109 protein-coding genes and 1 tRNA gene (2 of these 110 cut by a window edge) are annotated in these 115343 nt (G+C 39.9%); 46 read left to right on the top strand and 64 right to left on the bottom strand.

Going from position 1 to position 115343, the window contains the following annotated elements:
• Both mutM and ACFI34_RS04625 read right to left on the bottom strand, forming a co-directional pair.
• Window positions 1-529, bottom strand: the 5' portion of a protein-coding gene (gene mutM, locus ACFI34_RS04630; protein ID WP_006793230.1) for a bifunctional DNA-formamidopyrimidine glycosylase/DNA-(apurinic or apyrimidinic site) lyase. It extends 281 nt beyond the left edge of the window; the window shows 529 of its 810 coding nt (coding positions 1-529); its start codon is at window positions 527-529; its stop codon lies off the left edge, out of view.
• Window positions 529-1044: a hypothetical protein gene (locus tag ACFI34_RS04625; protein WP_462672577.1), complete on the bottom strand. Its 516-nt coding sequence runs from the start codon at window positions 1042-1044 to the stop codon at window positions 529-531. Before ACFI34_RS04625 ends, mutM begins: the two co-directional genes overlap by 1 nt.
• A 118-nt stretch (window positions 1045-1162) precedes the next feature.
• Between ACFI34_RS04625 and ACFI34_RS04620 the strand changes: the two genes are divergently transcribed.
• Complete coding sequence (locus tag ACFI34_RS04620) at window positions 1163-2089, top strand: manganese-dependent inorganic pyrophosphatase (RefSeq protein WP_058405759.1); 927 nt, start codon at window positions 1163-1165, stop codon at window positions 2087-2089.
• A gap of 85 nt (window positions 2090-2174) precedes the next feature.
• On the opposite strand, the gene ACFI34_RS04615 is transcribed toward ACFI34_RS04620, so the two are convergent.
• The gene (locus ACFI34_RS04615; RefSeq protein WP_462672576.1) at window positions 2175-3080 is read right to left on the bottom strand and encodes a tetratricopeptide repeat protein; all 906 of its coding nucleotides are present in this window, start codon (window positions 3078-3080) and stop codon (window positions 2175-2177) included.
• Window positions 3081-3153: 73 nt separating this feature from the next.
• Entirely contained in the window at window positions 3154-4338 is a 1185-nt protein-coding gene (locus ACFI34_RS04610; RefSeq protein ID WP_462672575.1) for a BaiN/RdsA family NAD(P)/FAD-dependent oxidoreductase, read from the bottom strand.
• 332 nt (window positions 4339-4670) lie between these two features.
• Between ACFI34_RS04610 and ACFI34_RS04605 the strand changes: the two genes are divergently transcribed.
• A complete protein-coding gene (locus ACFI34_RS04605; RefSeq protein WP_462672574.1) occupies window positions 4671-6806 on the top strand; it encodes a S8 family peptidase in 2136 nt (711 codons plus the stop codon).
• Window positions 6807-7128: 322 nt separating this feature from the next.
• Here the strand turns inward: ACFI34_RS04605 and rpmG are convergent, their stop codons facing one another.
• The 3 genes from rpmG to radC all read right to left on the bottom strand — a co-directional run bounded on the left by rpmG (window position 7129) and on the right by radC (window position 8477).
• The gene (gene rpmG / locus ACFI34_RS04600; RefSeq protein ID WP_004587947.1) at window positions 7129-7284 is read right to left on the bottom strand and encodes a 50S ribosomal protein L33; all 156 of its coding nucleotides are present in this window, start codon (window positions 7282-7284) and stop codon (window positions 7129-7131) included.
• Window positions 7285-7295: 11 nt separating this feature from the next.
• Window positions 7296-7532 carry a 50S ribosomal protein L28 gene (rpmB, locus tag ACFI34_RS04595; protein ID WP_006793236.1) on the bottom strand — a complete coding sequence of 79 codons (237 nt, stop codon included), beginning with the start codon at window positions 7530-7532 and terminating at the stop codon, window positions 7296-7298.
• A gap of 270 nt (window positions 7533-7802) precedes the next feature.
• A complete protein-coding gene (gene radC / locus ACFI34_RS04590) occupies window positions 7803-8477 on the bottom strand; it encodes a RadC family protein (RefSeq protein WP_008131137.1) in 675 nt (224 codons plus the stop codon).
• Between the two features lie 143 nt (window positions 8478-8620).
• On the opposite strand from radC, the gene coaBC reads away from it, so the two are divergent.
• The 3 genes from coaBC (at window position 8621) to ACFI34_RS04575 (ending at window position 13439) form a co-directional block, all read left to right on the top strand.
• Window positions 8621-9814: a bifunctional phosphopantothenoylcysteine decarboxylase/phosphopantothenate--cysteine ligase CoaBC gene (coaBC, locus tag ACFI34_RS04585; RefSeq protein ID WP_462672573.1), complete on the top strand. Its 1194-nt coding sequence runs from the start codon at window positions 8621-8623 to the stop codon at window positions 9812-9814.
• Window positions 9815-9914: 100 nt separating this feature from the next.
• Entirely contained in the window at window positions 9915-10502 is a 588-nt protein-coding gene (gene slmA, locus ACFI34_RS04580) for a nucleoid occlusion factor SlmA (protein ID WP_006794533.1), read from the top strand.
• 162 nt (window positions 10503-10664) lie between these two features.
• Window positions 10665-13439: a S9 family peptidase gene (locus ACFI34_RS04575; protein ID WP_462672572.1), complete on the top strand. Its 2775-nt coding sequence runs from the start codon at window positions 10665-10667 to the stop codon at window positions 13437-13439.
• Window positions 13440-13596: 157 nt separating this feature from the next.
• On the opposite strand, the gene ACFI34_RS04570 is transcribed toward ACFI34_RS04575, so the two are convergent.
• The 5 genes from ACFI34_RS04570 to rplU all read right to left on the bottom strand — a co-directional run bounded on the left by ACFI34_RS04570 (window position 13597) and on the right by rplU (window position 16492).
• Window positions 13597-13971: a DUF3718 domain-containing protein gene (locus ACFI34_RS04570; RefSeq protein WP_010556612.1), complete on the bottom strand. Its 375-nt coding sequence runs from the start codon at window positions 13969-13971 to the stop codon at window positions 13597-13599.
• Window positions 13972-14050: 79 nt separating this feature from the next.
• Complete coding sequence (folA, locus tag ACFI34_RS04565) at window positions 14051-14542, bottom strand: type 3 dihydrofolate reductase (RefSeq protein ID WP_462672571.1); 492 nt, start codon at window positions 14540-14542, stop codon at window positions 14051-14053.
• A gap of 71 nt (window positions 14543-14613) precedes the next feature.
• On the bottom strand, window positions 14614-15765 hold the full coding sequence (cgtA, locus tag ACFI34_RS04560) for an Obg family GTPase CgtA (RefSeq protein ID WP_462672570.1): 1152 nt from the start codon (window positions 15763-15765) through the stop codon (window positions 14614-14616).
• Window positions 15766-15906: 141 nt separating this feature from the next.
• Entirely contained in the window at window positions 15907-16164 is a 258-nt protein-coding gene (gene rpmA, locus ACFI34_RS04555) for a 50S ribosomal protein L27 (RefSeq protein WP_002957747.1), read from the bottom strand.
• Between the two features lie 16 nt (window positions 16165-16180).
• Window positions 16181-16492, bottom strand: coding sequence for a 50S ribosomal protein L21 (gene rplU / locus ACFI34_RS04550; RefSeq protein ID WP_006794538.1), 312 nt, complete (start codon window positions 16490-16492; stop codon window positions 16181-16183).
• Between the two features lie 410 nt (window positions 16493-16902).
• On the opposite strand from rplU, the gene ispB reads away from it, so the two are divergent.
• Window positions 16903-17874 (top strand): octaprenyl diphosphate synthase, encoded by a 972-nt coding sequence (gene ispB / locus ACFI34_RS04545; protein ID WP_058404499.1) that lies wholly within the window; start codon window positions 16903-16905, stop codon window positions 17872-17874.
• Window positions 17875-17955: 81 nt separating this feature from the next.
• Here ispB and mdh read toward each other — a convergent pair whose 3' ends face one another.
• Complete coding sequence (gene mdh / locus ACFI34_RS04540) at window positions 17956-18888, bottom strand: malate dehydrogenase (RefSeq protein ID WP_462672569.1); 933 nt, start codon at window positions 18886-18888, stop codon at window positions 17956-17958.
• Between the two features lie 224 nt (window positions 18889-19112).
• On the opposite strand from mdh, the gene argR reads away from it, so the two are divergent.
• Entirely contained in the window at window positions 19113-19580 is a 468-nt protein-coding gene (argR, locus tag ACFI34_RS04535; RefSeq protein ID WP_006794541.1) for a transcriptional regulator ArgR, read from the top strand.
• Here the strand turns inward: argR and ACFI34_RS04530 are convergent.
• The 11 genes from ACFI34_RS04530 to ampD form a co-directional block, all read right to left on the bottom strand.
• Complete coding sequence (locus tag ACFI34_RS04530) at window positions 19577-20476, bottom strand: Dyp-type peroxidase (RefSeq protein ID WP_462672568.1); 900 nt, start codon at window positions 20474-20476, stop codon at window positions 19577-19579. The two genes, argR and ACFI34_RS04530, sit on opposite strands and share 4 nt — an antisense overlap.
• A gap of 47 nt (window positions 20477-20523) precedes the next feature.
• Entirely contained in the window at window positions 20524-21573 is a 1050-nt protein-coding gene (locus ACFI34_RS04525; RefSeq protein ID WP_462672567.1) for an ABC transporter ATP-binding protein, read from the bottom strand.
• Complete coding sequence (locus ACFI34_RS04520) at window positions 21574-23205, bottom strand: ABC transporter permease (RefSeq protein WP_462672566.1); 1632 nt, start codon at window positions 23203-23205, stop codon at window positions 21574-21576.
• A complete protein-coding gene (locus ACFI34_RS04515; protein ID WP_462672565.1) occupies window positions 23205-24209 on the bottom strand; it encodes a Fe(3+) ABC transporter substrate-binding protein in 1005 nt (334 codons plus the stop codon). Before ACFI34_RS04515 ends, ACFI34_RS04520 begins: the two co-directional genes overlap by 1 nt.
• Window positions 24210-25010: 801 nt before the next feature.
• On the bottom strand, window positions 25011-25703 hold the full coding sequence (locus tag ACFI34_RS04510; protein WP_462672564.1) for a tRNA-uridine aminocarboxypropyltransferase: 693 nt from the start codon (window positions 25701-25703) through the stop codon (window positions 25011-25013).
• Window positions 25704-25994: 291 nt separating this feature from the next.
• Window positions 25995-27422: a dihydrolipoyl dehydrogenase gene (lpdA, locus tag ACFI34_RS04505; protein WP_006794548.1), complete on the bottom strand. Its 1428-nt coding sequence runs from the start codon at window positions 27420-27422 to the stop codon at window positions 25995-25997.
• A gap of 339 nt (window positions 27423-27761) precedes the next feature.
• The gene (aceF, locus tag ACFI34_RS04500; protein ID WP_462672563.1) at window positions 27762-29666 is read right to left on the bottom strand and encodes a pyruvate dehydrogenase complex dihydrolipoyllysine-residue acetyltransferase; all 1905 of its coding nucleotides are present in this window, start codon (window positions 29664-29666) and stop codon (window positions 27762-27764) included.
• Between the two features lie 10 nt (window positions 29667-29676).
• Complete coding sequence (gene aceE, locus ACFI34_RS04495; RefSeq protein WP_462672562.1) at window positions 29677-32343, bottom strand: pyruvate dehydrogenase (acetyl-transferring), homodimeric type; 2667 nt, start codon at window positions 32341-32343, stop codon at window positions 29677-29679.
• Between the two features lie 90 nt (window positions 32344-32433).
• Window positions 32434-33183: a pyruvate dehydrogenase complex transcriptional repressor PdhR gene (gene pdhR, locus ACFI34_RS04490; protein ID WP_462672561.1), complete on the bottom strand. Its 750-nt coding sequence runs from the start codon at window positions 33181-33183 to the stop codon at window positions 32434-32436.
• A 386-nt stretch (window positions 33184-33569) separates the two neighbouring features.
• On the bottom strand, window positions 33570-34421 hold the full coding sequence (gene ampE / locus ACFI34_RS04485; RefSeq protein ID WP_462672560.1) for a beta-lactamase regulator AmpE: 852 nt from the start codon (window positions 34419-34421) through the stop codon (window positions 33570-33572).
• A 13-nt stretch (window positions 34422-34434) separates the two neighbouring features.
• On the bottom strand, window positions 34435-34989 hold the full coding sequence (gene ampD / locus ACFI34_RS04480) for a 1,6-anhydro-N-acetylmuramyl-L-alanine amidase AmpD (RefSeq protein ID WP_462672559.1): 555 nt from the start codon (window positions 34987-34989) through the stop codon (window positions 34435-34437).
• 216 nt (window positions 34990-35205) lie between these two features.
• Here ampD and nadC point away from each other — a divergent pair, with 216 nt between their 5' ends.
• The 8 genes from nadC to yacG all read left to right on the top strand — a co-directional run bounded on the left by nadC (window position 35206) and on the right by yacG (window position 42514).
• Window positions 35206-36051, top strand: a complete 846-nt coding sequence (nadC, locus tag ACFI34_RS04475; RefSeq protein ID WP_462672558.1) for a carboxylating nicotinate-nucleotide diphosphorylase — start codon at window positions 35206-35208, stop codon at window positions 36049-36051.
• Between the two features lie 528 nt (window positions 36052-36579).
• Entirely contained in the window at window positions 36580-37002 is a 423-nt protein-coding gene (locus tag ACFI34_RS04470; RefSeq protein WP_462672557.1) for a pilin, read from the top strand.
• Between the two features lie 39 nt (window positions 37003-37041).
• The gene (locus ACFI34_RS04465; protein WP_462672556.1) at window positions 37042-37458 is read left to right on the top strand and encodes a type II secretion system protein; all 417 of its coding nucleotides are present in this window, start codon (window positions 37042-37044) and stop codon (window positions 37456-37458) included.
• Window positions 37459-37484: 26 nt separating this feature from the next.
• Entirely contained in the window at window positions 37485-38714 is a 1230-nt protein-coding gene (locus tag ACFI34_RS04460; protein WP_462672555.1) for a type II secretion system F family protein, read from the top strand.
• A 150-nt stretch (window positions 38715-38864) separates the two neighbouring features.
• Window positions 38865-39758, top strand: coding sequence for a prepilin peptidase (locus ACFI34_RS04455; protein ID WP_462672554.1), 894 nt, complete (start codon window positions 38865-38867; stop codon window positions 39756-39758).
• Window positions 39759-39775: 17 nt separating this feature from the next.
• Window positions 39776-40408: a dephospho-CoA kinase gene (gene coaE / locus ACFI34_RS04450; protein WP_462672553.1), complete on the top strand. Its 633-nt coding sequence runs from the start codon at window positions 39776-39778 to the stop codon at window positions 40406-40408.
• A 132-nt stretch (window positions 40409-40540) separates the two neighbouring features.
• Entirely contained in the window at window positions 40541-42217 is a 1677-nt protein-coding gene (pilB, locus tag ACFI34_RS04445) for a type IV-A pilus assembly ATPase PilB (RefSeq protein ID WP_462672552.1), read from the top strand.
• A gap of 66 nt (window positions 42218-42283) precedes the next feature.
• Window positions 42284-42514: a DNA gyrase inhibitor YacG gene (gene yacG / locus ACFI34_RS04440; RefSeq protein WP_305472149.1), complete on the top strand. Its 231-nt coding sequence runs from the start codon at window positions 42284-42286 to the stop codon at window positions 42512-42514.
• A gap of 81 nt (window positions 42515-42595) precedes the next feature.
• Here the strand turns inward: yacG and ACFI34_RS04435 are convergent, their stop codons facing one another.
• Window positions 42596-43087, bottom strand: a complete 492-nt coding sequence (locus tag ACFI34_RS04435; RefSeq protein ID WP_462672551.1) for a Spy/CpxP family protein refolding chaperone — start codon at window positions 43085-43087, stop codon at window positions 42596-42598.
• Between the two features lie 183 nt (window positions 43088-43270).
• Between ACFI34_RS04435 and ACFI34_RS04430 the strand changes: the two genes are divergently transcribed.
• Genes ACFI34_RS04430 through ACFI34_RS04420 form a run of 3 tightly spaced genes read left to right on the top strand, consistent with a single transcriptional unit; the run spans window position 43271 to window position 46304 of the window.
• Window positions 43271-43960 carry a response regulator gene (locus ACFI34_RS04430; protein WP_462672550.1) on the top strand — a complete coding sequence of 230 codons (690 nt, stop codon included), beginning with the start codon at window positions 43271-43273 and terminating at the stop codon, window positions 43958-43960.
• Window positions 43938-45353 carry an ATP-binding protein gene (locus ACFI34_RS04425; protein WP_462672549.1) on the top strand — a complete coding sequence of 472 codons (1416 nt, stop codon included), beginning with the start codon at window positions 43938-43940 and terminating at the stop codon, window positions 45351-45353. The genes ACFI34_RS04430 and ACFI34_RS04425 overlap by 23 nt, the downstream gene beginning before the upstream one ends.
• Window positions 45354-45356: 3 nt before the next feature.
• Complete coding sequence (locus ACFI34_RS04420; protein ID WP_462672548.1) at window positions 45357-46304, top strand: alpha/beta fold hydrolase; 948 nt, start codon at window positions 45357-45359, stop codon at window positions 46302-46304.
• Here ACFI34_RS04420 and ACFI34_RS04415 read toward each other — a convergent pair.
• Entirely contained in the window at window positions 46264-47181 is a 918-nt protein-coding gene (locus tag ACFI34_RS04415; protein WP_462672547.1) for a cation diffusion facilitator family transporter, read from the bottom strand. The genes ACFI34_RS04420 and ACFI34_RS04415 overlap by 41 nt on opposite strands.
• 105 nt (window positions 47182-47286) lie before the next feature.
• On the opposite strand from ACFI34_RS04415, the gene trmL reads away from it, so the two are divergent.
• Window positions 47287-47751, top strand: coding sequence for a tRNA (uridine(34)/cytosine(34)/5-carboxymethylaminomethyluridine(34)-2'-O)-methyltransferase TrmL (trmL, locus tag ACFI34_RS04410; protein WP_006794819.1), 465 nt, complete (start codon window positions 47287-47289; stop codon window positions 47749-47751).
• A gap of 71 nt (window positions 47752-47822) precedes the next feature.
• Here trmL and gpsA read toward each other — a convergent pair whose 3' ends face one another.
• Genes gpsA through ACFI34_RS04390 form a run of 4 tightly spaced genes read right to left on the bottom strand, consistent with a single transcriptional unit; the run spans window position 47823 to window position 50078 of the window.
• Complete coding sequence (gene gpsA / locus ACFI34_RS04405; RefSeq protein ID WP_462672546.1) at window positions 47823-48830, bottom strand: NAD(P)H-dependent glycerol-3-phosphate dehydrogenase; 1008 nt, start codon at window positions 48828-48830, stop codon at window positions 47823-47825.
• A gap of 3 nt (window positions 48831-48833) precedes the next feature.
• On the bottom strand, window positions 48834-49322 hold the full coding sequence (gene secB, locus ACFI34_RS04400; protein WP_006794821.1) for a protein-export chaperone SecB: 489 nt from the start codon (window positions 49320-49322) through the stop codon (window positions 48834-48836).
• A 34-nt stretch (window positions 49323-49356) separates the two neighbouring features.
• The gene (grxC, locus tag ACFI34_RS04395) at window positions 49357-49614 is read right to left on the bottom strand and encodes a glutaredoxin 3 (protein ID WP_006794822.1); all 258 of its coding nucleotides are present in this window, start codon (window positions 49612-49614) and stop codon (window positions 49357-49359) included.
• Between the two features lie 32 nt (window positions 49615-49646).
• Entirely contained in the window at window positions 49647-50078 is a 432-nt protein-coding gene (locus ACFI34_RS04390) for a rhodanese-like domain-containing protein (RefSeq protein WP_006794823.1), read from the bottom strand.
• Between the two features lie 271 nt (window positions 50079-50349).
• Between ACFI34_RS04390 and gpmM the strand changes: the two genes are divergently transcribed.
• From gpmM to ACFI34_RS04370, 4 genes are all read left to right on the top strand, one after another.
• Window positions 50350-51894 carry a 2,3-bisphosphoglycerate-independent phosphoglycerate mutase gene (gene gpmM, locus ACFI34_RS04385; RefSeq protein ID WP_462672545.1) on the top strand — a complete coding sequence of 515 codons (1545 nt, stop codon included), beginning with the start codon at window positions 50350-50352 and terminating at the stop codon, window positions 51892-51894.
• A 3-nt stretch (window positions 51895-51897) separates the two neighbouring features.
• Window positions 51898-53037: a murein hydrolase activator EnvC family protein gene (locus ACFI34_RS04380; protein WP_462672544.1), complete on the top strand. Its 1140-nt coding sequence runs from the start codon at window positions 51898-51900 to the stop codon at window positions 53035-53037.
• A gap of 34 nt (window positions 53038-53071) precedes the next feature.
• A complete protein-coding gene (locus ACFI34_RS04375; protein ID WP_462672543.1) occupies window positions 53072-54319 on the top strand; it encodes a S41 family peptidase in 1248 nt (415 codons plus the stop codon).
• Between the two features lie 79 nt (window positions 54320-54398).
• The gene (locus ACFI34_RS04370) at window positions 54399-55148 is read left to right on the top strand and encodes a divergent polysaccharide deacetylase family protein (protein WP_010556638.1); all 750 of its coding nucleotides are present in this window, start codon (window positions 54399-54401) and stop codon (window positions 55146-55148) included.
• On the opposite strand, the gene ACFI34_RS04365 is transcribed toward ACFI34_RS04370, so the two are convergent.
• The 6 genes from ACFI34_RS04365 to ftsY all read right to left on the bottom strand — a co-directional run bounded on the left by ACFI34_RS04365 (window position 55149) and on the right by ftsY (window position 60594).
• A complete protein-coding gene (locus ACFI34_RS04365; RefSeq protein WP_462672542.1) occupies window positions 55149-55565 on the bottom strand; it encodes a hypothetical protein in 417 nt (138 codons plus the stop codon).
• Window positions 55543-55839 (bottom strand): hypothetical protein, encoded by a 297-nt coding sequence (locus ACFI34_RS04360; RefSeq protein ID WP_462672541.1) that lies wholly within the window; start codon window positions 55837-55839, stop codon window positions 55543-55545. The genes ACFI34_RS04365 and ACFI34_RS04360 overlap by 23 nt, the downstream gene beginning before the upstream one ends.
• A 123-nt stretch (window positions 55840-55962) precedes the next feature.
• Window positions 55963-56826 (bottom strand): RNA polymerase sigma factor RpoH, encoded by an 864-nt coding sequence (gene rpoH / locus ACFI34_RS04355; RefSeq protein WP_462672540.1) that lies wholly within the window; start codon window positions 56824-56826, stop codon window positions 55963-55965.
• Between the two features lie 441 nt (window positions 56827-57267).
• Window positions 57268-58254, bottom strand: a complete 987-nt coding sequence (gene ftsX, locus ACFI34_RS04350; protein WP_058404527.1) for a permease-like cell division protein FtsX — start codon at window positions 58252-58254, stop codon at window positions 57268-57270.
• Window positions 58251-58928 (bottom strand): cell division ATP-binding protein FtsE, encoded by a 678-nt coding sequence (gene ftsE, locus ACFI34_RS04345; RefSeq protein WP_058404528.1) that lies wholly within the window; start codon window positions 58926-58928, stop codon window positions 58251-58253. The genes ftsX and ftsE overlap by 4 nt, the downstream gene beginning before the upstream one ends.
• An 85-nt stretch (window positions 58929-59013) precedes the next feature.
• Window positions 59014-60594, bottom strand: coding sequence for a signal recognition particle-docking protein FtsY (ftsY, locus tag ACFI34_RS04340; protein WP_462672539.1), 1581 nt, complete (start codon window positions 60592-60594; stop codon window positions 59014-59016).
• A 206-nt stretch (window positions 60595-60800) separates the two neighbouring features.
• Here ftsY and rsmD point away from each other — a divergent pair, with 206 nt between their 5' ends.
• The 14 genes from rsmD to ACFI34_RS04270 all read left to right on the top strand — a co-directional run bounded on the left by rsmD (window position 60801) and on the right by ACFI34_RS04270 (window position 76484).
• On the top strand, window positions 60801-61406 hold the full coding sequence (rsmD, locus tag ACFI34_RS04335) for a 16S rRNA (guanine(966)-N(2))-methyltransferase RsmD (protein ID WP_462672538.1): 606 nt from the start codon (window positions 60801-60803) through the stop codon (window positions 61404-61406).
• A 145-nt stretch (window positions 61407-61551) separates the two neighbouring features.
• On the top strand, window positions 61552-61767 hold the full coding sequence (rpsU, locus tag ACFI34_RS04330; RefSeq protein WP_002957797.1) for a 30S ribosomal protein S21: 216 nt from the start codon (window positions 61552-61554) through the stop codon (window positions 61765-61767).
• 19 nt (window positions 61768-61786) lie between these two features.
• The gene (locus ACFI34_RS04325) at window positions 61787-62233 is read left to right on the top strand and encodes a GatB/YqeY domain-containing protein (RefSeq protein ID WP_462672537.1); all 447 of its coding nucleotides are present in this window, start codon (window positions 61787-61789) and stop codon (window positions 62231-62233) included.
• Between the two features lie 240 nt (window positions 62234-62473).
• The gene (gene dnaG, locus ACFI34_RS04320) at window positions 62474-64225 is read left to right on the top strand and encodes a DNA primase (protein WP_462672536.1); all 1752 of its coding nucleotides are present in this window, start codon (window positions 62474-62476) and stop codon (window positions 64223-64225) included.
• 124 nt (window positions 64226-64349) lie between these two features.
• The gene (gene rpoD, locus ACFI34_RS04315; protein WP_462672535.1) at window positions 64350-66194 is read left to right on the top strand and encodes an RNA polymerase sigma factor RpoD; all 1845 of its coding nucleotides are present in this window, start codon (window positions 64350-64352) and stop codon (window positions 66192-66194) included.
• Window positions 66195-66260: 66 nt separating this feature from the next.
• A complete protein-coding gene (gene prmA, locus ACFI34_RS04310; protein WP_462672534.1) occupies window positions 66261-67142 on the top strand; it encodes a 50S ribosomal protein L11 methyltransferase in 882 nt (293 codons plus the stop codon).
• 281 nt (window positions 67143-67423) lie between these two features.
• Window positions 67424-68395: a tRNA dihydrouridine synthase DusB gene (dusB, locus tag ACFI34_RS04305; protein ID WP_462672671.1), complete on the top strand. Its 972-nt coding sequence runs from the start codon at window positions 67424-67426 to the stop codon at window positions 68393-68395.
• 19 nt (window positions 68396-68414) lie between these two features.
• A complete protein-coding gene (fis, locus tag ACFI34_RS04300; protein WP_002957804.1) occupies window positions 68415-68705 on the top strand; it encodes a DNA-binding transcriptional regulator Fis in 291 nt (96 codons plus the stop codon).
• A gap of 191 nt (window positions 68706-68896) precedes the next feature.
• Window positions 68897-70483 (top strand): bifunctional phosphoribosylaminoimidazolecarboxamide formyltransferase/IMP cyclohydrolase, encoded by a 1587-nt coding sequence (purH, locus tag ACFI34_RS04295; RefSeq protein WP_462672533.1) that lies wholly within the window; start codon window positions 68897-68899, stop codon window positions 70481-70483.
• Between the two features lie 100 nt (window positions 70484-70583).
• Window positions 70584-71405: a class I SAM-dependent methyltransferase gene (locus ACFI34_RS04290; protein WP_462672532.1), complete on the top strand. Its 822-nt coding sequence runs from the start codon at window positions 70584-70586 to the stop codon at window positions 71403-71405.
• Between the two features lie 16 nt (window positions 71406-71421).
• On the top strand, window positions 71422-72705 hold the full coding sequence (purD, locus tag ACFI34_RS04285; RefSeq protein ID WP_462672531.1) for a phosphoribosylamine--glycine ligase: 1284 nt from the start codon (window positions 71422-71424) through the stop codon (window positions 72703-72705).
• 109 nt (window positions 72706-72814) lie between these two features.
• Window positions 72815-75355: an EAL domain-containing protein gene (locus ACFI34_RS04280; protein ID WP_462672530.1), complete on the top strand. Its 2541-nt coding sequence runs from the start codon at window positions 72815-72817 to the stop codon at window positions 75353-75355.
• Window positions 75356-75378: 23 nt separating this feature from the next.
• A complete protein-coding gene (locus ACFI34_RS04275; protein WP_462672529.1) occupies window positions 75379-76188 on the top strand; it encodes a DUF2797 domain-containing protein in 810 nt (269 codons plus the stop codon).
• Between the two features lie 2 nt (window positions 76189-76190).
• The gene (locus tag ACFI34_RS04270) at window positions 76191-76484 is read left to right on the top strand and encodes a hypothetical protein (RefSeq protein ID WP_462672528.1); all 294 of its coding nucleotides are present in this window, start codon (window positions 76191-76193) and stop codon (window positions 76482-76484) included.
• Between the two features lie 15 nt (window positions 76485-76499).
• On the opposite strand, the gene ACFI34_RS04265 is transcribed toward ACFI34_RS04270, so the two are convergent.
• The 6 genes from ACFI34_RS04265 to ACFI34_RS04240 all read right to left on the bottom strand — a co-directional run bounded on the left by ACFI34_RS04265 (window position 76500) and on the right by ACFI34_RS04240 (window position 81511).
• Window positions 76500-77417: a histone deacetylase family protein gene (locus tag ACFI34_RS04265; protein WP_462672527.1), complete on the bottom strand. Its 918-nt coding sequence runs from the start codon at window positions 77415-77417 to the stop codon at window positions 76500-76502.
• A 99-nt stretch (window positions 77418-77516) separates the two neighbouring features.
• Window positions 77517-79058 carry a serine hydrolase gene (locus ACFI34_RS04260; RefSeq protein ID WP_462672526.1) on the bottom strand — a complete coding sequence of 514 codons (1542 nt, stop codon included), beginning with the start codon at window positions 79056-79058 and terminating at the stop codon, window positions 77517-77519.
• A gap of 13 nt (window positions 79059-79071) precedes the next feature.
• Window positions 79072-79563, bottom strand: coding sequence for a gamma-glutamylcyclotransferase family protein (locus tag ACFI34_RS04255; protein WP_462672525.1), 492 nt, complete (start codon window positions 79561-79563; stop codon window positions 79072-79074).
• Between the two features lie 35 nt (window positions 79564-79598).
• Entirely contained in the window at window positions 79599-80225 is a 627-nt protein-coding gene (locus ACFI34_RS04250) for a LysE family translocator (protein ID WP_462672524.1), read from the bottom strand.
• Window positions 80226-80236: 11 nt separating this feature from the next.
• A complete protein-coding gene (locus tag ACFI34_RS04245) occupies window positions 80237-81010 on the bottom strand; it encodes a hypothetical protein (RefSeq protein WP_462672523.1) in 774 nt (257 codons plus the stop codon).
• Window positions 81011-81028: 18 nt separating this feature from the next.
• Complete coding sequence (locus ACFI34_RS04240) at window positions 81029-81511, bottom strand: CreA family protein (RefSeq protein WP_462672522.1); 483 nt, start codon at window positions 81509-81511, stop codon at window positions 81029-81031.
• Between the two features lie 206 nt (window positions 81512-81717).
• Between ACFI34_RS04240 and ACFI34_RS04235 the strand changes: the two genes are divergently transcribed.
• Window positions 81718-82047 carry a 5-carboxymethyl-2-hydroxymuconate Delta-isomerase gene (locus ACFI34_RS04235; protein ID WP_006791175.1) on the top strand — a complete coding sequence of 110 codons (330 nt, stop codon included), beginning with the start codon at window positions 81718-81720 and terminating at the stop codon, window positions 82045-82047.
• Between the two features lie 6 nt (window positions 82048-82053).
• On the opposite strand, the gene ACFI34_RS04230 is transcribed toward ACFI34_RS04235, so the two are convergent.
• On the bottom strand, window positions 82054-83019 hold the full coding sequence (locus tag ACFI34_RS04230; protein ID WP_462672521.1) for a LysR family transcriptional regulator: 966 nt from the start codon (window positions 83017-83019) through the stop codon (window positions 82054-82056).
• 138 nt (window positions 83020-83157) lie between these two features.
• On the opposite strand from ACFI34_RS04230, the gene ACFI34_RS04225 reads away from it, so the two are divergent.
• Window positions 83158-83973 (top strand): DUF4437 domain-containing protein, encoded by an 816-nt coding sequence (locus tag ACFI34_RS04225; protein WP_462672520.1) that lies wholly within the window; start codon window positions 83158-83160, stop codon window positions 83971-83973.
• Between the two features lie 64 nt (window positions 83974-84037).
• Here ACFI34_RS04225 and ACFI34_RS04220 read toward each other — a convergent pair whose 3' ends face one another.
• The 4 genes from ACFI34_RS04220 to ACFI34_RS04205 all read right to left on the bottom strand — a co-directional run bounded on the left by ACFI34_RS04220 (window position 84038) and on the right by ACFI34_RS04205 (window position 85954).
• Window positions 84038-84619, bottom strand: coding sequence for an outer membrane beta-barrel protein (locus ACFI34_RS04220; protein ID WP_462672519.1), 582 nt, complete (start codon window positions 84617-84619; stop codon window positions 84038-84040).
• Between the two features lie 187 nt (window positions 84620-84806).
• Window positions 84807-84883, bottom strand: a tRNA-Ile gene (locus ACFI34_RS04215).
• A 285-nt stretch (window positions 84884-85168) separates the two neighbouring features.
• On the bottom strand, window positions 85169-85327 hold the full coding sequence (locus ACFI34_RS04210; protein ID WP_006791179.1) for a YqaE/Pmp3 family membrane protein: 159 nt from the start codon (window positions 85325-85327) through the stop codon (window positions 85169-85171).
• A gap of 63 nt (window positions 85328-85390) precedes the next feature.
• Complete coding sequence (locus ACFI34_RS04205) at window positions 85391-85954, bottom strand: BON domain-containing protein (RefSeq protein WP_462672518.1); 564 nt, start codon at window positions 85952-85954, stop codon at window positions 85391-85393.
• A 319-nt stretch (window positions 85955-86273) separates the two neighbouring features.
• Between ACFI34_RS04205 and ACFI34_RS04200 the strand changes: the two genes are divergently transcribed.
• On the top strand, window positions 86274-86930 hold the full coding sequence (locus ACFI34_RS04200) for a LiaF domain-containing protein (RefSeq protein ID WP_462672517.1): 657 nt from the start codon (window positions 86274-86276) through the stop codon (window positions 86928-86930).
• Between the two features lie 59 nt (window positions 86931-86989).
• Here the strand turns inward: ACFI34_RS04200 and ACFI34_RS04195 are convergent, their stop codons facing one another.
• Window positions 86990-87406, bottom strand: coding sequence for a VOC family protein (locus tag ACFI34_RS04195; RefSeq protein ID WP_462672516.1), 417 nt, complete (start codon window positions 87404-87406; stop codon window positions 86990-86992).
• A gap of 248 nt (window positions 87407-87654) precedes the next feature.
• Between ACFI34_RS04195 and suhB the strand changes: the two genes are divergently transcribed.
• Window positions 87655-88458: an inositol-1-monophosphatase gene (gene suhB, locus ACFI34_RS04190; protein WP_006791183.1), complete on the top strand. Its 804-nt coding sequence runs from the start codon at window positions 87655-87657 to the stop codon at window positions 88456-88458.
• Between the two features lie 60 nt (window positions 88459-88518).
• On the opposite strand, the gene ACFI34_RS04185 is transcribed toward suhB, so the two are convergent.
• The 7 genes from ACFI34_RS04185 to queA form a co-directional block, all read right to left on the bottom strand.
• Window positions 88519-89328, bottom strand: a complete 810-nt coding sequence (locus ACFI34_RS04185; protein ID WP_462672515.1) for a substrate-binding periplasmic protein — start codon at window positions 89326-89328, stop codon at window positions 88519-88521.
• A gap of 12 nt (window positions 89329-89340) precedes the next feature.
• Window positions 89341-91128, bottom strand: coding sequence for a bifunctional diguanylate cyclase/phosphodiesterase (locus tag ACFI34_RS04180; protein ID WP_462672514.1), 1788 nt, complete (start codon window positions 91126-91128; stop codon window positions 89341-89343).
• Window positions 91129-91255: 127 nt separating this feature from the next.
• The gene (gene secF / locus ACFI34_RS04175; RefSeq protein ID WP_006791186.1) at window positions 91256-92209 is read right to left on the bottom strand and encodes a protein translocase subunit SecF; all 954 of its coding nucleotides are present in this window, start codon (window positions 92207-92209) and stop codon (window positions 91256-91258) included.
• Window positions 92210-92218: 9 nt separating this feature from the next.
• Window positions 92219-94078, bottom strand: coding sequence for a protein translocase subunit SecD (gene secD, locus ACFI34_RS04170; RefSeq protein ID WP_006791187.1), 1860 nt, complete (start codon window positions 94076-94078; stop codon window positions 92219-92221).
• A 19-nt stretch (window positions 94079-94097) separates the two neighbouring features.
• Complete coding sequence (gene yajC, locus ACFI34_RS04165) at window positions 94098-94433, bottom strand: preprotein translocase subunit YajC (RefSeq protein WP_006791188.1); 336 nt, start codon at window positions 94431-94433, stop codon at window positions 94098-94100.
• 25 nt (window positions 94434-94458) lie between these two features.
• Window positions 94459-95586: a tRNA guanosine(34) transglycosylase Tgt gene (tgt, locus tag ACFI34_RS04160; protein ID WP_006791189.1), complete on the bottom strand. Its 1128-nt coding sequence runs from the start codon at window positions 95584-95586 to the stop codon at window positions 94459-94461.
• A 184-nt stretch (window positions 95587-95770) separates the two neighbouring features.
• Window positions 95771-96802, bottom strand: coding sequence for a tRNA preQ1(34) S-adenosylmethionine ribosyltransferase-isomerase QueA (gene queA, locus ACFI34_RS04155; RefSeq protein ID WP_462672513.1), 1032 nt, complete (start codon window positions 96800-96802; stop codon window positions 95771-95773).
• A gap of 193 nt (window positions 96803-96995) precedes the next feature.
• Here queA and ACFI34_RS04150 point away from each other — a divergent pair, with 193 nt between their 5' ends.
• Window positions 96996-99512, top strand: a complete 2517-nt coding sequence (locus ACFI34_RS04150; RefSeq protein WP_462672512.1) for an EAL domain-containing protein — start codon at window positions 96996-96998, stop codon at window positions 99510-99512.
• Between the two features lie 193 nt (window positions 99513-99705).
• Entirely contained in the window at window positions 99706-99918 is a 213-nt protein-coding gene (locus tag ACFI34_RS04145) for a hypothetical protein (protein ID WP_462672511.1), read from the top strand.
• 30 nt (window positions 99919-99948) lie between these two features.
• Here ACFI34_RS04145 and ACFI34_RS04140 read toward each other — a convergent pair whose 3' ends face one another.
• The 7 genes from ACFI34_RS04140 to ACFI34_RS04110 form a co-directional block, all read right to left on the bottom strand.
• On the bottom strand, window positions 99949-100878 hold the full coding sequence (locus ACFI34_RS04140) for a hydrogen peroxide-inducible genes activator (protein WP_462672510.1): 930 nt from the start codon (window positions 100876-100878) through the stop codon (window positions 99949-99951).
• 82 nt (window positions 100879-100960) lie between these two features.
• Window positions 100961-102229, bottom strand: coding sequence for an inorganic phosphate transporter (locus ACFI34_RS04135; RefSeq protein WP_010556661.1), 1269 nt, complete (start codon window positions 102227-102229; stop codon window positions 100961-100963).
• A 39-nt stretch (window positions 102230-102268) separates the two neighbouring features.
• Window positions 102269-102946: a TIGR00153 family protein gene (locus ACFI34_RS04130; RefSeq protein WP_006791195.1), complete on the bottom strand. Its 678-nt coding sequence runs from the start codon at window positions 102944-102946 to the stop codon at window positions 102269-102271.
• A 144-nt stretch (window positions 102947-103090) separates the two neighbouring features.
• A complete protein-coding gene (gene phoU, locus ACFI34_RS04125; RefSeq protein WP_058403784.1) occupies window positions 103091-103792 on the bottom strand; it encodes a phosphate signaling complex protein PhoU in 702 nt (233 codons plus the stop codon).
• Between the two features lie 46 nt (window positions 103793-103838).
• Window positions 103839-104666 carry a phosphate ABC transporter ATP-binding protein PstB gene (pstB, locus tag ACFI34_RS04120; RefSeq protein ID WP_006791197.1) on the bottom strand — a complete coding sequence of 276 codons (828 nt, stop codon included), beginning with the start codon at window positions 104664-104666 and terminating at the stop codon, window positions 103839-103841.
• Window positions 104667-104693: 27 nt separating this feature from the next.
• Window positions 104694-106343: a phosphate ABC transporter permease PstA gene (gene pstA / locus ACFI34_RS04115; RefSeq protein WP_462672509.1), complete on the bottom strand. Its 1650-nt coding sequence runs from the start codon at window positions 106341-106343 to the stop codon at window positions 104694-104696.
• Between the two features lie 15 nt (window positions 106344-106358).
• Window positions 106359-108593, bottom strand: coding sequence for an ABC transporter permease subunit (locus tag ACFI34_RS04110; RefSeq protein ID WP_462672508.1), 2235 nt, complete (start codon window positions 108591-108593; stop codon window positions 106359-106361).
• Window positions 108594-108958: 365 nt separating this feature from the next.
• Between ACFI34_RS04110 and ACFI34_RS04105 the strand changes: the two genes are divergently transcribed.
• The 3 genes from ACFI34_RS04105 (at window position 108959) to ACFI34_RS04095 (ending at window position 113128) form a co-directional block, all read left to right on the top strand.
• Window positions 108959-109465, top strand: coding sequence for a glycine cleavage system transcriptional repressor (locus ACFI34_RS04105; RefSeq protein ID WP_462672507.1), 507 nt, complete (start codon window positions 108959-108961; stop codon window positions 109463-109465).
• A 95-nt stretch (window positions 109466-109560) separates the two neighbouring features.
• Entirely contained in the window at window positions 109561-111648 is a 2088-nt protein-coding gene (gene ppk1, locus ACFI34_RS04100; protein WP_462672506.1) for a polyphosphate kinase 1, read from the top strand.
• Window positions 111641-113128, top strand: a complete 1488-nt coding sequence (locus ACFI34_RS04095; RefSeq protein ID WP_462672505.1) for a Ppx/GppA phosphatase family protein — start codon at window positions 111641-111643, stop codon at window positions 113126-113128. The genes ppk1 and ACFI34_RS04095 overlap by 8 nt, the downstream gene beginning before the upstream one ends.
• Window positions 113129-113198: 70 nt before the next feature.
• On the opposite strand, the gene ACFI34_RS04090 is transcribed toward ACFI34_RS04095, so the two are convergent.
• Both ACFI34_RS04090 and ACFI34_RS04085 read right to left on the bottom strand, forming a co-directional pair.
• Window positions 113199-113654: a hypothetical protein gene (locus tag ACFI34_RS04090; protein ID WP_462672504.1), complete on the bottom strand. Its 456-nt coding sequence runs from the start codon at window positions 113652-113654 to the stop codon at window positions 113199-113201.
• Window positions 113655-113832: 178 nt separating this feature from the next.
• Window positions 113833-115343 carry the 3' end of an efflux RND transporter permease subunit gene (locus ACFI34_RS04085; RefSeq protein ID WP_462672503.1) on the bottom strand. 1609 nt of this gene lie beyond the right edge of the window, so the window shows 1511 of its 3120 coding nt (coding positions 1610-3120); its start codon lies off the right edge, out of view — the gene reads right to left on this strand; its stop codon occupies window positions 113833-113835.

Genomic DNA, 115343 nt, shown 5'->3' with positions numbered 1-115343 from the left:
ACAATGACTCATTAGCGTAAATATTTCCTACACCAACAACCACAGCGTTATCCATAATAAACTGTTTAACCGGTACTTTTTTATTGCGTGATTGCTCGTATACGCGCTTTGCGAAAAAGTTATCCGTTAAGGGCTCTGGGCCAAGCTTTGAGAGTAACTTATGCACCTCACCTGGCTCTTGCCATAAGCAACACCCAAAGCGGCGAGGATCATTCAAGCGCAGCGCTTTATCATTAGCAAATACAAATTCAACATGGTCGTGCTTTTTTAAAGGCTCGCTCTTATCTACAACCCGTAGGTTACCTGACATACCTAAATGTAAAATAGTGCTACCAAGCTCACAATGCAGCAATAAATATTTTGCACGGCGCTCAATATTGGTAACAGTTAACCCCTCTAGCTGGTAAACATCGTCAGGTACTGGCCAGCGCATACTGGCATTATAAATATTAACCTTGGTTACAACTTGGTTTTTTATGTGAGGAGTGATTCCCATACGACTCACTTCTACCTCTGGTAATTCAGGCATTAATTAGACCCACTTTGTGAAAAATCAAAACTAGGAAACAACTGTGTAGCTATAGTTATATCAAGTGAAAATACGCGTTGAGTACTTTTTTCGAGTAAATAATACTGATTATTTCCTTTGTAAAGTAAATACACCCAAGGCAAACTTTCCCCGGCTAATTCAAATGTGGCAACAAACAAAGGCGCATTTGGGTTAAAAACCACAGACTCATTAACTACAGGCAACTGTATTCCTTGCCAAATATTAACAAGTTCTTGTAGTTGTTGCTCTGATGGTTGCCAAAAAACAGGCACATCTTTCTTTATTGCAGTTGTACGCCAACTAGTACCAATACGCTCAATTTTTTGATCAACAAAACTAAGGGTTAAAACAAAGCTTTGTTTAGGTAACACCGCTTGTAATGTGGGCTCTTGTTCACCACTTAAAAACTGCTTATGCCAACCATTTAAAAAGAAAATCATAATCAGCATCGAGAAGATTATAACGTTATTCCACCCCTTACGGCCCAGTCGCATATTTATACACCTAGTAAATTCAATATTTTAAAGTGTAACTAAAACTTAATTGCACTGTCTATATGTTAAAGGGCGCAGACTTTGTTAGAATATCGGCAAATTTAAAGGAGTTCCGTCAATGTCTATGTATGTAGTGGGCCATAAAATCCCAGATTCAGATTCTATTTGTGGTGCAATTGCACTGGCTTATTTAAAAAACCAAATTGATGAGCCGGCAATACCAACTCGTCTTGGTGATGTTTCACCAGAAACTCAATTTATCCTTGATAAATTTGGCTTCGAAGCACCTGAGCTTAAACTAAGCTACGCGGGCGAAGATGTGTATATTGTGGATCACACAGAAAAAACACAAGCACCTGATGATATCGACCAAGCCCGCGTTGTTGGCGTGGTAGATCACCATAAATTAGGTGACTTAACATCATCTACTCCGCTTGAATGTTGGATCCGTCCTGTAGGTTGTTCAAACACCATTATTAAAATGATGTACGATTTTTACAGCGTAGAAATCCCTAAAGACATCGCAGGTATTATGATGTGTGCAATTTTAAGCGACACCGTAATATTTAAATCACCTACATGTACCACTGCCGATATTAAATGTGTTGAAGCACTTGCTGAAATTGCGGGTATTGAAGACTTTAAAGAACTAGGCATGGATATGTTCCGCGTTAAGTCTGCAGTAGAAGATACACCTGCACGTGACTTAGTTATGCGTGACTTTAAAGATTTCAACATGAACGGTAACCTAGTAGGTATTGGCCAACTAGAAGTAATCGACCTTGCTGTGTTTGACGATATTAAAGCTGACCTTGAAGCTGATATTGCAAAGCTTAAAGCCGAAGGTAATCGTCACTCAGTATTTTTGCTGCTTACCGATATTATGAAAGAAGGCTCACAAATGCTCATCGTATCAGACGATGCAAACTTAGTTGAGCAGGCTTACGGCGTAAAACCAGAAAATGATAAAGTATGGTTAGATGGTGTATTAAGCCGTAAAAAGCAAGTAGTACCTCCACTACAAGATGCCTTTGCTAAAGCCTAATAGCTTTAATAAATAACACTAAAAAGCCGATATTGCATAGGCATTATCGGCTTTTTTGTTTTTAAATTTAAAGAGCAAACTAGCATTAGATTTTACTTTTTATTTCATCATAAACTTTTGCATGGCTTTTTGAGAATTCCACATTAGTTCTATCTATTTTATTTAACCACAAAGCCGCTTGTGTTTTGTTACCCAACTCCCAATACGATTGCGCTAAACGTAAACTATAGGTTGCTTGGTAAATGCTATCCGGTTCGATGTAATTGAAGGCAGTTTTGAAATATTTTACAGCGTTATTAAAGTCATTATGCTTAAAATAAGAAAACGCTAAATTACCTAATGCTATTGCCGTTTTTGCATGATGCTTTGTATTTTTTATAGCGTTATACGCTTTTAAGTTACTTTCTACCGCTTGAGAGTATTGTTGCCAGTTATAAAAAATATGCCCTTTATTAATGTGCAGCTCAAAGTGAAAAATAGCATCACTGCTTTTTGCATAACGCTTTTCAGCATCAAGCAATACCCTTAGTGCCTTTTTTTTATCACCAAATATGTGCTGTAAATTAGCCAGTTCTATAAGCCTTAAAGGATCACCAAATACATTATAAATTTCATCAAGTTGAGCAAATGCTTTTGCCGCATAGGCTTTCGCTTGTTGCTTATCACCTAAGTAATTAAGCAATTTAGCATAATAAAAATAAACTTGTATTTTAAATGCGCCGGGTAATTCTTCTTGGTCAACAAAGGGGCTTAATGCGCTATGAAGGTTATCGAGTTTTTGATAATCAAAATAATAGTCAAACTCGTAGGTTTTCAATTTATACCAATTAGAAGAGTTCTTTTGTGAATTTAAAAGGCGAGATTGAATGTAAGTTAAGCAATCTTGGTCTGTTTTCATACAAAACACTTCATGATCACTTAAGTTTTCAGAGGCTTTTGCACCCATGCTTACATAAAAAAGCAAAAAACCAATTAAAACATGCTTTAACATCAGAACACTCATATTAGCCACATAAGCTTTAAGTGTAATATGAGTGTGCTCTATTTAACAATGAATAAAATAACTACGCGTATTGCCCCGCTGCAAAGCCACAACTCCAAGCGTACTGAAAGTTATACCCACCAAGCCAACCAGTTACATCGGTAACTTCCCCTATAAAATACAAGCCTTTTGATTTTTTGGCTTCAAACGTTTTAGAGCTTAGTTCATCTGTATTTATACCACCAAGGGTTACTTCCGCAGTTCTATAACCTTCGGTTCCGTTGGGTTTTATTTGCCACGCATGAATGTAGTTAGCAAGGTCTTCAATTTGACTATGGGTAAGCTGATTAATATTGCAATCAGGTATTGCATTGCTTTCATGTAGTATTTCAATGAACCGTTTAGGTAGTATTGTTGCTAGGCTATTTTTTAGTGATTTTTGAGGTTGCGTTTCTCGCCAGTCTGCAAGCCGCTGTTTTAAATCTAGCTCAGGAAGTAGGTTAATAGTCACAGCCTGCCCTGCACGCCAGAATGAACTTATTTGTAATATAGCGGGGCCAGATAAACCACGGTGCGTAAATAATATATTTTCTTTAAATGTGGTGCCGTCTTCACTTGTTACTTCGCACGGTATGCTAACGCCTGATAATCCTTCAAAGCGTTCTTTGTCGTGTTGGTGAAGGGTAAATGGTACAAGCGCGGCCATAGTAGGTAGTACGTTTAAACCAAACTGCTCAGCAATTTTATAACCAATAGGTGTAGCACCAAGCTTGGGCATAGTAAGCCCACCCGACGCAACCACTAACGACTCGCAATGCAAGGTCTCTTGCTCTGTGGTAACGCTATAACCCGACTCTGTTTTTTGTACATTAATCACTTCACTGCGCAAGGCTATATTTACACCTGCCCACTCGCATTCAGTAAGAAGTATATTCACAATATCTTGCGCACTGTTATCGCAAAATAGCTGGCCTAACGTTTTATGATGGTATGCCAAACCGTGGCGGTCCACCAGCTCAATAAAGTCATGTTGCGTATAACGGCTCAAACATGATTTAACAAAATGTGGATTACTACATAAGTAATTTTCTGGTGCTGCATTCTCATTTGTAAAATTACAACGCCCGCCACCGCTAATTAAAATTTTACGACCCGGCTTTTTACCCATATCAAGTACTGTAACACATCGGCCTCGGTATCCAGCTTGCGCCGCACACATTAATCCAGCCGCTCCCGCGCCAATTACAATTACATCTACCTGGGTCATCTATTTATCTCACTTAACAATTTGCTCGATTATAGCAAAATTTAATCGTCGGCAATGCACAGAATTCATTATTACAAATAACACAATAAATATACTTTCTACTTTTTAGAAGTATTAAAAACACAAATCAAAAAAACAATACCTTTATATCATTTTTATTTTATATGACAAATACAAAACAATGACAAACACCTTTAAAACACTCGTTATAACTAAATGAAATAGGGACATAATGATTTAGTATTTTAATTTTATTAACACATAATTTACCTTTGTACCTGCATTGTGACAATCCATCACGATATAACTAATAAAAAAATCTAGGGAAAATTATGACAACAAGTAAAACATTTAATAAGTGTGCAATAGCACTTACCATTAGTACGCTTTTTGCTACTGCATCAAGCATGGCCAATCCGGCACAACCAATTGGCCCTTCAGTGGCTGATACAACAGCTAAACTTCAAAATCAAAGTGGCTTTGAAACGCAATTCATCATTAAATATAAAAATAACAACGTTGATGCACTGAGTTACTCTACTGCAGATGAAAGCCCTGTAAACATGAAAGCACGTGCAAAAAACTTTGTTAAAAACTTTGCCTCTAAAAAAGGGAAGATAAAAGCAAAGTACATTCGCGCAATGGCACTAAATAACCACCATGTTATGCGAGCAGATAAAAAACTTAGCGCAGCAGAAGCACAAGAGTTTATGCAAGAAATGGTTGATTCAGGCAACGTTGAGTACATTGAAGTTGACCAAATGTTAAAACCTTTTGCGACACCTAATGATCCGCGCTATGGCGACCAGTGGCACTACTATGAGCAAGCTGGCGGTCTAAACTTACCAACAGCTTGGGACACCGCAACAGGTAGTGGTGTAGTAGTGGCTGTTCTTGATACAGGTTACCGCCCTCATGCCGATTTAAACGCTAATATTTTGCCAGGTTACGATATGATTTCTAACCTATCGGTTGCTAACGATGGAGGCGGCCGTGATAGCGATGCACGTGATCCGGGCGATGCAGTAGCAGCCGGCGAATGTGGTAATAATGGTGCGCAAGGGTCTAGCTGGCATGGTACGCACGTTGCGGGTACTGTTGCAGCCGTTACGAATAATGGTGAAGGTGTTGCCGGTGTTGCTTATGACGCAAAAGTAGTCCCTGTGCGTGTACTTGGTAAATGTGGTGGTTTAACGTCTGATATTGCCGACGGCATTATTTGGGCATCTGGCGGTAACGTGTCAGGTATTCCTGGAAACCCTAACCCAGCAGATGTAATTAACATGAGCTTAGGTGGCAGCGGCTCTTGTAGTTCTACAACACAAAATGCGATCAATACAGCTCGCAACAATGGCGCTGTTGTTGTCATTGCTGCTGGTAACGATAACGATAACTCAGCAAACTACAACCCAGGTAACTGTAACGGTGTTGTTAATGTAGCATCAGTTGGTCGAAATGGTGGCCGAGCTTATTACTCAAACTACGGAAGTAATATTGATGTCGCTGCACCCGGTGGCGCGCAAAGCTTTGCTAACGATTCTGAAGGTGTTCTGTCTACATATAACTCGGGATCTTCTTCTCCATCAACCGATAGCTATTCATTCTCTCAAGGTACATCTATGGCCGCTCCGCACGTAGCGGGTGTAGCTGCACTTATTAAGCAAGCAAAACCAAATGCTACGCCTGATGAAATAGAGAGCATTTTAAAATCGTCTACTCGCTCATTCCCTGCAACATGTAACAACTGTGGTACAGGTATTGTTGATGCAGCAGCTGCTGTTGCCGCAGCAAGTGGCGGTACAACACCACCTTCAACAGGTGATAGTGAGCTTGTTGATGGCGAAGCTAAAACAGGCTTAAGCGGTGGAGCTAACGCACAAGACTTTTACACAATGACCGTACCAAACGGAGCAACCAATGTGACGTTTACAATGAGCGGTGGTACAGGTGATGCCGATCTATACGTTCGTGCTGGCAGCCAACCAACGACATCAAGCTACGATTGTCGTCCGTACAAAGGCGGCAACAGCGAAGAATGTTCTATCGATAATCCAAAGGCAGGTACATACCATGTAATGCTTCGTGGCTACTCTGCTTACTCTGGTGTTAGTTTGGTAGGTAATATAACAGGTGCGTCTTCTGGTGGCGATTCAGGCACTCCTGAAGCAGGTGGCGGTGCTGTTAGTGACGTAAGTGCAAGTGCTGGTCAATGGAAACACTACACACTAGATGTGCCTGCAGGTATGTCTACATTTACAGTAACTACTTCTGGTGGTACAGGTGATGCTGATTTATTTGTAAAATTTGGTAGTCAACCAACATCGTCTAGCTACGATTGTCGTCCATATAAAAATGGTAATGCTGAAACATGTACTTTTAATAACCCACAAGCAGGTACATGGCATTTAAGTGTAAATGCTTACAGAACTTTCTCTGGTTTAACTATTAGCGGACAATACCAACCATAATAGTAATTTCATAATCTTTGGGATAGCAAAGGCCAAACTGACTGTTTGGCCTTTTTTATGAATAAGATAATTTTTAGTTTAATGAGGCTTAATACTAACGAGCTATTTTTAGACAACCAAGCCTCGTCAATCACTAGAGGAAGCTTTGTTATATACCTGTTTTATATAAATATTAAACATACAATATCGGTTTTATTTCCTAAAACTGGTTAGGTATAGTTGCTAATGAACATACGTATTAGTTCAAATATATTGCTAACTTATCACCAGAAAACAAAAAACCCAGCCTAAGCTGGGTTTTTAAATTCTAAAAAAACTAAAATTACTTGATTTTAGCTTCTTTGAAAATCACGTGTTTACGAGCCTTAGGATCGAACTTTTTGATTTCCATCTTTTCAGGCATGTTACGTTTGTTTTTGTCAGTAGTGTAGAAAAAACCAGTACCGGCAGTTGAAACTAAACGGATTTTATCGCGCATGATTCAGTTCCTTAAACTTTTTCGCCGCGAGCACGGATTTCTGTAAGAACCGCGTCGATGCCTTTTTTATCGATAATACGCATACCTTTAGTAGTAGTGCGTAATGTTACAAAACGTTTTTCACTTTCAACCCAAAAACGGTGTGTTTGTAGGTTAGGTAGGAAACGACGTCTAGTCGCGTTTCTCGCGTGTGAACGGTGATTACCAACCGCTGGACGCTTACCTGTAACTTGACATACTTTAGACATGTCTATATATCTCCAATAACTTCGCTCGAGCTTAATTTAATCTAAGGCCGTGTATTTCTGCCCTAGATAAATCGAAGGGCGCTCTTTATACAGCTTTTACAGGCAAAGATCAAATACTGATCTATCCAACCAGCTCATATGTAAATTTGATAGCGGCCAATTATAAAGATCGAATGCCCTTAGGGAAAGTAAAAACTGCATTTAAATTAAACTAATTTGCTAAAATGCATTAAACCGCTCATTTTTAGCACATTTCTATATTAAAGAGAGTTAAATAAGGCCTCGCTCGGCAAACGAAACGCATGTTTCACCTCCCACAATGATATGGTCAAGCACATTTATGTCTACTAATTGCAGTGCTTGCTGTAATTTATTAGTAATAAGTTTATCGGCTTGGCTAGGCTCTGCAATACCACTTGGGTGATTATGGGCAAAAATAACGGCCGCGGCATTATTTTTCAGTGCAGCTTTAACCACCTCACGGGGGTACACACTAGCGGCATTAATAGTGCCGTAAAAAAGAATTTCATCTTTTACTAAGCGGTTTTGACTATCAAGATAAAGCACCATAAACACCTCCTGCTGTAGCCCACGCATTTGAATCGTCAAATAATCATATACTGAGTTGGGGGAGTTAAACACGGCATCTCGTTGGCAGCGCTCCTGCATATAACGCTGACTTAATTCAAGTACCGCTTGTAATTGAACATACTTCGCCGTTCCTAATCCTTTTTGCGAACAAAATTCGTCCATGCTGGCATTAAACAAGTTATGTAATGTTTTATTTTCGTTCAGCAAGTGCTGAGCCAATTCTATTACGTTCATCCCCGGTAACCCGGTACGTAAAAATATGGCAAGGAGCTCTGCATCACTTAGCGCTTTAGCGCCTTTTTCGATAAGCTTTTCACGTGGGCGTTGAGCATTGGGCAGTGAGGTTAGTTGCATTTTTTCGTCCTTGAATAACTCATGTGTCTTATAAATGTAATGCAAAATAAAAATTTAGCTTGTAATTTTAAATTAAAAACTTAGCTGAACGAGTAAAGATTTGTTATTTTAGGCGCCATATTTAATAAGATTGACAGACAACCATGATGACGTTAACAAACAAAAAAATTGTATTGGGTATTAGCGGTGGAATTGCAGCCTATAAATGCGCTGAGCTCGTAAGACGATTAAAAGAGCATGGTTGTGAAGTAAAAGTTGTCATGACTGAGTCAGCTAAGCATTTTATTACGCCACTCACAATGCAAGCCGTTAGCGGCGAGATCGTATCGGATTCATTGCTCGACCCTGCCGCCGAAGCGGCGATGGGACACATTGAGTTTGCCAAGTGGGCTGATCTTATTTTAGTCGCTCCTGCAACATGTAATATCATTGCAAAAATGGCGACCGGCATTGCAGACGACTTACTGACGACTTTACTGCTTGCGACCCCAGCAAAAGTTGCAGTAGCCCCAGCTATGAACCAGCAAATGTATGCACATGCTGCAACGCAAGCAAACCTAGCCACCTTGAAAGCGCGTGACGTACTGATTTGGGGCCCGGGTAAAGGAGAGCAAGCGTGTGGAGATGTCGGCTCAGGACGTATGCTTGAACCACATGAGCTTGTAGCGTTATGTGTTGAAGAGCAACCTCCTCAAATTTTAGCTGGTAAAACAATTACGATCACTGCAGGCCCAACCCGTGAGCCGCTTGACCCTGTTAGGTTTATATCAAACCATAGCTCTGGAAAAATGGGTTACGCACTTGCAGAAGCCGCGTTGTTACTCGGTGCTAACGTTAATTTAATTTCTGGCCCTGTAACTATCAAAGCCCCTACTGGCGCAAATCTAATAAATATAGAAAGCGCAGAGCAACTATTAAATGAAGCACTAGTATACGCACCGCAGTCGGATGCGTTTATTGGCTGCGCAGCTGTTGCCGATTACAGAGCTGGCGAAGTAGCAACTCAAAAAATGAAAAAGCAAGGCGACGAGCTAACACTAACGTTAGTTAAAAACCCAGATGTAATTGCAGCGGTTGCTAATATAGAAAAAAACCGCCCTTACACTGTAGGTTTTGCCGCTGAAACGCAAAACGTTGAGAGTTATGCTAAAGGTAAATTAGTTAATAAAAACCTAGATATGATATGCGCAAACGATGTATCACAAAGTGGTTTAGGGTTTAATTCTGATCAAAACGCGTTGACTCTGTACTGGCAAAATAAACAGTTAGAATTGCCCGTTAGCAGTAAAAGTACAATTGCTTTAAAAGTGATCGAACAGCTGGCTAAACATCTATAAAAGGCTGGAAACAAACTGAATAAAACATTAACATATGCTTTTCATTTGAACAAAAAATGATTAACCCCAGCCAAGAATAACTAATAAAAAAGGAATGTTCATGCCTGCGACAAAAAGAAGTAATCGCAAAGAGCAAATACTGCAAGCACTCGCACAAATGTTAGAAACAAGCCCTGGTCAACGTATCACCACAGCTAAACTAGCTGCTGAGGTTGGTGTATCTGAAGCGGCTCTTTATCGTCACTTTCCTAGCAAAGCGCGTATGTTTGAAGGCTTAATCGAGTTTATTGAAGACACTCTTTTATCGCGCATTAACCTTATTTTAGAAAACGAAAAAGAAAGCCAAACCCGTGTTTATAATATTTTACTTTTACTTTTAACATTTGCCGAAAAAAACCCTGGTATTACCCGTATTTTAACCGGTGATGCGCTGCAAGGTGAACAAGAGCGCTTACGTGAACGCGTTCAAAGCTTTTTTGAAAAATTAGAAACCCAACTTAAACAAGTGCTTAGAGAACGTAAGCTTCGTGAAGGAAAAAACTTCCAAAGCGATGAGCTTACACTGGCTAACTTTTTACTTGCCTATGTTGAAGGAAAAATGAATCAATTTGTGCGCAGTGACTTTAAAACTAAACCAAGCGTGCAATTTGAAAAACAATGGCCTGAATTGCAAAAAATTTGGCTCTAACATAATTATACCCGCTGAATTAATTTTTAAATAAAACGACCAAATGGTCGTTTTATCGTTTATACCTGTTACTTATCGCCACCACCTGCCTTCTATCCTATCTGGTCGAAATATTAGTCAAACTCGTTACAATAAAATAATGTTAAAAAACGAGATTCAATAATGAAAACAAAGCTCACTCTCCTAAGTAGCGCACTTATTACTAGCTTAGTCTGCACCGCGCCTAATGCAAAAGAGACATTAGAATTTACAGATGTATTTAACTTTAAATCAGCCAAAGGCACACAACTATCTGAAGATGGACGTATTTTATCTTTAAGTGCCACGCCATACCGCGGCAATGCTGCAGGTCAGGTTTACTCTTTAACCTCAAATAGTTTAATCAGCGAAGTGGACCGCGGCACCAAGCCGTTTATAAACAAAGCAGCCAACTGGACTGCATTTATACAAGTACCCACATTACTCGAAAAAGAAACCACCAAGAAAAAAAACACGCTTAAAAATAACTTAGTACTAGTAAATACAGAAACAGGTGAGCAAAAACGTTTTGAGAATGTAAAAGACTACGCATTATCAAACGACGGGGTATGGCTTGCGTATCGTTTAGATAAAAAAGCAGATAAAACTGATAATATAGAAAAAAGTACAAAGAATGAGAGTGAAGATGAAGACAATAGCGCCATTTCACCTGACAAAAAAGACAAGGTTTACTCGCTCGTTATTGTTAATTTAAAAAACCAACAAAGTGAAACTATTGATAATGTTTTTAGTTACAGTATAAGTGATACCAATGATCAGCTTTTGCTAAGCCAAAGTTACCCTGATGGTAACGACAACCAAATAAAGCTAATCACACTAACATCTTTTAAAAGTGAAGTGCTAATTGATGAACCCGGTGTTATTGCTAATAAAATAGCATGGCACCCAATCGAAGCAACCGTAGCATTTACATTGGGTAATTATGTAAACGAAGATACCCGCCGTCGAAACCACTCACTACAATTATGGAAAAACGAAACACTTTCAACTATTGAATCTACAAACAAAGAGTGGACTATAGGCAAAACCGCAAAACTAAGCTGGTCAGAAAACGGTGAACGCTTATACTTTGAAAACCGACCAAAACTTGCAGCGAAAGTAAAAGCCAAAGAATTCGTAGATGAAACCTCACTCTATGACATTGATACTATTCGCGAGCAAAAAGGCTTGGATGTTTGGCATAATAAAGACCCAGAGATAAAACCACGAGAAAAACAGCAATGGAACGCGGTTAATAAGCACCGTCACTACGAAGCCGTATATCATGTAAATTCACAAAAAGTGGTTCAACTAAGTACCCCTGCAATGCCTAGTGTTGCTCTTAATACAGAGCGCGATACTTCCTTGCTAGGCTCGTCAAATACTCCCTATTTAGAAAAAATAATGTATGGCGGATTTTTTGCAGATTACTACGCCGTAAACATTAATACAGGCAAGCAAACTCCTATTGTGACTAACAGCCCTTTTAGGCCTTCTCTTTCTCCTAATGGCTTATTTGCGGCTTACTTTGCTGACAACCAAATACAACTAAAAGAATTAGCTAACAATAAGGTTACTCCGGTCACACAAGCCATAAAAGCAACCTTTGCCGACGACAAACACGATTACCCATCAGATCAACCAGGCTATGGTTTTGCAGGCTGGATGAGCGATAGCAGCCAAGTACTTGCTTATAGCAAATATGATATTTGGGCGTTTAATGTAAACACCAAGCAAGCTAAACGCTTAACAAATGGAAAGCAGACTAATACACAGTATCGCGTCATTAAGCTTGATAGAAACCAGGTAGGCTTTAAACAAGATGAAACACTGCTAGTTACTGCTGTTAACCTTCAAACAAAGCAAAGCGAAGTGGCTAAGCTTGATTTAGAAAACACGACCATCACTAAAGTACTCAGTGGTGATAAACGTTTTGATATTGTTAAAAAAGCCAAGAAAGCAGATAAATACCTATTTACAGAACAGACTTATCATCAGTTCCCAGATTTTTATCAAACCGACTTAAGCTTTTTAAGCACACAAAAAGTAACTGATTTGAACCCTCAAACCGCAAATTTTGCTTGGGGTGAAAAACCTGAACTCATTAGCTACAAAGGCTTTAATGGTGAAGACTTGCAAGGTGTTTTAATAAAACCTGACGGTTACAAAAAAGGCGATAAAGTACCTGTTGTCGTTTATTTTTATCGTTACATGAGCCAGCGTATGTTTGATTTTCCTAAAATGGAGTTAAATCATCGCCCTAATTTCCCAATGTTTACATCAAATGGCTACGCCATCTTTTTACCTGATATTCGTTTTGAAATAGGTCACCCGGGCAAATCGTCAACGCAAACCATGATCAATGCTACCCAAAAGTTAATAGATCTTGGTATTGCCGATCCAAACAAAATTGGCTTGCAAGGTCACTCATGGGCTGGGTACCAAAGTGCATTTATGATCACCCAAACAGATATGTTTAAAGCGGTTGTATCAGGCGCGCCGGTATCTAACATGACCAGCGCATACAGTGGTATACGCTTAAAGTCAGGCCTTGCTCGCCAGTTTCAATACGAAACCGGACAAAGCCGCATAGGTAAAAACTTATTTGAGGCGCCAGAGTTATACATTGAAAACTCGCCTGTATTTTTTGCCGACAAGGTCAATACGCCAATTTTAATCATGTTTGGAGACAAAGATGATGCGGTGCCTTGGCACGAAGGCGTACAGTATTATTTAGCACTTCGTCGTGCAGGCAAAGATGCCACTTTTTTACAGTATGAAGGTGAACCGCATCACCTTAAAAAATTCCCAAATCAGGTCGATTTTTCAGTCCGTATGATGCAGTACTTCGATCATTACCTAAAAGGTCAGCCTGCAGCTAAATGGATGATTGAAGGTGAAGCATTTATAAGTGAGTGAACTGAGACATTCATAAATAAACATGATAAAAGCTGATCAGAGTACTCAGACAGATAGAGGCCGATATTACTCAGTAATATCGGCCTCTAAATAGTCAATTATTTTTCCAGCAACAAAAAAGCCGCGATAATCGCGGCTTTTTTTAAATTACTAATAATTACAAACCAGCACGGTCTTTAATTACAGGAATAAGCGCAGAACCTGCGTGATTGCCTTCAGCCCAGGCTATGTCGGCACCGTCTGACAATGAACTTTTAGATAAGTTTTTAACAATATACTCACCTGCATTTACTGCATTGCTGGCAACAGCATGACGCAATAAGTTATTACCGTTACATTGAATAGAATCATATATGTTACGAATTTTTACACGAGAGCTTTTTAACTTACTACGTAAACGGTTTTTATCATCTGCTGCGATATACTCGCAAATAGATATTGCTAGTTGATCATCAGCTTTTACTGGAGCTGTGTACGAAAGTGAAACTGCAGCGATAGCAGCAATAACAACTAACTTTGATAATTTAAACATTGTCGACCCTTGTTTGGTACTTTATTCCTACGTTAACTGGTTAATATTGTACCAACCTAGTTAACCTTTCGCAATAACGTTAGCAGTATTTATATAAAGTTACGAATTTATAACTATGTTTATTTTTTTCGTCTGGCTGTTTAGATTGCTCTTCTTTCACTTCCCAATTTGCAATAGCTTGGTAATCAGGGAACTGTGTATCGCCTTCAACATCGAGATCAATAAAGGTTAAATATAAGCGCTCAGCTTGTGTTAAAAACTGCTGATAAACATTTCCACCACCAATAATCATCACTTCTTCAACATCACAAACCAAGCTCAGCGCGGCCTCTGGGCTTGTTACCGTTTCAATACCTTCGACCTTATATTCAGTGTTGCGCGTAATAATAATATTGCGTCTACCAGGTAAAGGACGGCCAATAGACTCAAAAGTTTTACGACCCATGATCACAGGCTTGCCTGTAGTAACGGCTTTAAAATGTTGGAGATCTGCAGGTAAATGCCACGGCATTTTATTATCAAGACCAATAACACGGTTATTTGCCATAGCGGCAATCATTGAAATAATCACATTAAATACCTAATACTTTACTATTAAAAAACAAAAAAGGAGCCACTGCTCCTTTTTATATTTAATGAAAATTAACGTTCGTAGACTACTTCTACATCGTAATCATCTTCATCCCAGTCATCCCAATCATCATCATCGCCCTTAGTGGCTTTCTGATGGTAGGTATCCCATTTAAACTCTATCTCTTCATCTTCAACTTGCTCAAACTTCTCTTTAGGCATGCTATCAAGCAATGTCATAATATCGTGTATAAGCGGTTGAGTATGCAGCTTGTTAATAGCTGAGATTTGATAAATATTTTCAGACTCACCTAGCTCTTGTGCAATCGCATCGCATAGTGCTTGTGCTTCATCTTCAGGCAATAAGTCTATTTTATTAAATACTAACCAACGCGGCTTTTCTGCAAGCTTAGGACTGTATTGATGCAGTTCGTTAATAATTGCAAACGCATTATCGACTGGATTTGATCCATCCACAGGCATTACGTCAATGACGTGCAATAACACACGACAGCGCTCTAAATGCTTTAAAAATCGGATACCTAAACCGGCACCATCAGACGCACCTTCAATCAACCCAGGTATATCAGCTATTACAAATGACTTGTTAGCTTCCGGACGCACCACACCTAAATTAGGAATAAGCGTTGTAAATGGGTAGTCAGCCACTTTAGGTCTTGCTGCTGACACACTGCGAATAAAGGTCGATTTACCTGCATTTGGCAAACCTAGTAAACCTACGTCAGCTAGCAATAGTAACTCTAATTTTAAGTTACGTACTTCTCCGGGGGTACCTAATGTTTTTTGTCGAGGCGCTCGGTTAGTACTTGATTTAAAACGTGCATTCCCCAAGCCGTGGAAACCACCTTTTGCAACCAAAATTCGTTGACCATGTTGAGTCAAATCCCCAAGCCCTTCTTGCGTATCAACATCGGTAATACGCGTACCCACTGGCACCATTACAAATAAATCATCTGCTTTTTTACCTGTACAGTTTCGGCTACGCCCGTTTGTACCGCGCTCAGCTCTGTGAAAGCGCTCAAACTGATAATCAATAAGGGTATTTAAGTTTTCATCAGCCTGTAGATAAACACTACCACCGTCTCCACCGTCACCGCCGTCAGGCCCACCATCTGGGACATATTTTTCACGTCGGAAAGACACGATACCGCTTCCGCCGTCTCCGGCCTCTGCGCGAATTTCTACTTCATCTACAAACTTCATGATTACTCACTTTAGGGATTGGCTTGCTAATTTATACATTATATACCGAAGCCAAGCCGATTGCAGGCTTGGCTTCGGTATATATTTTTGTCTCAAAACAAAAAACCCCGCAAAGGCGGGGTTTTTTAACTACCTTACTGATTACTCAGTTACGATAGTTACGTATTTACGGTTTAAAGGACCTTTTTGTTCAAATTGAACTTTACCATCTGCTTTTGCAAAGATAGTGTGGTCTTTACCGATACCTACGTTTGTACCAGGGTGGAAACGTGTTCCACGCTGACGAACAATGATGCTACCCGCTAGAACTGATTCGCCACCAAAACGCTTAACACCTAGGCGTTTGCTTTCTGAATCGCGACCGTTACGAGTACTACCAGCTGCTTTTTTATGTGCCATTTCTAAGTACCTCTAATTAAGCGCTAATGCCAGTGATTTTAACTTCTGTGAACCATTGACGGTGGCCCATTTGCTTACGAGAATGCTTACGGCGTCTAAATTTAACAACCTTAATCTTCTCACCGCGACCATGTGAAACAACCTCAGCTGTTATCTTACCACCGTTTACGAACGGTACACCGATCTCGATCTTCTCACCATCAGCAACTAAAAGCACTGAATCAAATTCAACTGCCGCACCAGTTTCAACGTCTAATTTTTCAAGACGAATCGTTTGACCTTCAGTCACACGATGCTGTTTACCACCACTTTGGAAAACCGCGTACATAATTAACTCCGTCTGTGCACCCTCAAATCGGCGCAACTAAAATATTCTTCGATAGGGCGCGAAGTTTACGCTAACGCGAAATAACTAGCAAGCCTATTTTGTAATTAAAATGAATAAAAAGTAGCTGCTTTGAGAGCAATTCAATATTTTCTCCATTTTATATTAATTAAGCCTTTTGCCAAGCGCTTTTTAACTCTTTGCAAAATAATCTTACTAATAAAAATACAACCTGCGTCGTACATTATGTAAACTCAAAAACCATCTTTCATCGTCTATTAATTAAACGCATTTGTGATTGAATTAAGCACTTTAGGTAGGTTTTTTAAATCAATCGTCACAAAATATCGAGCTAGTGCGTTTTTTGTTGTACAATCTGCGCCGTTCACACATAAAAATTGGCTCGGAGATCAATGGATATAAAAGCTATCCAGGCGTTAATAGAAAGCGATATGAATGACGTCAATCAACTTATACATGCGCAAATGCGCTCAGATGTGGCGTTAGTAAACCAACTTGGTTTATACATAGTTAACAGCGGCGGCAAACGCGTTCGCCCTATGTTAGCTATTCTAGCAGCCAAAGCGCTAGGATATACTGGTAAAGACCACATTACGCTTGCGACCATTGTTGAGTTTATTCACACCGCGACCTTATTACACGACGACGTTGTTGACGAGTCTAATTTGCGCCGAGGCACGCCTACAGCTAACGCTGAATTTGGTAATGCTGCAAGCGTATTAGTTGGCGACTTTATCTACACGCGCTCATTTCAGTTGATGGTCGGTTTGGGCAAAATGCAAATTATGCAAATACTTGCTGATGCAACCAATATTATTGCTGAAGGTGAAGTGCTGCAACTTATGAATTGCAACGATCCAGACACAACCGAAGCCAGCTACATGCAAGTTATTTACTCTAAAACAGCTAAGTTGTTTGAAGCTGCAACTGGGCTTGCAGCCATTATTACCGACAATGATGAAGCCACGCTCAATGCGTTAAACTTGTATGGCATGCACCTAGGCACGGCATTTCAACTTGTTGACGATGTGCTGGATTATAATGCCGATGCAGACCAGCTAGGTAAAAATATTGGTGATGATTTAGCCGAGGGAAAACCTACCCTACCACTCATATATGCGATGCAACATGGTAACAGTGAGCAAAAACAGCTTATCCGAGATGCCATTGAGCACAGTAACGGAATGGACAACTTAGAGGCTATATTAGATGCGTTAAAGCATACCAATGCTCTAGAGTTCACAATGAAAAAAGCAGAGCTTGAAGCCGATAAAGCAATTGCTTGCCTAAACTTTTTACCTGAATCTGATTACAAACACGCATTAGTAAGCTTAGCCCGCATAGCAGTGGACCGTGACCATTAATATTTAGTGGCTCGATGTAAATAAATTTAGATCAACAAAAAAGCCTGCAAATGCAGGCTTTTTTAATGCTCAATTTGGCTATTACGCCATGAAATCAACACCTTCTTTGATGTCTTTTTTCAGAGTCTCAAGCATGTCGTTTTTCGCTTTTTCTTCAAAAGCGCTAAGTTCGCCATAAGAAAGAATTTCTTCAACGCCGTTTTTACCTAAGCGTACTGGGTGTGCAAAATACTCTGCATCACCACCTTCAACAGCAACGTAAGCGTAATCTACAACTTCTTCACCTTGTAGGCCTTTAACTAAAGACATACAAAAACGTGCTGCAGCAGCACCCATTGATAATGTAGCTGAACCACCACCTGCTTTAGCATTTACTACTTCAGTACCTGCATTTTGGATACGTGGAGTAAGTGCAGCAACTTCGTCTTCAGTGAAAGTTACGCCTTCAACTTGAGAAAGTAGAGGAAGAATAGTTGTGCCAGAGTGACCACCAATTACGGGGACTTTAACTGTAGCAACGTCTACGCCTTTAAGTTCTGCAACAAATGCTTCTGAACGAATCACGTCAAGCGTAGTAATACCAAATACACGGCTTGCATCGTATGTGCCTGCTTTTTTGAACACTTCAGCAACAATCGGTACTGTGCCGTTTACTGGGTTAGTAATAATACCCACAAGTGCTTTAGGGCAACTAGCTACAATGCCTTCAGCTAGTGTTTTGATGATACCGGCATTTACGTTAAATAAATCTGCACGATCCATACCTGGTTTACGTGGCATACCCGCTGGGATTAAAACAATATCAGCACCGTCAAGCGCTTTGTTTAAATCGTCTGCGCCAAAACCTGCTACTTTAACATCAGTTGGGATGTGTGATAGGTCAACAGCAACACCTGGTACAACTGGTGCAACATCGTAAAGTGATAATTCAGAACCAGCTGGTAAGCCTGTTTTTAATAGTAAAGACAATGCTTGACCGATACCGCCTGCAGCACCTAATACAGCAACTTTCATTGGAATTCTCCGTCATTTGAGGTAGGAAATACTTGTGGCCCTTAAGATAATGAAATTAGCGCCTAAAAACAAATTTATCGGGCCTATTTTGCGATATTTTCGACCATAGTTGTAAACTTTGGTGGTTTATCGCATCAAACTGCCAAGTTGACTAAACAACTGCTGCATAATTATTCATTTTTGTGTAGTATTTACAGCATAAATAACAATAATGAATAAAGACTATGCAACCTCAAGATAAACAAGAAGCATTGGTAAAAGCGTTCAAATCACTTTTAAAAGAAGAAAACTTTGGCTCCCAGGGCGAAATAGTTGATGCACTCAAAGAACAAGGCTTTGATAATATAAGCCAGAGTAAAGTGTCACGCATGTTAAGTAAGTTTGGTGCTGTGCGTACCCGCAACGCTAAGCAAGAAATGGTTTACTGCCTACCCGCTGAAATGGGAGTGCCGACAGCTAAAAGCCCATTACGCCAGTTAGTTATTGATATTATGCATAATGAAATGATGATCATTATTCGCACCAGCCCAGGCGCTGCGCAGCTTATTGCCCGCTTACTTGACTCGTTAGGAAAGGCCGATGGTGTACTCGGTACTATTGCCGGAGACGATACTATATTTATTGCTCCAGCAAAAATTTCTGAAATAGACGTAACACTTGAACGTGTACGTATTTTGTTTGATACGGTTTAAATTTGCTTTAAAAACCCAACTGAGGGGGCAAAAAAAGCTGACCCCATATCGGCTTGAGTAAAATCAAGCCAATGGTCGTAACACTCCCCCTCTCCTAAACGGCTATTTAATACAGTCTCAAATGCAGTGCCAGTACTGGCGCAGCTTATGCATAACATACCTTGCTCATAAACATCGCCATAAGGCATGCTTTGATTCAACAAAAGGGGTTGCCCCTCTTCATCTTTTAATTCGCTACGCGTGGCATGACTGGTATTTAGTGCTGGGGTTATAAGCGTATTATCAAGTCGTGTACGGCCCATAATTTGCTCTTGCTCACTGAGCGATAAATGCTGCCAAACAGTTAAGTCGTGTTTATAGCGCTGAACATGAATATAACTTCCCTGATCTTCGAAACAACCAGGTTTATTAATTAAAGCAGTTGAACGCTTTTTTCTTCCGTGTGGCGTATCACCACCATAAATAAAACCATTAAAATCTCGGCCATCTAAAAAGCGAAAGTTACGGATTTGCTCCACCAGCTCTACATCAGGTGCAAAAAGCTTTAAAACTTGCAATGCAAATAAGTGGTTTACGTCTTCTCTGTCTGAACGCACCTGCACAAATAAGTCACACGGCTGAACACTCATTTGGTGATCTGCATGATTTATATTGGGAAAGCTTTGCAGCTCACTAGGAATATATTCAGGAAGGATATGAGGCCAATATTGGGCACCAATGGCAACAACGCACGACAACATTGACTCTGAAAACTGATCGTTAAACTCTTCTTCAATAGCGCTTACTTGCTTTAGTTTAGCGCGCAATGATTCGTCTTGACCATCAAACACATTAAAAAATAAATGCAAACCATGTAGGTTTGCTTCAGCACAAATCCCAGATTGCGCTTGCGCCATTGTTATTCCTCAGTTTTACAGATATAAACACAGTAAATAACATTTGATTACGATTCAAAAAAGTTCACTGTGTGGGGTTTTATTTTTATTATAACCTGCTCATTGATTTCAAATGATTGGCCATATTGCGCTGCAACTTCAAGCGTTTGCTCGGCTATGACAACTTTATAAATATGAGCAGAACCAATAAAGCGACGACTTAATATTGTAGCCCGTTTACTGAGTTTGTCACTTTGACACTCTTTCACAAGTTCAATTTGATGAGGTCGCACATATAACTCACCACTACATGAATGGTGGCTTGCTTGCGTATTAGACTCAACAGTACCAAAAGATGTTTTATATTCAGTTGCCGTTAATGCTTGTGCGGGTAAGTATATGCCTTGACCAAGAAACTCTGCAACCACCTTTGACCTAGGAGCAGCAAAAAGCTGCTCTGGCGTGCCTTGTTGTGCAACTTTTCCACGATGCATAATGGCAAGCGTGTCTGAAAAAGCAAACGCCTCTTCTTTGGAATGGGTAACAAATACCGCTGATACTTGTTGCGCCTTAATAATGCGGCGAATATCAGCAATTAACTCAAACCTAACTTGAGTATCTATATTAGAAAAGGGCTCGTCGAGTAATAACAAACTAGGTTTGTAAGCCAATGCACGTGCAATCGCAACACGTTGCTGCTGCCCACCGGAAAGCTGGTGAGGAAACCTATCGGCACAACCCGACAAATGCACTAACTGAAGCATTTCATCTACACGTTGTTGTTTTTCGGATTGGCTCATTTTACCTAACCCGAACGCAATGTTATTTGCTACGCTCAAATGAGGAAACAACGCGTAATCTTGAAACATCATACCTATATTTCGATGCTCTGGTGCAATAAATGTTGATTCATCACTGACAAGTTTGCCATCAATAAATACACTTCCTTGCTTAGCCTCAACTAAACCTGCAATGGCTTTTAGTGTGGTGGTTTTACCGCAGCCACTCGCACCAAGTAAACACACAATCTCGTCTTTACCCACCGTTAAATCTAAACCTTCGATCACCTTTGTACCGTTATAGTGATAGCTTACACCTTGCAAAATTAAACTACTCATTTAAGTGTGTTGCTCCATAGAACGGTTAATAAAATACAAGGGAATAAATCCAACAATAACAATAGATAAAGCAGATATAGAAGCCAGCTCTAACTGCTCATCACTGACGTACTGAAAAACATGCGTTGCTAGACTTTCAAAGTTAAATGGTCTGAGTAATAACGCAGCAGGAAGTTCTTTCATGCATTCAATAAAAACGAGTAAGGCAGCTGTCAGTAAGCCTCTTCTTAATAATGGTAGGTGCACTAAACGCAATGTTTGGCCTTGGCTTTTACCCATAGACTGGCTTGCCATATCAAGCGATGGACTAATACGCACAAAACTCGATTCTATTGCACCGTGAGCAATCGCATAAAACCGAACGACATAAGCAATCACAATAGTAAACACACTGCCTGTTAGTAACAGGCCTATATCTAAATTATAAGGTTCTAATACATTATTAATACTACTTTCTAACAGTGTTAGAGGTAATAAAACGGCAATTGCTAATACGGTGCCAGGCAGAGCGTAGCCCGTACTAGCTAGTCGCCCAGGAATAAGTGGGTACGAATGTGATGCTATGCGTTGATAAAAAACAACAAAAACACCTAATGCAATTGTGATTACGCTCACAACTCCTGCCACTTTTAAGCTTTGCCAGGCATAATTGAAAAACTCAGCATTCCACGCTTTTTCAAAATAGGTAATCGCGTAATTAAGTAGAACCGCAATGGGGATCACAAAAGACACAAGTAAAACCGTGCCACAAAATGCCGTTGCTAACCAAGCCGACTTACCCTTTAAAATATAAAGTGCCTCGCTATTTACACCCGATTGACGCTCAAACACGGCTTGATTACGACGACTAAAGCGCTCTGCCATAAGCGCTAAAAATAGCAATAACAACATAACACCTGATATTTTTGCAGCGGCAGTCAATGAGTAATACCCAAACCATGTGTCGTAAACCGCCGTTGTTAGCGTGCTAACAGCGAAATAACTAACGGTTGCAAAGTCAGCCATTGTTTCCATACTGATCAGCGCAAGGGCCGCAACAATAGAGCCGCGAGATAATACAAGACTCACTTTAAAAAAGCTTTTAGTTGGAGAAAGTCCCATTAATTGGCTTGCCTGTACCAATTTAAAAGATTGTTCTCTCAAAGCTGTTTTAAAAATTAAAAATAAATAGGGGTAAAGTACCAAAGCAATCATGACTATTGCACCAGGCAAAGTGCGAATATCAAAAAACCAGTAGTCACTGGGAGATTGCCAGCCAAACCACTCCCTTAGAGTAATTTGCACGGGTCCTGCGTAATCAAGTAAATCAGTATACACGTAGGCAATAATGTAAGTAGGCATAGCAAGGGGAAGCATGAGCGCCCATTCAAAATGTTTTTTACCGGGAAAGTTACAATAAGCAGTTAGCCAACCAAGTGGCAACGCTATAACACTACTGAGTGCACACACACCCAATATAAGTAGTACAGTATTAGAAATGTAATCCCAAAGCACAGTGTCCCAAAGGTGAGAAAAAACCTCTGAGTTGCCTTGTAGCGATTCAAAAAGAAGGAAGAACAACGGGGCCGACAAAACTAACCCTGTCGACCACGCGAATAGCTGCCATTTAGACAGCTTAAATTTATAAGTCATTAAAGATCGAACTTCACCTCATCAATTAACTTAAGCGCTAACGGACGATATTTACTGATTTCATCAAGTGGTAAGCTATCTTCTTTAAAGCTGCCCCATGATGCAACCAAACTGGATAATTGCACACCAGGCTTAACTGGGTATTCCATATTAAGCGATGCATACATGTTTTGCGCTTTATTGTCGGTCATATACTCTATGAGTTTCAAGGCATTTTCAGGGTTTTTAGCATATTTAGTAATAACAGCACCCGATACATTGATATGTGAACCACGATTAATTTGATTAGGGAAATTAATGTGTACCGCCTCAGCCCATGTTTTTTGTTCTTCGTCTTGCAACATTTTACCTAAGTAGTAACTATTGCCTAACGCAAGATTACACAGCCCCTCTTTAACGGCTTTAACTTGAGCACGGTCATTGCCTTGTGGTTTACGTGCTAAATTAGCCTTTACGCCTTCAAGCCATGTTTTAGTTTGCGCTTCACCGTGATGCGCAATCATTGAAGCAACTAACCCTAGGTTATACGGATGTTTACCTGAACGAGTACAAATTTGCCCTTTATACTTTGGATCGGCTAGTTCTTCGTAAGTGAGCTTTGGTAATGCACCCAAACGATCTTTTGACGAATATACATTTCGCACGCGTTTTGTTAGCGCAACCCATTGACCATCTCCATCTCGAAAAGCAGAAGGTACGTTAGCATTTACATTATTGCTATTAATTGTTTGAGTTAAGTTTAAATCTTCTAATTGAATGAGTGCACTAAAATTAGAAGTAAGAACTAAATCAGCTTTACTATGTTTACCTTCGCGTTTTACACGCTCGATTAAGCCTTTTTTAGCAAACACAACATTTGTTTTAATACCGGTTTGTTTAGTAAAGTCGTCTAAAATAGGTTGTATTAAAAAAGGTTGGCGAAAAGAGTAAATATTAACAACATCATTTGCAAAGGCTGGCGCCGATACGATAAACCCGAAAGCGATAGCGAGTGTTTTCTTCATTATTCCACCTAAATAGTAATTATTATCAATAATTCTACCGTGAACAGTTAAAAAGTGCACACCCTAAATAACCATAAATACTAAAAAAGCGTCCAAAACAGAAATACCTTGTAAGAGATATCTCACGGGTGTGCCAGCTTATAAGTAAAACGCCGATTAAAAACCTACCAAAAATAACTTAAACCATTGATAAAATTAACTTTTATAGTGTTTAACAATAATAATACATAAACTGTATGGTGTTTTTGTCCTACTTTAGTTAGGCCATTCGCCTATACTTAACCCATCAATTAAGCAATGACGCTTAACGAGTAAAAGGACAGGGATTAATTACTCGATAAACCAGTGACTGGTTATAAATGACAACACGGAGTTAGGACAGGCTCAGGATGAGTATCGCAACGGAGTGTTAATAAAAGGACAGCATCAGGAAGATGCATAAAGGAATGTAACACTGGAATGTTGCTTAACAGGATGTTGAAGGAATAAAAAGGACAGGCCTTATTAACAGGCAACACAATGGATTGATAACAACATGGAAGCACTAGGACGTGCAAATGAAGGATTTGGTAATAGGTTTTACACAACAGGACGTTCAGGAATAAAGGAGATAAGCCCGGATTGGCTTATATTGCATAGAACTAAAAAGTAATATAGCAATAAACATGGAACAGTAAAAATTGGAGTTGATTAAGTTCAATTGCAGGATGCAGAAAATTAGAAGATTCCGCAAGCGCGCCTAGAGATAGAGCGCGCTTTTCTTTGTCCTAAATTTAATACTACCACTCAATACAATCGGTATTAAAGAGACTCTGGTCTGCCTTTATTTCGTTTTCCCATAAGATACGCATCTCGAAACTTTATAAAGTGATCCTCAAGCTTTTTAGCTGCATCCAGTTCACCCGCAAGTGCTAGCACTAAAATACCCACTTCAGCTGTGCCTAACTGATGCGCGTGAGGCGCAACTCGTAAACGGTAGTCTGATAACTTATCAGCTGTAATAGACAATACGGGCAAGTTATCTAAATATGGACTTTTACGAATCATTTTTTTCGCTTCACGCCATGTGCCATCCAAAAAGATAAACAGCGGCCTTTTACCATGCTCAATATTTACTTGTGTAATTGCCCGCCCCGCTTCTACATCTTCAGCAGGAAAAATAACCATTGGCTGATATTGCTCATCATTAATGAGCGCTATTAGCGCATCATCTGGGTTAGTTCTATCCCATTTAAAAGCATGGTTATCGGGTATAATTTCGGCAATTAAACGCCCCGTATTCGAAGGTTTAAAACTTTCGTTATGATACATTAATAAGCACACTGCAGCATCGCACTGCGCTTTCTCTACGCCTTCACAAATACAGTAGTGCTTTGCAATTAAGCATTGCTCACAACGTGCTAACTTAGCGCCACGGGCATTAAATTCGCGACGAGATTCACTAATTTGCTGAGCGCGTAATACCAGTACTGAATTATGGGAAGAGTGAGTCACTGTGATTAATTACCTTAAATTTGATCGGCGCATATTGTAGCTAAAAACGTGATGAATAGCTATCAGCTATCAGCTATCAGCTATCAGCTATCAGCTATCAGCTATCAGCTATCAGCTATCAGCTATCAGCTATCAGCTATCAGCTATCAGCTATCAGCTATCAGCTATCAGCTCATAATAAAATGGCATTTTATTAAAGCAAGTTTTGTTTATGTTTGGATTAACAGCTATAAAAACAAAAAACCCAAGCCGAAGCTTGGGTTTTAAAAAAGCGTTGCTAGTTAAAAGAATTTACTTCTTCTTTTTAACTGCTTTTTTGTTTGGTAAATCAGTGATTGAACCTTCAAAAATTTCAGCTGCAAGGCCAATTGATTCGTTCAATGTTGGGTGAGCATGAATAGTAAGTGCTAAGTCTTCACCATCTGCACCCATTTCAATACCTAAACCGATTTCGCCAAGCATTTCGCCCGCGTTAATACCAATCATAGCACCACCAATTATACGACCGCTTTCTTTATCAAAAATAAGCTTTGTAGAACCCTCAGTACGAGAAGATGCAATTGCACGACCTGAAGCAGCCCACGGGAATACCGCAGTTTCAATGCTTAAACCTTGCTCTTTAGCTTCTTTCTCAGTAACACCTACCCATGCAATTTCTGGGTCAGTGTAGGCAATTGAAGGAATACATTTAGGGTCGAAGAAATGCTTCTGACCAGAGATAACTTCAGCAGCAACATGACCTTCATGAACCGCTTTATGCGCAAGCATAGGCTGGCCAACTAAGTCACCAATTGCAAAAATGTTGCTTACATTAGTGCGTAACTGTTTATCAACGTTAATAAAGCCGCGCTCATCTACATTTACGCCTGCTTTTTCAGCATCAAGTAAATTACCGTTAGGCGTACGACCTACTGCAACAAGTACTTTGTCGTAACGTACTGGCTCAGCGGGTGCATTTTTACCTTCAAATGTAACGTATAAGCCATCGTCTTTCGCTTCAACAGCAACAACTTTAGTTGAAAGCATAACGTTAAACTTATCGCTTACGTATTTTTGGTAAATTTTGATAATATCTTTATCAGCTGCAGGAACTAATTGATCAGCAAATTCTACTACATCAATGGCAGAACCTAATGCGCGGTAAACAGTTCCCATTTCAAGACCGATGATACCACCACCTAAAACAAGTAGTTTTTCAGGAATATCTTTAAGCTCTAATGCGCCAGTTGAGTCAATTACACGGTCATCTTCTGGAATGAAAGGTAAATTAACTGGTTTTGAACCTGCGGCAATAATCGCATTGTCGAACGTGATAGTAGTTGTTCCGTCAGCACCTTCAACAGCTAAAGTGTTGCTACCCGTAAATTTACCATAGCCTGGTACAACTTTAACTTTACGCATTTTAGCCATGCCGTCTAAGCCGCCCGTAAGCTGACCAACAACAGACTCCTTCCAAGAGCGGATTTTGTCTAAGTCAATTTGTGGTGCGCCAAAAGTAACACCATGAGATGACATTTCTGCAGCGTCATCAATTACTTTAGCTACGTGTAAAAGTGCTTTTGAAGGAATACAACCCACATTAAGACAAACACCACCTAATGTTTCACGTGATTCTACTAGTGTAACTTCTAAGCCCAAGTCAGCAGCACGGAAAGCTGCAGAGTAACCACCTGGGCCACCGCCTAGTACAACAACTTGAGTTTTTAATTCGTTGCTCATGCTATTACCTTAATTGTTTGAACGGGACACTGCCCTAAAATTTAACTGCCATGTTTCTGCATGGGCAGAAAATCAGAGCAATTCACAAATAGTGCAAAGATTGTATCATTGCATATAGTAAAAATCCCAGCTAAAAACAACTGGCTGGGATTTGATTTGATTTTATTTTTCTTGCTAACATCAATTGAATTAAATTAGCGAGCAATTATTGCGACAGATAAATAGCGCTATAACAAGGTAGAAATTACGCTGTATAGTTTTACCTATACCAGTAATTTCTGACGCCGTGAAAGTGCTATTTAAATCCCTAGAACGATCGCCTTTTTAATAAAATTGATATCACATCACTAATTGACGTATATCGCTCATGTAGCTCGCAAGCGTTGCTGTAAAGCGTGCAGCTAGTGCACCGTCAATCACACGGTGATCGTATGACATAGACAGCGGAACCATTAATTTAGGCTCAAACTCTTTACCGTTCCACTTAGGTTTCATTTCAGATTTAGATACACCTAAAATAGCTACCTCTGGTGCGTTAACAATCGGCGTAAATGCCGTACCGCCAATACCGCCTAAGCTTGAAATGGTAAAACAGCCGCCTTGCATGTCTGATGCAGTTAGCTTGCCTTCACGCGCTTTTTTAGATACTTCCATTAGCTCACGAGATAGCTCAATAATGCCTTTTTTGTCCACGTCTTTAAACACAGGAACAACTAAGCCATTAGGCGTATCTACAGCCACACCAATATTAATGTACTTTTTAAGAATCAAGCTTTCGCCATCTTCAGACAGCGACGAGTTAAACGTTGGGAACTCTGCAAGTACTTTAGCTGCGGCTTTCATCACAAACACAAGTGGTGTAATTTTAACGCCAAGCTTTTTCTTCTCGCTTAAAACGTTTTGTTCTTTACGGAATACTTCAAGGCTTGTGATATCTGCTTCGTCAAACTGTGTAACATGCGGGATTTGTACCCAGTTACGGTGTAGGTTTTTACCCGACAGCTTTTGAATGCGAGACAGTTTTTTCTCTTCAATTTCACCAAATTTAGCAAAATCTACTTTTGGCCAAGGAATTAAGCCAAGCTCACTACCACCAGAGTTACCTGCAGATGCTGAAACTTGACCAGACTCAACTTGCTTAACCAGCTGCTTAACATAGTTTTGCACGTCTTCTTTAACCACACGGTTTTTACGACCCGTGCCTTTAACGTTTGCTAGGTTAATACCAAACTCACGTGCTAAACGACGAACAACTGGCGATGCATGAGCATACGCGCTATTGTTTTCAAAACTTTCGTTGCTAACTTTAGCTACAGGCGCAGCCTGTGCTGGCGCTGACTCTGTTTTAGCAGGTGCCGCCGCTGGCTTTTGTTCAGCAGATGCTGAAGCTTTTGCTGGCGCACTGCCCGCAACTTCAAATACAAAAATAAGTGAACCAGTTTTAACTTTATCGCCCGCTGCTACTTTAATTTCTCGAACTATACCTGCAAATGGCGCAGGTACTTCCATAGCTGCTTTGTCGCCTTCAACGTTCAAGATAGATTGCTCTTCTTCAACAGTATCACCAACAGCAACCATGATTTCAGTTACTTCAACTTCATCGTCACCAATATCAGGGACGTTTACTTCTTTTGAGCTTGATGCTGAACTTTCAGCAGGCGCTTCTGGTGAAGACGTTTGCTTAGGTGCATCAGATGCGGGTGCGCTCGAACCGGCAACCTCAAAAACAAATACTAATGAACCTGTTTTTACTGTATCGCCAGTAGCTACTTTTATTTCTTTTACAGTACCTGCAAACGGTGCAGGTACTTCCATAGCCGCTTTGTCGCCTTCAACGTTTAAGATAGATTGCTCTTCTTCTACGGTGTCGCCAACAGCAACCATGATTTCGGTTACTTCAACTTCATCATCACCAATATCTGGTACGGTTACTTCTTTAGTTGAAGAACCTGAAGCTTGAGCCGGTGCTGTTGATTCAGCAGGTGCTTCTGGTGCTGCATCAGCACCAGCGCTTTCGCCTTCAAATATAAACACTAAAGAGCCCGTTGTTACCGTGTCGCCAACATTTACTTTAATTTCTTTTACAGTACCCGCTTGCGCAGCAGGTACTTCCATTGAGGCTTTATCGCCTTCAACAGTCAGTAAAGATTGGTCAACATCTACTTTGTCACCAACGCTTACTAAGATTTCGGTTACTTCTACGTCATCGCCACCGATATCTGGAACATTAATTTCAATACTCATTGCAAACCTCTTATGCGTACAGTGGGTTTAGTTTATTGGTGTCGATGTTGAACTTCTTAAGCGCGTCAACAACCACAGACTTTTCAACTTCACCGCGTTTAGCAAGTTCAGATAACGTTGCAACAACAACGTAGCTTGCGTTAACTTCAAAGTGACGACGTAAGTTTTCACGACTATCAGAACGACCGTAACCATCAGTACCCAACACTTTATAGTTATTGCTAGGAATAAATGAACGGGCTTGCTCTGCGTAGTTTTTCATGTAATCGGTAGCGGCGACAGTTACTGAGTCGTTTAATACGCTCGTAATGTAAGCTGTTTTTTGCTCGCTTTCTGGGTTAAGCATGTTGAAACGCTCAACATCTTGACCATCACGGGTAAGCTCATTGAATGACGTTACAGAGTAAACGTCTGATGCAATGCCGTAATCTTCACTTAAAATTGCCGCTGCTTTGCGTACTTCCGTCATGATAGTACCTGAGCTTAATAGCTGTACGTTGGCTTTTTTACCTTCGTAGCTTTCAAGCTTGTAAATACCTTTACGAATACCTTCTTCAGCGCCTTCTGGCATTGCTGGCTGATGATAGTTTTCGTTCATAAGCGTTAGGTAGTAATAAATGTTTTCTTGGTTTTCACCGTACATACGACGAATACCATCTTGAACAATGACTGCTACTTCAAATGCGTACGTTGGGTCATAAGAAATACAGTTAGGAACCGTATTTGCAAGAATATGGCTGTGGCCATCTTCATGCTGCAAGCCTTCACCATTTAGCGTAGTACGACCAGCCGTAGCACCTAATAAGAAACCACGTGCTTGTTGGTCACCCGCCATCCATGCCATGTCGCCAACACGTTGGAAACCGAACATAGAGTAGTAAATGTAGAATGGGATCATTGGTAAATCGTTCGTGCTGTATGATGTTGCAGCAGCCACCCATGACGACATTGCACCTAGCTCGTTAATACCTTCTTGAAGTACCTGCCCTGATGTTGCTTCTTTATAGTAAGACACAATATCACGGTCTTGAGGGGTGTAGTTTTGACCATGCGGGTTGTAAATACCAATCTGGCGGAATAAACCTTCCATACCAAAGGTACGCGCTTCATCGGCAATAATTGGAACAATATTTTTACCAATGCCTTTATCTTTTAATAGAATATTAAGTGCACGAACAAAGCCCATTGTGGTTGAAATATCACGTTTTTGCTCTTCAAGTAATGGCTTAAACGCTTCTACTTCTGGCAACTGTAACTTCTCAGAAAACTCAGCAATACGCGTTGGTGTATAACCTTTTAAGTCTTTACGACGAGCATGCAAGTACTTGTACTCTTCAGAGCTTTCATCAAGCTCTAAGTAAGGTAAGTCTTTAATTGCTTCTTCAGAGACTAAATCTTGTAGGCCTAAACGGTCACGTAAGTGTTCAACATGACTCATGTCCATTTTTTTCACTTGGTGCGCAATGTTTTTACCTTCAGCTGCTTCACCCATGCCGTAACCTTTTACAGTTTTAGCTAGGATCACAGTAGGACGGTCGTTAGTTTGCTCAGCCTTTTTGAATGCTGCGTAAAGTTTTGATGGCTCATGACCACCACGCTTAAGTGCAAAAATTTCGTCATCGGTCATATCTGCAACAAGGGCTGCTGTTTCTGGGTAACGACCAAAGAAATGCTCACGAACGTACGCGCCATCTTTTGCTTTGTATGTTTGGTAATCGCCGTCAATAGTTTCGTTCATTAACTGCAGTAATTTACCTGTTGTATCTTTAGCAAGCAGAATATCCCAGCCGCTTCCCCATACCACTTTAATTACGTTCCAACCAGCACCTTTAAACAGGCCTTCTAGTTCTTGAATAATTTTGCCATTACCCATTACTGGGCCATCTAAACGCTGTAAGTTACAGTTAATTAAGTAACATAGGTTGTCTAGCTTTTCACGAGCAGCGAACGAGATTGCACCACGTGATTCTGGCTCATCCATTTCACCGTCACCTAAAAACGCATATACACGTTGGTTTTTAGTGTCTTTTAAACCGCGGCCGTCTAGGTATTTTAAGAAACGCGCTTGGTAAATAGATGCAATTGGACCTAAACCCATTGATACCGTTGGAAACTGCCAAAATTCAGGCATTAATTTAGGGTGTGGGTACGACGGTAAACCTTTACCATCTACTTCTTGGCGGAAGTTGTCTAGTTGAGCTGCACTTAAACGCCCTTCAACAAATGCACGCGCGTATATACCCGGAGAAATATGGCCTTGGTAATAAACTAAGTCACCACCGTCTACCTCGTTTGGCGCTTTAAAAAAGTGGTTAAAACACACTTCATAAAATGCTGCTGACGATTGGTAAGACGCCATATGGCCGCCTAAGTCGAGATCTTTTTTAGATGCACGCAGAACGATCATAATCGCGTTCCAACGAATAATTGAACGAATACGGCGTTCAAGGTTCACATCACCTGGGTAAGCAGGCTCTTGATCTACAGGAATAGTATTAACGTAGTTCGTGGTAATACCCGTTGGCATATCAACGCCATCTAAGCGGGCTTGCTCTAATACTTGCTCAAGTAAGTACTGAGCTCGTTCAACACCTTCTTCGCGCACAACTGATTCAAGAGCTTGTAACCACTCTTGTGTTTCTAGCGCGTCTACGTCAATTTTATTGACTTCAGACATATGGAGGTTTCCTTATGTTTAAAATACGAATGTTGTTAATTTAATACAACTGATACTTAACTTAGTGTGTTCAAGTAATAGAGTATTAGCTTAATTTTGTTTTGTGCGTCTTAAACTACGTTCAATTCGCGAATATTCTTTGCCCGCTTCAAGTAATGCTTCTTCAATAAACGCTAAATGCGCATTACTTGCTAAACGAGCTTGCTCTGGATTGCCGTCTATTACGGCATCCATTAACAAACGCCTGTGCTCGGCTAACTGACTGCTAATAGCAGGTTTTTCTAATAAAACCGTTAAATTTTGCAATACGTTTTGCTCAAGCAGCGCTTGCATCCCTCTCACCAAGTGCAATAACACAACATTATGTGAGGCCTCAGCCACACTAAAATGAAAGGCATTAATTGCTTTTGCTTTTTGCTGTAGGTCATCATGCGAAAGCGCAATTTGATCAAAGCTTTGTTTTACTTTAGTAAAATCATTACTCGTTCCTCGTAGTGCTGCGTAGTAAGCAGCAATACCTTCTAGTGCATGACGAAATTCGAGTAAATCAAATTGTGATTCAGGGTGTTTACTTATCAGCTCAAACAACGGATCAGTTAACCCTTCTTCCAGCTGATTTTTTACAAACGTACCACCGCCTTGACGACGCGTAACGAGCCCTTTTGCTTCTAGCTTTTGAATGGCCTCGCGCAGCGAAGGACGAGACACTTCAAACTGTTTTGCTAGTTCACGCTCTGGAGGCAGCTTTTCTCCTGGTGCTAACGAGCCCTCAAGAATCATATTCTCAAGTTGCTGTAAAATAACATCAGATAATTTTGCTGCTTTAATCTTTAAAGACATGAATCAACGTCCGCGTTGTATAAATACCAAGCCCTAAAATTTGGGCTTAAAGTTATAAGATTTACCCAAAAGGTAAATTGGTCATACCAAGAATTTGCAATACGTTATCAAAAACCCATATAGCTGTCAATTTACAGGTTACTTGCACGGGGATATTAGCGTAACGCATTTTGAACGAAGATCAAACAATACACAATATAGCTTAATTTTGAGTAACTGATAAGGTGGTCATTCAAATGGTCTGACCAGATGGGTTTAGAGTTTTAACTCTATTTCAAGGGAGGGGCTGATCGCTATGTTTAAATAGGAAAGGTAACCAAAAAGCAAAGCACTTTGACATCAATAAGTGCTTTGCTTTTAAATTGGCTGTAAAAATAAATAAGGTGTTAAGACAAACCGCCAAACAGGGTAAGTAATGCAATTAAAACTAAATAAAAGAGCACATTACGCTTAACTAATTTAATCATACACGTTGCCTCGTAAGTGCAACCATAATAACGCTTTTCTACTTGCTCTGCTGCAAGCGCAGTATAGGTGACGACCTTTCGGTTAGGGCTTGAAAAATCAAGCGCATAATGTAACCAGCAGCTAGTGCCTTTATTAAAGTTACCAATCACTAAGTAACCAAAACTCGCTATACGTGCGGGTAACCAATCCAACCAAAATAGTAGTTTATGTATAAGCTTAAAATGTTTAACAAATATTACTTTGTGGTTGTCTCGTACTAAATCAGCAAAGGTACGTACAAGAGCATATAAAACAGCGCCTGGTGCACCCAAAACCACAAACCAAAAAATAACCGCACAGTAAAATCTAAAGTTTACCCAAGCAAGTGTTTGTCCAAAGGTTTCACCGCCTTGTTGATCTTCAGTGCGTTTTTGCCCCATTTGCAATGCATATAAAGACGCCGCAGTACCATCATCTCGCGTAAGTGCATTTAAATATGCTTTATATAAAGCACGCTGCTTTGCACAACCAAAACAAACAAGTAAAACAGCAATATTAATAGCAAGCTCCCACAACACAAAGTTTGACAAGCTATAAATGCATGCCATGGCTACTACAGGTAAAAACAGCCAAATTAAAAAGCCAATTGCCGAACTAAATAAACCGTTATGGGCAAGTAAGCGATCGGAGCGCTTTAAATAGCCATTGGCGTAATAGCTTATTTGCCAATAGTTAGACCGTGCCCCTAAACGCTCTAAAATTAACGCTAAAATAATAGAAACTAAAATCATGACAGTGACTCTCTCAACTTGGTTGCTCAAGCATATTTAAAAATAATGGCCAGTTAAAGCTAAGGCCGGGGTCTGTTTTACGACCAGGTGCAATATCGCAGTGCCCCACAATACGCGAAGGGGTAATTTTTGGATAGCGCTGCATTATAGATTTACTTAAATCACATAACGAGGCGTACTGAGCGCTGGTATAAGCCGTTGTATCGGTACCTTCAAGCTCAATACCAATACTGTAATTATTGCATGCAGTTTGTCCTTCATATTCAGATACGCCCGCATGCCAAGCCCGCTTGTTAAATGGCACGTATTGGACCACCTCACCGGTGCGTTTAATAAAGCAATGTGCTGAGACGCGCAGCCCTTTTAAATCACTAAAACTTGTATGGGCATTGCAATCAATACACCCCATAAATAAATCATCCACAAAGGGGGTACCAAACTGCCCTGCAGGGAGTGAAATATTATGAATGACCAACAAGGTAATATCTGTGTGTTCTGGGCGCTCATCATAGTGCGTACATGCTCGCTGAGTTGCAGCTTTTAAAACCCCATTTAAATCTATTGCCATTGCATTATTACCAAACTATTCATAACCTTGATGCTAAAGGATTTATAAAAATAATGATAGTAACCAAACCCCGCCTAAATAGGTAAGCAATTAAAAGCGCCTTACATTTTGCTATTAAAGCTCTAAGCTATACTCTAATAATTAAAAGCGCTTCTATTCATTATTTAAACATAGTAAAATTTTCTTTAATTTATTAATGCTTATGAGCTTTTAGCTATGTCTATTTCGCACACTTTACTTAGTCAACTTGTTACCCTTGCGCTCGACGAAGACTTAAACTACCAAACCGCAGCCGATGGAGATATTACCGCTCAGCTTATCCCACAAAACGAGCAAGCAAGTGCCAAAGTTATAACCCGTGAAGATTGCATATTTTGTGGAAAAGACATCATAATTGAAGTGTTCAAACAAGTGGACCCAACAGTACAAGTATCAGTACTGGTAAACGATGGCGACGTTGTCACTGCCAACAGCACATTATTTACAGCAAAAGGATCAGCCCGCGCAATTTTAACCGCTGAGCGCACCGCACTTAACTTTGTACAAACACTTTCTGGCACAGCAACAACCACAGCGCATTATGTAAAAGAGCTCAGCGGCACAACGACACAATTACTCGATACCCGCAAAACGATTCCAGGACTCAGAGCGCTGCAAAAATATGCAGTAAAATGCGGCGGTGGCGCAAACCACCGTATTGGGTTGTTTGATGCGTTTTTAATTAAAGAAAACCATATAGCAGCCTGCGGAGGTATAGACAAAGCCGTTGCTCAGGCAAAACTAAACCACCCAAGTAAACCGGTTGAAGTTGAGGTTGAGTCGCTTCAAGAGCTAAAGCAAGCCATAGACGCAGGCGCCGATATTATCATGCTTGATAACTTTAGCGTTGAACAAATTAAGCAAGCGGTTGTTTTAACTAACAAACGCGCTAAATTAGAAGTGTCTGGCAATATGACGTTAGAAACACTCAAAACGTATTCTCAAGCGGGTGTCGACTTTATATCTAGCGGCGCATTAACAAAAAACTTACAATCAATCGATTTATCGATGCGTTTTGAATGATACATAGCCAAAGTAATAATTTAGTTCTACATTTAATAAATGCTAAAGCGTTGACAAGTTAAAACAAAAGTAATTTAATAGTTAAAAATAACTAATTGTAACAATTTGTTAAATTAATTAGCTGTTTTAGGAAAAGTAACGTGCTATTAACTAAAATAAAATGATACACTTGTATTGCTTTATTATAAAAGTTCGTCATAAATAATGAGTTATGAACTTTTAAATTAAAGTTAATAAGCAACTTAAGCTATTTATTCCTACACTTTTATTGGCTGCTGGTAGACTTTATTTGTATCCAATTTATAAATAGCAAGTTATACATAAAATATAATGAATTCACACCTAGCTTTTGTGTTTCATACCCTGAAGCTAAAGTGCAGTTATAGCGCAGATAATCTTATTCAAACCGAGAGATAGCGCAAAAAGTTTATTTTAAGCAAAACTGTAAAGTAAATCAGTTAAATTAAGTTCGGCATTTTGCCAATTAAGTGATTTAACTTACACAATCTATCCTTTAGGAGAGGAAACATGAAAACAATGACTCAAAAACAACAGGGTTTCACCCTAATCGAATTAATGATTGTTGTAGCAATCATCGGTATTCTTGCTGCAATTGCACTCCCGCAGTACCAAGATTATACAGCGAAATCACAAGCAACCGCTTGTTACCAAGAAATTGTGCCTGGTAAAACTCAATTTGAAATATTAACGTTAGATGGTACTGGGGTTACAGCAAACACTACCAGCGGTGCGCAAATCGGCTTAGGTGAAGCAAATTCTTGCTCTAATCATGCTGTTACAGCAACTACTATTGTAGGTACTATGCAAGGTAGTGCTCCTATCGACGGTGAAACTCTTACACTCTCTCGTGATGCTACTACTGGTGCATGGACTTGTGCTGCGAGTGCGGGTGTTACTGATACTTCATTGTTACCTGCAGAGTGTCGATAGTAAACCATATTGAACTCCTAAAAACCCGCTCTCGAGATTATGAGAAAAAACGGTTTTTCTATAACTGAATTAATGGTATCAATACTTATACTCGCTATTTTAGCGAGTATAAGCTTTTCCATATATCAAAAATTTTATGCAAGGACTCTCGTCCTTAGTTGCTTTGCTGAAATATCAACTGCACGTTCCGCTTTTGAAATAATAAAAAATGAAAATATTGATATCATACCCTCTGATAACCTAACTCAGTTAAACATTAATTCGGCAATATCCTGTAAGCATCATCAATTAAAAATAGATGAGATAATTGGTCATATAGCAGATGGAAAAAACGTATCAGGCTCAAAAGTAAGTTTAACTAGAGATCCATTAAGTGCAGAATGGCAATGTCATATTTATGACTGGCCACCTACATTTCAAATTGATTACCTTCCTAATGGTTGTATATTGAACTAAGTTACATAGACTAATCGAGGCACTAAATGTCTACAAAAAATGATAAAAAAGACATAGGTACATTCCAATGGGTAGGAGTAAGTGCCCGAGGGAAGAAACTTGAAGGAGAGCTCACAGGTAATAGCATTGCACTTGTTAAAGCACAATTGCGTAAGCAGGGTATTACACCTTCAAAAGTAAAGCGTAAGCCAAAGCCTTTATTTGGTATTCAAAGTGTTCAAAAAATCACCCCTAAAGATATAGCGCTTGTTACACGCCAAATCGCTACCATGTTAATGGCGGGTGTACCGCTTATTCAAGCTATTGAAATGATTGGCTCAGGCTCAACCAACAAAAGTGTTGGTAAACTAATGGAAACCATTGGCGATGAAGTAAAAGCAGGTCAACCTTTATCGCAAGCACTTAGAAAGCACCCTCGTTATTTTGACGACTTATATTGTGACTTAGTGGCATCGGGTGAGCAATCTGGTGCACTTGATAAAATATTTGATCGTGTTGCATTATACAAAGAAAAATCTGAAGCGCTTAAGTCAAAAATTAAAAAAGCCATGTTTTATCCAATATCTGTATTAGTCATTGCAGGTATTGTAACTTCTATTTTGCTAATTTTCGTAGTGCCACAGTTTCAGGATATATTTGCGGGTTTTGGTGCTGAACTACCCGCATTTACTTTATTTGTAATTGGCATATCTGAATTTATGCAAGAATATTGGTGGGTGATTTTAATTGCAATTGTTGGTTTTGGTTATGCATTTAAAGAAGCAAAACTCAGGAGCTTAAAGCTCAGAGATGCAACCGACAGAGCTATATTAAAGCTCCCTGTTATTGGTATGATTTTAAATAAAGCCGCTGTTGCACGCTATGCGCGTACACTTTCAACCACTTTTGCTGCAGGTGTACCACTCGTTGATGCGCTTGACTCTGCTGCAGGTGCCTCGGGTAACGCAGTGTACCGTTATGCTATTTTAGATATTAAAGCCGAAGTAAGCTCAGGTAACCAAATGAACTGGGCTATGCGTAACTCTAAAATATTTCCTGATATGGTAATTCAAATGGTTGCCATTGGTGAAGAATCTGGCTCACTCGATGGCATGCTGGCAAAAGTAGCGACTATTTACGAGCAAGAGGTTGACGATGCGGTTGATGGCCTTTCAAGCCTGTTAGAACCACTTATTATGGCCGTGCTTGGTGTACTTGTGGGTGGATTGATTATTGCTATGTATTTGCCTATTTTCCAGTTAGGCTCTGTAATTTAATTAATCAAATTTACAGAAATTAAAGAGAGCCTTATTTTTATAAGGTTGGCGATTTAGTCTTCTCATTTGCTCTCTTTAACTTCTCTTTGTGATAATTGTTTTCACTTAATTTTTTGCCCTCTAATTTTTAGAATAATTTTCAGGTATGTAATGCAAAGTATTATTGAAGTAATGCAAAGCCAACTGTGGTTTTATTTAACCACGGTTGGCTTAGTTAGTTTATGTGTGGGTAGTTTTTTAAACGTAGTTATTTACCGTTTACCACTTATGATGCAGCGAGAGTGGCAAAGCGAGTGTAGGCTATTATTAGATGATGAGCTCAATACAAACCAAGCTAAACCAAAAAATACCAGCGAACCTTTTAATCTTGTAAAACCAAATTCCACCTGCCCTAAATGCAAAACGGCCATTAAGCCTTGGCAAAATATTCCTATTATTAGCTGGTTAATACTTAAGGGTAAATGCGCAAGTTGCTGTAACCCTATCTCTATTCGTTACCCTGCGGTTGAGGCTGTTACGGCTCTATTAAGTTTAGTGGTTGCTTATACCTTTGGCGCAACAGAACAAGCATTATTATACATAGTGATCACGTGGGCACTTGTAGCACTGACCTTTATTGATATAGACCACATGCTACTGCCCGATCAGCTAACTTTACCGCTTGTTTGGCTGGCACTTATTGCCGCCGTTGCCGGAATTACAATTACACCAACCGATGCCATTATAGGTGCCGCCCTTGGTTATTTAAGCTTGTGGAGTGTTTTTTGGTTATTTAAATTGCTCACAGGCAAAGAAGGCATGGGCTATGGCGACTTTAAACTGTTAGCGTTATTTGGTGCTCTGTTAGGCTGGCAATCGTTACTCACTATAATACTGCTTTCAAGTGTTGTTGGCGCCATTATCGGTATCGCTTTATTAAGTATTCAGGGTAAAGATAAGGCAACGCCCATTCCATTTGGTCCTTACTTAGCAATAGCCGGGTGGATCACGTTACTGTGGGGTAACCAATTACAAAGCGCGTATTTTAACTTAATTGGGTACTAACTTGAGTGCTAACTAAAATGAGTGACACCATAAATAAAACATCACCTTGGGTTCTTGGCTTAACAGGCGGTATAGGCTGTGGCAAAACGGCTGTAAGTAATATGCTTGAGCAGCTTGGCATTACAATAGTTGACGCCGACATTATTGCGCGCCAAGTCGTAAAGCCTAAAAGCGATGGCTTAAATGCCATTGTAAGAAAGTTTGGTCAAAGCATTTTATTGAGCGATGGCACACTAAACAGAAGCGCTTTACGTGAACGTATTTTTACTAATAGTGCCGACAAAGAATGGCTAAATAATTTATTGCATCCACTCATTAGAAACAAAATACATAACGACCTTACTGCCGCAAAAAGTCCATATGTAGTACTTGTAGCACCACTTTTGTTTGAAAACGGGCTAGATAAATTGTGTAACCGAACGCTACTGATTGATATCCCTCAATGTGTACAAATAGAGCGCACAGCTTCGCGTGATAATGTAAGTGTAGAGCAAGTAAAAGCGATTATTGCAGCGCAAATGTCACGCGAAGATAAACAAAAAAAAGCCGATGATATTTTAAATAACGACCGTGCACTTAACGACGTTAACCACGACTTATTAACGCTACATAAACGTTATCTGCACAAGGCACAAATGCAAGCAACTTAAATTGTAAAATCGAGTCAAAACAACCTAATCTCCTATATTAATTAATAAATTTAGCCTAGATTGTGAAGAGTAATTTAATCCCCTTCTTTTTTCTGATAAATTACTCTCTCTGAAGGATTAAAAAGGTGCGCAATGAATATTAACTCACCGTTATTAAGAAAGTTTCTTACGCTTGGGCGTATTGATGCCGATACGGTAAAAGCAAAGCAGCAAGAGTTTGCCTCAACCGCTGAACTGATTTCTAAATGTGGAAAAATAGACAGTAAAGAGTTAGCAGAGCAATGTATTGATTTGTTTCGTGTTCCCTATTTTGATTTAAAAGACTTTGATCCTGCGTCTATTCCTGCCGATCTTGTAAAAGAAAAACTGATCCGCAAACACCATATTTTACCGTTGGTACAAAAAGGCCGAAAAGTGTATGTGGCAGCCTCTGATCCAACCGATTACGGCGCCTTCGAAAACTTTGAATTTAGTACCGGCTTTTCATGCGAAATCGTCGTTGTTGATTATATTCAGCTCGATAATAAAATTGAGCAATTGCTAGATGCAACCGGCAGCTTAAATTTAAGCGATGATGAGTTTAAAGAGTTTGCCGACCTAGATACAGAAAGCCAAAAAGAATCAGCACCGCAAGATGACGACAAAGACGATGCCCCAATTATTGTGTACATTAATAAAATTTTAATGGACGCGATAAAAAAAGGCGCATCGGATCTACATTTTGAACCTTACGAGCATAAGTACCGAATTCGTTTTCGTATTGATGGCATTTTACACGAAGTGGCAAGTCCGCCTAATACATTAGCAACCAAGCTTTCTGCTCGTATTAAAGTAATGTCGCGACTTGATATTGCCGAAAAGCGTAAACCACAAGATGGCCGAATTAAATTAAAAATTACTGAACGAAAAAGTATCGATTTTCGTGTCAGTACTATGCCCACGCTGTGGGGCGAAAAAATAGTAATGCGTATTCTTGATTCATCAAGCGCTATGCTAGGTATTGATGTACTTGGTTACGAAGAAGAACAGAAAAAGCTATACATGGATGCACTTGGTCAACCACAAGGTATGATACTCGTTACAGGCCCAACCGGTTCAGGTAAAACGGTATCGCTTTATACGGGTTTAAACATATTAAACCAACCTGAGCGAAACATTAGTACCGCTGAGGATCCGGTTGAGATAAACCTTGAAGGAATAAACCAAGTACAAATTAACCCCAAAGCCGACATGACCTTTGCTAATGCATTGCGTGCGTTTTTACGTCAAGATCCCGATGTAGTTATGGTAGGTGAAATACGTGACCTTGAAACCGCAGAAATTTCAATAAAAGCGGCGCAAACGGGCCACTTGGTTTTATCTACGTTGCATACCAATTCAGCGCCAGAAACCATCACCCGACTACTAAATATGGGCGTTCCCGCCTATAACGTAGCCAGCTCCATTAGTTTGATTATTGCACAGCGGCTAGCACGTCGTTTATGCCCTAAATGTAAAACGCCAGAGCAACTGCCAAGCGAGGAGCTTTCTCGCCAAGGATTTAGCACAGCGCAAATTGAAGATATGACTTTATATGCACCTAAAGGGTGTGATGGCTGTACCGATGGTTACAAAGGCCGTGTAGGTATTTACGAAGTTATGCAAATCACACCAGAAATTGCACAAATAATTATGCGTGGCGGTAACTCATTAGAAATCGCTGAGGTATCATTAAAAGCCGGTTTTAATAATTTACGCCTATCGGGTTTACGTAAAGCCGCTGATGGTTTAACGTCACTCGCTGAAATAAACCGCGTAACTAATATGTAAGACTATTTAGCGCTTTGCTTACTTTAAATACAGCAAGCGCTAATGGTAACCTGTTGAGAGTAAAACATGCCTACTGTTGTAAATTGTCCAACCTGTAAAACAAATGTTGAGTGGTCTGAGCAAAGCCCTCACCGCCCATTTTGTTCTAAGCGTTGCCAACTCATTGATCTGGGTGAGTGGTCGTTTGAAAATAATAAAATTTCAGCGCCAATCACATCGGCTGATCAAATAAGCCAAGACATGATTGAAGACATAGAAGCCATGATGGCTAAAAACGAAGATGACTTTTTTAAGTAATGTCATATAGTTTTTATGTAAACAAAAGCCAGCTAAATGCTGGCTTTATAGTACTCACTTAAAAGTTAACCTCAGGGCCTGTTAGCTTTTTTGCTTACGGTGCTTTTTGCCCATACGCTTTTGTATTTTAGCAAACTTCTCTTGCTGCTCAGCGTTAAGTACCTGCATTACTTGATGCTGCGTTTTTAGCTTAATTAAACCAAACTCTTCGCCTTTACTTTGGCGTGCATTCAATAGCTCTTTAGCTGCATTTTCGTCAAATGTTGCTGCGCTAAGTAATGCGTCCATTTTTGCTTTGTGCGCTTCACGCATCGCTTTACGCGCTTCTTTATTGCCGCCTCGTAGGGCTTTCATTTGCGTTTTCTGTGCTTCAAAAATAGCTTTAAGCTTCGTCTGCTGCTCGTCGGTTAAATCAAGTTTTTCGGCGCCGCGCTCAGAGAGTAAAAAACGCGCTTGAGAGTGGCCTTGCTTATCATTCATGCCGCCTTTAGCTAGTACGCTACCTGCACCAAGTGTGGCTGTTGCTAAGCCACAAATAAGTACCAATTTTGAAAGTGTATTTACTTTAGTCATAATCATCACCTTAACTGTTGGGTTGGTTGTGGTTGGCTGTCGTGTAATTGCTTAGCCAGTGAGTTAACTATAACTAACTCAACGCAAAGTAACGCAAAGCAGTGTAAAGGTTGTGTAAAGATTCACTTTTGAGCAATTAAGGGCGTAAAATAAAGAAATGAAATATTGCCTAAGGGTTTGTAAATGAAACTATTAATGATTGACGATGATACGGGTCTTTGTGAATTACTAAGCGAATACCTTTCTGCCCAAGGGTTTGAAGTACAGAGCGTACACGACGGCGAACAAGGCCTAAAGTTAGCACAGGCCAACGACTACGCATTAATATTGCTTGACGTCATGCTACCTACTTTAGATGGCTTTGAAGTACTAAAACAGCTTAGGCAAACAAAACTTACGCCCGTTATTATGCTCACTGCGAAAGGGGAAGACTTTGACCGTATTTTTGGATTAGAGCTTGGCGCTGACGACTACATACCAAAGCCGTTTAATCACAGGGAGTTACTAGCCCGCGTAAAAGCGATTACACGTCGTATAGAGCATATAAACAGCTTAAATATCAACACAACTAATAAGCTGCTTGTAAATGGTGTAACAATTAACCTTGCAGCAAGAGAAGCCTCTATTGATGAGAATACACTCACGCTTACTGGCACAGAGTACGAAATACTGGCGCTTTTATGTAAAAACGCCAGCCAAGTTGTTAGTAAAGAGCAAATTAGTGAAGAAGTGCTAGGCAGGCGCTTAGCATCGTTCGACCGCTCTATTGATATGCATGTAAGTAATATCCGAAAAAAAATAGCAGAGCACATTAAAACAGAACGAATTAAAACAATGCGAGGCAGCGGTTATGTTTTCATCCAAGGCGAGTAAATCAGGCGCTTTATCTTGGCTTAAGCACCCTCGGCATTATTTATTTTTTAAAATATTTGTTTGGTTTTGGCTAACCATTATTGGCACCGTTACTGCGCTTGTTTTTTTAAGTAATATCAGTGTACTGAACTTAGTAAGTAATGAACCCTTACATGGCCCGATGGAAAAAAACCTAGCTTATACCGCAAGAAGTATTGAGCGCTCTGCATATAAGCATAAGCGTTCGCTTGAGAGTATTCTTTCGCATCCACGCTTATCTAAACGTAAGCTTTTATATTTAAGCGCTGAGCAATCAGATATTTCTTTTACCAATAAAGAAACACCTATAAACATAGACCTAAGCCTTCTTAATTTTACCAAAAACATGCCACCGCAAATTGTTTTTACTGAGCAATATCAAGCCTTTGGACCAGTTCAATTAACCGTCCCCGAAGGAGTATTTTATTTATATGAAATTGACATAAACAATCAGCCACCTCTGTTTATACGCTTAAAGCTAATGCCCGGCTGGATCAAAGTATCTATTGCAATTATTGCCTCTTTAATTTTAAGTTTTCTGTTTAGTCGTAACTTAATTGCACCAATTAACAGCCTTAAAAAAGCAGCTATAAAACTATCTTCTGGCGATTTAAGCGCACGTGCTGCTATTTCAACTAACAGAAAAGATGAGCTAGGGGTACTTGGTCGAGACTTTAATAGTATGGCAAACCAGTTAGAACTATTAATAAGCTCACAAAAACGCTTGCTTGCTGACATATCCCATGAGCTACGTTCGCCACTTACCCGCTTAAAAATGGCAACAGGTCTTGCTCAAATGCAAGCAAACGAAGCAAGTCAGCCCTACTTAGTAAGAATAGAAAAAGAAGCGAACCAGCTCGACAAAATGATTGCTGACGTTTTGCAAGTCTCTCGTTTAGAGGCGAAAAGCCAAACCCTTGCAATGCAAAAGCAATCACTAAACGTTATTGTTGAACATGTTTTAAACGATGCAAAATTTGAAGCAAAACAATATGATAAGCAGCTAACAATATCTGGCGATACAAAAGTAACCATTAACTGCGATGAAGCCCTTATTGCCAGCGCGCTTGAAAACCTACTGCGTAATGCAATTAAGTATGCAAATAACACTATAAATATAAAGCTATCGCATGCAGATACCGTGCATATTGAAATATGTGATGATGGCCCTGGCGTCCCAAATAACCAGCTTGATAAGCTATGTGAGCCTTTTTTTAGGCAGTCTGATGCAAGAGATAGAGTCAGTGGCGGAACCGGTTTAGGCTTAGCTATCGCAAAAAATGCAATTACAGCTCATAATGGCACCTTAGTTTTATCGAACAAAGATCAGGGCGGCTTGTGTGCTAATATCACACTGCCAATAATCAAAGAGTAAACCATGTTTTATAGTAGTGAGCGCGAGCTTAAAGGTAACCAATCAGCCATTAATGATTTTTATCAAAACACATTAGTTAAAGCGTATTTAAATACGCCTAATGGGCAGTTATTTTACGCGCATGCCCAGCCAGATAAAGCTCATGTTGCCATAGTTATTAGCTCAGGTAGAATCGAAGGGCTCGATAAATACAAAGAGTTGTTATGGGAACTTTATACTAATAATTTTGCTGTTTTTATTGTTGACCACCAAGGACAGGGGCGCTCTTACCGCTATTTAAAAAATAAACATAAGGGCTATGTAAATAATTTTGGTGACTACAGTGCCGATCTTAATTTATTTAACACCCAAATAGTCGACACCGTTTGGCAAGGTAAAAAACTATTAGTGAGCCACTCGATGGGCGGTGCTATTGCATTTGATTATTTGGCAAACTATGAGCATAGTTTTAGCGGTGCGTTTTTATCAGCCCCTATGTTTGATATACACACAAAAGGTATTCCAAAGCCTTTAGCCCGAATAATTGCAAGTAATGCAGTACGTCTTGGTTTTCAGTTTAGCTATGCCCTTGGGCAAACCGACTACACTCCAGAAGAGTTCCCTTTAAACGTATTAACAAGTTGCGAATTACGCTACAACCTATTTAGGCAAACATATAATGAGGAGCCTTTACTACAACTTGGCGGGGTTACCTATGGGTGGCTAAATTCAACCTTTACTTTTTTATCATCAATAGATGAGCTTGATGTTGATATTCCACTTTATATTGCAAGCGCAAAAAACGATGTAGTTGTCGATAATGAAGCGCACTACAGACTAGCTAATAAGTACGCGAATATTACCCTAGAAAGCTTTGCTGACGCCAAGCACGAACTATTCTTTGAATGTGATGAAGTACGCCAGCCAGTGCTTAAGAGTCTGTATAAGTTTTGTGACTCGGTGACGGCTTAGTCAGAACCGATAGCGGATCGAGGTGGATTAATATATCAACCTCAGATTCAAAACGAGCACCTATCATCGCTTCAACTTCATCGGCCACAGTATGAGCTCGAATTAGACTTAAATGGTCATCAAGCTCTAAATGCATTTGAATAAACTTAATTTTACCACCCTGGCGAGTACGGATCCCGTGTACGCCATGCACATCGCTGTGCTCTTTAGCAATATCAAAAATGCTTTGCTTTTCATCGTCTGGCAGTTCTTTATCCATTAAATGATCAGCGCTATCTCTGGCAATATCCCAACTATTATAAAGTAGGTAACCTGCTACCCCTATTGCAAAAATAGGATCGGCATACATCATTCCGTAATAAGATAGAGCAATCGCAATTAAAACTGCTGCGTTTAAAATCAAATCACCTTTGTAATGCACCGAATCTGCTTTTATAGCAATCGACTCGGTATGCTGAATAACCTTAGTTTGTACAAAAACAATGACCAGAGTACATGCAATTGCAAAAGCACTTACCCATACACCTAATAATGAATGTGTAAGCTCTATAGGGTTAAATAAGCGCTCTATACCATGAAATGCCAGTAAACAGCCCGAGCCTGCAATAAATGCAGCTTGCCCAAGCCCTGCTAACGCCTCGGCTTTACCGTGGCCAAACCGATGATCATCATCGGCTGGACGCAGTGCATAGCCTAAAACTAAAAAACTCATAAATGTAGCGGTAATGTCCATCAATGAGTCTGTCAAGGAGCCAAGCATTGAAGCAGAGCCTGAAGCAAGCCAGGCCCACGCCTTTGCCGCAATCATTAAACTCACCATTATCATGGTAATAATACTAGAGGCTTTAACCCAAAATTCGTAACTGCGGTTATGCACAATTTTATCCGCTAATAAGAGTATTCAATACCTTGAGTATATCATTTTTTTTAAGGGTTTCGTGTATACTGCTCTCGTCAAATACCATTTATTAAAAGGCTAATTATGCTGGATATTGTTTTATACCAACCTGAAATTCCACCAAACACAGGGAATATTATCCGCCTTTGTGCAAATACCGGCTTTTCGCTGCATTTAATCGAGCCTTTAGGGTTTGAGTGGGACGACAAACGTGTAAAGCGTGCAGGCCTTGATTACCATGAATTCAGCCATGTTCAGCGTCATGCATCATTTGAAGCATATCTTGAAAAATGTAAACCTAAAAAAGTGTATGCATGTACAACCAAAGGCAGCCAATTTCATCATGAAGCACGTTACGAAGCCGGCGATTGTCTAGTATTTGGTCCAGAAACACGCGGGCTACCCGATGAGATGATTCAAGCGCTACCCAACGAGCAGCGCGTGCGAATTCCAATGCAACCCAATAGCCGAAGCATGAACCTATCAAACGCAGTCGCTGTATTTGTTTACGAATCATGGCGACAGCTGGGCTTTCCTAACGCGCAGTAATACCTGCTTTATTAAAGCAAACAAAAACCGACATTACGTCGGTTTTTTAGTTTTACTCACAATGATGAAAGCTACTCTGAGCGTTGCTCTCGGCCTAACAATGCCATGGCAGCAGCTTTCATGTCTTTATTTTCATAAAGTACTTTATAGATTTGTTCAGTGATAGGCATTTCAACGCCTGCACGCTGGGCAAGTAAATACACTTCTTTGGTGTTTCTAAAGCCTTCTACCACTTGGCCTATCGACTCAATAGCAGCTTCAACACTTTCACCTTTGCCCAGTGCTAAACCAAAACGGCGGTTGCGTGATTGGTTATCGGTACAGGTTAAAATTAAATCGCCAAGGCCTGCCATTCCCATAAAGGTTTCTGGCTTTGCGCCTAGAGCGCAACCTAACCGAGTCAGCTCTGCAAGACCTCGTGTGATCAGGGCCGTGCGAGCATTGGCTCCAAAACCAACACCATCAGAAATACCCGCGCCAATAGCAATTACGTTTTTAACCGCACCACCTAGCTGTATGCCAATAAAATCGTCATTGTTATACACTCGAAATGAACGACCACAATGCAGTAAATCAGCCAATTGCTGTGCAAACTCAGGTGAGGTAGACGAAACAGAAATAGCTGTTGGTGAGCCCATTGCCATTTCTTTCGCAAATGTAGGACCCGAAAGTACCGCAAGTGCAATGTCATCACCCAACTCTTGCTGCGCAACTTCTTGTAATAAACGTCCCGTATTTGGCTCAAGGCCTTTAGTCGCCCATGCTACTTTTGCACCGGTTTGCAATGCAGGTTTTATTTGCGCAAGTGTGTCGCCAAATGCATGGCTTGGCACAACAACAAGCACAATAGAACTACATGCAACTGCACGTTGTAAATCGGCTTCTAGTACTAGAGTGTCTGGGAAGGGTGCATCTGGTAAGTAACGTTGATTTTTTCGCTCAGCTGCAAGCGTAGCAACGTCGTCGCTATTGCGTCCCCAAAGCGTCACTTTATGACCATTTCGGGCTAAACAAATAGCAAGGGCGGTGCCATAAGACCCCGCCCCCAATACAGTAACAGCTGAAGTTGCTGTACTCATAAGTTATGCGTCTGCTGTAACCTGGTCAGCTTGCGCAGTACGTTGTTGCATATACTGTGCAAACAATGCGTCAAAGTTTACTGGCGCAAGGTTTAACTGTGGGAAAGTGCCACGGTTAACTAGGTTAGATACTGCTTCACGTGCATAAGGGAACAATACGTTAGGACAAAATGCACCTAGCATATGAGCAAGTTGTACTTCTTCAACCTCAGCAATAGTAAAAATACCCGCTTGTTGAATTTCACATAAAAACGCAGTTTCTTCGCCAATTGATGCTGTCACAGTTAATGCTAAAACAACTTCAAATACACCTTCGTCTAACTTGTTAGAGCGAGTATCTAGGTCTAGCTTAACTTCTGGCGTCCATTCTTTTTGAAAAATTGCCGGAGAGTTTGGCGTTTCAAACGACACGTCTTTAGTGTAAATGCGTTGAATAGTAAATTGTGCGCCTGCGTCTTGTGCCGCTGCTGCGTTTTGAGTTTCTTCGTTCATTGTTATTCCTAACTTGTTCGTTATTATAATTAAATTAAGCGTTAAGCTTAGCGTCAAGTTTACCTTGAGCCTCAATAGCCATCATGTCGTCACAGCCACCGATATGTTCATCATTAATAAAAATTTGCGGTACAGTGCTTGCGCCACCGGCTTTAGTAATCATTTCATCGCGAAGTTCAGGTTGTACACCAATATCAAAATTAGTGAATTCAACGCCTTTGCTTTTTAAAAGCGCCATAGCGCGCTGACAAAATGGACAATATGCCTTGGTGTATAAAACAACGTTACTCATAATAAATCCTCTATCGGTTTAGCTAAACGAGATTAGCGACCTGTTATCGTTGGTAAGCTTGCAGATTGCCATGCACCCATTCCGCCCGCTAATACATAAACCTGTTCAAAACCAGCTTTATGCATTGCTGTGGCCGTGCCTTGGGCTGTCATACCTGTAGTACATACCAATATAATGGGTTTAGTCTTGTACTTTTCAAGGCCTGAAAAGTCAGATTTTTTTGCATTTTCAGGGCTTAAGTGTTCAGCACCCGAAATACGGCCAGACGTAAACTCTTTTTGCGCGCGCATATCAACTACTTGACCATCTTCACGATTAATAAGTAGCGTTAGTTGCTGAGGGTTTATTTGACGAATAGCTGAAAATTTACTTTTTATCCAACCACTGACAATAAGAAAAACAATACCAACCCAAGCAAGGCTTAAAATAGGGTGATTGCTTATAAATTCAATATATTGATCCATTCGATTTCCACTATAAATTACATCCTAAAACGCAATGTTTTAGACATTTTAGACTTTAGCCACGCAAGTATACCCAAACCAACTTAAAATGCGAGTTTACACAGAGTTTAAAAGTATGAAAAACACCCCATATAAAGGTTATTAACCGCACATCAGCATCAATACGATATTCAATTAAGTGAAAAAAATTAATATGCTGTTTTGTATGCTGATTCAAGTAACAAAACACGGTATGCTAAAGCCAAACAGGTGCCAACTTTTAGGAGTGACTATGACTGAACATAAAAAACCACTGGTATTAATGATTTTAGACGGTTGGGGATATCGTGAAGACGAGCAAAGCAATGCAATACTAGCAGCGAATACCCCCGTATTAGATAACTTATGGGCATCTCGCCCTCGCACATTAATTTCAGCATCTGGTTTTGATGTAGGTCTTCCTGATGGACAAATGGGTAATTCTGAAGTTGGACATGTTAATTTAGGTGCAGGACGTGTTGTATACCAAGACTTTACTCGAATCACCAAAGCAATAAATGACGGTGAATTTGACTCAACCCCTGCACTTGTTGAAAACATTGATAAAGCAGTAAATGCCAGCAAAGCCGTTCATGTTATGGGATTATTGAGTCCGGGTGGCGTTCATAGCCATGAAGATCATATTGTTGCAAGCATAGAGTTGGCTGCAAAACGCGGTGCTAAGGAAGTCTATTTTCATGCATTTTTGGATGGTCGTGATACACCACCGCGTAGTGCCAAAGAATCGATTGAACGTATAGAAGCGTTGTTTGCAAAACTTGAATGTGGTCGGCTAGCAACACTGGTTGGTCGTTATTATGCAATGGATAGAGATAACCGCTGGAATCGTGTAGAAAAAGCCTATGACGTAATGACCTCCGGTATTGGAGAGTTTAACTACAGCGATGGCTTAACCGCATTAAACGCAGCTTATGAGCGCGACGAAAACGATGAGTTTGTTGCTCCTACAACTATTACGCCAGCAGGTAGAGAAGCGGCGCAAATTAATGATGGCGACACCGTTATTTTTGCAAACTTTCGGGCAGACCGAGCACGTGAAATTACACGCGCCTTCGTAGAGCCTGAGTTTGACGGCTTTACTAAGAAAAAATCCCCCGCTCTCAGCGCATTTGTCATGATGACAGAGTATGCAGCCGATATAGACGCACCCGTTGCATTTGGTCCAACTCCTCTTACTAACGTATTAGGGGAATGGCTTGAAAAACAAGGGAAGACACAACTGCGTATTTCTGAAACAGAAAAATACGCACACGTCACCTTCTTTTTTAGCGGCGGACATGAGGACGAATTTGAAGGTGAAACGCGTGAATTAATCCCTTCACCGCAAGTGGCTACTTACGACTTGCAACCTGAAATGAACTCAGAAATGCTAACCGATAAGCTCGTAGAAGCAATTAAAAGCGGGAAATACGACGCCATTATATGTAATTATCCTAATGGCGATATGGTTGGCCACTCAGGTGTATTTGATGCCGCTGTAAAAGCTTGTGAAGCCGTTGACACCTGTATTGGCCGTGTAGTTGATGCATTGAACGAATTTGGCGGTGAAGCGTTAATCACAGCCGATCATGGTAATGCAGAACAAATGGCTAACCTTAAGACGGGCCAAGCACATACCGCGCATACAAGTGAACCGGTGCCATTTATTTATGTTGGTCGCGATGCGACACCATCAGAGGGTAAAGCATTAAGTGATGTTGCCCCTACTATGCTGCACTTAATGGGCATGGAGCAGCCAAGTGAAATGACTGGCACACCCATCATGACGTTGAAATAACCCATGATTAAACGTGTTAACCGATACTTTAAGTGCGGCTTAATACTCGCCTCATTGGTGACTGCATCAGCAGTTGCCAATGAAGCTCGCACTAAAAAAGATCTCTCACAGGTGAAACAAGCGCTTGAACAAAGCCAATCTGAGTATAATCAACAACGAAAAAAAATATCTCAACTTCAAAAAAATCTTAAAAGCCATGAGTTTGAAATAGCTAAAAACGCTAAAGCACTTAATATGGCTGAGCAGTCTGTTAAAAAAAACCAACAACAGCAAAATCAACAACAAAAAAAAGCTGATGAACTCGATAAAAAATACATCGAATTTCAACGGATTTTAGGGGCGCAACTTAAAAGCGCTTACATGGCAGGTGGTGATGACTACTCTAAAATGTTACTGAATCAAGAAAACACAGCGCAATTTGAGCGAACACTGAGCTATTATAATTACCTAAACAAAGCACGAATTGAACAGATAGAAGAATTAAAAGAACTTAAACAACAAATCGCGTTAAACCAAGTTGCACTCAATAAAACAAAAGAAAAACTTTTAGCTTTGTACGACGAGCAAAAAAGACGTCAAACAGCCTTAGTAAATGCACAAAGTGAACGTCAAGCAAACCTTAGGAATCTTCAAGCTCAGCTTACGAGTACTAAAAGCTCTATCGATTACTTAAAAGAAAACCAACAAACCCTTGTTAATACAATTGAAGAATTAGAAAAAGAAAAAACAAAAAAAATAGAATTACTTGGCCTCAATAAAAATAAAGGCAAATTAAACTGGCCTAGTAAAGGTAAATTAAAACACACATTTGGCCAGCGCAAACATGGCGGTATTGATTGGAAAGGCGTGTTAATTGGCGCTAAAGAAGGCGAAAATGTAAATAGCGTGCACAATGGACAGGTTGTATTTGCAGATTGGTTAAAAGGTTATGGTTGGGTAATTGTCGTCGATCATGGTGAGGGATTCATGAGCCTATACGGCCATGCACAAACATTACTAAGAGACGTAGGTGACATGGTACGCCAAGGCGAAACATTAGCGTTGGTTGGTCAAAGCGGCGGGCAGGCAACTTCTGGTCTATACTTTGAAATACGACACAAAGGACGCGCAGTAAATCCCGTAAAATGGTGCAGACGTATTTAATTGAATAAACCGCTGCTCCGCTGAGGAGCAGCTGATGAAAAACAACAATGTAATACCCGCATTTAAAAAAGCAGGCTATATTTTCAGTCTGCTTTTATTCACTTTTATTTTAGTACTTAACAATGTATTTGCCAGCTCAGTAAAAAACCTTAAAAGCCAACAAATAGATGAAATTTTATTTAACATACACGCCTATTATGTTGACGATTTAGAGCTACAAAACAGCCATTATGTGCAATACAACAGCAAACAATTTGAGCGCTTATACTCAAAGCTAGACCCCTACTCTAAATATCTTAACGAACACGAGCTCGATGCCTTATTTGATAATACCAATGGCCAATATACGGGCTTAGGTATTGAAGTAAAAAAGGTCGATACTGACATAAAAATAGTTAACGTGGTAAATAACTCACCAGCGAAAAAGGCGGGTATTTTAGCTGGCGATATTATTGTTAGTGTTAATCAAAAAACGGTCAATTTGCTCAGCGTTAGCGAAGTCGCGACTTTAATAAAAGAAAATAAATTTACAACAATTAATCTCACCCTTAAGCGAAATGAAAGCCCAGAACTTTTGTCGTTTAACGTAGCTCGTACGCAAATACAATTAGAGAGTGTAACCAGTGAAGTTTTAGAGTCCGGCATTGGCTATTTAGCTATTAATAGTTTTTCTAATCACACGCTACACGAAGTTGCACTGCAAATTGCAGCGATGCAAAATAGTTATGATTATCCATTATTAGGGCTTGTAATTGATCTACGTGACAACCCCGGAGGCACACTAAAAAGTGCGATTGCGGTCTCTGATTTATTTTTAGAAAGCGGAACGATAGTAACAACGAAAGGCAGATACTTTGACGCTAACCAAGCCTTTTATGCTAAGCGGGGCGACATACTCAAAGGCGCACCAATTGTTGTACTTATTAATGAAAATTCAGCCTCTGCGGCCGAAATTTTGGCCGGTGCCTTAAAAGACAACAACAGAGCAAAAGTGGTTGGAAGCCAATCTTTTGGAAAAGGGTCAGTGCAATCACTTATACCATTAGGTGATGGCAATACCGCTTTAAAACTCACTACCGCAAAGTATTTTACACCTTCTGGTGAATCAATAGATGGCGTTGGAATAAAGCCCGATGTGACGATTAATCAAACAACACTTTCACAAAACAATAAAGCCGTTATAATAAAAAATGAGCAAGTAAAAAATAATCAACACCAGCTTGTTAACACCTTAGCTGATTTACAGTTAGTTAAAGCAAAACAATTACTCAGTATGCAGTAATCTATTCTGTTTGAACGTTACTGGGCATAAAAAGATAATAAAAATTATAAACGTGAATACTATTAACATAAAAATACGGATGTGGCTTTTTTTCAGTGTATGTATTGCTTGCTTTAGCGCTAATGCTAAACAAATAGCGATAGTCATTGATGATATAGGCTATCACCAAAGAGACTTAGAGTTTTTAACCTTACCTGGGCAATTGACCTATTCAATTTTGCCTCACACACCCTATTCGCAGGTTTTTGCAACACGTGCTAGCAAAGCAAATAAAGAGCTGCTTTTGCATGTGCCTATGCAGGCACTTAACGGCAAAGCACTAGGGCCTGGAGCGCTTACTCTTGATATGGACAAAGCTCAACTACAACAAACGCTAGGAACAGCACTAGCAAGTTTACCGCAAGTTAGAGGTGTTAATAATCACATGGGCTCTGCATTAACTCAGCAAAGCCAAGCCATGAAATGGACAATGGAAGTACTTAAAAAGCGCGAGTTGTACTTTTTAGATAGCCGAACAACTGGCTTAAGCCAGGCACAAAATGCTGCAAACTTTTTTGGGGTTGAAAATATTGGTCGCCATGTTTTTTTAGACAACATAACAACAGCAGATCAGCTTCAGTTTAGGCTCGATGAACTAAAACAAAAAGCAACAGATCACAATTTTGCCATTGCAATTGCACACCCTTATCCTGAGACCATTGCGTTTTTACGTAAAGCCCTGCCTGAGCTTACTCAACAAGGCTATGAGTTAGTACCTGTTTCTCAGTTAGTACAACGTAAATATATTCAGTTAGCGCAAGCTCAGGGGAAAACGATTAGCGCGCGATAATTAAATAGGGTACTTATTCTTTCTTGCTTGTGCCTGATAGTATTTCAAAATACTCTTTTGGCCGTCTTCACTAATTGGTTTCAGTGTTATTTTTCGTGTTTTTAGCTTTTCATCTTCCATCAATGTAAGAACTATGTATTCATCTAGCTTTTTTGCACTTACAACCGCGCTATTAGCTATTAACCAACGTGAACGAATTAAACCTTGTTTAACCTCTGAGTATTTAGAATAAAACCTAACCACTTCAATATTGCTATTAACAAAATACATAGTAATGAGTAGTACACCATAAAATGCAGCCATTGGTATAAAGAAGGCTCCAGGTAAAATTAATATACCTACATATAATTGTATTTGCAGTTTACCTTTATCAACTTTAATAATACCTGTAGGTTTATCGATGGTTTCTGTTGTCATTTTTCAGTGTCCTTTTGAATAGTAATTTAGCATGATCATCCATCATGTTTCTGATTGCGTAGATACCTATCAGGCCAATAGGCACAAAAAAAATAAAGCCGAGCATTGCTACAAAGCCAAATATCTTCTTACCAGTTAATCTATAAATAAAACCAAACATTGTGAGCAAAAAAGCGGGGGCTAATATGTAGTTTACTTCGTAATAGTCAGAGTTATGCGAAATGCTAATAATCACTCCAAGGGCGATAATTAGCGACATTAAGTAGTAATTCAAAGCAAAATCCTTTTAAAGCTTTTCAGTAATTAAAAACAAACTATATGAATGCGCATAAATTTTCAACAAAAAAGCCCTGCATTTTCATGCAGGGCTTTTAAAATTTTACGCTTTTAGAGCGTATCAGCTCATAGCGCTTTGTAGCTTTTTCATTGCTGTTTTTTCAAGCTGGCGAACACGCTCAGCAGACACACTGTATTTTTCAGCAAGTTCTTGTAGTGTTGCTTTGTCATCAGATAACCAGCGCGCACTTACAATATCTTGTGAACGCTCATCTAGTGTTTTAAGTGCACTAAACAAACGAGTATGAGATTGTTCTTGCCATTGTTGCTGCTCAATGTCATCAGCTAAATCAGCAGAACCATCCGTTAAATATTGTACCGGCGAATAAGTGCTTGTTGGGGCGTCATCGTTATCATCACCCGTTAAGTCAAAGCCCATATCTTGACCGCTCATGCGAGATTCCATTTCACGCACTTCTTTTTCGCTTACACCCAGCTCACTAGCGACCGTGCTCACCTCTGCTTGGTTAAACCAGCCTAAACGCTTTTTATTTTTACGAAGATTAAAAAACAATTTACGCTGTGCTTTTGTAGTAGCTACTTTAACTATACGCCAGTTCTTTAGGACAAATTCGTGTATTTCGGCTTTAATCCAGTGAACTGCAAACGATACTAAACGAACACCCACGCTTGGGTCGAAACGTTTAACCGCTTTCATCAGGCCTATATTGCCTTCTTGTATAAGGTCAGCTTGTGGCAAGCCGTATCCCGAGTAGCTTTTAGCTATATGCGCTACAAAGCGCAAATGCGACATAATGAGTTGCTTTGCAGCACTAAGATCGCCTTCTTCCTGAAGTTTCCTAGCAAGCTCTTGCTCTTCTTCAACTTTAAGCATAGGGATTGTGCTGACCGCTTGAAGGTAGCCATCCATGCTTGCGCTTTGTTGTCCAACTGTAAGTGCCATTGCGTATAAATCTTTACTCATTTTTCACCTCGGTGATAAACATTTGAAACCATCTTAGCACTCTTTCCTTAAGAGTGCTAACCCCAATTTAAAACTTTTTAAAAGCATAAATCAAGCAGTTTTTTAGTGTTATTGAAGTCTACTATAAGCGACTGAATAAGCGATGAATTAAGGGATTGCAGGTGATTAACGCCAGCTTTTCACTCTATTTACAATTCATGCTTGATATGGAGGGTAGTAGATAAATGTGACAGTTTTTATAGAGGCTGCACAACCCAACCCAGTAACGTACGCGCTAAGCGCTGAGTTAGTTCACTTGTACTGGCTTATGCGGAGGAAGAAGGGGTCAACACACGCATAAAGTTAAATGTATATCCAAAAAGTCTGCTTTAAAGCGAATAAAACACCAATAGCATAATCTATATAGCTCGCTTGATTAACAGCGAGCTATATAGATACGTATTACACTTTGTCTGGCTCTATTTCTTTTATGTATCGATTTACAGATAAGTAAGAGCCAACAAACCCTAAACTTGTAGCAAGTAAAACTAAAAAGCCAAATTCGCTAAGCGTTAAACCAATGAGTAAAAAGTTAGTTTGATACACACCGGCCACACTGTTTACGGCTGAAGAAAGCCACCACATCATCAATGCAACTGATATAAAAGCAAATAATCCACCAATAACGCCATACCAAATTCCAGTCCATAAAAATGGTGCGTGTATAAACGTATTTGTAGCACCTACAAGTTTCATTACTTGTATTTCTTCTTTTTTATCCATAATCGATAGGCGAATAGTATTACCGATTATAAGGGTTACAGAGGTTAATAATAACAAGGTAATGGTTATTACACTTTCTTTTAGCAAGCCAAGTAGTGCATTTAAGCGCTCTAACCAGGCTATATCAAGCTTGCCAAAATCAACCTCACGCTCTGCTTCTAGCTTAGTTAAAAGCACCTTTGCAGCATTAGGCTGGCGATGCCGCTTAGTAGGTGTAACGAGCACAACATCGGGTAATGGGTTACTATCTAAATATTCTAGCGCTTGTCCAAAACCTGACACCTCCTGAAACTCTTTTAGTGCTTGCTGTTTTGAAATAAACGTTACACTCTCTACTTCAGGATATAAGGCTAGGCGCTTAACTAACGTTGCTGTTTCTTGTTCCGTCATTGTTTGTTTTACAAATAACGATATTTCACTGGCCTCTTCAAAGCCACTGCTTACTTGCTGCACATTTTTAACCACTAAGTAAAGTGTGGCAGGAAGCGTTAAGCTTAATCCAAGTACCGCAATTGTCATCATAGATGCCAGTGGTGTGCGCCACATTTCACCCAAACTATGAATCCCTTGACGGAAAATATTAACGATAAAAAAATAGCCATTTGAAATGAATGATTTTTTTTGTTTTTCGTTTTTGTTTTGGCGGCTTTTAAACAATAAACTCATAATGCCCCCTGCGCTAATGGATCTTCAAGCATTCTGCCATCCTTTAACGTTAAGCTCCTATACTTCATGCGCGCAACAAGCCCTAAGTCATGGGTAGCAATAAGTACGGTTGTGCCGTGTTTATTGAAGTCTTCAAATAATTTAAGTATTTCCATAGACAGTTCAGGATCTAGGTTACCCGTTGGCTCATCGGCAAGTAAAATTGGCGGAGAATTTACAATAGCACGTGCAATACCGACTCGCTGTTGCTCACCACCTGACAACATTGATGGGTGACATTTAACTTTATCGATTAAACCTACTTTATCGAGCGCACCATGAACACGCTTTGCAATTTGATTACGGTGAGTACCTTCAATGATCAGCGGTAGTGCGACATTATCAAATACAGTGTATCGCTCTAATAATCGATGATTTTGAAAAATAATACCAATATCTCGTCGTGCATAAGGAATTTGACGCGAATTAACTTTATTCAAATCAATACCATTAATAAACACATTACCGGCTGAAGGGCGTTCCATTAAACTAATTAATTTTAAAAGCGTACTTTTACCTGCGCCACTGTGACCTGTTAAAAAGGCCAATTCGCCGGGCTTGATATGAAAATTAACTTTTTCGAGGGCTCGATGCCCCCCTGGATAGGTTTTACTTACTTGCTGAAAGTTTATCATTTTTTATTATGCCAACCTCATTAAAGTGTTAATGCAATTGGTATTCCTTGCAATTAAAAAGGGAGCAAGCTCCCTTCTTGGTAAATTAAACGTCGTCCTCATCTTGGCTAAATAATGCATCAATAAAGTCATCGCTCTTGAAAGAACGTAAATCATCAATACCTTCACCAACACCAATATAACGAATTGGAATGTTAAACTTATCAGCTACTGCAAAAATAACCCCACCTTTTGCTGTACCATCAAGTTTTGACAAAGTAATACCCGTTAAACCTACACATTGGTTAAACAAGTTTACTTGGCTAATCGCATTTTGCCCTGTGCCAGCATCTATTGTTAACATGACTTCATGCGGTGCATCAGGATCTATTTTTTTCATTACGCGAGCTATTTTTTCAAGCTCTTGCATTAAATTATCTTTATTTTGCAGACGACCAGCTGTATCAGCAATTAACACATCAACATTACGCGCCTTTGCAGCCTGAAAAGCATCAAATACAACCGACGCACTATCGGCTCCGGTGTGCTGTGCTATAACCGGGATGCTGTTACGCTCACCCCATACTTGAAGTTGCTCAACCGCAGCGGCTCTAAAAGTGTCGCCCGCAGCAAGCATGACCGACTTACCTTCATTTTGAAATTGCTTAGCTAGCTTACCAATCGTAGTTGTTTTACCAACCCCATTTACGCCTACCATTAAAATCACAAACGGTTTTTTTTCTGCTGGTATTGTTAATGGCTGTTCAGCAGTCTTTAGCATCGCTGCCATTTCTTGCTTCATTAGCTCATATAAAGCATCACCATCCTTAAGCTGCTTTCTATTTGCACCGTCTGTTAATCTATCGATTAACTTCATGGTGGTATCTACGCCTAAATCGGCCGTCAATAATTGAGTTTCAAGCTCTTCAAAAAGATCATCATCTATTTTTTTACCACTAAAAATAGACGAGAATCCTGCGCCAATATTAACGCGGGTTTTTAGTAATCCTTTTTTAAGACGTGAAAAAAAGCCTTCTTTCTTAGGCTTTTCTTCTTTCTTAGCTTGCTCTGCTGCAATACGTTCTTGCTCTATGCGCTGCGCTTCTGCTTGCTCTGCTGCAATACGTTCTTGCTCTAAGCGCTGCGCTTCTGCTTGCTCTGCTGCAATGCGTTCTTGCTCTAAGCGCTGCGCTTCTGCTTGCTCTGCTGCAATGCGTTCTTGCTCTAAGCGCTGCACTTCTGCTTGCTCTAAGCGCTGCACTTCGGCTTGCTCTGCTGCAATACGTTCTTGCTCTATGCGCTGCGCTTCTGCGTGCTGTGCTGCAATACGTTCTTGCGCTAAGCGCTGCACTTCGGCTTGCTCTGCTGCAATACGTTCTTGTTCTAAACGCTGCGCTTCTGCTTGCTCAGCAAGGCGATTTTGTTGCTCCACTCTCTGCTGCTCAGCTTCCGCCTGTTCTTTTGCTAACAACTCAGCATTTGCTTGTTCTATTGCTAATTTTTCAGCTTGCTCTACAGCAACACGCTCTTGTTCGGCTTTTTCAGCGACAACGCGTTCTTCTTCTAAGCGTTTAGCTTCTTGCTCTACTAAAGCTTGTTGTTTATCAGCCTCTGCTTTTTGTTCGGCTTGTTTTTTATCTGACTTACCAAAGCCGAGCCAAGACATTAATTTACTTTTTTTTGCCATACTTGCTAATAACCACTTATAAAAATCTGATAAACTAAAATTTGAAAATAGCTTGGAAGAGCCAACACACTTTGCCAGCCAAACAACCATTCAAAACATAAGTGTTCAATAGTAACACTTTTAATGCGGTTGAAAAATGAAGCTATACGTAATCTATTACAATATTATCTGAGCTAGATCCCAGATACCATTTTTTAGTGAGCTAAATGAGAAATAAAACAACTAAAAATAAAGCAATTACCAAATCTACTGATGGCTTTATTAGAGTGATAAGTGGGCAATTTCGCGGCCGAAAACTTCCAGTAAAAGACGTACAAGGTTTACGTCCTACTACAGACCGAATTAAAGAAACAGTATTTAACTGGTTGATGCAAGACACGCGCGACGCAAATGTTCTCGATTGTTTTGCAGGATCAGGGGGATTAGGATTTGAAGCACTTTCACGGTTTGCAAGCAACGCTACATTTTTAGAACTTGACTCAAGTGCAGCAAAGCAACTAGAGCTAAATATCTCAACGCTAAAACTGATCAATGCGCAGGTAAAACATACAAACTCACTTTCATTTTTAGAACAAAAAAATAGTAACACGCCATTTGATTTGGTTTTTGTTGACCCGCCTTTTCGCAAAAATTTAGCCCAAACTAGCTGTAACTTATTAGAAATAAATAACTGGCTAAACGAAGATGCGCTTATTTATGTTGAAGTTGAGAGCGATCTAAATACGTTCAAACCACCTAGTAACTGGCTGTTAATTAAAGAAAAAAAAGCAGGTCAAGTATTTTGTAGACTCTACCAACGCCAGCCAAATTAATACTGTTTTACACTATGCGTTTCTGTTAATATTATCCTTTACATGTGGTGTTGCTTCGGATTACAATACCGCACCATTTTTGAACCACTTGATCAATGTTTGATCAACTTGAGCAACGCTCATAATTTAGGTAGGTGAATTTTTAATGCCAGTAATTAAAGTAAGAGAGAACGAACCGTTTGACGTAGCACTTCGTCGCTTCAAGCGTTCATGTGAAAAAGCAGGTATCCTTTCAGAAGTTCGTCGTCGCGAGCACTATGAAAAGCCAACAGCTGAGCGTAAGCGTAAGAAAGCTGCAGCAGTTAAGCGTCACATGAAAAAACTTTCTCGTGATAACGCTCGTCGCGTTAAATTATACTAATACATTTGGTCTTGTATAAATGAGCCTTTTAATAACGCTAAAAGATGCGCAAAAAGATGCGATGAGAGCTAAAGACAAACAACGTCTTAACCCTATTCGCATGGTACTTGCTGCAATCAAGCAACGTGAGATTGACGAGCAAATAACACTAGACGACGCAGGTATTACCTCCGTTATAGTGAAGCTTGTTAAACAACGTCGCGACTCTTACACTCAGTACAAAGATGCTGGGCGTGATGATTTAGCTGAAATTGAAGCCAATGAAATAGCAGCACTTGAAACCTTCTTACCTCAACAATTGAGCGAAGAAGAAATCATAGCTCTCATTGACGCGGCTATTGCTGATACTAACGCAGCAGGTATGCAAGACATGGGTAAAGTGATGGGTATAATCAAAAGCAAAGCTGAAGGTCGCGCCGATATGGGTAAGGTCTCTGGTTTAATTAAGCAAAGATTAACTGCCTAACACTCCCTATACGTAAAGTATAATTGAAGTAAACCGAGCCTTGCGCTCGGTTTCTTTGTTTTTACGTAGCTAAAAAGTAAACGTTATGCCTATATTCAAAATATGAAATTATTCATACTAACCCTATTTATTTAGCCGTCATTTTGATAAGTTAAGGTTCAATTATTTATACCTAACTAGTATAAATTTTAAGTTTCACTTTCGTTATTCTTCTTAATATTTCAGGACTGTATTTTACTAATGGCTGGAAAGATCCCACGAAGTTTTATAGATGATTTACTTGCCAGAACCGATATTGTCGACCTGATAGACTCTAAAGTTGGGCTTAAAAAAGCCGGTAAAGACTATCAAGCATGTTGCCCTTTTCATAACGAAAAGTCTCCCTCGTTTACGGTATCGCAAGATAAACAGTTTTATCATTGCTTTGGCTGTGGTGCGAATGGCAACGCAATATCGTTTGTTATGGAATACGACAAACTAGAGTTTGTTGATGCCATTGAAGAACTTGCCAGCATGCTCAACTTGGACGTTCCCCGCGAACAAGGCGGTAGCTCTGCGCCAGAACGTACCGCTGCGCAAAAGCGTTCAGATTACGATTTGATGCTTCATACAGCTCGCTTTTATCAGCACCAACTAAAGCACCACGCTAACTCGGCCGCAGTCATTGACTATGTTAAAGGTCGAGGACTAAGCGGCGAAACTGTTAAAAAGTTTATGGTTGGCTACGCCCCTAGTGAATGGGATGGTTTATGCTTACAACTAGGTCGTAATAAAGAACAAAAAGAGCAACTCGTAGAATTAAAGCTCGCCTCAGAAAAAACACCCGGCAGGCAGTTCGACTTTTTTCGCGACCGTTTAATGTTTCCTATTCGTGATAAACGCGGCAGGGTAGTCGCTTTTGGCGGTCGCGTTATGCAAGCTGATCAAGGGCCTAAATATTTAAACTCTCCAGAGACCCGAATTTTTCATAAAGGGTTTGAGCTTTATGGCCTTTATGAAGCTAAACAAGCACACAAAAAGTTAGAGCACATTCTTATTGTTGAAGGCTACATGGATGTTGTTGCACTTGCAGAAAAAGAGATTGAATACGCTGTTGCAGCACTGGGAACAGCCACAACAAGTGAACACATGCATACCTTATTTAGAACAACCGATAAGGTTATTTGTTGTTACGATGGCGACCGAGCTGGACGCGATGCAGCTTGGCGGGCACTTGAAAATGCGCTCCCCTACTTAAATGACGGTAAAGCATTGAACTTTGTATTTTTGCCTGATGGAGAAGATCCCGATTCATTAGTGCAAAAAGAAGGTAAAGAAGCATTCGAACAGCGTTTAAGTGAAGCCGATGACTTTACTAAAGTTATGTTTAATAAATTAAGCCAAGAAATTGATTTAACACTTGATTCGGGTAAAGCAAAATTACTCAGTGCAGCCCTACCGCTCATTGAAAAAATTCCGAGTGAATTTTATCAAGAAAATATTTTAGAGCAATTAGGCAGGTTAATTGGGCGAACGCGTGAACAACTTAATAACCGATTAAAAACACCAAAACAGCAGCACTCTATTGAACGAAAATTTAAAATAACCCCAATGCGACAGGCTATTGGTATTTTAATTCAACATCCAAACCTAGCTAAAAGTGTTCCTTATTTGCCAGAACTTGCACAAATGAACATTGCGGGTATTGGTTTATTGCTTCGCTTGCAGCAACAAGCACTTGAAAGAGAGACTATCACTACGGCTCAGATACTCGAATTTTTTAGAGATACTGACGATTATGAGCCTCTTATCAAGCTCGCTACTTGGCAACATGAAATAAATGAAGAACGTTTAGAGACTGTTTTTAAAAATACTTTTAAATTTATTGAAGATCAGTGTTTAAATTATCGACTAGAGACCTTATTAATAAAGGACAAGACACAAGGTTTAAATAGCGACGAAAGGCTAGAATGTCATTTGCTAATGACAGCGTTAAAAGCGACTAACAGCTAGTCAGATCGAGTTTTGGATGTTATACTGCGCTATTCACTGCGTCACATTGTTCTGGTTGGCATTAATGTAAACCAAGTGATGGCGCCTGTTGTATCAACTTATCAGAGTGGAAGAAACAATCTCTATGGATCCAACTCCTCAGTCACAATTAAAACTTCTGATTCAAAAAGGTAAAGAGCAAGGCTACTTAACTTTTGCAGAAGTAAATGATCACCTTCCACAAGACATAATTGACTCAGATCAAGTAGAAGATATCATAAGCATGATTAATGACATGGGTATCAAGGTTAGCGAAAACGCGCCTGATGCCGATGAACTAATGATGCAAGAAACAACGACAGACGAAGACGCAGCTGAAGCTGCCGCTGCTGCACTTGCTACGGTAGAAAAAGAAATTGGCCGCACTACCGATCCAGTTCGCATGTACATGCGCGAAATGGGCACTGTTGAACTTCTTACACGTGAAGGCGAAATTGTTATCGCTAAGCGTATTGAAGAAGGGATCAACCAAGTACAAATTTCAGTTGCTGAATACCCTGAAGCAATCACTTACCTACTAGAACAGTGGGATAAGTTTGAAGCAGAAGAAATGCGTTTAAGCGATATCATCGTAGGATTCATTGATCCAAACGAAGACGAAGCGCCAATTTCAGCAACTAACATTGGTTCAGAATTAAGTGAAAAACAACTTGATGACGACGATGAAGACGAAGATAAAAGCGACGACGATGAAGATGAAGAAGAAGTCGATACAGGCCCAGATCCTGAAGAAGCTCGTATTCATTTTGAAAACTTACGTGATTTATATAATAAAGCGCGTGATACGTTTGAAGCTAAAGGTCGTTCGCATCCTGATTCACAAGCCGCCATTTTTGAAATTGGTGAGCTTTTCAGAACCTTTAAACTAATTCCTAAACAGTTTGATCGCATGGTAAATAACATGCGCGAAATGATGGACAGAGTTCGTGTTCAAGAACGCCTAATCATGAAACAAGCTGTACAAATAGCTAAGCTACCTAAAAAAGCATTTGTTAAGCACTTTGCTAATAACGAAACTGATGCTTCGTGGGTTGATTTAGAAATTTCAAACAACGAAAAGTACTCAGCTAAACTAGAAGAAGTTAAACCTGAAATAATTCGTTGTATCAATAAGCTATCTATTATTGAGCAAACAACTGGTTTAAGTATAGAGCGTATTAAAGACATTAACCGTCGTATGAGTATTGGTGAAGCAAAAGCGCGCCGTGCGAAAAAAGAAATGGTTGAAGCTAACTTACGTCTTGTAATCTCAATTGCTAAAAAATACACAAACCGTGGTTTACAGTTCTTGGATTTAATCCAAGAAGGTAATATTGGCTTGATGAAAGCGGTAGATAAGTTTGAATACCGTCGTGGTTATAAGTTCTCTACTTATGCTACGTGGTGGATACGTCAAGCTATCACTCGCTCTATTGCCGACCAAGCAAGAACTATTCGTATCCCGGTACATATGATCGAAACGATTAATAAACTTAACCGTATCTCTCGTCAAATGTTACAAGAAATGGGTCGTGAGCCAAATCCTGAAGAATTAGCAGAACGCATGATGATGCCTGAGGATAAGATCCGTAAGGTACTTAAAATTGCTAAAGAGCCAATTTCGATGGAAACACCAATCGGTGATGATGAAGATTCGCATTTAGGTGACTTTATCGAAGATACCACCATTGATTCGCCAATCGATTCGGCAACAATGGAGTCGCTTCGTGGCGCAACTAACGACGTACTAGCAGGCTTAACAGCGCGTGAAGCTAAAGTACTTCGTATGCGCTTTGGTATCGATATGAATACCGACCACACCTTAGAAGAAGTAGGTAAACAATTTGACGTAACACGTGAGCGTATTCGTCAAATAGAAGCGAAAGCACTGCGTAAATTACGCCACCCTTCTCGCTCAGATTTACTAAAAAGCTTTTTAGACGCTAAGTAATTTAGCGCTTTGTATAAACTAAAAAGGCCGCTGTAGCGGCCTTTTTTCTATTTCAAGGAAATAAAGATGGCTTGGATCCAAATCCGTATCAATGCCAATGCTGCAACGGCAGATGCAGTAAGTGACCTGTTAATGGAAGCAGGCAGTGCGTCTGTTACCTTTATAGATGCTAAAGACACACCTATATATGAGCCAAAAATTGGCACTGTTGAATTTTGGGCTGACACCACTGTAATTGGTTTATTTGAAGCTAATCACGATATGAACGAAGTGATCGCATTATTAAAGCGCCACGACGAAATAAGTGAATCACTCGTTTACAAAATTGAACAGCTTGAAGATAAAGACTGGGAACGTGAATGGATGGATAACTTCCACCCTATTCAGTTTGGTGAAAAACTATGGATTTGCCCTAGCTGGCGCGACATTCCTGATCCTGATGCTGTTAACGTTTTGCTTGACCCTGGCCTTGCGTTTGGCACAGGCACACACGCAACAACAGCTCTGTGTTTAAAATGGCTAGAAAGCCAAGACCTTACAGGTAAAACAGTCGTGGATTTTGGTTGTGGCTCAGGCATTTTAGGTATCGCTGCTATTAAACTGGGTGCTGAGCGTATGATAGGGATAGACATTGACCCGCAAGCACTCGAAGCAAGCTTAGATAACGCTAACCGTAATGGCGTTGCTGACAAACTTGAAGTGTACCTGCCAGAAAATCAACCAGAGTTTACTGCTGACATTGTAGTGGCAAATATTTTAGCGCAACCACTGCGTGAGCTTCATAGTGTTATTTTAGGATTATTAAAGCCAGGCGGTAAAATTGCGATGTCTGGCATTTTAGAAGAACAAGCACAATCGGTTGCTGACATATACGCGCCCTTTATTGAGCTCGATGAAATTGCCATTGAAGGTGATTGGACCCGTGTTAGCGGTACAAAAAATAGCTAATCACGTACATTAACAATTTTAGAGTATTAACTCAAAAGTCGCATGTAAAGCCTGTATTTAACAGGCTTTACTATTTTTTTACAAAATAAAAAATAAACATTATTTATTATAAAAACATCATTCGTTCAAATTTCACACAAATAAAGCCTTCCTTCATACGGTTATCAAATGTCAATACGAAAAGAGCAAAAAAAAGTCACTTTTGTTCAATTTATAGCCTTTGATTTTTGTCAAAAAAGCCGTAAACTTAGCGCCCCTTGAAAAGAGGCCTATTGAATACAGTGCGTATCGGTAAATACCAACTTGAGAATAATGTAATTGTTGCGCCTATGGCCGGCATTACAGACAGACCATTTAGACAACTCTGCCGTCGCTTAGGCGCCGGGCTTGCTGTGTCTGAAATGTTATCGTCAAACCCAAAGGTTTGGAAAACTGAAAAGTCGATGAATCGTATGGATCACAGCGGTGAGTCGGGTATACGCGCGGTGCAGATTGCAGGAGCTGATCCTGAGCTTATGGCGCAGGCCGCACAATTCAATGTTGCTAACGGTGCACAAATCATAGATATCAATATGGGGTGCCCAGCAAAAAAAGTGAACAAGAAACTCGCAGGCTCTGCTTTATTACAGTTTCCTGAACTCGTGGAAGAGATTATTGATGCAGTTGTTAATGCTGTTGATATACCTGTGACACTTAAAATCCGTACAGGATGGGATCTGGATAACCGTAATGGTGTAGAGATTGCGAGAATAGCTGAACGTTATGGCATTGCATCACTTGCTGTGCATGGGCGAACACGCGCATGTATGTATAAAGGTGAAGCAGAGTACGCCACGATTAGGGATATAAAACGTTCAGTGTCAATTCCTGTTGTTGCAAATGGTGATATTACCTCGCCAGAAAAAGCAAAACAGGTTTTAGACTATACGGGTGCAGATGCCATTATGATTGGTCGAGCCGCCCAAGGTCGCCCTTGGATATTTAGGGAAATAGACCACTATTTGCGAACTGGTGAACACATGCAGCCACCTGCTATTGCAGAGGTGCGCAGTATTTTAATGGAGCATTTAACAAACCTCCATGCGTTTTACGGTGAACCAATGGGCGCGAGAATTGCTCGCAAACATGTATCTTGGTATTTGCAAACCCATGACAGTGATGGTCAGTTTAGGCGAGTATTTAATGCGCTCGACAACCCACAAGCACAGGTCGTCGCATTAGAGCAATACTTTAAAACACTAGCAGCTAACTAAGAAAGAAAGAGACTTTATAATGTTCGAACAAAACGTGACTTCTCCATTTATCACAAACCCTCATGTTCAGTCACACGAGAAACCGCAGCCATTGCGTGATGCAGTAAAAAAAGCTGTTCACCACTACTTAAAACAGCTTAACGGTCAAGATGTGCAAGACGTTTACGACCTTGTTCTTTCAGAGCTAGAAGCGCCATTACTTGAAGAAGTAATGACATACACACGTGGTAACCAAACTCGTGCAGCTATTTTACTAGGTATCAACCGTGGCACTTTACGTAAAAAGCTAAAAAAATACGGCATGAACTAAGATTCAGACCGTGATAAATCACAGTTAATTATTAAAAAAGCACCTTAGGGTGCTTTTTTTATGTCCAAAATTTAGTAAGTGAGTTGCAAAATGCTCACGCTTATTGATGCTTTATAAGTCGTTTTTTAAGTTGTAATCAGTTAAAATGCCCGCTTCTAAGCTAGCTCATTAACTGAGGAAATTAAACTACAATGGATACTCATCGTCCCATTCGTCGCGCACTATTAAGTGTGTCTGATAAAACCGGTATTGTTGAATTTGCCCGCGCACTAGAAGCGCAAGGCGTTGATATATTATCAACTGGCGGTACGTGTAAACTCCTTGCTGATAACGGCATAAAAGTGACTGAAGTTTCAGATCACACAGGTCACCCTGAAATCATGGATGGCCGCGTAAAAACACTTCACCCTAAAATTCACGGCGGCATTTTAGCCCGTCGCGGACAAGATGAAGATGTAATGGCAGATAACAACATCTCTGCTATCGATATTGTTGTAGTTAACTTATACCCCTTTGCGAATACTGTCGCTCAAGAAAACTGCAGCCTTGAAGATGCCATTGAAAATATTGATATTGGCGGACCTACCATGGTTCGCGCAGCTGCTAAAAACCACAAAGACGTAACGATTGTGGTAAACGCGAGCGATTACGATCGCGTTATTAGCGAAATGCAAAATAATAATGGTTCAACAACGTATAAAACACGTTTTGACTTAGCCATTGCTGCGTATGAGCACACAGCTCAATACGATGGCATGATTGCTAATTACTTTGGTAAAATGGTGCCTGATTACACTGAAGAAGCCGTTGAAGACACTAAGTTCCCACGTACTATCAACATGCAGTTCACTAAAAAACAAGATATGCGTTACGGTGAAAACTCACATCAAGATGCTGCTTTTTACGTTGAAAACGATGTGAGTGAAGCATCAGTTGCAACAGCTACTCAGCTACAAGGTAAAGCACTGTCGTTTAATAACATTGCAGATACCGATGCAGCCCTTGAGTGTGTTAAAGAATTTGATGTACCTGCGTGTGTTATCGTTAAACACGCAAACCCGTGTGGTGTTTCAATTGGTGAAGATATTCTTAGCGCTTACGAGCGTGCATTTAAAACAGACCCAACATCAGCATTTGGCGGTATTATTGCCTTTAACCGTGAGCTTGATGCACAAACAGCACAAGCTATTGTTGACCGCCAATTTGTTGAAGTAATTATTGCACCAAGCGTTTCGAGTGAAGCGGCAAAAATTGTTGAAGCTAAAAAGAACGTACGTTTATTAGCGTGCGGACAATGGAGTGGCAAGGCAACTGGCTACGACATAAAACGCGTAAACGGCGGTGTTTTAGTACAAGATCGCGACCTAGGTATGGTTACTCAAGGCAACTTAAAAGTCGTCTCAAAGCGTCAACCTTCTGAGCAAGAACTTAAAGATTTACTATTTTGTTGGAAAGTCGCTAAATTTGTTAAATCAAACGCGATTGTTTATGCCCGTGACGGTATGACCATTGGCGTAGGCGCAGGTCAAATGAGCCGTGTTTACTCTGCAAAAATTGCAGGTATCAAAGCTGCTGATGAAAACTTAGAAGTCCCAGGCTCTGTTATGGCGTCGGATGCGTTTTTCCCATTCCGCGATGGCATAGACGCTGCTGCAGAAGCTGGGATTACTGCCGTAATTCAACCAGGTGGCTCAATGCGCGATGAAGAAGTTATTGCCGCAGCTGACGAAGCAGGTATGGCCATGGTCTTCACCGGCATGCGTCACTTCCGCCACTAATCACAAAAAGGGTTAAGCTCAACGTTTAACCCTTTTTGTTTGCAAGCAATTCACGTATTCTGATTATTCTTAACCTAATTTTAATGTGAAGGAACAAACGATGAAATTTGCACTAAAGTCTCTACTTGTTGCTAGCCTAGCACTTACTTCAACGATGGCATTAAGCCATAACCATGAATCAAGCTTAAGCCATGCAATAAAAGCAAGCGAACGAAGCGCTAAAAACAGTGCTCGTGATGAATATCGCCACCCTGAGCAAACATTGGCATTTTTTGGCTTTAAACCGTCAATGACCGTTGTTGAAATTGCGCCAGGCGGTGGTTGGTACAGTGAAATTTTAGCGCCAGCATTGAAAGAGCAAGGCTTATACTACGCTGCTCATTTCCCTAGCGACTCATCGGTTGGTTACTATCAACGTTCATTAGCTGCGTTTAAACAAAAAGTAGCTGAAGACGAACGCTTTAGTAATGTTAAAATTACAGAGTTTGCCCCTTTAACCCACCTAGATATTGCACCTGCAGAATCTGCCGATATGGTACTTACCTTCCGCAATGTGCATAACTGGTACATGGGTAAAGATACAGACGGTGCATTGAGCGCATTTAAAGCGTTTTATAAAGCACTAAAACCTGGTGGCACATTGGGTGTAGTTGAGCATCGTTTAGCCGAAAACCGTGCTGATGAAGATCAGAAAACATCAGGTTATATGAAACAGAGTTACGTGGTTAACCTTGCAAAGCAAGCAGGATTTGAGCTAGCAGCAACTAGCGAAATTAATGCGAACCCAAAAGATACAGCCGATCACCCTAAAGGGGTATGGACGCTACCACCTAGTTTACGTCTTGGCGAACAAGACGCTGAAAAATATAAAGCTATTGGTGAAAGCGACCGTATGACGCTTAAATTTAAAAAACCGCTTTAAATAGGAATAGTACGCCATGAATGTATTAGTCATTGGCAGCGGCGGCCGCGAACACGCACTTGCGTTCAAAGCCGCTCAAAACACAAAAGTAAACACGGTATTTGTAGCCCCAGGTAATGCGGGTACAGCCCTTGAACCTAAACTCGAAAATGTTGCAATTAACGTTGAAGACCTAGATGGGTTATTAAACTTTGCTCAGCAAAATAATGTAGAGCTTACCATTGTAGGGCCTGAAGTACCGTTAGTATTGGGTGTTGTGGATAAATTTCGTGAACATAATATGGCTATATTTGGTCCAACAGCGGGCGCTGCTCAGCTTGAAGGTTCGAAGTCATTCACGAAAGATTTTTTAGCACGCCACAATATTCCTACTGGCGACTACCAAACATTTGAACAAATAGACCCAGCCCTTGCTTATTTAAAAGAAAAAGGCGCACCGATTGTAATTAAAGCCGATGGCTTAGCTGCAGGTAAAGGGGTTATTGTTGCAATGGACGAGCGCGAAGCAGAAGACGCTATTCGCGATATGTTAGCGGGCAATGCCTTTGGTGATGCAGGTAGCCGTGTTGTTATTGAAGAGTTTTTGGATGGCGAAGAAGCGTCTTTCATTGTGATGGTAGATGGTAAAAACGTTCTTCCGTTTGCAACAAGTCAAGACCATAAACGTGCTTATAATGGCGATGCAGGTCCGAATACTGGCGGTATGGGTGCCTACTCTCCTGCGCCAGTGGTGACAAACGAAATCCACCAACGCATTATGGATGAAGTGATCATCCCTACAGTAGAAGGCATGGCAAAAGAAGGTCATCCGTACACTGGCTTCTTGTACGCAGGTTTAATGATAGATAGCTCAGGTACACCTAAAGTGATTGAGTATAACTGTCGTTTTGGCGACCCTGAAACACAACCTATGATGCTGCGTTTAAAATCAGATTTAGTTGAGCTGATAGAAGCGGCTAATCGTGTAGAGCTTGATAAAACCACCATTGAGTTTGACCCACGCGCAGCGGTAGGTGTCGTGCTTGCGGCTAGAGGTTACCCAGGAGATTATCCTAAAGGTGATGCTATTTCAGGCTTAAAAGTTAACTACCCTGCTGGCGAAAAAATATTTCATGCAGGTACTAAACAAAGCGGTAATGACGTTGTGACTGCTGGCGGACGCGTTTTATGTGCAACTGCGCTAGGTAATACCGTAACCGAGGCACAAGCACGAGCTTATGAGCTTATTAAAAGTATTAACTGGGAAGGCATGGAATACCGTACTGATATTGCTTATCGTGCCATTGCCCGTGAGCAGTAAGTTAGTAATTATTGATTGGTATAACCAGTTAATTTAACTAAAAAAGCGCAGTTCGCCTGCGCTTTTTTAGTGCTACACTAATTAAAAGTTTTTAAAAAGTAAGCATACATTGGAACTTAGAACTTTACGCTACCATTCACTAGCTGTTGCCATTTTGATATTTATATTTTTTATTATCAATACATTGGCTTCAAACCTAGTAGTGCCTACTCGTTACACAATTGATAAAACATCACCAATGTACCTCGATCACGCCTACTACATTGATGAAACCAAAAGCAAAACATTCGATACAATTATTAAGCAACCGAATTTACTCACCCATGCCCCTTTTTCAGAAATTCCTTGGAGCTTTACTCAACAAAATTATTGGTTGTTTCTTAATTTAGAAAACAAAAGCCAAAAAAGTCAAAAGGTAGTGGCTCACTTTGACAACCCAATGGCCGATCACCTCACAATTTATCGCTTAGATAAAAACAACCACATACTACAAACATATAAATTAGGCGATAGAGAAGAAAAATTGACTTTGTTTCAGTACAGCGTGCCACACATCAACTTTTTAATGGAGCAAAAATCAACTCAGCGCCTCGTTATAAAAATAGATACGGTAGGCATTAGCAAAACACCTATCAATTTATACCGCGATAAAGAATTTGTAGATCTTATGCGCTCTCAAACAGGTATTTGGGGAATATTTGCTGGCGTATTACTCATGGCCGCACTGTACAACCTAGTACTATATTTTGGCATAAAAGACCGTGTTTACCTTGTTTATATTGGTTACATAATTAGCGCACTAATACTAATGGGTATTGTGCTTGGATTTGGGTTTTACCTTTGGCCTTTAGAGTGGCAACTATTTTTTCATCACAAAGTCATTGTGAGTAATTACGCTGTTTCGTTTTTTACTCTCGCCTTTTGTACTATGTTTTTGCGCTACCATAAAGATAAGTGCTGGCGATACGCAATGAGCAAAGCTCTGCTTTCTCTTATGTTTGTTTTGGGTATAGCTAGCTTTTTTATTCCTGAAAACATCGCTGCGCCACTTTTCTTTTGCGTATTAGCGCTACTATATGTTGCATGTTTTATATTAATTTATAAAAAGCTGCGTAGTGGTTTTAGATGGGCTAAATTTTACGTTTTTTCGTGGGTACCACTCATTTTAGGTGCATTAATCCAACCACTAGAGCTCACAGGCGTTATTGATTACAGTTTTACCTCTCGCCATGCCTTTTTGGTGGCAATTTTATGTGAAATTGTATTAATGGCTATGGCGTTGGCAGACCGCGTACGCTATCAACGAGAGCGTGCTTTATATCATGCTACCCACACTCAGCAAACTAAGTTGCTCAATAGCTCTAAGCTCAAACAAGCATTTATGGCACTGCAAAGCCAAAACCGCTCTACCACTTTGTGCCTAATTAAAATATGTCATTTTAATTCGCTTAATACCATCATTACATCAACCCAAGGTTATACACTCATAAAGCATATTGCTGAGCGACTAGAAAATGAATTAATGCATGAAAGAGAGTTTGCAAACCTTGAAACCGATTTAAATAATAGTCCTCGGTTGGCTGATTTAAACAGTGGTGTATTTGCTTGTATTTCAACTAAAACTCAAAACTCAGATATACTCAAAACGGTGCTAGCAAAAGTAATTAGTAACCTTCCTAAGCAATATGAAATTAAAGGTTTAAGCCTGCAGCTCAATTATACAATTGGCATTAGTAGTGCAAACCAAAGTAATGATTTTGAATACTGGTTAAAGCGCGGTTATTTAGCTTTAAAAGATGCAAAAGGGCGTGCAGATCGCGTTGCGTCGTCTGCAGTTAATAACAACATAATAATGGATGTTAGTTTGGCAGCTCATTTGCAAAAAGCGATTAAAACAAACCAACTTGCCCTGTATTACCAGCCACAAATAAATTTAGTCAATAATCAAGTCACAGGAGCTGAAGCACTTCTTCGCTGGCCTGAGCCAAGCTATAATAATATTTCGATTGAAGAGCTTATAACTTTGGCTGAACATACAGGCATAATTAACGAGCTCACCTTATGGGTTATTGAACAAGCTTGTAAAGACATTGTAGAGCTAGTTAACAGCGGCCATAAAGAGCACACGATTAGTGTTAACTTAAGTGCTAAAAACTTAGCGATTAATAACTTAGCTGAAAAAATAGAAAATATATTAATTAAGCATCAAGTACCCGCTCATTTACTTAAGTTTGAATTAACTGAATCTGCTTTTGTAGAAAGCCAAAACGTGCTTATTAAATTAGTTGATGAATTATCAGCATTGGGCATAAAAGTTGTACTCGATGACTTTGGCACAGGTTACGCATCACTGAGCTACCTTGTTAACTACCACTTTAGCGAGCTTAAAATAGACAAGTCATTCGTTTTTGATATAGTAAATAACCCCGCTCACCAAGTCATAGTGCAAACATCTATTGATATGGCGCACCAGCTTAACTTGTCAATTACTGTAGAAGGTGTTGAAACTCAAGAGATCCACCAGCTATTAAAACAAATGAATGCAGACCGCGCACAAGGCTATTTATACGCTAAAGCATTACCTTATCCTGAGTACATTAACTTCTTAAAAAGCCAATACAGTTTAAAAATGTTAGACTCTTCTTTTTAAACATCTTTAGGGGCTATGTGAAGATGCAAGGCACACTGCGTAAATTAAAATCGAGCTTAACAGAACCCGTTCAATATCATCTTCCCGTTGGTGATGAGCTAGTTGATTTAAATGCCTTTATAGGTAAACAGCTAACGCTTACTTTTAGCGGCACTATTTTATGCGCTAACTGCGGTAAAAAAACCAAAAAAAGTTATTCTCAAGGGCATTGTTTTGTTTGTATGCGTAAGCTGGCTAGCTGCGATATGTGCATCATGAAACCAGAAACTTGCCACTACGACCAAGGCACATGCAGAGAGCCACAGTGGGGCGAAGAAAATTGCATGATCCCACATTACGTGTATTTAGCTAATACCTCAGGCTTGAAGGTGGGTATCACACGCCATACACAAATTCCTACGCGTTGGGTTGATCAAGGCGCCACTCAGGCTTTACCTATATTTAAAGTGCAAACACGCTTGCAGTCGGGCTTGGTGGAAGTTGCATTAGCCGAGTTTATTGCTGATAAAACTAATTGGCGTAATATGTTAAAAGGTCAAAACGAAACTATAGATCTCAAAGCCGCTGCTGCTGAACTTATTCCGCAAATTAGCGAAAAATTAAACGAGCTTAGTGAGCTATTTGGCGCAACAGCCATAGAGCAACTTGATGAAGACGTGGTTGATTTAAACTTTCCAGTCACTGAATACCCAACCAAAATCAGCTCATTTAACTTTGATAAAAATCCCGTTGTAAGCGGTATTTTACAAGGTATTAAAGGCCAATATTTAATATTTGATAACGGCGTTATTAATATACGTAAATTTACTTCATACGAAGTAACCGTAGGCTAACCATGTTAAACAGCTTTCCACAGTTAATGGTTATTTATAATGAGCTTGAAATAGCACACAACCAGCAAGAGCAAAATGAGTGCTTACACGGTGTTGCATCAAGTGAACTAACTAATGTGAGAGTACTTAATAAACAAGGTGAATACCTTAACCTACAAGGCCAATCTTGCTCAGCCTTAAACGAAGAGCAGCTAGCACACCTTGTTACTGCTTACCTATTAAATGAAGGGCATTGTTGCCTAGGTAAAATTAAAACGCTAAGTACTTCACAGGCATTTGATTTACTCGGGCTTTAAACATACTTTTAATAACTATTGCTCGCTAAGCACTTTAATATGCGCTACTGCACTTCTACCCAATGCTGATAGCGCATAGCCCCCTTCCAAATACGATATAATTCCCTTACAGCCACTTTCTTTTGTTACTTTGCATAGCTGCTCAGTGAGCCAAATGTAATCGTCTTCCACAAGATTCAGGCTTGCCATGTCATCTTCTACATGTGCGTCAAAACCTGCACTTATAAATAGCAGCTCAGGCTTAAAGTCCTTTAATTTTGGTAACCATTGGGTATTGAATACCTCTTTTAAATCGTCCCCATTACTTGCAATAGGTAAAGGCGAATTAACAATATGGCTATTATTTTTAACCGCTGTATTTGGGTAAAACGGGTATTGAAATAACGAGCAAAGCAGCACCCTTTCATCATCAATAAAAATGTCTTGGGTTCCATTGCCATGGTGCACATCAAAATCAGCAATCGCAATACGTTTGATGCCTTTGCTTTGTGCATACTTAACAGCAATCGCTAAGTTATTAAATACGCAAAACCCTGATGAAGACTGCTTATTGGCATGATGCCCTGGCGGGCGCACAGAGCAAAAAGCCGCATCTAGCTTATTTGCTAGTATTTCATCTACAGCTAACAGCCCGGCTCCCACCGCGCGTTCAATTGCTTTAAATGAGTCAGGGCAAAGCCATGTATCGCCATCAAGGCTATTTAACCCCTCTTGAGGAATTAAGCGCTCAACCAAATTAACCAGCGCCTCATCGTGCGCTAGTAAATAATGCTCTCGATGAGCTTTAGGCGCTTGTAAATGCTTTAACCCCACATCTACACCACTGGCAAGCAAGCGGTCAGTTATCGCATCTAAACGTTCTGGGCACTCAGGGTGGTCGTCTATCATTTTATGTTTACGGCAATGTGGATGTGAGATAACTGCAGTACGCATAAAAACTCCAAAAACCAAATAAGTGAAAAATTATTATAACAAAGCCACCCGATGGTGGCTTTGCGACTTTGGTGTATAGCTATATAACTTGAGCGTTAATCATTTAGTTTTTAAATTTAAATTTCTAAAGTCAAAACTAAAGTCGGTCACGGCTGTTGAAACTGCACGCATGTTGGCGCTATTAACACGGTTAGCTGTACTCATTTCAAAACTAATAAACGCATCGGCTTCGAGCAACTTTTCGTCCCACCTAACAATAAACGTATTGCCTGTATAGTGCTCAAGCTCCCCTTTTAAGCGTTTTGTGTGCGTAAAATCAATTCGTAATTTACCATCAAGCTCTTCAATAATAACGTCGCCATACCAATCATCGTGTAATGTACCAGTGTAATTTATACTAGGTAGCTGTGGCTGATAATCCGCAGGGGTTGGTGGTGTCGCGTTTGCGTACGCTTTTTGCTTACCCTCAAAATGCTTTTTGGCTAAATCTTCAACCCAATCTTTGTCCTCTAGATTGAGCACATCCTCAAGTACTTCGTGCGTAACAGCACTTAAAGCACTAAATGCTTGCTGATTAGACAAAATAACAATACCGAGTTTTTTTTCTGGTAGTAACGTAACTTGCGACACCATCCCTAAAATACCGCCACCATGACCTAGCTTTTTAAAGCCGTGGTAGTCCTCTATACTCCAACCTAAACCATAACCTCTAAATTGTTGATGGTATGCCTCAAAGGCACTTTTAGATGCCATAGAGGTAATGTGCGGATGCCACATTTGCGCTTGTTGTTTTTCACTAAACAATTGATCGCCATTAGGCATTTTGCCGCCAGTCAATTGAGTGCGTAGCCATTGGCTCATATCCTCTACACTCGATGCAATAGCACCTGCACCTCTAAAGTCTTCAAGGTAATTAACAAAAAATGGGTGTAAGCTTCCCTCCATTGGAATATGCCCTATTGCCCAGTTTTTATTATTTTTTGGAATACGCGAAAAACCTGCGCGTGAATTGGTCATTTTTAGCGGCTGTAAAATATGTTTTTCAACGTAATCGTTCCAGCTTATGCCAGATACACGCGCTACAACTTCACCTGCTGTTACAAACATCAGGTTGTTATAAGCGTATTTACTACGAAAACTGCTGGCTGGTTTTAAGTATTTTAACCCCGATAGAATATCAGCGACTGATTTATCTGTGCTTGGCCAAATCATTAAGTCGCCTTGCCCAAGGCCTAAACCACTACGGTGGCTTAGTAAATCGCGCACTCGCATTTCCCGGGTTACATATGAGTCGTATAATCTAAATTCGGGTAAATGGTCGATTACGCGGTCATCCCAGCGTAATTTCCCCTCATCGACTAATTTAGCTAACGCGGCGCTGGTAAATGCCTTTGTATTTGATGCAATACCAAATAACGTATCTTTATTTACTTCAGCCTTTGTATTTAGGTTTGCGATGCCAAACCCTTTAGCGAGTACAACCTCGTCATTTTCAACAATAGCAACGGCCATACCTGGCACATCAAAGCGCGCCATAGAGGTTTTAATGACGTCTTCTATTTTGTTGGTATCAACCTGTGCCCAAGTATTAAAAGTAGCACTGGCCAGTAGTGTAAAAGCCGCTAAATTAGTCAGTTTCATGTTAGTCCTTTTATTATTGATGCACTGCAAATTCAATTGCTGCGCGTTCTTTATTAGGATCGCTCTTTTGTGGGCGATTAAGTATTGCATCACTGTAAGACTTTGGTACGCCCGCTTCAAGTGCTCCGCGATGAACATGTTTAACGTACCAATCGTAGGGTAAAACGTCCTCGTCGTGTGTATTTGCAATATAACAATGGGTATCAATTGTTTGCCCATTTAACAGCTCAACCGTTATATCTACACAGTCGTAACCTGGGCCTTCTATCGCATCTAAAGTGAGTTTTTCGTCAGTGTTAACCTCATAGACCACACCGTATACTAAGGCATCTGCTATATCAGTTTTTTGAATACTGCATTTACCCGAACCATCAGAAAAAAGCATATCAAAGGTTAGCTCATAACCTTTAAGGATTGCTGTGCCCACACGCTTTGCGTTTGGCAAACGTGCCAACAAACGATTAGACGACATGTTAGATCCAAACGAAAAATTATATAAAGGCATGTTTACTCCTGCTTGTATTACATACATTGAACAAGTTAAATAACAACACGTACAGCCAACGCAATTAAAACAACGCCAATACCTCGGTCAAACCAGTAGCCGCGTTGCTGAAAAAAATCACGCACGCAGGCTTTAGAAAGTACCAACGAAAGCGCAGAGAACCACGCCCATGTTGCAAGCGCCATATAAATACCATAACCAATTTGCACACTCACTGGCGTTGTTTGACTTATTACCAAGGTAAATAACGACATAAAAAAGAGTGTGGCTTTTGGGTTCAGTGCGTTAGTGAAAAAACCACGTCTAAAAGCAACCAAAACAGACTCCTCTGGAGCTGTTTGGTTATCAATATTATTGGTTGATGATGCGCCCGGCTTAGCTGCTCTTAGTGCTTGTATTCCAAGATAAGCCAAATAAGCGCCTGCTACATATTTAAGTGTCATAAACAAACTAGGCGATTGAGACAAAATAAGTGCCACACCCATTACACAATAAGCGATATGCAACAAAATAGCGCCGCCAACGCCTGCACTTGTCCACAATGCGTTTCGCCTGCCTTGTTGCACACTTTGCTTAAGCACAACCGCAAAGTCAGGGCCTGGGCTTGCTACTGCAAAAAAGTGAGCAATAACAATTAATAAAAATTCATCTAAATAATCCAAACTTATCCCTGCTAGTTAGGTGCATACGCCAGTAATAACGGGTTTGCCGATTCACTCACCAGCGCTTTAATTTCTTTTTGCGCTTTTTTGAATTGGCTTCGTAAATGGGGCTTTAAATGTTTTTTAGATACGTTGTCTTTTTTGAAGTAGCAAACCAAAGCATGCATAAATACCGTATGTGTTTCGCTCAATTGTGCTTCACGGTTAGCGTACGGGTTGTAACATGAGCCGCACCCGCCTTTAAACTGATACACCGTATTGCTCATCATGACACCAAAACCTAAAAAACAGGCAAGCGCATCAGCAGCTTGGGGTAAAAAGTCCTTCCCCCCTGGAGGCAATACACCAACATGATGAATCATAATAGTAGCCAGTGTTCCGGCAAAACTGGCTACTAAATCTTGCGGCTGATTTATTTGATTAGGATTAAACGAAATATTAATAGCATGGCTCGGCGGCACAATTAACTCACAGCGCTCACCACGTATTACACTACTAAACTCAAAACGAGGAAACACTTGTGGCTGTAATTGCTGAGGCGCAACTAATTGAATTGGCCATGCATTCATTCCCGCATACATAGTTACTCGCTTAAATACGCTGGTGGCCATTTGCTCAATACTTGATACCGAATCAGGAAAATATTGCCCTGTAGGCAATATTATTTGCGTATGTTTCGTAAAAAACTCAGCATCAAAATTTTCTACAGCCCAAATAAAAGTATCAATAAGCCATTGCTGCTCTTGTTGCTCTAACAAAGGCGTTGATTTAAATAACGCTAACATAGTGTACTCTTAATTTAATTATTCTTGCTCTTGTGCCCACTGCCATGCTTTAGTGTTATATAAAGGCACAGTAGATAATGCATGGTGATGACTGCCGCTCGACTCTTTTGTTGAATACGACAAATATAATAATGTGCGCGTTTTTGCATCGTATATTCGACGCACTTTTAACGATTTAAATAAAATGCTCTTTGATGACTTAAACACCACCTCACCAGACTTACTACGATCAATTTCTTGTAATTGCTCCGCGGTGATAGGCCCAGTTTGACGACACGCAATCGACATGTCTGACGGATCAGAAAAGTCTAAGTCGGCCTCAACATGACTAATGTGACACGTTACGCCTTTAATAATCGGATCTTGCTGCGAGTTCACCACCACATCTTTTGTAGTAAACAAACCTAAGCTCACCGACGCCACATCATCAGAGCAGGCACTTAACGTAATTACTGCGCCCATTAGCAGGGCTAAACGTTTAATTTTTTGCTGAAATTTCATACTCATCCTTAATTTAAGCTAGGTTTTTTTACACGCCTATTTTAATAAGCTTGGGTTCACCTGTGTGTTTTTATACTAACATCAAAAATCAGCACAACTAAATTAGTTTAAAACAAACATTTTAGCCGTATGGGGTTTAGCGAGCCGTCGTGTATTTGTTACAATTAACGACACGCTTAATGCAGTAACCAACAGGAACCACCCGCATGCCGCACATTATTATTGAGCACTCAGAAGACCTCCCTGTATTACCTCAAGTACTGGTAGAAAAAATCCATAAATGCACATTCGAAAGCGGTTTATTTGATTTAGAAACTATAAAAACTCGCGCAGTTGCATATCAGCAGTATCAATTGGGTGTGGGTAAAGAAGGGTTTATACATGTGCAAGCACACATTATGGCAGGGCGAACAGTAGAGCAAAAGCAAACTCTGAGTGAGCACCTACTTGCGTGTTTAAAAACCTATTGCAGGGAGTCTGACAGTTTAAGCGTTAATATTTACGACATGGACCACGAGATATATCGTAAAAATTAACACAATTCAGGCCTTGTACTCATCGTCACAAGGCCACTCGTCTTCAGTCAAAATATGCTTTGCCAATAGCGATGCCCTAAGCGCCATTATTTTACTTTTTAACTCATCACGTATCAGCCTTATTGCAGGCGAAATAAACTGCCGGCTCGGAAGCACTAACCACATTTCTGTTAAGGGTATTTTATAATCGGGTATTATTCGTTTGAGCTTACCGCTAAGCAAATCATCTGCTACATCAATGGCTGACTTTTTAGCGATCCCGGCACCATCAATACACCAGCGCCTTACAATATCACCATCGTTTACAGCTCTATCACTGTTCATTTTAACTTTGTATTGCTGTGTATTATCATAAAACTCCCAATCAGCGTGCACTACTTCGTAAAGTTTGTAGAGTAATGCGTTGTGCTCGCTCAAATCGTTCGGCACTAACGGCTCGCCATTCAGTTTTAGGTAACTAGGTGAAGCGCACACCACGTGTGGAATATTACAAATTTTAAATCCATATAAATTAAGCTCCTCAGCTACACCTTTTTTCATCGCTCTTAATGCAACATCAATTCCATCACGATAAAAATCAGCACGGCTATCACTTGCATGCAATCTCAAAGTTATAGAACTATGAATATCCATAAGCTCATTAAGTAAAACACGCATTAAATTACGTCCCATTTCAGACGACACCGCCATTCGCACTTCGCCTGTAATACACTCCTGCTTTTCATTAATAGCCGCTTGCCCTTGCATTAGTAGCCCAAGCGCCTGTTCGCATAAGGGTAAGTAACGCTCACCTTCAGCGGTCAGTCTTATCTTTCTAGTAGTGCGAACAAATAGCTGTGTACCAAGAGCTTGCTCTATTCGTTTAATAGAGACGCTGGCTGCCGACGAGCTCATATCTAATTGATGCGCTGCCGCTGTTATTGACTGAAGCTGTGCAACTTTTAGCAATACGCGTAAATCTGCAATTTTCATACGTGCCTTTTCATAAAATTTAACAGGTTAATAAAACTATTATCCACGTTTTAACGAAAGTGTATTAAACATTGGCCTGTTTATCGAATGAAAAACACTCGCTATTGTGTCAGTATATCAACGCAAAGGAAACTATTTATGAAATGTAAAATTGTTTTATCAGCTTTCATGCTCACAACTTCGCTTATATCTGTACCTACTTTTGCAGACGAAAACGTATCAAAAGTAATACCTGCCAACAAAGTAAAATGGGGCTACTTAAACCCATTAAGAGGCGAGCAAAGTCCCGGTGCAGCCGATTTATGGGGCGATCGTACCGCAGATACCGCAACAGGTATGCTAGTACGCTTTAAAAAAGGGTTTGAGTCCCCGCCGCATATTCATAACATTACTTACCGAGGTATCGTAATTAAAGGCCAAATGCACAATGACGACCCCACAGCTGAAAAAATGTGGATGCCTGCGGGATCATTTTGGACACAACCTGCCGGTGAAAACCATACTACTGCAGCAAATGGCACTACAAATCTAATTTACCTAGAAATAGACTCAGGCCCTTATTTAGTAAAACCAACAAACAAACAGTTTAATAATGGTGAACGCCCATTAAACGTTCATAAAGACAACCTTGTTTGGCTAGACAAAAACGACGTAAACAATATTAATGCTAAAGGTGTACAAACAACCTACCTTTGGGGAAACACCGAGACAATGTACGGCTCAATGATAAAACTACCAGCCGGGTTTAAGGGGGAAATTAGCACAAATGCAAATGAGTTTCGTGCAGTAATAATTGCAGGCAACGTGCAATACAGCTCAAAAAGTAACTCACAAAACTTAAGTGCAGGTAGCTTTGTAGAATCTGCGGGTAAGTTCATCCACCCGCTTGAAAACAAAAGCAATATACCAGCAACTATTTACATTCGCAGCAATGGCTTATACCACGTAGATTAGCGTGTTATAGCTACGTAAAAACTAAAAAGCGCACTAATACGTGCGCTCATTTAACTGCTGGTGATTAAAAGCTGTAACGTGCAGTTAAGCTAATATAATCTAAATCATCTATTGTGGTGTAGCTAGTACCTACAGAGAAATTTGTATTCACATAGTAACGAGCACCTAACGTAATAGCTGTTTCACTGTCATCTGCAATATCAATGTAACCTAAGCGGCCATCAATTTCGATGCTATCAGTTAGCATTGATCTAACACCAACAGATATTCCATAGCCATTTTCATCATCCGACAAATCAGTACCGCTGAACGATACTTCAGTTTCAATGTTTTCGTACGTTACTAAACCATAAAAGTCAGTGCTTTCACTAATTGCAGTACGGTAACCCACGCCTGCGCTCAACCAATTTAGATCTACATCCAAACCATCTTCTGAGTCGCCTACAGTCTTATATTGACCAGACACAAAAAAGTTATCGCCTAGTAATTTACTACCATCAAGCGTCCAACCGTTTAAATCATCGCCATCAAGATCTGCATTTAAATAACCGCCAGACACATAATTAAAGTTAGGTGTTTCTGCAAATGCAGCTGGGGTGGCAAAAACTGAGCTCAGTAATAAAAGAGCGACTTTATTCATTTTCATGGTACTTCCTTTTAGATATATTTAAACAACATATTGTTGTACCCAATAAAATACACACCTATACTATTGATTGCAATAAGAAAGTTAATAGATTAATTAAAAATCAATATATCAACCAATAAAGGATAATAATTTAGGGCTTTGGATTTTAAGTGCGTAAAAATTTAATAGGGATCTACTTGGAAAGTGGTGGCCCCTCCCAGACTCGAACTGGGGACCTAACGATTATGAGTCGTGTGCTCTAACCAACTGAGCTAAGGGGCCAACTTTATATAACTGCAAGGCAGTTAATTTTTGAAGCGTTTAGCCACAGAGCGACTAAAGCGGGTTGCAGTATAAAAACTTTTTTAGGGCTTGTCACTACCAAAAACCTTTATTTTAACAATCAATAAGCTAACTGCTTAAATTGTAATCTTTTAAAGAGTTTGAATGGGTAAATTTGGGGAGTTTTAGGAAAATAAAGTTAAAATGATTAAAAATAATATTTATTAATAGAATGTGCTGAGCGATATTTACTTACATCTGGCGTAAACATAGCTCAGCTACGCATTATTTTTTAGCAATAATATAAATTGCATGTATTAACCCAGGGAAGTAACCCAATAGCGTTAATAAAATATTAATCCAAAAATGCATACCTAAGCCCACTTGTAAAAAAACACCCAGTGGTGGTAGCAAAACAGACAGTATTATGCGAATGATATCCATTATTTAGCTCCTTCAAACAGTTAAAAACAAAAAGCCCAGCAATGCTGGGCTTTGAGTATAACGTTATTCAGCTACGATAGATAAGTTATCTACCACATCACGTACGTCTTCAGCATTTTTAGCAATTTCAATTGCCAACTGCTTCTCCGCTGATGATTCAACCGAGCCGTTTAATGTAACAACACCATTATCGGTGTCTACATCAATATCGGTTCCACCTACTTCAGAATCAAATAGGAAACGTGTTGTAATAACAGTGGTGATTTTAGCGTCCGTTAGGTCGTTATCATCATCCATCATTTTAGAATCTGTATGTTTAGCGCTCATGTTTTTAACAACGGTTAGGCTGTTTTCAACATCCATGACGCCATCTAGACTAAGTACAAGCTCTTCTGCTAGCTCTTTTTCTACTTCGCTATCAACTTTACCTGTAAGTACTACCTTGCCATTTGTTACATCAGTGTTTATGTCAAAGTTGTTTAGGTCTGTGTTCATAAGAAGCACAGTTTCTGCCTTGCCATCAATCCAAGCATCTTTACTTTCGTTTTCCCAGCTGTTTGCTTGTGCACCCATTGCTGTTGTACCAAGAACTAACGCGACGATAATAGATTTGTTAAATGTTTTCATAATCTTTCTCCTTTTGATTAAAGACACTTTAACTAATGCGAACATCAAGCCAACTTTATTTACCATTAAAAATCATAAACTTAACGAGAACCATAGACTCTTATAGGTTTAACGTATTCCCCCTATTTACAGGCAAGTGAGTAAAACTTTCTCAAAGTGTGAAAATTACTAGATTATTGCTATTTTGGTTAATGTATCGTTAATATTACAACTAACAATTCAACACTTTAAAAATAAGCCACTGATTATAAATAAAATTAATTATGGTATACGGTTTGCTAACTAGTTAGCTAATAGCAAATACAATAAGGAATTACTCATGTCAGTTAAAGTTGAAGACCGCCCAATAGAGCAAGTACGCGAACAAGTGATTGATCAGTTAATTTATAACTATAGCCATGGCGTTATATCGGTTGAGGCATTTGAAAGGCGATTAGACCAAGCAATGGACGCCAAAGACAATTCTGTTTTGCTTACGTTAGTAGAAGACTTAACACTGAATACCGACAAGCAATACAAAGCTGAAAAGCAATCGCAGTTTACGCCTAATTACAGTGCTCAACAAAATAGCGATGACGATATTACACTTCGTAGTATTTTGGGCTCAAACGAGAGAAGCGGACAATGGGTAGTGCCTAAAAATATTTACCTAAATAATTATATGGGCTCTGTGGTGCTTGATTTCACCGACGCTATATTTACACATCAAAACGTGACAATTCATGTTAATTGTATTTTTGGTAGCGACGAAATTTACGTACCCGAGCATGTTAATGTTGTGTCCAAAATGTTTTGTATTTTAAGCACGCTAGAAAACAAATCAGTCACATTAAATAAGCGCCAAGGTCCTACCATTCATATTGAAGGCAAAGCGATACTAGGGTCGGTTGAAGTGAAGATAAAACGTACCATAAAAGAAAAATTTATTAGCTTTGCAAATGATTTAAAGTCACAGCTAGGAGTCAGCAGTAAATAAGTGCAACTGTATTTGCTTTATTATGGCTGCTTTTTAGCAGCCATATTATCATTGCAGGCTTATAGATCATTATTTCGCTCAGCAGGAACATCGGACAAATACTCTACAAACTCAACTTCAAAACCCGAAGGGTCTCTGAAGTAGATATTTTTTCTAAATGGGTTTTCATTGCCTTGCTTATGAACTGAAAAACCCGCTTTATTTAAACGAGACACCGTATTATCTAAATTAGCCGTCACGTAAGCAAAGTGAGCAAACCCAACTTGATGCCCTGAAAGCGATCTATTTTCACCCTCACCATGATCGCTCATTGCTATGTATTGCGTGTCGTCACCAAAGTGGACCCAACGCCTTGGTTTTCCATACCATTCACCCCGCCCTTCACTTCGTATTACCCAGTGGGGAAAAATGGCTTGGTAAAAGCGAATCATGGTATCAATGTTTTTAACAACTAAATTTACGTGTTCTAAATACATACTGTTTCCTTGTGAGTTAATTTAAACACACAATAAAACCTCAAGTTAACTTTAGGTAAAGCGCTTTTTTTAAATTTTTAGTGGGTCATTAAAAATACACTTTTGTTTTAATTAAATGTGCAACACTTTCAAGGCTGTACAAAAAACACCCACAAGTATTTAGGGTTTATTGTTTACTTTATGTCAAAAGTCGCTAAAATACGCCGGCTGAAAATACAAACGTTCTTTTACAACCCAAAGGTAACTCCATGCATCCAATGTTAAACATTGCGGTTCGCGCTGCGCGTAACGCAGGCAAAATTTTACTTCGCGCTGGCGAAGATTTATCAAAAGTTGAAGTGCAACAAAAAGGCGCTAACGACTTAGTAACTAATATTGATAAAGAAGCCGAAGCCGTAATCCGTGACACTATTTTACAGTCTTACCCTACTCACTCTGTTGTGGGCGAAGAACTAGGTGAACACAAAGGCAAGGATGATGATTACCAATGGATTGTAGATCCTATCGATGGAACAACAAACTTCATCAAAGGTATTCCACATTACGCAATCTCTATTGCACTGAAAGTTAAAGGTCGTTTAGACCAAGCCGTTATTTATGATCCGATTCGTGGTGAGCTTTTCACTGCATCTAAAGGTCAAGGCGCACAACTTAACAGCAAACGTTTACGCGTGAGTAAAACAACTGTTCTTGCTGGTACAGTTTTAGCAACGGGCTTTCCTTTTAAGCATAAACAACATACAGATGCATACACTGAAGCGTTTAAAGCGTTATTTGTTCACACTGCAGATATTCGTCGCGCAGGTTGTTCTGCATTAGACATGGCGTATGTTGCTGCTGGCCGTGTTGATGGCTTTTTTGAAATTGGCTTAAAACCTTGGCACTCTGCTGCAGGCGAGCTTATGGTTAAAGAAGCGGGTGGTATGGTTGTCGATTTTGCTGGTGGTAATAACTACAACCACAGTGGCAATATCATCTGTGGCGCACCAAAACTGACTCAAGCTATTATTCGTGAAATTCGTCCAGTGTTAACTGAGTCGTTACTTCGCTAATAAATTGCTTTTACCAATATAATTGGTACAACTAAAAAAGGAGCCTAGGCTCCTTTTTTTTTAAAAGTAAGGGTTTACCAATTTAATCTCAGTAGTTTCCCCTTTTGTATAAGGAAGGGAGTTTAAATCTGTTGCAAAGTATTCATAAAATAGCGCATCAAACTCGCCGTTTTGCTGCATTATTTTTATTCCCTGCTCAACCGCTTTCGCTAATTCGGGCTTATCCTTAGAGACAAAATAATACAACGCTGTTGGGTAGCTAATATATAAGTTAGGCACAACACGTAAATTTTTATGCTGTGGCTCTAAAAGCTCAGAATTTACTTCAATAAATGAGCGCGGAAAATAATCTATGCGGCCTTGGCTAGTAAGCGAAAACATGGCTTTTAGGTTTGATAATGGCCTCACGTTTAAACCGTTATTAACCAATATGCGCATATCAGGCCAGTCGTGCCCCTGTACCGAACTAAGCTTTGATAATTGCTCAAGCGTTTTTATGTCTTTAAATTTATCTAAATTTTCTTTATTTGTAACTAGCGCTCTTTTACCTATATAACCTTTAAACAATGGAATTTTAATGGCGATTGCCAATGACTCTCGTTCAGGGCTACTCATGCTCCAATATAAATCAAGAGAGCCGTCATCAAGTGACATTAAGTTACGCTGCTGATGCGGGTGTACAGCAACAAGCTCTATTTCGGCAGGGTATTGGGCTCTTATCAATGCCTTGGTTAGCATATCATAGAGGTAATCATCACGAGCAAAATGCGCATGTTGATCTTTCGGAATTTTTACACTATTTACTTCGCTTGCTACAGCACTTCCTATCAACAAGCTCACTACACATACGATACACTTTAATGGCAACATCATGATCACCTATTAGTAAATTACCTTTTTACTAGTTGCTAATCGCACTACTGCAGGCGCTGGGCGCCTTCGCTTGCATGTAAAAAGATAGCTATGACGAAATCGTTTGGCTTCTTTCTTTGCATCCGTTGCTAATGCTGCAACCTGATGGCTATTTTTACACTGCTGTAAATCGGGTTCAACTAATCCTATTGATAAGGTAAGTAACGGTACAAACTGCTTTTCACCTTCACGATTTGTAGCCCAATAACCTTTACTGGCTATATGGTCGGGCGTAAAAAAAGCACGAGAACGATGTTCAAACTGTTCAATAATACGATTACAAATACTTACCGCATCGCTTTGGTCAAAAACAACCATAAAGTCGTCACCACCAATGTGTCCTACAAAGTTAGCACTATTTGTACAGGCTTGCACTGTTACATCAGCCAATAATTTAATAACACTGTCGCCACTCGCGTAGCCATAAAGATCGTTAAACTGTTTAAAGTGATTCAGGTCAATATAGGCAAGATGAAATTTATTTTTATTACGTAATCTATGCTCTATAGCTTCGTTAATTGCGACATTACCTGGCAGCATCGTTAGCGGATTAGCGTGCTGTGCGTGGCGAATTTTTTCTTCTGTTATATGTTTTAAAATGTCTCTTAGTGGCGCAAGCCCTAAATAACTGCCATCTCTAGTAATAACAATATGGCGCCTAATATCGAAGTCTTGCTCAGTTATTTGCTTACTCACCGTATCTAGCTTTTGGTCTTCATCAACAATCAAGGGTTGTTTGTCCATTAACTCTATAACAGGGCGCTTATCATAAAGGGCATGACCGTAGGGTGCTGCAAACACCTCGGTAAGTTGGTCTTTATGTAGTAGGCCCACTGGCTGACCCTGTTGATTGATTACAGGTATGCTAATAATGGCTTTGTCTTGCTCAAAAAGTAAATGAGCGTCTTTGCATCGGGTATCACTTGCTATGGCCTTTTGTGGTTGGCTTAGCGCGCCAATGGCCATTGACTGGTCAAACTGATCACATAATTTAAATGTAAGTGCTTGTATTTGAGCAGAGCTAAAATCACAACTTGGTTGCAAGTTCGGTCGTTCAAATAAAAAACCTTGTACATTATTAATGCCTAAACTTTCAACCAGTGCGAGTTCCTCAGAGCGCTCTATGCCTTCGGCAATTACTAATGTGTTTGTTGCTTTAGCTAAAACAATAATTGATTTTAAAAACTCCTTTTTAACCTCACTCTGATCGCAATGGTCGATAAAATAACGATCTATTTTTACATAGTCGGGACGCATTGCTGACCACTGCTTTAAGCCAGAGTACCCGGCACCTAAATCATCAATTGCAATGGTAAAACCGAGCTCTCGGTAATGCGCAATGGTTTTAAGTAATAAGTCGTCGTTATCTACTTTGTCTTGCTCTGTTACTTCTATAACAACACGATTAGTCGCTAAACCAAACTGCTCGGTTAGGTGGCGTGTTTCGCCTTTTGGGTGGCAAGGGTCTAGTAGCGTTTTTGGGCTCACATTTAAAAAAAGCTTACCTTGCAAATTTAGCTTAACAAAGTTTTCTATTGCCTTTGAGCGGCATAGTAGCTCTAGCTCAGAAATAAGGCCCTCTTGATGCGCAGCTTTAAAGAGCTTATTGGGCATTTCTAATGGGCTATTTTGTGGACCACGACTAAGCGCCTCGTAACCAAGAATGAGCTGACCAGATATATCTAAAATAGGCTGAAATAACGTGGTTACTTCCCCACTATCTAAAATAGCCTCTAAGGCTTGTCGTTGAAGGGTCACTACTGGCTCAATTATTATTTTAAATAGAGCAACAAAATATCAATTCTGTATGACATTTTTATTTCAAACTCCTATGTTATAGGCAATAAAAAACCGCTCATAGAGCGGTTTTTTAATGCATTTAAGATTATGGCATTGCCATCGGATCTTGATCTGCACCTTCTTTTTCTATCACTTCTGGTATTAAATCTTCTTTACTTACTCCCATTGCAAGTGCAACCGAGCTTGCAACATATACAGAAGAATATGTACCAATAAATACACCAAACAATAATGCAGTAGCAAAACCATGAATGGTTTGTCCACCCCATACAAACAATGCAATCAATACCAAAATTGTGGTGATTGATGTAACAAGTGTACGGTTAAGTGTTTGCGTAAGTGAAATATCAATAATTTCAACGGTATCATCGATGCGTACTTTACGGAAGTTTTCACGAATACGGTCAGATACAACAATAGTATCGTTGAGTGAGTAACCGATTACCGCCAATATTGCCGCTAATATAGTTAAATCAAACTCTAAACCCAGTACTGAAAACAAACCTAAAGTGATAATTACATCGTGTAATAGTGCGCCTACAGCACCCACAGCAAAACGCCATTCAAAACGAAATGCAACGTAAATTAAGATACATATAAGTGCAGTTAACATGGCTAGGCCACCCTGCTCTTTCAAGTCTTCACCGACACTTGGGCCGACAAACTCAATACGACGCATGACCACGCTGTCGTCCGCTTTTTTCAGGGCATCAATTACTTGGTTACCAATCACTTCAGCTTTAACATCGCTTCCACGTGGAGCTAAGCGCACTAATATATCTTGGCTCGAACCAAATAACTGCACTGATGCATCAGCAAAGCCATTTTCACCAAGTACATTACGCACTTTTTTAAGATCAGCCGGTTGAGAAAAACCCACTTCTACCGCGGTGCCGCCGGTAAAATCAAGACCAAAATTTAAGCCCTTCGTAAACATTGATACTATCGACGCTACAATTAATAGCGTAGAAAAGCCCATTGCCACTTTTCGAAGAGACATGAAACGAAGGGTTCTGCTACCCAAACTTAAAATTTGCATGTCTGCTCCTTAAATAGAAAGTTTATCAATGCGTTTACCACCAATAAATAAGTTGATCACCGCTCGGGTACCAACAATGGCTGTAAACATTGAAGTTAAAATACCAATAGCTAATGTAACGGCAAAGCCTGCAATTGGGCCCGTGCCCACTGCAAACAATATAACTGCCGCAATTAACGTCGTGATATTGGCATCAAATATAGTACTGAATGCGCTATCGTAACCAAAATGAACGGCTTGTTGCGGGCTACGACCATCGGCCAGCTCTTCACGGATACGTTCAAAAATAAGTACGTTAGCATCAACCGCCATACCAACTGTCAGTACAATACCTGCAATACCCGGCAAGGTTAACGTAGCACCCGGAATAAGTGACATTATGCCAACAATAAGCACCAAGTTTGCCGCAAGCGCTAAGTTAGCCACTAAGCCAAACCCTTTGTAATAAATAAGCATAAAGGCAAGTACAAACGCAAAACCAAGTGCAACCGCAGTCATACCTGCTTCAATGTTTTCTTGGCCTAAGCTTGGCCCCACTGTACGCTCTTCAACAATTTGAATTGGCGCAACAAGTGCACCTGCGCGAAGCAGTAAACTTAAGTTATGTGCTTCAGCTGGGTTATCAATACCTGTAATACGAAAAGAGCGGTCTAAACGAGCTTGAATTGTTGCCACGTTAATAACCTCTTCTACCTTAATAGGTGGAAGTGCTTTACCGTTTTCGTCTTTTTTACCTGATGGTTTGTATTCAATAAATACCGTTGCCATGCGTTTGCCAATTGCACGCTTAGTAAAGGCATTCATTTTTGAACCGCCTTTACTGTCGAGTGAAATACTTACTTGTGGGCGTTGGTATTCATCTGCGCCAGATTGCGCGCCAGTGATATGGCTACCTTCAAGAATAATGCGTTTTTTAAGTACCACAGGGTAACCGTCGCGGCTCATGATCATTTCAGTGCCTGCAGGGATACGGCCTTGAGCAGCAGCGCTTGGATCAGCGTTTTCGTCTACTTCACGAAATTCAAGCGTTGCTGTCGCGCCTAAAATTTCTTTAGCACGAGCGGTATCTTGCACACCAGGTAATTGCACAATAATACGTTCAGCACCTTGGCGCTGTACGTTTGGCTCTGCAACACCAATTTGGTTGATACGGTTACGGATGATTGTTTCGTTTTGCTTGATGGCGTAGTCACGAATCTCTTTCAGTTTTTGCTCACTCATAGTGGCAAAAAATGCATTATCGTTACTGCTGTCATCAATGTATACGTTAAGTGGGTAACGAGATTCTAAAAAGCGCTCTGCAGCATTTTTATCTTCTTCATTACGCATTTCAACACGCATACGGTCAGAGCCAGCCACGCGACGAACGCTGCGATAACGAAGTTTTTCTTCGCGTAGATCGCTACGAAAATCTTGCTCCATTTGCTCAAGCTGGTTATCAACCGCTGTTGCCATGTCGATTTCCATGGTGAAATGTACGCCACCACTTAAATCTAGACCTAACTTCATTGGATTTCCGCCAAGGGATTTTAACCAAAGAGGTTGAGCCGGCGCCATATTAATGGCTGAAATGTAATCGTCACTTAGCGAGTCACGCAGTAAATCTTGTGCTTTTAATTGCTCTTCAACATTTTTAAAACGAACAAGTATTTGACCGCCTTCAAGCTTGGTTGATTTAACTGCTACGTTATGTTTTTTAAGGGTTGCGTTTACTTTGTCTACTACACTGAGATCAACATCAGCACCTTTAGCGCCCGAAACTTGTATAGCCGGGTCACGGCCATACAAGTTTGGAGAGGCATATAAAAGGCCAATGGCAACCACAGCTAAAACAAGTAAATACTTCCACACTGGAAACTTGTTTAACACGGGGTCGTCCTTATTATTTTTATAGCGACTTCATTGTGCCTTTTGGCAATACAGCAGATACAGATGCTTTTTGTACTGTAACTTCTGCTTGCTCATTTAAAGAGATAACGATGAAATCTTTATCTTCTGCAATTTTAACAATTTTACCTACTAAACCACCTTGGGTTAGTACTTCATCGCCTTTAGCCATCGCATTCATTAAGCCTTTATGCTCTTTAACACGCTTAGCTTGTGGGCGGTAAATTAAAAAGTAAAAAACTAAACCGAAAATAGCTAACATGATTAGCATTTCCATGCCGCCACCGGCTGCAGGTGCGCCAGCTGATGCGTGTGCGTTTGAAATAAATAAACTCATAATACTTCCTCTTTAAATTTAAAGTTTAATTTTTTATATCTGCAAGCTCTGGCACTTCTTGGCCGCGGCGAGCGTAAAAATCTTTTACAAATTCTTCTAGTTTACCTTCGCTAATTGCATTGCGCAGGCCTTCCATAACACGCTGATAGTAACGTAAGTTATGTATTGTGTTTAGTCGTGCACCTAAAATTTCGTTACATTTATCAAGGTGATGTAAATAAGCACGTGAGTAATTTTTACACGTATGGCAATCACAATCAGGGTCGAGTGGACCGGTATCTGTTTTATGCACTGCGTTACGTATTTTAATAATACCGGTGGTAATAAATAAGTGACCATTACGTGCATTACGCGTTGGCATAACACAGTCAAACATATCTATGCCACGGCGTACCGATTCAACCAAATCTTCTGGCTTGCCAACACCCATTAAGTAACGCGGCTTATTTTCAGGCATTTTGTACGCACAATGATCAAGAATATTCATCATTTCGTTTTTAGGTTCACCAACTGATAAACCACCTAGCGCATAACCGTCAAAGCCAATTTCTTCTAAACCGGCTTGTGATTGTGCACGTAATTCTGGGTACATACCACCTTGAATAATACCAAATAACGCAGAAGGGTTATCGCCGTGACCTTCTTTTGAGCGTTTAGCCCAACGAAGAGACAACTCCATAGAGTCTTTAGCTTCTTTTTCAGTTGCAGGGTATGGCGTACATTCGTCAAATATCATTACAATATCTGAGCCTAAATCACGTTGTACTTCCATTGATTTTTCTGGCGACATCATTATTTGGTCACCGTTTACAGGTGACTGAAACAAAACACCTTCTTCGGTAATTTTACGCATTGCGCCAAGACTAAATACTTGGAAGCCGCCTGAGTCAGTTAAAATTGGGAAGTCCCAATTCATAAAGTCGTGCAAATCACCGTGCTGTTTAATAATTTCAGTACCAGGGCGAAGCATTAAGTGAAAGGTATTACCTAAACAAATTTGCGCACCTGTTGCTTTTACTTCGTCAGGTGTCATCCCTTTAACAGTACCGTAAGTACCTACAGGCATAAATGCGGGCGTTTCTATTACACCACGGTCAAAAATCAAGCGGCCGCGGCGCGCTTTACCGTCGGTGCGGTCTAATTCAAATTTCATATCATCCTCAATGTCGGAAAAACAGTCCAACAAGCTATAATTTAACCGCTCGATTCTACCCTTTTTGCACTGCTAATACTATTAGCTGCGGTAAATTCGCTCGTGATAATCATCTACAACTAAAAACCCCAGCAAGTATGCTGGGGTTGAGTGTTAGTTATATTTGATAATAAATAGAACAGCGCTATTTACGTGTTAAAAACATAGCATCGCCATAACTAAAAAAGCGGTATTTTTGTTCTATTGCTATGTTGTAGGCACCCATTATGTTGTCTTGTCCGCTGAACGCGCTCACCAACATAATTAACGTTGACTCAGGTAAATGGAAATTAGTGACCATGGCATCGACGACGTTAAATTGGTAACCCGGAAAAATAAAAATATCGGTATCGCCAAAGTAAGTATCTAATTTACCGCCATGTATTTTTGCAGCTGATTCAAGCGAACGCATTGATGTAGTACCAACAGCAATCACTCGCCCACCGCTCGCTTTAGTCTGTGCTACAGCGTCCACAACATCTTGTGGTACTTCAATGTATTCTGAGTGCATGACGTGTTCGTCAATAGTCTCTACACGCACGGGCTGAAATGTACCTGCGCCTACGTGTAACGTGACAAAGGCCATGTTTACACCTTTATTTTTAAGCGCAGCCATAAGCGGCTCGTCAAAATGTAAGCCTGCTGTAGGCGCTGCCACAGCCCCTGGTTTTTCACCATATACTGTTTGATAACGTTCGCGATCAGCTTCATTATCTGGTCGGTCGATATAAGGCGGTAACGGCATGTGACCAATATCATTAAGTGTATCGAGTACATTTTTGCTGTGATCGAATTCAAGTTCAAATAAAGTATCGTGACGGGCAATCATAGTAGCTTTGGCTTTACCTTCTAAAATAACTTCGTTGCCTGGTTTTAATGATTTACTTGCACGAACATGGGCAAGTACACGGTGCTCATCCAATACTCGTTCTACAAGGACCTCAACCTTACCGCCCGATGCTTTTTGACCAAACATACGTGCTGGTATTACTCGCGTATTATTAAATATAAGTAAGTCGTTTTCGTTAACTAGCTCAAGAATATCACTAAATACTTTATGGCTTATCTCCCCTGTTGGACCATCGAGGCTTAATAAGCGGCTACTCGTACGATCTTTTTTTGGAAAGCGAGCAATTAATTCATCGGGTAAGTCAAAACTAAAGTCAGCTACGCGCATAGTTGGTAATCCACATCATTAAAAATCGCGCCAAGTGTATATCTATCGTCAATTAAGCTCAAGAAGCCAATCCAACTACTGTAAACCTGAGCATCCTTCTATTCTGGGGGATTATTCAAATCTACTTGTTCTTACTAACAAAACTTATTACCCTTAGTAATGGTAGTAAATTACGATTTTTAGGATCTCCTGCGTGGCAGAACAATTAAATTTGCTAATTTTAAATGCAAGCCGTGCTGAGCGCAGGGTGATTAAAGATACTTTAAAAAAGCTTAACGTATTTAGCTTTATTGAAGCAAACGATAGCCAGGAAGCCCTTAAAACTCTTAAGCAACAACCGGTTGATATTATTATCACTGGATTAAATGTGGGTAAAATAGACGGTTGGCGTTTTTCTCGTATGATTCGCTCAGGACTATTAAAAACTCCTAAAAACACCCCTATTTTGTTGATGCCCCCAACTTACTGCGAACGAATTGCAGAAACAACCGCCCGAAGTTACGGAATCGATGCTGTTTTACCTTTTGAAAACCAAGATATGCTCCCCCAAGTTCTGGCCAATGTTTTATCTACACATTTAGAAAAAAGCAGTCGACTAAACCTACTTTTGTTAGAGCCCCACGCAAATAAAGCGGAGTCTATAACTGAAGAACTAAAACTAAATTTTGCTATTACACATGTCACAACGTGTAAAGCCGCATTAAGCCAGTACAACCAACAACAGTTCTCAATAGTACTGCTTGATACCACGCAAGAAAAAACCGATGAATCTAGCTTTCTTGTTGAAAATATTTTACAGCACAACCCTAAGCAAGCCATTGTAACCATTATAGATAATGCTGATGCAGACTATGCCGAGCAGCTTTTGCTATCGGGCGTAACTGATTTTATTCGCGCCCCTTACGAACCTTCATTTTTAAATAAAGTATGTGATCATGCCGCTCGCCGAGAAGACTTTATGGTGAGCTACGCTGAATTTGCTCAAAAAGTAGAGCAGTTAAGCGTAAGCGAAGTGAGGTATAAAGAACTATTTTCAGCTCATCAGCGCATATTATTGCACCTTAATACAGTTGTTCTTGAGCTCGACCAGTTAGGAAAAATTCGCTTTATAAATCCAGCCTGGGAAACCTTAAGTGGTTTTGGCGTTAAAACAAGCCTGCAAAAAAGCCTAACCCAATTTTATACTGGAGAATGTCAAATAAAGCTAAAAGCAACCATCGACGATATACTCGGTGGTGGGAACGATCATCAGCAAATAGAAATAAAACTCCAACATAAAAGCGGTGGCCAAATTTGGGTTGAATGTAGGTTACAGCTAATTAAAAACAGACGTAATAATGCAACGATCACTGTCACTATTGATAACATTCACGAGCGTAAGCAAGCCGAACTTCAATTACGCCATCTTGCACTGCATGATCCATTAACTGGCTTACACAACCGATACCACTTTGACCAAGAACTAAGTCGTATTTGTAAACCCAAACATACTCACAGCGATGTTGAGCATGCCTTGATTTACATTGACCTTGATCATTTTAAAATTATTAATGATAGCCAAGGCCATCATCAAGGCGACTTGGTGTTAAAAGATGTGGCACAGCTGTTTAAAGACAACATTGAAAAAGAACATTTAGTATGTCGTATTGGTGGCGATGAATTTGCCGTCATTCTAAAAAATATGAACTTACTCGATGCGCACCTTATTGCAGAAGGTGTCTGTAGTGCCATAGAGCAGCATACCTTTAAGTCAAAAGAGCAAAGCTACACAATAAGCTGCTCTATCGGCTTGACGCAAATTACAGTAAACAATAACGACCCAAATGAGTGCCTAAAGCAAGCCGATATTGCTTTATATATTGCAAAAAACCTAGGCCGTAATTTAGTCCATTGCTACTCAAAAGAAGATGCGCAAAACAATACGCTTCAAACAGGTCTTGAGTGGGGACACGAAATCCGCCAAGCACTTCAACAGAATAATATTGAATTGCATTACCAGCCTATATGGGATTTTAAAGCAGAAAAAGTTGCGTACTTTGAGGCGCTATTGCGGTTAAAACTTAAAGGCACTCTCATTTACCCTAACCAGTTTATTCCGTCTCTAGAAATGCTTAACGACACCTTTTTAATGGATCAGTGCGTAATTAGAAATGCGATTAAAAGTGTTGCAAAATACCCTCAACTTAGCCAAGTTGCCATTAATCTATCTGCGCAATCATTTTTAGATGAGCGACTGCTACCACTCATTGAGTCGAACCTTGAAAAGTACAATGTTCCCGCTACTCGGATTATTTTTGAGATCACCGAATCTGCAAGCATAAATAACATACAAGCTACACGTAAGATGATTGATAAACTTAACTCTTTAGGGTGTCACTTTTCAATAGACGATTTTGGGACTGGCTTTAGTACCTTTAGCTATCTAAAACAGCTACCGGCTCAACATGTAAAAATAGATGGCTCGTTTGTTCGCGACATGCTCAATGACCCCATTGACCTTGCTTTGGTAAAAGCAATTAACGACATTAGCCGCTCACTCGATAAATATTCTGTTGCGGAATACGTTGAAAATAAAGAATTATTTACTACTTTAAGGGACATTGGTGTCGACTACGGACAAGGCTACTTTATTGCTCGCCCCGTTCCTGTTGAAAAAATAAATGATGAGCTTGAAAAAATTTATCAAAATAAAAGTATTTACCAACAGTAGCCTAGGTTAAAACTAACAAATTCGAACAATTTTACGTCACTTTTTTCTTCCATTATCTTCTTTCTTGCCTATACTTTCCTTATCAGATAAAGAGGATGTCATGTAAATTAATGGATTACACTGTATAAACATGACATTACCCACTAGCAATACATCGTTAATTTTAAGCTACAAGGGTTTTAGGGAGGAAGGTATGGCGCAACTAGTTATATTATTACTAATCATTCACTTTATTATTGCATACCAATGTTACAGGTATGCAAGTTTAAAAGGTTACCCCGTTAAGGTATTTACTGCATTAGGGTGCTTACCCTATTTTAATGTAGTGGTATGGATTTACTTACTCTTCTTACCTGAACTGGAACCATTTGAAAGCCACGTTCAACGTCAAAAGCAGCCATTGTAGGCTGCTTTAACTTTTTAATAGCGATTAAATTTAATTGTCTGGCTCATTAAAGTTTAAACTACATTGGCGCTGTAAAAACACCTCAAGCTGCTCGCTAAACAATTTAAAATCGCGAATACGTCCTGTAGTTTTTCGCCAAAGAATACCAATATCTCTGTAAGCATCGCTTTGCGACGGTGTTGCTACCATCTGTTTATTTTCTAAAATACCGGCATTAATAGCCATTTGTGGTAAAAAAGTCACCCCGAGCTGATGTTCAACCATGCTGAGTAATGTATGTAAGCTGGCCGCTTCAAATGGGTTAATACAGCTTGAGCGGTTTAAATGGCATGCACTCAGCGCGTGACCCGTCATACAGTGCTCTCGCTCTAACAAAAACACACTGGCATCAGGTAATAAATTAAAGTCTTCTACGCCCTTTGCTGGCATATAATCTTTATGGTGCACTAGGCTAAAATGATCTTTCGCTAAAATTTGGGTATGAAACTTGTCGGTTGCATACGGTAATGCCAGTAACGCTAAATCAATGTGTCCATGCTCTAGCTTATCCAGTAATTTGTCGCTAGTATCCTCAATTAATACCAACTCTAATTCACAAAAAGTTTGCTGACAAAAGTGATACAAAGGCGCTGCAATAAAGCTTGCAATAGTCGGGATCACGCCAACTGTTAACTTGCCGCTCAGCGGCGTTAAAAAGCTTTTTGTAAGCTCTTTTAAACTGATAGTGTCGTTGATTATTTTTCGTGAACGCTCAACAACCTCTTCACCTATGCTTGTAAACATAAGGCTTCGGTTTTCACGCTCAATAAGTTGACAACCTAGCGTTTCTTCAAGGTTTTGAATGGCACTACTTAGTGTCGACTGGCCAATAAAACAGGCACTGGCTGCACGGCCAAAATGCTGATGCTGATGAACAGCGAGTAAATACTGAAGCTGTTTAATACTTGGAAGATTGGTCATTTTTTCTTTCCACAAATAAAAAGACCCCAATACCTAAGGCATTGAGATCTTTTCAAGCTAAAAGTCTTTTAGTACTTTTTTGTTAAACCCCAAATGCGGTTCTCAGTACGTAGAAGATAACAATAGCAAGGGCAGCACCAACTGGCAACGTTATTACCCAAGAAACTACAATGTTTCTGATAACGCTCATGTTAAGTGCACCAATACCACGTGCCATACCTACACCTAGTACCGCGCCCACTAAGGTTTGAGTAGTAGAGATTGGCATACCAGTTCCTGATGCAATAACAACAGTAGAAGCAGCGGCAAGTTCTGCAGCAAAACCACGGCTAGGCGTTAAATGTGTAATGCCTTCACCAATTGTTTTAATTACTTTTTTACCTAAAATGGCAAGACCTGCAACAATACCAAAGCCACCTAGTGGAAGAATCCACCAAGCAATCGCTGCTTTCTTAGCAATTTCACCATTGTTTTCAACAATATTTACAACAGCAGCTAGTGGACCAATTGCATTAGCAACATCGTTAGAACCGTGAGCAAATGCCATACAACAAGCCGTTAACACCATTAATACCGCAAACACTTTTTCTACGTTATTGAATTGCATTTGCTTGTCAGCTTTAGGGTCGATGTTTAAGCGAGAAATGGCAATTTTACCAATGATGGCAACAACCACTGCAACACCAATTGAAAGCGCATAGCCTTCAACAGAACCTAGGTTAATACCAACGTGCTTTAAACCTTTTTTGATTGTAACTAAAGCCATGATAAAACCCGCTAACCCCATGTAGATTGGTACGTAGCGTTTAGCGTTCTTTAATGGTGCATCGGTATCAAATATAAGCTTTTGTGCGCTCATGAATATTAGATACGCAATAAAGCCGGATATCGCTGGTGTAATGATCCAGCTTCCCACAATACCGCCTACTTTATTCCACTGGATTGCTTCTGTACCCACTGCAACCAGCGCAAAACCAATGATTGCACCGATAATAGAGTGAGTTGTTGATACTGGCCAACCTAAGAATGAAGCGATTAATAGCCATGAACCCGCGGCAAATAGCGCGGCAATCATACCTAAAACCATCAGCTCTGGGATGTTTGCAAACGGTGCAGCATCAATTATTCCTTTACGAATAGTTGATGTAACTTCACCCCCTGCTAAATAAGCACCAGCAAACTCAAAAACCATAGCTATTAAAATAGCTTGTTTAATTGTTAATGCTTTTGAACCTACAGATGTACCCATGGCGTTCGCAACGTCGTTCGCGCCAATACCATAAGCCATGAAAAAACCAACAGCCGCGGCAATTAAAACTAATACCGTGCCGTAAGATGCAATGATATCCATTGTATAACCTTAATCTTTCGTGTTTGAACTGATTTTAAATTAACGAGCTAACATCAGCTCAAGACGTGATCCTACGCGCTCTGCAATATCTGCAAGCTCACCAACCCATTCAATAATGCTGTATAAAAACATTACATCTACAGGGTTAAGCTCACTTTCTACTTCACGTAGTTGGCGTCGTACTTTAATTTGCATGTCATCCGTGTCTTGTTCTATTGCATCCAATTCAACGAGCATTTTTTCTACTAAGGTCACTTCGCGACCTTTAAAGCCTGTTTCTAATAGCTCTTCTAACTCGTTTATTGCTTTAGATGCTTGTTTAGTTGCATCCACACAACGAGTTAAATAAGCCAAGAAATCAGCTTGCATTACTGCTGGTATGGTCATTTCACGACCGATTACGCGCCCAGCAATGTCTTTTGCTTTATTAGCAATTTTGTCTTGTTGGGTTACTAATTCGAGCAGATCTGTACGTTCTACCGGCATAAATAAACCGCGTGGTAACTGTAAACGTATGTCTCTTTTCATGTCATCGGCTTCACGCTCTAAATTACGAATAGTGATACGAAGCTCTTCTGCTTGTGTCCACTCTTCTTTAAAAACGTGATTAAAAAAAGGTATCAAAGCTTTACTCGCTTGATGAACTTTTTTGATGTGATCTTCCATTGGTTTGAAAGGAGATTTTGCAAAAACCCCTAAAAACGCGTTTGTAGGCATAACTGACCCTTTAATCAAATTACATGCGTGCAGCATGCGATTTTACAGTATTCACAACAATTGTGAACGGTTTTTATTATTTAACTTATCGCTAAACAAACAAAGCGGCTTATAGCCGCTTTGTTAAAAATGCGCTAATGAACTTTAAAGCGATTTTTCAATATCTTCCTGTGATATATGGCGAATATCTTTACCATTTACAAAGTAGATAATGTACTCGGCAATGTTCTGACAGCGGTCACCAATTCGCTCTAATGAACGCACTGACCAAACTAAATCCATAATTTTTGGAATTGAACGTGGATCTTCCATCATGTACGTCATAATTTGACGTGTTATTGCTTCATATTCACGATCAACTTTAGCATCTTCTTTGTGTACTTCAAATGCGCGTTGCACATCCATACGTGCAAACGCATCAAGTACATCGTGTAACATTTTTAAAACCTGACGACCCATATTTTCAATATTCACTAACAAATCTTGTTGATCTTTAGTGAAGGAATCGAGAGCCACTTTTGCAATACGCTCAGCTTCATCGCCAATACGCTCGAGGTCAGCAATAGTTTTTGCAATAGCAATCACCAAACGTAAATCGCTTGCCGCGGGCTGGCGACGCGCAATAATACGCGTACATTCTTCGTCAATACTCACTTCCATGGCATTAACTTTGTAGTCGTTTTGACGCACTTTTTCTGCAAGTTCTGCATCGTTTGTGCTTACCGCATCAAGTGCACTACTTAGTTGCTGTTCAACTAATCCACCCATGCTTAGTACATGGTTACGAACATTTTCAAGCTCTTGATTAAAGCGGCCAGAAATATGCTTATTAATATTATGTTCCATAATTACCTTCTCTCTAAATCTTGTACAACACAGTACTGTTAATTATTTAGCCGTAACGACCTGTAATATAATCTTCAGTCTTTTTCTTCGTTGGTGTTGTAAATAAGGTATTTGTATCTGAGTACTCAATCAGCTCACCCATGTACATAAAGGCTGTTTGGTCAGATACTCGCGCTGCTTGTTGCATGTTATGCGTAACAATAACAACGGTAAATTTGTTCTTTAAATCGTTAATTAACTCTTCAATAACTAAAGTAGAAATTGGATCAAGTGCCGACGTTGGTTCATCTAGCAATAAAACCTCAGGCTCTATCGCAATAGAACGAGCAATAACTAAACGCTGTTGCTGACCGCCTGATAAACCAAACGCACTGTCGTGTAGTCTATCTTTTACTTCATCCCATAAAGCTGCGCCACGTAATGACTGCTCTACTACTTCGTCTAACTTACGCTTTTCTTTAATGCCCTGTAAGCGTAGACCATAGACTACATTTTCATAAATCGATTTTGGAAATGGATTAGGACGCTGAAACACCATCCCAACGTTACGGCGAAGCGCCGCAACATCTACATTTTTATCGTAAATATTTTGTCCATGAAGGAGTATTTCACCTTCAATTCGACAAATATCAACCAAATCATTCATTCGGTTAATACAGCGTAATAGGGTTGATTTACCACAACCTGATGGGCCGATAAACGCCGTTACTTGGCCTTTTGGAATGTTCATATTCACTTTACTAAGCGCTTGTTTATCACCGTAGTAAAGATCGAGATCTTTAATCTCTAACGCTTTTTGCTCGTCTGTTAAATTGTCTAAATCTAACTTCATGCCCAAATTGGCTTGGTTTACTTTTGGAGCGACTGTAATCATGTTTGTTACCTATTAAATCTTTACTAATTAGTGTTCAAGCGATCTGAATTTTTCACGTAAATGGTTACGTATACCAATGGCCGTTATATTGAGTGTAATGATAACCGACACAAGTAAAAATGCCGTTGCATATACCAACGGACGTGCCGCTTCAACATTCGGGCTTTGGAAGCCAACATCGTAAATATGAAAGCCTAAGTGCATGAACTTTCTGTCTAAGTGAAAATATGGAAAGTTGCCGTCTAATGGTAACGTGGGTGCCATTTTAACAACACCTACCAACATCAGGGGTGCAACTTCGCCTGCTGCACGTGCAACAGCCAGTATTAACCCCGTCATAATTGCAGGGCTTGCCATTGGAATTACAATACGCCATAGGGTTTCAACTTTAGTTGCACCCAATGCTAATGAACCGTCACGTACAGTGCTTGGAATACGTGATAAACCCTCTTCCGTAGATACAATAACCACGGGTAAAGTTAGTATTGCCAATGTTAATGCAGACCACATGACACCCGGTGTGCCAAATACTGGCGTTGGTGAAGACTCTGGGTAAAACAACTGGTCAATACTGCCACCAAGCATGTATACAAAAAAGCCTAAACCGAATACACCATAAACAATGGAAGGTACACCCGCTAAGTTGATTACCGCGATACGAATCATTTTTGTGACCGCATTTTTAGCCGCGTATTCGTGCAAGTAAATAGCAGCAACAACACCAAACGGCGTAACTATCACGGCCATCAACATAACCATAAATACAGTACCAAATATAGCAGGGAATACGCCCCCTTCAGTATTTGCTTCGCGTGGATCGTCAGATACAAACTTGCCTAATTGACCAAAGTAATGACCTAGCTTTGTAAAAAAGCCCATGTCGTTCGGAAACCAAACATCAAGTACTTGATACATTGGGATCGTGACTATTTCGCCGCGCATATCTTTTACCGTAACATGGTCGCGCTTAGCCTGTTTGCGCAGTGCAAATAACTCTTTTTCAAGTTCGCCGTACTCTGCACGTAATTCAGCACGCATTTTTGCAAGCTCTGCAACACGTTCATCTGTTAACTGGTTATCAAGTAAGTAGCTTTTCTCTTTTAAGCGTAAGCGCTCAAGTTCATAGTTGATATGACCTATATCGCCATTTTGTAAATCCAGTGCTTCATCATTTAAATCTACAGCACGCTCAACAAGGTCATATAAAGCCTCTACTTTATCGCCCTCTACTGGCTTGCCATCTTTAAATACACTTTCTACATACCCGTAAAAATTACCATTTTTACTACGTTCAAATACTGCAAGCGTAGCGGGTGTAGACTTTGCTTTTATGTCGGTTTCAAGTATCCAACGAAAATCTAGAGCTACGTATTCACGGTTACCTGTTTTTATAAGTAAACGTTCAAATTCTTCTTTATCAAATGCTGAAACATCAACACCTGTCGCTGCCAAACGTTCTTTTGGTACGAGTTCACGGTCGTAAACTTCACCAATAACGGTTTGCTTGGCAATCGAGCCTTCAAGCTCAAACTGCACAACTTGAGAAGGCCAGAAAAAACTTAATCCCTTCCAGGCTATCATCGCTAATATACCTAAAACCGAAATTAAGCTGATGCTCACTGCACCGCCGGTCATCCAAATCCAAGGAGAACCAGACTTAAACCACTGCTTTACCATGTCGTGTCTCTCCACTTACATTGAGCTGTATTTTTCACGTAACTGCTGGCGAACAAACTCAGCTAACGTGTTAAATACAAAGGTGAATATGAATAGAACAAAGGCGGCTAAAAACAATATTCTGTAATGCGAGCTACCCACTTCTGATTCAGGCATTTCTACCGCAATATTAGCTGCCAGCGTTCTCATGCCTTGGAAAATACTCCAGTCCATAATCGGTGTGTTACCTGTTGCCATGAGCACAATCATGGTTTCGCCCACGGCACGGCCTAGGCCCATCATTACCGCCGAAAATATACCTGGGCTTGCGGTTAACAGCACAACACGTACGAGTGTTTGCCATTGAGTAGCCCCTAGTGCTAATGAACCATTTGATAAGTGCTTAGGTACACTAAATACGGCGTCTTCCGCAATAGAGAAAATAGTAGGAACCACTGCAAAACCCATTGCTATACCGACTACCAATGAATTACGTTGGTCGAATGTCATGCCTAACTCGTTTGTTAGATACTGGCGAACATTACCGTCAAACATCCACAGCTCTACTGTTTCGCTCAATGCGAACGAAAACCAACCAACAACTAACACAACAGGAATCAAAATAATTGAATGAGACCCTTCAGGTATTTTATGGCGAATACTTGCTGGTAATTTTGTCCACGCAAGTGCTGAACCTAAAATACCAATAGGTAATAAAATGAGTAAGCCAACAATTGCAGGTAAGTGCTCTTCAATTAAAGGCGCTAACCAAAGGCCCGCTAAAAAGCCTAAAATAACCGTAGGAAGTGCTTCCATTATTTCAACGGTTGGCTTTACAACCTTACGTAATCCACTCGACATAAAGTACGCAGTGTAAATTGCCGACGAAATCGCAATTGGTACTGCAAATAACATAGCGTAAAAAGCCGCTTTAATTGTACCGAACGAAATAGGCACTAGCGAAAATTTAGATTCAAAGTCATCGCTTGCAGATGTTGACTGCCAAATATATGCAGGCTCTGGGTAACCTTCGTACCACACTTCTTGCCATAACGCAGACCATGTTACTTCAGGGTGTTCGTTGTGAACCTCTAATACCGTTAATTTGCCATCAGCTAAAATTAACGCAGCATTTGAACGTGGAGCAATTGCAAAGTGTTTAATTTCGCCTTCACTTACTTTACCCTGCCACAACTTAGCTTCGCTTGTTGTGTAGTAAACGCCAAGCTCACCGTTGCTGCTGGTAGTGAAAAAGGTACGGCGATAAAATTCTGTAAAAATATTTAATTTGCTTTGTTTGGTTGTTTCAAATGCACGAATTTTTTGGAACTGACGACCAGCGTCTGTGTTTACCTCAAACCACTGCGATACTTCACCGTTATCGTTAGCAAGCATTAATGAGTTTGCACCCGCAAGTAACTGAGCAGACACTATATTAGCGTTTTCTTCATTAGCCGATAATAACTGGATTTGCTCTACTTCACTTGGATAGCGCGTATCATAAACGTAGATTTGATTAGCTGAACGAATAAACGTACGTGTTGTATCTGGTGAAATTAAAAGCTCATCTACACGACCTTCAATATCAAGCTCCGTTCGCTCAACAACCCACTCTACCTCACCCGTAAACATGTTTTCTTCAGCAACAAAGCTACTAAACAAAACGCGCTTATCTGCGGTTAATGCAACAACCGCCGTTTTATCTTCATAGTGAGAAAACGCAAAACGCTTGATAGCAGCGCCTTGAGCATCAACTTCTAACGCCATTTCACCAAGCGGGTAATCAACGCGTGGCGTTAATTTGCGTTCGTTATTTGGAAAGGTAACTAAAAACTTAGGTACAACCACCATCACAGTGCCGTTTTCTAAACCATATGCGTATTGGCCTTGAAACGGTGCACTCGTTGCAAAGCTTGTTACTTCGCTTGGAAGAGCAACATTAAGCGTCTTGAGTTTTTTACCAAAACTTGCTTTTTCTACATTGTAAAAATCAACTTGGCCTTGTTGGCTTAGTAAATAAGCAACTTCGGTTTGCTCTTCAACACCTAAGCCAACTATTTGATCTGCGTTACTTACTGTGAAGCTGTCACGCTTTTCAACTTTAGCCGACTCAAAAATTGGCTGCACTACATAAAGAAGGTAGAAAAATATTAACAACAGCGCTATTAATACCATTACTCCACCGGCGGTTATGCCAAATTTGGCAAACCTGTCTTTAAATAGACGGCTTCGATCCGTATTAAAAGACGGTTTATTCGGATTGGAAGTCATCAAAACACCTTTAAATCTTAACGTTCTATAAATTATATTTCATCAAGATGACAGTAATGTTACAACGGTTATAATAAGCACTCTAATTAAAGGTATATCTAAGGTGGCATAAGTTATTGTATTAATTAAGCGTTAGATTAGTCATTTAGAAGGGAGCTAAATAACAAAAATAATTGGACAAAGCATTTAACGAGGTTAATACTCAGATGGTAGATTAAGTGATGCGCTTACCTTACTTTCATTCACTTTAAATTAATTATTAACATAATAAAATCATTAGCCTATATGAGCGTGTCAGCATCAAAACATATTTTATTTAATGTCTACGCATTTACATTCTTCGGGCTTAAAGAGAGGCACAATTTATGAAACAGTTGGTAATAACTATTTTAGGAAAGGATCGTCCAGGCTTAGTAGAAGATATTTCATCGGTAGTTTTAAAAAATCATGGCAACTGGTTATGTAGTAACCTTAGCCATTTATTAGGTCATTTTGCAGGCATAATTCAGTTAGAAGTTGCTGAAGAGCATTTCCAGGAACTGCAAAATGCGCTTACCGCTTTACCAAAACTTGAAGTACGTATTGAAGCTGGCAATACTGAAATTGAAGCTTCACCACGTGAACAAATCAATTTAGTAATCACAGGAAACGATCGCCCTGGTATTGTCCAAGAGCTCGCAAGCGTAATACGACACAAAGGAGCAAGTATTACTCATTTAAATTCTAGACAACAAAGCGCACCTAACTGGGGAGTCCCTATTTTTAGCGCTGTTGCAACCGTTACCTTACCTAACGGAATGGATAAAGACGAAGTAATTGATGCCCTCGAGTCAATAACCAGCGACTTAATAGTAGACACAGAAGAAGCATAATTTTTATATTGCGTGTCATACAAGTGACACGCATGTCATTTTAATGTCATTAAATTGTTCTATATTTAACTCAGCGTTAAATAATGGAATATAATATGAATGCCCACATAGAACATACTCAAACCATTGAATACTTTGCCAAAGAGCTTAGTTGGCTATCATTCAACGAGCGCGTTCTACAAGAGGCTAAAGACAAAAATAATCCAATAATTGAACGCATGCGGTTTTTGGGGATTTTTTCTAATAACCTTGATGAATTTTTTAGGGTGCGTGTTGCCGACGTTAAACGCCGTATTTTATTAAACAAACTTCCCGATGCTAATTTTGAAGAAGATGAAGCTTTATTAAGTCAAATTCAACAAAAAGTTTTGCAGCTAGGCAAAAAATTTAACCTAATACACCAACAAATTCTAAACGATTTAACCACTCATAATATCCATGTTGACCGCCCCGAAAAATTAACAGATTTTCATCTTAATTGGCTTAAAGCGTATTTTCATGACAAGGTTTTACAGCATATATCACCCATTTTACTTAATGAAAATAAAGATTACTCCGACTATATAAACGACACAATGACTTACTTGTTTATTGAAATGAGTGACGAAAAAAGCCATTACGCTATGCTTGAAGTCCCTACAGACCGAGTACCCCGTTTTATTATATTACCGCCTGAAAAGACACGTCGTCGTAAAACCATTGTTATGCTTGATGACGTTATTTCTTACTTTTTAAATGATGTTTTTAGTAACTTTTTTCACTTTGATAAAATTCAAGGTCATGCAATAAAACTCACACGAGATGCAGAATACAACTTAGACGATGAGCTAGAAGAAGGTCTGCTCGATAAAATGTCTAAGGGTCTTAAACAACGTATTTATGCAGAGCCTGTACGTCTTGTTTACGACGAGAGCATGCCAGAAAGTATGTTAAAAGTGATGAAAAAACGTTTAAACGTGAGTCATCATGATGCGCTGATACCCGCGGGTCGATACCGTAATTTTAGAGACTTTATTGCTTTTCCTAATGTAGGTCGCCAATACCTTGAAAACAAACCACTTCCAGCAATACAAAGCACAGCTTTTAACAAACACAGCAGCGTATTTGACGCAATAAGCGAGCAAGACATACTGCTCTACTACCCATATCACACATTTAATCATTTACTGGAGTATGTTCGCCAAGCCGCATTTGATCCTATGGTGACGCAGATTAAAGTAAATATTTATCGAGTGGCGAGTAAGTCTCGGCTTATTTCTTTACTCATCAATGCCGCTAAAAATGGCAAAAGTGTCACGGTAATGGTTGAGCTTAAAGCACGCTTTGATGAACAGAACAATATTGAATGGGCTAAAGTTCTTAGCAGTGCTGGAATAAAAGTTATTTTTGGTATTCCAGCCCTAAAAGTGCACAGCAAACTATGTGTTATTCACCGTAAAGAAAAAAACAAAATAGTTAAATACGCCCATATCGGTACCGGAAACTTTCACGAAAAAACAGCTAAAATCTACACTGACTTTAGCCTTTTCACAAAACATAACGGTATTTGTGAAGAATGCGATAGCGTATTTAAGTTTATAGAAAGCAGCTACAAGCCCTTTAATTTTGAATATTTAATGCTCTCCCCTATTAATGCTCGCGACACTTTATTGGATTTAATTGATAAAGAGATTCAGCATGTTGAAGATGGTTTCACAGGAAAAATTACAATTAAAGTAAATAACTTAGTTGATAAACAACTTGTAGATAAACTTTATTATGCCGGTCGTCGTGGAGTAAAAATTCGAATTATTGTACGTGGTATGTGCTCATTAATACCGGGGGTGGCTCACTTTAGCGAAAACATAAAAGTGATTAGTATTGTTGATCGCTTTTTAGAGCATCCTCGCGTAATGGTATTTGGCAATAATGGCAATGATAAGGTGTATATTTCTTCCGCCGATTGGATGACTCGCAATCTTGATCAACGCGTTGAAGTGGGAGTCCCTATTTTAAATAATAAATTAAAACAGCTCATTATGGATATTTTAGAGCTACAATTTAAAGACCGTACCAAAGCTCGGCTAATCGATAGCGAGCAAAAAAATACCTATGTTAGGCGCGGTAACAGAAAAAAAATTCGCTCACAAATAGCAATATACGATCACTTAAAAAAATGGGAGGGTAATTATAATAATGAATGATCACCCATCAATAGCGGCCGTCGATCTAGGTTCGAATAGCTTTCACTTGGTCGTTGCGCGCGAAGTGGATGGCACATTACAAATTCTGCATAAAGAGAAACAGCGTGTTTATTTGGCCGATGGCCTAGACGATAAATTAAGACTAAACCAAGCAGCCATAGACCGTGCACTACTTGTACTTAAGCAGTTTGCAAACACCCTTGAAGACTTTCCTCATGGCAATGTAAAAGTAGCTGCTACTTACACTTTTAGGCGCGCCAAAAATATTCATGCCTTTTTAACTCAGGCGAGTAAGGTATTTCCATTTCATATTGATGTGATCCCAGGGCAAGAAGAAGCTCGGCTTATTTATCAAGGTGTGGCTCATTATGTTCATAACGAAGAGAACCGCCTTATTATCGATATTGGCGGAGGCAGTACCGAACTAATTATTGGTAAGCACTTCAAGCATAAGCTTCTTACAAGCCGTAATATGGGCTGTGTTAGCTACACAAAACAGTTTTTTAGTGGTGGAGCTATTACGGCTAAGCGTTTTAATCGAGCTGAAATAAAAGCGGAACAAGAAATCGAAGTTATTTTTGCCAACTACATTAACGAAGGTTGGCAAGATGTAATTGGTACATCAGGCACCATAAAATCTATTTTAACCATGGTGTGCGCACAAAAACCGCAACAAACATTTGTAAGTATTGACGATTTACTGGCTCTTAAGCATCAATGCATTGCCGCTAAACATATCGATAATATAAGTATAGAAGGATTAACACCTGAGCGTCAGCAGAGTCTATGTGGAGGACTTGCCATTCTTATTGCTGTTTTTAAAGAATTCTCAATTAATCAGCTCACTTATAGTGACTTCTCTTTAAGAGAGGGGCTACTTCATGAAATGCAGCAAAAACTCGCCGATAAAGACATTCGCAGTAATACAATCAATAACCTGAGTGAACGATACACAGTAGATAAAGCCCATGCCTCACGCGTTGCTAATACAGCTACTTGGATATACGAACGCCTTAGCAAAGCGTGGCAACTAGATGATATTAACGACATAGCGCTTCTTAATTGGGCTGCTAAGCTACACGAAATTGGCTTGTCTATTAACTCTTCAGGTATTAATAAACACAGCGCTTACATTGTGGCAAATAGCCAGCTTCCTGGCTTTACTCAGCAAGAACAACTCATTTTAAGCTCGCTAATTCGCTTTTACCGAAAAAAAATTAAACGTGATGAATTACCAGAGTTCACAACAATCGCGCAGCAACATGTAATTAAGCTTGTTACTATTTTACGCTTAGCTGTTTTATTTAATCAAAAACGCCAAATTAGCCAGCAACCTAATATGAATATTAGCGCTAATGCCACAGGGCTTTTTATTAAATTTTACGATAATTATTTACAAACACACACGTTACTTAATGCAGATTTAGAACTAGAACAACGTTATTTGAAAAAGGTAGGAATAAGTCTTAACTGCTCATAATATTTTGAAGAGTAAATAATTAAGCAGGGTGCTATTACACCCTACTTTTAGCTAAGTATACTTTAGCTAATTACATATCCATATGGCGATTTGTACTTTGCATCATCTGTTTAAGCCCTTGCTTTTCAAGCTCTAGTAGCTGATCTAGCTTCTCTTGCGCATTTTGCGTTTCTGCACGCTCAAGAAGATAATCGTAAAGCGCAATCACTTTTTGATGCTGACTCGATAAGTAATCTTGAATTGCTTTTTCATCTAACTGCTTATCTTTACTGATATCGTTAAACGTAATAAGTTCGGGGTTGCTGGCAAAGTACTCATAGCAAAATGTGTCGAGCGTGTTAATTTCGGTAATCGCTTTAAAACCCACTAAATCTTCAGCGAGTTTTTTTTCGTAATTAAGGTAATAATCCACCAGCATGGCATTACGCTCATCAAGTATTGGTTTCACGCTATAAAAATTAGCCGCCATTTGCGTATGAAATAATACGGTCCAGTCGTATACCTCTTTAATTGTTTTAACTTGCATGTGCATTCCTTACTTAGTTAACTGATAAGTTACGGGTTGCTTGAATCATGCCAACAAAAAATACACTTTAAAACAATGAGTTAAAACTTATAGATAGATTAAAATGTAAATTAGTAGAATAACTTACAAACGATGAGTAATTTTTATAGGGCAATGATAAGTCATTACCCTATCACTGTTACTTAATGGCCTTTTTTCTCCATAATAAGTAAACCGCAGGAATAACCAATAAGGTCAACATTATTGCGCTTACCATACCACCCACCATAGGCGCTGCAATTCGGCTCATTACTTCACTGCCGGTACCCGTTCCATAAAGCACAGGTAATAAACCAATAACAATAGTAGCCACCGTCATCATTACAGGACGCACACGTAACCCGGCACCTTCAGTAATTGCTTGCTGTAACTGAGCTAACGAAAGTGGTTTATCAGCTCGCTTAGCTGTTAAACACATGTTTTGATATGCCTGATTTAAATAAACCAGCATAATCACCCCAATCTCCACGGCAACACCGGCCAGTGCAATAAAACCGACCCCTACGGCGACTGAAAAGTTGAAACCTTGAAGGTACATGAGCCATACACCACCTATCATAGCCAATGGCAGTGTGCACATAATAATAGTTACCTCAGCAAAGCTTTTAAAATTAAGATAGAGCAGCACAATAATAATGGCCAAGGTGAGAGGCACTACGTAGGTGAGCTTCTCTTTTGCACGTTGCATATATTCATACTGCCCAGCCCATGAAATAGAATATCCCGAAGGCAGTATCAAACGCTCATCGAGCACGGCTCTCGCGCTTTCAACATAACTACCAATGTCTACGCCATCTATATCAATATAAACCCAACCATTTAAACGTGCATTTTCACTTTTAATGCCAGACGGGCCATTTTCAATAAATACATTAGCGACATCTCCAAGTGCAATATGCTGTCCTTGTGGCGTCACAATGGGCAATAACATGAGGGCTTCAGGTGAATTCCTAAAAACTTGCGGATAACGCACGTTAACCGAATAACGAGCCTGCCCTTCTATTGTTTGTGTTACATTTTTACCGCCAACAGCCGTTGCTATAACTTGCTGTATATCGCTTATGTTTAAATTATAACGCGCTGCTTTTTCACGGTTTATATCAATTTTTACGTAGCGTCCACCAGCCACTCGCTCAGAGTAAACAGATACAGTGCCTTGAATATCAGCAAGTAGTGCTTCTATTTGCTCACCAATATTTTGAATTTCACTTAACTGTGGACCTGCCACTTTAATACCTATTGGGGTTTTAATACCGGTTGCCAACATGTCTATGCGTGTTTTAATGGGCATAACCCATGCATTAGTTAAACCAGGAAACGTGACTAATGCATCAAGTTCGGTTTTGAGTTTTTCAAGCGTCATTCCCTCTCGCCACTCGTCTTTGGACTTTAATTGAATGAACGTTTCAATCATTGTCAGTGGCGCGGGATCGGTGGCTGTTTCAGCTCGCCCGACTTTACCAAAAACTGTTTTAACCTCCGGCACGGTTGCGATTAATTTATCTGTTTGCTGCAAAATCTCTCGAGCTTTAGCTATTGATATACTTGGGTATGTAGAGGGCATATACATTAAATCCCCCTCATCAAGTGGCGGAATAAACTCGCTACCTATTTTGTTCAGTGGGTAAAAACCTACCAAGGTCATAACTA

The organism is Pseudoalteromonas sp. PSi26, from assembly GCF_054960575.1.
Note: the sequence above shows the minus strand (reverse complement) of the source record. Positions and strands in the feature narration are given on the sequence as shown.

Bases quoted from the DNA above. Each gene is read 5' to 3' on its own strand.
- phoU (WP_058403784.1), bottom strand. From the start codon at position 103,792: ATGGAACATAATATTAATAAGCATATTTCTGGCCGCTTTAATCAAGAG.
- ACFI34_RS04325 (WP_462672537.1), top strand. From the start codon at position 61,787: ATGAGCCTTTTAATAACGCTAAAAGATGCGCAAAAAGATGCGATGAGA.
- coaE (WP_462672553.1), top strand. From the start codon at position 39,776: ATGAGTGACACCATAAATAAAACATCACCTTGGGTTCTTGGCTTAACA.
- aceF (WP_462672563.1), bottom strand. From the start codon at position 29,666: ATGAGTATTGAAATTAATGTTCCAGATATCGGTGGCGATGACGTAGAA.
- ACFI34_RS04290 (WP_462672532.1), top strand. From the start codon at position 70,584: ATGAAATTTGCACTAAAGTCTCTACTTGTTGCTAGCCTAGCACTTACT.
- ACFI34_RS04140 (WP_462672510.1), bottom strand. From the start codon at position 100,878: ATGACCAATCTTCCAAGTATTAAACAGCTTCAGTATTTACTCGCTGTT.
- ACFI34_RS04365 (WP_462672542.1), bottom strand. From the start codon at position 55,565: ATGACAACAGAAACCATCGATAAACCTACAGGTATTATTAAAGTTGAT.
- ACFI34_RS04470 (WP_462672557.1), top strand. From the start codon at position 36,580: ATGAAAACAATGACTCAAAAACAACAGGGTTTCACCCTAATCGAATTA.
- ACFI34_RS04465 (WP_462672556.1), top strand. From the start codon at position 37,042: ATGAGAAAAAACGGTTTTTCTATAACTGAATTAATGGTATCAATACTT.
- pdhR (WP_462672561.1), bottom strand. From the start codon at position 33,183: ATGTCTTTAAAGATTAAAGCAGCAAAATTATCTGATGTTATTTTACAG.
- ACFI34_RS04425 (WP_462672549.1), top strand. From the start codon at position 43,938: ATGTTTTCATCCAAGGCGAGTAAATCAGGCGCTTTATCTTGGCTTAAG.
- secF (WP_006791186.1), bottom strand. From the start codon at position 92,209: ATGCAAATTTTAAGTTTGGGTAGCAGAACCCTTCGTTTCATGTCTCTT.
- rpoD (WP_462672535.1), top strand. From the start codon at position 64,350: ATGGATCCAACTCCTCAGTCACAATTAAAACTTCTGATTCAAAAAGGT.
- pilB (WP_462672552.1), top strand. From the start codon at position 40,541: ATGAATATTAACTCACCGTTATTAAGAAAGTTTCTTACGCTTGGGCGT.
- rsmD (WP_462672538.1), top strand. From the start codon at position 60,801: ATGAGAAATAAAACAACTAAAAATAAAGCAATTACCAAATCTACTGAT.
- ftsY (WP_462672539.1), bottom strand. From the start codon at position 60,594: ATGGCAAAAAAAAGTAAATTAATGTCTTGGCTCGGCTTTGGTAAGTCA.
- purD (WP_462672531.1), top strand. From the start codon at position 71,422: ATGAATGTATTAGTCATTGGCAGCGGCGGCCGCGAACACGCACTTGCG.
- ACFI34_RS04435 (WP_462672551.1), bottom strand. From the start codon at position 43,087: ATGACTAAAGTAAATACACTTTCAAAATTGGTACTTATTTGTGGCTTA.
- ampE (WP_462672560.1), bottom strand. From the start codon at position 34,421: ATGATTTTAGTTTCTATTATTTTAGCGTTAATTTTAGAGCGTTTAGGG.
- ACFI34_RS04615 (WP_462672576.1), bottom strand. From the start codon at position 3,080: ATGTTAAAGCATGTTTTAATTGGTTTTTTGCTTTTTTATGTAAGCATG.
- ampD (WP_462672559.1), bottom strand. From the start codon at position 34,989: ATGGCAATAGATTTAAATGGGGTTTTAAAAGCTGCAACTCAGCGAGCA.
- grxC (WP_006794822.1), bottom strand. From the start codon at position 49,614: ATGAGTAACGTTGTTTTATACACCAAGGCATATTGTCCATTTTGTCAG.
- ACFI34_RS04515 (WP_462672565.1), bottom strand. From the start codon at position 24,209: ATGAAGAAAACACTCGCTATCGCTTTCGGGTTTATCGTATCGGCGCCA.
- nadC (WP_462672558.1), top strand. From the start codon at position 35,206: ATGTCTATTTCGCACACTTTACTTAGTCAACTTGTTACCCTTGCGCTC.
- rpsU (WP_002957797.1), top strand. From the start codon at position 61,552: ATGCCAGTAATTAAAGTAAGAGAGAACGAACCGTTTGACGTAGCACTT.
- secB (WP_006794821.1), bottom strand. From the start codon at position 49,322: ATGAACGAAGAAACTCAAAACGCAGCAGCGGCACAAGACGCAGGCGCA.
- queA (WP_462672513.1), bottom strand. From the start codon at position 96,802: ATGCGCGTAGCTGACTTTAGTTTTGACTTACCCGATGAATTAATTGCT.
- pstA (WP_462672509.1), bottom strand. From the start codon at position 106,343: ATGGTAAAGCAGTGGTTTAAGTCTGGTTCTCCTTGGATTTGGATGACC.
- ACFI34_RS04605 (WP_462672574.1), top strand. From the start codon at position 4,671: ATGACAACAAGTAAAACATTTAATAAGTGTGCAATAGCACTTACCATT.
- ACFI34_RS04110 (WP_462672508.1), bottom strand. From the start codon at position 108,593: ATGACTTCCAATCCGAATAAACCGTCTTTTAATACGGATCGAAGCCGT.
- rplU (WP_006794538.1), bottom strand. From the start codon at position 16,492: ATGTACGCGGTTTTCCAAAGTGGTGGTAAACAGCATCGTGTGACTGAA.
- rpmG (WP_004587947.1), bottom strand. From the start codon at position 7,284: ATGCGCGATAAAATCCGTTTAGTTTCAACTGCCGGTACTGGTTTTTTC.
- ACFI34_RS04460 (WP_462672555.1), top strand. From the start codon at position 37,485: ATGTCTACAAAAAATGATAAAAAAGACATAGGTACATTCCAATGGGTA.
- ACFI34_RS04620 (WP_058405759.1), top strand. From the start codon at position 1,163: ATGTCTATGTATGTAGTGGGCCATAAAATCCCAGATTCAGATTCTATT.
- purH (WP_462672533.1), top strand. From the start codon at position 68,897: ATGGATACTCATCGTCCCATTCGTCGCGCACTATTAAGTGTGTCTGAT.
- ACFI34_RS04145 (WP_462672511.1), top strand. From the start codon at position 99,706: ATGGCGCAACTAGTTATATTATTACTAATCATTCACTTTATTATTGCA.
- ACFI34_RS04210 (WP_006791179.1), bottom strand. From the start codon at position 85,327: ATGGATATCATTCGCATAATACTGTCTGTTTTGCTACCACCACTGGGT.
- ACFI34_RS04095 (WP_462672505.1), top strand. From the start codon at position 111,641: ATGAATGATCACCCATCAATAGCGGCCGTCGATCTAGGTTCGAATAGC.
- ACFI34_RS04570 (WP_010556612.1), bottom strand. From the start codon at position 13,971: ATGTTTAAATTATCAAAGTTAGTTGTTATTGCTGCTATCGCTGCAGTT.
- ACFI34_RS04255 (WP_462672525.1), bottom strand. From the start codon at position 79,563: ATGCCTTTATATAATTTTTCGTTTGGATCTAACATGTCGTCTAATCGT.
- ACFI34_RS04520 (WP_462672566.1), bottom strand. From the start codon at position 23,205: ATGACTTATAAATTTAAGCTGTCTAAATGGCAGCTATTCGCGTGGTCG.
- ACFI34_RS04375 (WP_462672543.1), top strand. From the start codon at position 53,072: ATGAAAAACAACAATGTAATACCCGCATTTAAAAAAGCAGGCTATATT.
- ACFI34_RS04575 (WP_462672572.1), top strand. From the start codon at position 10,665: ATGAAAACAAAGCTCACTCTCCTAAGTAGCGCACTTATTACTAGCTTA.
- ACFI34_RS04625 (WP_462672577.1), bottom strand. From the start codon at position 1,044: ATGCGACTGGGCCGTAAGGGGTGGAATAACGTTATAATCTTCTCGATG.
- ACFI34_RS04240 (WP_462672522.1), bottom strand. From the start codon at position 81,511: ATGAAATTTCAGCAAAAAATTAAACGTTTAGCCCTGCTAATGGGCGCA.
- ACFI34_RS04105 (WP_462672507.1), top strand. From the start codon at position 108,959: ATGAAACAGTTGGTAATAACTATTTTAGGAAAGGATCGTCCAGGCTTA.
- ACFI34_RS04370 (WP_010556638.1), top strand. From the start codon at position 54,399: ATGTGGCTTTTTTTCAGTGTATGTATTGCTTGCTTTAGCGCTAATGCT.
- ACFI34_RS04455 (WP_462672554.1), top strand. From the start codon at position 38,865: ATGCAAAGTATTATTGAAGTAATGCAAAGCCAACTGTGGTTTTATTTA.
- prmA (WP_462672534.1), top strand. From the start codon at position 66,261: ATGGCTTGGATCCAAATCCGTATCAATGCCAATGCTGCAACGGCAGAT.
- gpmM (WP_462672545.1), top strand. From the start codon at position 50,350: ATGACTGAACATAAAAAACCACTGGTATTAATGATTTTAGACGGTTGG.
- yacG (WP_305472149.1), top strand. From the start codon at position 42,284: ATGCCTACTGTTGTAAATTGTCCAACCTGTAAAACAAATGTTGAGTGG.
- radC (WP_008131137.1), bottom strand. From the start codon at position 8,477: ATGCAACTAACCTCACTGCCCAATGCTCAACGCCCACGTGAAAAGCTT.
- ACFI34_RS04130 (WP_006791195.1), bottom strand. From the start codon at position 102,946: ATGCCTACAAACGCGTTTTTAGGGGTTTTTGCAAAATCTCCTTTCAAA.
- ACFI34_RS04610 (WP_462672575.1), bottom strand. From the start codon at position 4,338: ATGACCCAGGTAGATGTAATTGTAATTGGCGCGGGAGCGGCTGGATTA.
- ACFI34_RS04185 (WP_462672515.1), bottom strand. From the start codon at position 89,328: ATGTTGCCATTAAAGTGTATCGTATGTGTAGTGAGCTTGTTGATAGGA.
- tgt (WP_006791189.1), bottom strand. From the start codon at position 95,586: ATGAAATTTGAATTAGACCGCACCGACGGTAAAGCGCGCCGCGGCCGC.
- ACFI34_RS04235 (WP_006791175.1), top strand. From the start codon at position 81,718: ATGCCGCACATTATTATTGAGCACTCAGAAGACCTCCCTGTATTACCT.
- ACFI34_RS04275 (WP_462672529.1), top strand. From the start codon at position 75,379: ATGCAAGGCACACTGCGTAAATTAAAATCGAGCTTAACAGAACCCGTT.
- gpsA (WP_462672546.1), bottom strand. From the start codon at position 48,830: ATGAGTACAGCAACTTCAGCTGTTACTGTATTGGGGGCGGGGTCTTAT.
- ftsE (WP_058404528.1), bottom strand. From the start codon at position 58,928: ATGATAAACTTTCAGCAAGTAAGTAAAACCTATCCAGGGGGGCATCGA.
- ACFI34_RS04260 (WP_462672526.1), bottom strand. From the start codon at position 79,058: ATGAAACTGACTAATTTAGCGGCTTTTACACTACTGGCCAGTGCTACT.
- mdh (WP_462672569.1), bottom strand. From the start codon at position 18,888: ATGAAAGTTGCTGTATTAGGTGCTGCAGGCGGTATCGGTCAAGCATTG.
- ACFI34_RS04525 (WP_462672567.1), bottom strand. From the start codon at position 21,573: ATGAGTAGTTTAATTTTGCAAGGTGTAAGCTATCACTATAACGGTACA.
- ACFI34_RS04380 (WP_462672544.1), top strand. From the start codon at position 51,898: ATGATTAAACGTGTTAACCGATACTTTAAGTGCGGCTTAATACTCGCC.
- ACFI34_RS04390 (WP_006794823.1), bottom strand. From the start codon at position 50,078: ATGGATCAATATATTGAATTTATAAGCAATCACCCTATTTTAAGCCTT.
- ACFI34_RS04270 (WP_462672528.1), top strand. From the start codon at position 76,191: ATGTTAAACAGCTTTCCACAGTTAATGGTTATTTATAATGAGCTTGAA.
- ispB (WP_058404499.1), top strand. From the start codon at position 16,903: ATGGATATAAAAGCTATCCAGGCGTTAATAGAAAGCGATATGAATGAC.
- fis (WP_002957804.1), top strand. From the start codon at position 68,415: ATGTTCGAACAAAACGTGACTTCTCCATTTATCACAAACCCTCATGTT.
- ACFI34_RS04205 (WP_462672518.1), bottom strand. From the start codon at position 85,954: ATGAAAACATTTAACAAATCTATTATCGTCGCGTTAGTTCTTGGTACA.
- rpoH (WP_462672540.1), bottom strand. From the start codon at position 56,826: ATGAGTAAAGATTTATACGCAATGGCACTTACAGTTGGACAACAAAGC.
- dnaG (WP_462672536.1), top strand. From the start codon at position 62,474: ATGGCTGGAAAGATCCCACGAAGTTTTATAGATGATTTACTTGCCAGA.
- cgtA (WP_462672570.1), bottom strand. From the start codon at position 15,765: ATGAAGTTTGTAGATGAAGTAGAAATTCGCGCAGAGGCCGGAGACGGC.
- ACFI34_RS04430 (WP_462672550.1), top strand. From the start codon at position 43,271: ATGAAACTATTAATGATTGACGATGATACGGGTCTTTGTGAATTACTA.
- yajC (WP_006791188.1), bottom strand. From the start codon at position 94,433: ATGAGTTTATTTATTTCAAACGCACACGCATCAGCTGGCGCACCTGCA.
- ACFI34_RS04195 (WP_462672516.1), bottom strand. From the start codon at position 87,406: ATGTATTTAGAACACGTAAATTTAGTTGTTAAAAACATTGATACCATG.
- ftsX (WP_058404527.1), bottom strand. From the start codon at position 58,254: ATGAGTTTATTGTTTAAAAGCCGCCAAAACAAAAACGAAAAACAAAAA.
- ACFI34_RS04220 (WP_462672519.1), bottom strand. From the start codon at position 84,619: ATGAAAATGAATAAAGTCGCTCTTTTATTACTGAGCTCAGTTTTTGCC.
- trmL (WP_006794819.1), top strand. From the start codon at position 47,287: ATGCTGGATATTGTTTTATACCAACCTGAAATTCCACCAAACACAGGG.
- rpmB (WP_006793236.1), bottom strand. From the start codon at position 7,532: ATGTCTAAAGTATGTCAAGTTACAGGTAAGCGTCCAGCGGTTGGTAAT.
- ACFI34_RS04135 (WP_010556661.1), bottom strand. From the start codon at position 102,229: ATGGATATCATTGCATCTTACGGCACGGTATTAGTTTTAATTGCCGCG.
- ppk1 (WP_462672506.1), top strand. From the start codon at position 109,561: ATGAATGCCCACATAGAACATACTCAAACCATTGAATACTTTGCCAAA.
- slmA (WP_006794533.1), top strand. From the start codon at position 9,915: ATGCCTGCGACAAAAAGAAGTAATCGCAAAGAGCAAATACTGCAAGCA.
- ACFI34_RS04200 (WP_462672517.1), top strand. From the start codon at position 86,274: ATGTCAGTTAAAGTTGAAGACCGCCCAATAGAGCAAGTACGCGAACAA.
- ACFI34_RS04245 (WP_462672523.1), bottom strand. From the start codon at position 81,010: ATGTTAGCGTTATTTAAATCAACGCCTTTGTTAGAGCAACAAGAGCAG.
- rpmA (WP_002957747.1), bottom strand. From the start codon at position 16,164: ATGGCACATAAAAAAGCAGCTGGTAGTACTCGTAACGGTCGCGATTCA.
- ACFI34_RS04265 (WP_462672527.1), bottom strand. From the start codon at position 77,417: ATGCGTACTGCAGTTATCTCACATCCACATTGCCGTAAACATAAAATG.
- suhB (WP_006791183.1), top strand. From the start codon at position 87,655: ATGCATCCAATGTTAAACATTGCGGTTCGCGCTGCGCGTAACGCAGGC.
- argR (WP_006794541.1), top strand. From the start codon at position 19,113: ATGCAACCTCAAGATAAACAAGAAGCATTGGTAAAAGCGTTCAAATCA.
- ACFI34_RS04230 (WP_462672521.1), bottom strand. From the start codon at position 83,019: ATGAAAATTGCAGATTTACGCGTATTGCTAAAAGTTGCACAGCTTCAG.
- ACFI34_RS04225 (WP_462672520.1), top strand. From the start codon at position 83,158: ATGAAATGTAAAATTGTTTTATCAGCTTTCATGCTCACAACTTCGCTT.
- aceE (WP_462672562.1), bottom strand. From the start codon at position 32,343: ATGTCTGAAGTCAATAAAATTGACGTAGACGCGCTAGAAACACAAGAG.
- ACFI34_RS04530 (WP_462672568.1), bottom strand. From the start codon at position 20,476: ATGGCGCAAGCGCAATCTGGGATTTGTGCTGAAGCAAACCTACATGGT.
- ACFI34_RS04420 (WP_462672548.1), top strand. From the start codon at position 45,357: ATGTTTTATAGTAGTGAGCGCGAGCTTAAAGGTAACCAATCAGCCATT.
- coaBC (WP_462672573.1), top strand. From the start codon at position 8,621: ATGATGACGTTAACAAACAAAAAAATTGTATTGGGTATTAGCGGTGGA.
- lpdA (WP_006794548.1), bottom strand. From the start codon at position 27,422: ATGAGCAACGAATTAAAAACTCAAGTTGTTGTACTAGGCGGTGGCCCA.
- pstB (WP_006791197.1), bottom strand. From the start codon at position 104,666: ATGATTACAGTCGCTCCAAAAGTAAACCAAGCCAATTTGGGCATGAAG.
- ACFI34_RS04090 (WP_462672504.1), bottom strand. From the start codon at position 113,654: ATGCAAGTTAAAACAATTAAAGAGGTATACGACTGGACCGTATTATTT.